The following is a 114832-nucleotide window of genomic DNA, read 5'->3' as shown; positions in this document are numbered from 1 at the left end:
AGGGGGGACCCTGTGGGAGAGTAGGACACCGCCGAACAAATATTGTGGGAGACCCCCGCACCTCATGGTGCGGGGGTTTTCTGCGTTCCGGGTACATATTGACGGGCTCTCCTTCATGGGAGAGCCCGTTTTCGTTTTTTTACAGGCGTCCTGCTGCCTTCAGTGCCAGATAGGCGTCCGCCAGTGCGGGGGCGAGGTCGTCCGGGGTCGCGTCAACCACGGTGACACCGTGCCGGCGGAGTTGTTCGGCCGTGCGGTGGCGTTCGGTCTGGGCCTGGGCGGCGGCTGCGGCCTCGTACACGGCGTCGGCGTTGCCGCGGGCGGCTGCCATGCGGGCGATGTGCGGGTCGGCGACCGAGGCCACCAGGACCGTATGGCGTTGGGTGAGCTGGGGGAGGACGGGGAGCAGGCCTTCCTCGACCGGCGCGGCGTCGAGCGTCGTCATCAGGACGATGAGAGAGCGGCGGGGGGCCGTGCGCAGGGCCGCGGCGGTGAGGCCCCGGGCGTTCGTCTCGACGAGTTCCGGTTCAAGGGTCGCCATGGCGTTGACCAGGGAGGGAAGTACGTCGCGTGCTGTCCGGCCCTGGACCAGGGCGCGCACTCGGCGGTCGTAGGCGAGGAGGTCGACTCGATCGCCGGCGCGGGCGGCCAGGGCGGCCAGGAGGAGTGCCGCGTCCATGGAGGCGTCGAGGCGAGGGGCGTCGTCGACCCGTCCTGCGGAGGTGCGGCCGGTGTCGAGGACCAGAAGGATGTGCCGGTCCCGTTCGGGACGCCAGGTGCGGACCGCGACGGTGGAGTGGCGGGCTGTGGCTCGCCAGTCGATGGAGCGGGTGTCGTCGCCGGGGACGTATTCGCGCAGGCTGTCGAACTCGGTGCCCTCGCCGCGGGTGAGGACGCTGGTGCGGCCGTCGAGTTCGCGCAGCCGGGCCAGTTTCGACGGGAGGTGCTTGCGGCTGGTGAACGGGGGGAGGACGCGCACGGTCCAGGGGACTTTGTGGGCGCCTTGGCGGGAGAGGAGGCCGAGGGGGCCGTAGGAGCGGATCGTGACGCGGTCGGTTCGGTGGTCGCCGCGGCGGGTGGGGCGTAGGCGGGTGGTGATGCGGCGGCGTTCCCCGGGCGGGATCGTGAGGCGGTGACGGGAGGCCTCTGTCTCCGTTCCCGGCTGCCAGCTACTGGGGGGCCAGGCGTCGCGGAGGCGGGCGCGCAGGGGGCGGCCGGACGGGTTGGTGATCGTCAGGATGATGTCTGCGGGCTCGCCGAGGCGGGCGGTGGTGTCGCCGGAGCGGGTCAGGCCCAGTCGGCGTACCGGGGCTGCCAGGGCGAAGTCGCAGGCGCAGGCCAGGGCCAGGGGGGCGTTGACCGCGAGGATGCCCGTCCAGCTGGGGTCCCAGATGCCGACGGGCAGGGAGCCGAGGGCCGCGAGGAGCGCGGTGCGTCCGGTGAGTGCCATCAGCGGGGGACGGGGACGTGGGCGAGGATCGCGGTGATGACGGAGTCGGCGGTCACGCCCTCCATCTCGGCTTCCGGACGGAGCTGTACGCGGTGGCGGAGCGTGGGCAGGGCCAGGGCTTTGACGTCGTCGGGGATCACGTAGTCGCGGCCGGTCAGCCATGCCCATGCGCGTGCTGTGGCCAGCAGAGCGGTCGCGCCGCGGGGGGACACGCCCAGGGTCAGGGACGGTGATTCGCGGGTGGCGCGGCAGATGTCGACGACGTAGGCCGTGATCTCGGGGGACACGGTGGTCTTGGCGACGGCCGTGCGTGCGGCTTCGAGGTCGGCGGGGCCTGCGACGGGGCGTACGCCGGCGGCGCGCAGGTCGCGGGGGTTGAAGCCGTCGGCGTGCCGGGTGAGGACGTCGATCTCCTCCTGGCGGGAGGGGAGCGGGATGGTGAGTTTGAGCAGGAAGCGGTCCAGCTGGGCTTCGGGCAGGGGGTAGGTGCCTTCGTACTCGACGGGGTTCTGGGTCGCGGCGACCAGGAACGGGTCGGGCAGGAGACGGGGTGTGCCGTCGACGGTGACCTGGCGTTCCTCCATGGCTTCGAGGAGGGACGACTGGGTCTTCGGCGGGGTGCGGTTGATCTCGTCGGCGAGGAGGAGGTTGGTGAACACCGGGCCGGGCTGGAAGGAGAACTCGGCGGTGCGGGTGTCGTAGACGAGGGAGCCGGTGATGTCGCTCGGCATGAGGTCGGGGGTGAACTGGACGCGCTTGGTGTCCAGTTCCAGTGCGGAGGCGAGGGCGCGGACGAGCAACGTTTTGGCCACTCCGGGGACTCCTTCAAGGAGAACGTGTCCGCGGCAGAGCAGGGCGACGACGAGGCCGGTCACGGCGGGGTCCTGGCCGACCACGGCCTTCGAGATCTCGGCGCGCAGGGCTTCCAGGGAGGCGCGGGCGCGGCCCGGATCCCCGGTGGTCCCGGCGTTGTCAGTGGTCGGGTCCATCATGGACGGCGTACCTCTCTTTCGAGGGCGTCGAGTTGGTCGGCGAGTGCGATCAGGGCCGTGTCATCGCCGGGTGACGGGCCGAAGAGGAGCAGGTGCAGGGCCTGGCCGTTGCCGTGGAGGTGGGCGGACAGGGCGGGGATGAGGGCCTCGGGCGCGTGCGCCTGGGGGACGGGGACGCCCAGGAGAGGAGCGAGGCGGGTGCGGGTGGTGGAGCGAAGAGCGGCGGCCGCGCGGTCGCGAGCGGCGGCCTTGCGGTAGAGGCGGGCGCGGCCTTCGACGGTTTCGGAGGCGCGGATCGCCACGGGGAGTTTTTCGGGCACCAGCGGGCCTAGTCGGCGTGCCCGCCAGAGGGCGGCGAGGGCTGCCGCGACGAAGAGCTGCAGGGTGCCCCAGAGCCAGCCGGAGGGGAGCAGGTCGAGGAAGTCCTGCTCGTCGTCCGGGGCGGTGGCGGTGGTGTCGGAGAGCGAGGGGAGGTACCAGACCAGATGGGCCCGGGAGCCGAGGAGTTGGAGGGCGAGCGAGGCGTTGCCCTGCTCGTCGAGACGGTCGTTGTAGAGGATGTCGGGCGCGCCGAGGACGATGGTGTCGCCGTCGCCGGAGGTGTCCGGGACGCGGAGCAGGGTGGCCAGGCGCTCGCTGGGGTAGCACTCGTCGGCGTCGAGGTGGCGGGTGGTGTAGCGGATGCCGCCGGTTTCCGCGGTGCCGGCGCGGCGGGCGGCGGGCAGTGCGCAGTTCGGGGAGAGCGCGGAGCCGCGACTGTGGGCCGGGTCGGCGCTCACGCCGGGGGCGAGGGTGCCCACGGACGGGCTGCCGGGTGCGACGAGGAGGGTGCGGCCGCCGGAGACGGCGATCGCCGAGCGCAGTTGCCTTTGTTGACGTGTCGTCAGGAGGTCGGGGGCGGCGACCAGGAGGGTGGTGTCGGGGCGGGCCGCGGTGCGGGCCTCGGCCAGGGAGGTGACCACGCGGGTGGACACGCCGTGGCCGGCGAGGAGTTCGGCGATCGCGCGGCTGCCGTAGGGGTCGGCGGAGCGCGGGTCGAGGGCGCCGTGGCGGGCGTCGGACTGGAGCACGGCGAGTGTGACGGCCGCCGCGAGGAGGAGGACGAAGGCGAGGGTGAGTCCGCGCGCGCGGGTCCACAACTGCAGCGCGGTGGGGGAGGCCGAGGTGGACGGGAGGGTGGCCTCGGTCGTCATTCGGCGGCTCCCCGGCCGGCGGTGGGGGCCGCGGTGCGGAGGCTGTTCGCCGTCAGTCGGGGCTTGGTGCGTTCCAGGTCGAGGTCGAGTGCGGCCATGCGCGTGTACGACTGCTCGGTCGCGCGGCGGCCGCCGTACGTGACGTCGTCGAAGTCGCGGGCGGCGGTGCGCAGTCGGTCGGTGTGGGCGGGCAGGGTGCGGGCGGCCTCGGCCGAGGCCTCGTCGGCCGTGCGGCCGGGGCGGGCGTCGAGGAGGGCCCGTTCCTCGAGGGAGCGGACGATGGCGCGCATGCGTTCCTGGACGGCCTGGTTCCAGTGGCCCTGGGCGGCGTGTGCAGCGGCTGCCGCGCGGTGTTCGGCGGCGCTGCGCGGGCGGTCGTCGAACAGGGCGGCGGTGGAGGCGGGCCGACGGCGCGGGGCGCCCAGGCGCCACCACAGGGCGCCCACGACGGCCACGACGGCGAGGACGACGACCAGCAGGCCCACTGTGCCGCCGGGGGTGGCGGTCGACGCCGTGTCGAACAGGTCGCCGATCCAGTCCCAGAGGGTGTCCAGGGCGCGCTGGAAGAGGCTGGGGTCGTTCTGGTGGTACAGGTCCTTGGACAGTTCGCGGCGGGCCGCCTCCCGGGCGGGATCACGTGGGACGGTCACCGGTGGTTCGTCGCCCGAGCGGGCCAGTGCCGGCACCACGCGGTCGCCCGACCGCACGAAGGCCGCTGCGGCCCGGCCGGCGGCGCGGGCCAGGGCTGCCCGGGCGCCGTCGGCGATGCCGGGCAGTGCCTGCGCGGGCAGGCTGCCAGGCAGCGCCGACATGGTGAGTGCTCCCCCCGTCAGGCTCACCGCATCAGCTCCCGGGGGTCGGGCCGGGAACGGGGGAGCCGTAGTCCCGGAGGCCTGCGGCGCGGGCCAGGTCGAGGTCGAGGGCCTCGCGGCGGATGCGCTGGTCGATGTACAGGAGGACGGTGACGCCTGCCGCGATCGGGAACGTGATCATGGATCCGATGACCGAGCCGATGCCGCTGACGATCAGGTAGGCCCAGCCGTAGTCGGCGCCTGCCTCGACCATGCCGCTGACGCCTCCGTCGCTCAGTGCGGCGCCGAGGACGGCGAACGGCACGATGACGATCATGGAGACGATGTTCGCGATGAGCAGGGCGAGCGACTGGATGCCGAAGACGCGCCACCAGGAGCCCCGGGTGAGCTTCGCGGACCGGCCGAGCGCCTTCTTGATGCCCTGCTTCTCCAGCATCAGCGCGGGCGAGGCGAGGGAGAAGCGGATCATCAGCCACAGCACGAGGACGAGCGAGCCGAGGATGCCGAACGCCTTGAGCGAGGCGCCCGCGTCGTCGTTTCCGGTGGCGCCGACCAGGATGCCCGGCAGCAGACAGACGGTGGCGATCGCGGCGGCGATGAGCACCAGCAGGAAGATCAGGCCGAACAGCCGGGGCACCTGGGGGCGGGCGTCGCGCCATGCCTCCTTGAGGGTGACCGGTTTGCCGAGCACTGCCCGGCTGGTGACGGCGGTGAGCAGGGCGGTCGCGGTGATGGTGCCGAGGAGGGTGACGAGGAGGAGGGGGCCGGAGGCGCGCATGGCGTCGCCCATGGCGTTGAGCTGCTCGTCGACGGTGGCGCTGGGGTCGCCGAGGGCCGCGGTGTCGGTGGAGCCGTTCAGGAGCAGGCCCTGCAGCAGGACGACGACGACCTCGGTGACGATCGCGACGGTCAGCGAGATGCCCAGGACGGTGCGCCAGTAGGTGCGCATGGTCGCGACGGCGCCGTCGAGGATCTCGCCCACGCCGAGCGGGCGCAGTGGGATCACGCCGGGCTTGGCCGCGGGCGGGGGGCCGCCCCAGCCCCCTCCCCAGCCGACGGGAGGGCCGTAGCCTCCGCCGTATCCGCCGTATCCGCCCTGTGGTCCGGGGCCTGCTGGGCCGCCCGGGTGTCCGCCGCTGGGCCCGGCGGGCGGCGGTCCGCCCCAGCCCGCCGGACCGGCCGGCGGGGGTGGCGGGGGCGGTGGGGTCTGGCCCGGGTGCTGGGGGCCTGCGGGCGCGGACCACTGGCCGGGTGGCGGCTGTTCCTTGGACCACTTCGGGCCGGGGCTCTGCGGGTTCGCGTCCGGCTGGTCCGCGGGCCGAGTGCCGGCGGGCCGCTCGGTGGGGCTGCCGGTGGGCTCGGGGCGGGACGTGCCGGGCTCCTGTCCGTCGGAGGGGGCGGATCCGGGCGAGGCCCAGCCCGGAGTGTCGTTCATCGTCGCTCCTTCACGGTGCCCGTCCGCGGTCGCGGCGGCAGGTTGGGAGCCATCGTGCCATGGGGTGCCTATGGGTGGACCGGCCGCGGTATGGGCTGCACACCTTCAATTGTCCGCCGGATCGGGGGCAGACTGATCACATGGCTGATCAGTACGCGCAAACCGGCGAGGACACGCGGCCGACCGAGAAACCTGCGATCCGTTGGGAGGAACCGCCCGAAGGACCGGTACTGGTTCTGCTGGACCAGACGAGACTGCCGGCCGAGGAAGTCGAACTGGTGTGTACGGACGCGTCCGCGCTGGTGGAGGCGATCCGGTCGCTGGCCGTACGCGGGGCACCGCTGCTCGGCATCGCGGGAGCGTACGGCGTCGCGCTCGCCGCCGTACGCGGCTTCGACGTGGACGACGCCGCGGACGCGCTCGCGGGAGCACGTCCCACCGCGGTGAACCTGTCCGTCGGCGTGGGCCGGGCCCGGGCCGCCTACCAGGCCGAGCTCGCCAAGGGCGGTGATCCCGCGCAGGGCGCGCGGGCCGCGCTGGCGGCCGCGCGGCAGCTCCACCGGGAGGACGCCGAGGCCAGCGCCCGGATGGCCGGGCACGGGCTGGCGCTGCTCGACGAACTGCTGCCGGGCGGCGGACACCGAGTCCTCACGCACTGCAACACCGGGGCACTGGTGTCGGGCGGTGAGGGGACGGCGTTCGCGGTGGCGCTCGCGGCGCACCGGGCGGGGCGGCTTCGCCGACTGTGGGTGGACGAGACCCGTCCGCTGCTGCAGGGAGCGCGTCTGACGGCGTACGAAGCGGCGCGCAGCGGCATGGCGTACACCCTGCTCACCGACAACGCGGCGGGTTCGCTGTTCGCAGCGGGCGAGGTGGACGCGGTGCTGGTGGGGGCCGACCGCATCGCGGCCGACGGCTCGGTGGCGAACAAGGTGGGCAGCTACCCGCTCGCGGTGCTGGCGCGGTACCACCATGTGCCGTTCATCGTGGTGGCGCCGTTGACGACGGTGGATCCGCAGACCCCGGACGGGGCGTCGATCGAGGTGGAACAACGTCCCGGGTTCGAGGTCACGGAGGTCGGCGCGCCGCAGGCGCCGATGACGGGAGCGGGAGGAGGCGTCCCCGTGGCGCCGCTGGGGACCCAGGCGTACAACCCGGCGTTCGACGTGACACCGCCCGAGCTGGTCACGGCGATCGTCACGGAGGAGGGCGCCCTCTCGCCCGTGACCGCGGACGCGCTCGCCGAGATGTACGCCAGGACGCACCACGGGGGAAGCCGGCCCTGACCGTCGTCGATCGCCGGTCGGGGGATCGGCGATCGGACCTACGAGCGTGCGGGCTGGCCGGCGATCAGGAGAGTCGTGCCGGCGGGCCGGAATCCCAGCCGGGCGTAGACGCGTGCGGCGGTCTCCTTCGCGTAGGCGAGGAAGACCGTGTCGACGCCGTGCGCGCGGGCGTGGGCGACCAGGGCCGCCGTCACGGCGGCGGCCAGCCCCTGGCGGCGGGCCGAGTCGAGGGTTCCCACGCCGCCGACCTCCGTGACGCCGACGGCCGGGTGGTAATGGCCGGCCGCCAGGGGAGTGCCGTCCGCGGCGAAGGCGGCGACGAGCGTCTTGTGCCCGGCGCGCAGGGTGGGGCGCACCGCGTCCGCGGTGCCGTCCGCGGTCAGCTCCTCGGCCAGCCTCGCCAGTTCCGCCCGCTCCGACGGGCGGTCCGCCGGGGCGGGCTTCTCGGCGAAGACGAGGCGGGGCAGGGCCAGAACGGCGGGCAGCGCGGGATCGTCCGCGGTCAGCGCACGCAGCGTCACGCCGTCCGGCAGGGACTGCGCGGGGAGCACATGACGGGGCGGGAGCGCCATCAAAGGGCGTCGCAGCACCTGGAGGCCGGCGGCCTCGATACGGGCCCGCAGCGTCGGCGCCGACTCGGCCAGCCACTCGAACGCCTCCGGCACACCGAGCTCACGCTGCCGGGCGCGCACCCGGGCGATGTCGTCGGCGCCCACAAGGGCCGAGCCCTGCTCCGTGGGCTGGGCGTGACCCGGACCGCCGTAGTAGGGGGCGCCCGGCTCCCGGCGGACGAACAGACGAAGCGGACCGAAGTCCTCGGCGTCGGCGAAGAGGAGAGGGACGGTGGCGTAGTACTCATGGACGCGGTCGCGCAGCGGATCGCTCATGCGGCGCATCACACCAACGGCGGCCCCTGCCGCGCACCGGAATTTCCCGCTGAACCGCCCCCACCGACCGGCCCCGACACCGTTGTCGGACGGCCGGGGCAGACAGTGACCGCCGCGTACGACTATCGTCACGGGCCAGTGACCCTGCTCACCAGCGCCTCTGTCACTGTTACGAGAATGGGATGATGTCGTTTATGAAGGGACGAGTCCTTGTCGTCGACGACGACACCGCACTGGCCGAGATGCTCGGCATTGTGTTGCGTGGTGAAGGTTTTGAGCCGTCTTTTGTAGCCGACGGCGACAAGGCGCTGGCTGCTTTCCGTGAGGCGAAGCCCGATCTGGTGCTGCTGGACCTGATGCTGCCCGGACGGGACGGCATCGAGGTGTGCCGCCTGATCAGGGCGGAGTCCGGGGTGCCGATCGTGATGCTGACGGCCAAGAGCGACACCGTCGACGTGGTCGTCGGACTGGAGTCGGGCGCCGACGACTACATCGTGAAGCCGTTCAAGCCGAAGGAGCTGGTCGCCCGCATCCGGGCCCGGCTGCGGAGGTCGGAGGAGCCCGCGCCCGAACAGCTCGCCATAGGCGACCTCGTCATCGACGTGGCCGGTCACTCCGTGAAGCGGGACGGACAGTCGATCGCGCTGACGCCGCTGGAGTTCGACCTGCTGGTCGCGCTCGCGCGCAAGCCCTGGCAGGTGTTCACCCGCGAAGTGCTCCTCGAGCAGGTGTGGGGCTACCGGCACGCCGCCGACACCCGCCTGGTCAACGTGCACGTACAGCGACTGCGCTCCAAGGTCGAGAAGGACCCGGAGCGGCCGGAGATCGTGGTGACCGTCCGTGGTGTCGGATACAAGGCAGGACCCAGCTGACATGTCCGGGGACAGCGCCGCTTCGGCTCCCGGCCGGTCCGGGGCCCGACCGGAGCGGCCTGTCGGCCGTGACACGCCGGGTTCACGCTTCGCCCGCCTCCTGCAGGGCGGACTGCTGCAGGGCGGGGTGCAGGGCAGCCCCGTCCTGCGACTGCTGCTGCGCTGGGTGCGCAGGCCGCTGCTGCCCGTCATGCGGCTGTGGCGGCGCAACATCCAGCTCAAGGTCGTCGTCACGACGCTGCTGATGTCGCTCGGCGTCGTCCTGCTGCTGGGCTTCGTCGTCATCGGTCAGGTGCGCAACGGGCTGCTGGACGCCAAGGTCAAGGCGTCCCAGAGCCAGGCCACCGGCGGGTTCGCCGTGGCCAAGCAGAAGGCCGACGAGGCCGCCAGTGCCGTCGCCGACGAGGGCGCCCCGGCCGACGGCCGAGGCTCGCAGAACGTCATCGAATGGATGAGCGAGCTCGTGCTGTCGCTGTCCAGCGGCGGACAGGGCGCCTTCGACGTCGTCACCCTGCCCCCCGGCGACGACAGCGGCGGCGGCCGCGGGCCGCGTGCCTCCGGCTTCGTCGACCCCAACAAGAGCGTCCCGGTAAACCTGCGCGAGAGGGTCAACAGCAGCACCGGCGCGGTGCAGAGCTACTCCCGCATCAAGTACCTCAGCGACAAGGACTCCCAGCCCGCCCTGGTCATCGGCAAGCAGGTCAACGACCCCAACGGCGAGGCTTACGAGCTGTACTACCTCTTCCCCCTCACTCAGGAGGAGAAGTCGCTCAGCCTGGTCAAGGGGACGCTCGCGACCGCCGGACTCTTCGTCGTCGTACTCCTCGGGGCCATCGCCTGGCTCGTCGTGCGGCAGGTCGTCACGCCCGTGCGGATGGCCGCCGGGATCGCCGAGCGACTCTCCGCCGGACGCCTGCAGGAGCGGATGAAGGTCACCGGCGAGGACGACATCGCACGCCTCGGCGAGGCCTTCAACAAGATGGCGCAGAACCTTCAGCTGAAGATCCAGCAGCTCGAGGACCTGTCCCGGATGCAGCGGCGATTCGTGTCCGACGTCTCGCACGAACTGCGCACCCCGCTGACGACCGTACGCATGGCCGCCGACGTCATCCACGACGCCCGCGTCGATTTCGACCCCGTCACCGCGCGGTCCGCGGAACTGCTCGCCGACCAGCTCGACCGGTTCGAGACGCTGCTCGCCGACCTGCTGGAGATCAGCCGCTTCGACGCCGGCGCCGCCGCCCTGGAAGCCGAGCCGATCGACCTCAGGGAGGTCGTGCGGCGCGTCGTCAGCGGGGCCGCGCCGCTCGCCGAACGCAAGGGGACCACCGTCCGCGTCATCGGCGACCAGCAGCCCGTCGTCGCCGAGGCCGACGCCCGGCGCGTGGAACGGGTGCTGCGCAACCTGGTCGTCAACGCCGTCGAGCACGGCGAGGGCAAGGACGTCATCGTCAAGCTGGCCGCCGCGGGCGGGGCCGTCGCGATCGCCGTCCGCGACTACGGCGTCGGGCTCAAGCCCGGCGAGGCCACCCGCGTCTTCAGCCGCTTCTGGCGCGCCGACCCGGCACGCGCGCGTACCACCGGCGGCACCGGCCTGGGCCTGTCCATCGCCCTGGAGGACGCGCGACTGCACGGCGGATGGCTGCAGGCCTGGGGAGAGCCCGGCGGCGGCTCGCAGTTCCGGCTGACGCTGCCCAGGACCGCCGACGAGCCGCTGCGGGGCTCGCCGATACCACTGGAACCCAAGGACTCCCGCCGCAACCGGGGGGAGCGCGACGACGCGGGCCTGCCGCGCGGCGGAGGCGAGAAGAGCGCGACCGTCCCGGTGCAGCCCGCCACGGAACAGCTGTCGGCCTCCCGGACCCCGCTCCGCATGGCCACGTCGACCCCGACGGCCGACCCGACGGCGCTGCCCGGCAACGGCGCGCGCGTGGTGTCCCGGCCCACGCCCGGCACGAGCGGCGCACGGGGACAGGACGAGCCGCCCGCCGCCGCGACGCCGCCGGAAAGCGGGAACCCGGACCGGACGGACGGGACGGACACGCTGAGCCCGGGCGCTCCGGGCGCTCCGGGCGCTCCGGGCGACAGGGGCGACAGGGGCGACACGGGTGGTGCGGCGGGCGGTCCGGGTGACGGTTCGGCGGACGATGCGGGCGGTGCTGACGACGTCGTCGACGGCGCCGACACGGTGTCGAGGGGGAATCCGCACCGGCCGCGTGCCGGGGCGGAGGGCGCGGACGAACAAGGGGAGGCATTTCGTGGGCGCTGAGCAGCGCGAGGGGGGACGCCGGCGCATGCCGGGGCGCGCGGTGGCGTACGCCGCCTGCGGTGTCGTCCTGCTGGCCGGGTGCGCCTCCATGCCCGACAGCGGAGATCTGCGGGACGTCGAATCAACCCCGCGCCAGGACACCCAGGTCCGGGTGTTCGCGATGCCGCCCCGGGACGACGCGCCGCCCTCCGAGATCGTCCAGGGCTTCCTGGAAGCCCTCACCAGCGACGACCCCGGCTACTCGACGGCACGGCAGTACCTGACCGACAGAGCCGCCCGCAAATGGGAGCCCGAAAGGTCCACGACGGTCCTGGCGGACGGGCCGGCGACCGAGGTGTACCCGGTCGGGAGCAGAGAGGACGGCGACGACTTCTCGATCGTCCTGACCGGCACCCGGGTCGCCACCGTCGACGCCCAGCAGTCGTACGCGCCCGCCTCGGGCGCCTACGGCCAGACGGTCCACCTCATCCGCGACAAGAAGACCGGGCAGTGGCGCATCGACGCCCCCCCCGCGGGCGTCGTCATGGGCAAGTCGGACTTCCAGCGCAACTACGTGTCCGTCAACAAGTACTACTTCGCCTCCAACACCAATGCCGACAGCGCCGGGCAGCCCGTGGCCGTCGCCGACCCCGTCTACGTGCGCGAGCGGGTCGACCCCATGACGCAGATGGTGCGCTCCGTGCTCACCGGACCCACCAGCTGGCTCCGCCCCGTCGTCAGATCCAGCTTCCCCACGGGCACCGCCCTGCCCAAGGGCATCACCTCGCTGGCACCCGACGACCAGAACAAGCTCACCGTGCCGCTGAACGACAAGGCGGCCCACATCGGCCAGGGCAAGTGCGACGAGATGGCGGCCCAGCTGCTGTTCTCCCTGCAGAGCCTGACCCCCACCGTCGACGAGATCGCGCTGCGCGCGGGCGGCGCCCAGCTGTGCTCCCTCACCAAGGACCGGGCCCCGGCCGTCGCCGCACGCGGCTCGGACACCACCCCCGACCACCTGTACTTCATCGACGGACGGCACCGCCTCGTACGGATGACGAGCGGCAGCGCCAACACCAAGGCAGACGCCGTCCCCGGAGCGCTCGGCGACGGCACCAAGGCGCTGCGCTCGGTGGCCGTGGCCCGCGACGAGCACAGCGCGGCCGGCGTCGCCCTGGACGGCAAGACGCTCTACGTCACCTCCACCGTCTCCGGCAGCTCCCTCGGCGACCCCGTCCTGGAGAGCAAGGGCAAGACGGAGGCCGACCGGCTCACCACCCCCAGCTGGGACGCCCACGGCAACCTCTGGATCGCCGACCGCGACCCCGCCGACCCCCGGCTGCTGTTGCTGGAGAACGGCGGCGGCGAGCCCCTGAAGGTGCTCACTCCGGGCCTGGACGGCCGCATCAACGCGGTGCGCGTGGCCGCGGACGGCGTGCGCATCGCGCTGGTCGTGGACAAGGGCGGCAAGCAGTCCCTGTTCATCGGACGGATCGAACGAGGCGTGGGCAACGGGACGCGGCCCGCCATGTCGGTCCAGGAACTGCGCTCCGCGACACCGGAGTTGGAGAAGGTCACGGCCATGTCGTGGGCCGGGGACAGCCGGCTCGTGGTGGTCGGGCGCGAGTCAGGCGGCGTGGAGCAGGTGCAGTACGTGCAGTGCGACGGCTCGTTCCCCGAGGCGGGAACGCTTCCGGGCCTCGCGGAGGTCAGCAGCATCGCCGCCTCCGAGGACAGCGACATTCCCTTGTTCGCGACCTCCAAGGAGGGGTTGCTGTGGCTGCCCGGCGGGAGCGGGTGGCGGACGCTGAAGGAGACCGCCTCGGTCGCGTTTTACCCGGGGTGAACATTTCTTGACCCGTTACGGAGGTTCCACGCCGGGCGCCGCGCACGGCGTGGGACTTAGGGGCGGGGTTGGTTTGGCGCGGTGGCGGAAGTGCTGGAGGGCGTTCGCGTTTTTCGGCCGGCAGCGCCGCCCCGCCCAATTGCCGGTCCGACCATTGTCTGTCCGACCGGCTTCGGCCGCCGCTCGGCGCTGCGTTCCAGCTGCGTTCCCCTGACTTCCCGCTGACTTCCCGCTGACTTCTCGCTGACTTCTCGCAGTCTGCACGCCGCCTTCCCGTGAGTTTTCCACAGGACGTCGGAGGGTTTTCCACAGGGCTGGTGAGCGTCTTCCGACACTGGCACAGTGATCGACGTGGAAGGCGTTCGCAGGTGGTGGCAGGAACTCGCCGGCTTGGTGCTGCCCGCCGAGTGCGCGGGCTGCGGAAGCGCACGCACGGTGCTCTGCCCGCAGTGCCGTACGGCGCTCGACGGAGGCGCGCCGTTCCGGGTCCGGCCCGTGCTGGAGCCGCCTGGTCTGCCCGCCGTGCACGCGGCAGCCCGGTACGCGGACGAGGTACGGGCCGTGCTGCTGGCCCACAAGGAACGCGGCGCGCTGGCCCTGTCCCGACCGCTGGGGGCTGCGCTGGCGGGGGCTGTGCTGGTGGGGGCGCGGGAGGCGGGGGTGGGGAGGGAGGGGGAGGGGGAGGGGCCCCCACCCCCCGGCAACCTGCTTCTCGTCCCCATCCCCTCCGCCCGCGCCGCGATCCGGGCCCGTGGCCATGACCCGGCGCGGCGGATCGCCCTGGCGGCGGCCGGGGAACTGCGGCGGGCCGGCGTACCGGCTCGGGTGGCCGCGGTACTGCGGCAGCGGCGTCCTGTGGCCGACCAGGCGGGGCTCGACGCGCGTGGGCGGCTGGACAACCTGGTGGGCGCGTTGGCGGTCGTGCCCGGCGGTGAGCGAGTGCTGTGCGGTGCTCCAGTGGTGCTCGTCGACGACCTGGTCACGACGGGTGCTTCGCTGACGGAGGCGGCGCGAGCGGTACGGGCGGCCACGGGCGCGGGAGGGGCGGGAGGAAGGGCCCGAGGGGAACCCGTGGCGCGAATGGAGCAAGGGGAGCCGACGGCGCGAATGGAGCAAGGGGCCCCCGCGGGCCCGGCTGGCCAGAACAAACAAGCCGAACGAGCTGAACGAGCCGAACGGGCCGCACAAGCCGCAGGGGCCGCACGGGCCGGACGAGTCGCTCGGGCCGAACACGCCGATCGGGCCGGACGGCCCGGTCGGGTCGGGCAGGCCGAACGGGCCGTGCCAGCCGGGGCCGGGTCGGCTGAGCCGGCGGAAGCGGTGGCGGGGCGGATGGGCCGCGGCGGCGCGGGCAACGGGGTGGGCGGCGGGGAGGCGGAGGGTGAGATGTGTAGTGGTGGTGAGGGGGCCGTGTACGGGGATCTCACTCGGGAAGACAGAAGAGGGAGACCGTCGGGAGTGAGAGGGGGAGACGTGGGCGGAGTCTCGGGGTCGCCGTCGGATGCGGGCGGCGCCGGTGAGGTGCTGTGCGCGGCCGTGGTCGCGGCGCCGCCGGACTCTTTCGAAATAAACCGGAACTGATGGAGAACTTGCGTCGTTGCAGGTAATGAGAGAGTCAATTCACCTGAACGGAGGTACGCCGCAGTAGAGGGTGACGACATCCGTCCGGGCGAGATATGTTCGGTTGTGAGGGAAAGCCGCAGGCCACACCTCTCATATCCGAATGCCGTGCTGCGGTTTCCGGTAATCGTCTGCAGCACCTGGGGTGTAGATCTCGCCCATGGGGGAGGAGGAGGTGGAAGTCACCAAGTCCGAGGTTCCGGTGCTCGCCGGAGCTTGGTGCAAAAGGGAGATGCTCCGCCGGCGAAGCGGAGTGATCCGGGAACGGAGTTCTGCGTGGACATCGTCGTCAAGGGCCGCAAGACCGAGGTGCCCGAGCGGTTCCGCAAGCACGTGGCCGAGAAGCTGAACCTGGAGAAGATCCAGAAGCTCGACGGCAAGGTGATCAGCCTCGACGTCGAGGTGTCCAAGGAGCCCAACCCCCGACAAGCCGACCGGTGCGACCGAGTGGAGATCACGCTCCGCTCCCGTGGCCCCGTCATCCGGGCGGAAGCGGCGGCCAGCGACGCGTACGCGGCACTCGACCTCGCGGCGGAGAAGCTGGATGCCCAGCTGCGCAAGCAGCACGACAAGCGTTACACGCGCCGCGGCGCGCGCAGGCTCTCCGCGGCAGAGGTTCCCGACCACGTCCCGGGTGTGGCGACGCTCAACGGCAACGGCCACCCCGTCCCGGCCGACGAGGCGAAGAGCGTGCCGACGAAGAAGATCGGCTCGCTCGAGGTGCAGGGCGATGGTCCCCTCGTGGTCCGCGAGAAGACGCACGTGGCCGCTCCGATGACGCTCGACCAGGCCCTCTACGAGATGGAACTGGTCGGACACGACTTCTACCTGTTCGTCGACTCCGAGACGAAGCAGCCCAGCGTCGTCTACCGGCGGCACGCCTACGACTACGGCGTGATCTATCTCGACAGCGACCCGATGGTGGCGCAGGCGCACTCACCCGAGGCGGGTGGTGCGCTGGGCGGCTGACCCCTTCCGGTGACAGCTGAGCGGTGTGCCCCTGGGAGCGCGTGTGCGCCCCCAGGGGCATCCGTGTGCGACCCCTTCGGGCATCGCTCTGTCACCGCGTTGTCGTCCGGGCATGGAATCATGGCAGGGCGGCTCAATCGGTGGGCCGTTGCCTTGCGTTGGCGATGGCTCTCGACCACGGCCACAGCCTTCAGGGGGAGGAACGATGGCGGACAGCTTCGGACCGATGCGGGACGAGGACGCCGACGACGGCGTCGTCGGCATGGGCCCGGACGGGGGAACCTCACGCAAGGAGCCGATCAGAGTCCTTGTCGTGGACGACCACGCCCTGTTCCGTCGCGGACTGGAGATCGTGCTCGCGGCCGAGGAGGACATCCAGGTCGTCGGTGAGGCGGGTGACGGCGCCGAGGCCGTGGACAAGGCCGCCGACCTGCTGCCGGACATCGTGCTGATGGACGTGCGCATGCCCAAGCGCGGCGGCATCGAGGCGTGCACCTCCATCAAGGAGGTGGCCCCCAGCGCGAAGATCATCATGTTGACGATCAGCGACGAGGAGGCCGACCTCTACGAGGCGATCAAGGCGGGCGCGACCGGTTACCTCCTCAAGGAGATCTCCACGGACGAGGTCGCCACCGCGATCCGCGCGGTCGCCGACGGTCAGTCGCAGATCAGCCCCTCCATGGCGTCGAAGCTGCTCACCGAGTTCAAGTCGATGATCCAGCGGACCGACGAGCGCAGGCTCGTGCCCGCGCCGCGGCTGACGGACCGGGAGCTGGAGGTGCTCAAGCTGGTCGCCACCGGGATGAACAACCGTGACATCGCCAAGGAGTTGTTCATCTCCGAGAACACCGTGAAGAACCATGTCCGCAACATCCTGGAGAAGCTTCAGCTGCACTCCAGGATGGAGGCCGTGGTGTACGCGATGCGGGAGAAGATTCTCGAGATCCGCTGACCTCGAGTCCGGGCGGTCAGACGAGGGCGCGGGAGAGCTCTGCGATGAGCGGCTCGCGCAGGTCCGGGGCGTCCACGCGTTCCACGCGTACGTTCGTGCAGTCCACCCAGGTCGCCGCTTCGAGCAGGGCCTGCGCCACGGCCGGGACCGCCTTGGGGCCGTCCAGGGTGACCTGCCTGGCGACCAGGGTGCGGCCCTCACGGGCCGGGTCGACGCGCCCGACGAGCCGGCCGCCGGCCAGGACCGGCATCGCGAAGTAGCCGTACACCCGCTTGGGCTTGGGGACGTAGGCCTCCAGGCGGTGGGTGAAGCCGAAGATCCGCTCGGTGCGCGCCCGTTCCCAGATCAGGGAGTCGAACGGCGACAGGAGCGTGGTGCGGTGGCGGCCGCGCGGGGGCGTCGCCAGGGCTGCCGGGTCGGCCCAGGCGGGCTTGCCCCAGCCTTCGACCGTGACCGGGACCAGCCCCGAGTCGGCGATCACCGCGTCGACCTGTTCGCCCTTGAGACGGTGGTAGTCGGCGATGTCCGCGCGCGTGCCGACGCCGAGGGACTGACCGGCCAGGCGGACGAGGCGGCGCACGCACTCGGCGTCGTCCAGCTCGTCGTGCAGCAGGGCGGCGGGTACGGCGCGTTCGGCGAGGTCGTACACCCGCTTCCAGCCGCGGCGTTCGACGCAGACCACCTCGCCGTACATCAGCGCGCGTTCCACGGCGACCTTGGTGCCGGACCAGTCCCACCACTCGCTGGTCTTCTTCGCGCCGCCCAAGTCGGTGGCCGTGAGCGGACCTTCGGCGCGGAGCTGCTTGACGACCTGGTCGTAGGTGCCCTCCGGGAGGGCGTGGTTCCAGTGCGGGCGGTTGCGGTAGGCGCGGCGCCGGAAGGCGAAGTGGGGCCACTCCTCGATGGGGAGGATGCAGGCGGCGTGCGACCAGTACTCGAAGGCGTGGGTGTCCCGCCAGTAGGCGTTCTCGACCGTCTTGCGGCCCACGGCTCCCAGGCGGGCGTAGGGGATCAGCTCGTGGGAGCGGGCCAGGACCGAGATGGTGTCGAGTTGGACCGCGCCGAGGCTGCGGAGGACGCCGCGGACGCCGGCCTTGCGGTCGGGCGTGCCGAGGAAGCCTTGTGCCCGTAGGGCGATGCGGCGGGCTTCGTCTGCGGAGAGCTCGGTGGCGGGGCGCGGGGTCGTCATGACTCGCACGATAGGGGGTGGGTCTGACAGTGGAAGGTGAGCTGGGTTCTCGTGCGGTGGCGGCCGGGCCCTGTCGGGGTTGCAAGCGGTCGGGGACGCGGGCAGCCGGGGCTGCAGGCGGTCGGGAGACGGGCGGTGGCCGGGGGCTGCGGCGGCGGTCGGTGTCAGCTTTCGAGCCGGGCGGCACGCGGTGGTGCGGGGAGGTAGGGCGCCGTGGACGGCAGTTCCAGGTCCGACGGGAGGAGGGCGGCCAGCCAGCAGTCTCGTCGCACGCCCTTGTTGTTGATGGCGGAGCGCAGGGTGCCCTCCAGGGTGAAGCCGGCGCTCTCCGCGACCGCTCGGGAGGCGGTGTTGCCGACTTCGGCCCGCCATTCCACGCGGTCCACGGCTAGGTCGGTGAAGGCCCAGCGGGAGGCGGTGCGGGTGGCCTCGGTGATGTAGCCGCGGCCCCGGTGTTCCTTGGCCGCCCAGAAGCCGATCTCGGCCGTGCCCACGGCGCGCATGGTGAGGCTGATGACGCCGGTGAGGGCCCCGTCGGGGAGGAAGACGCCGAAGGTGAACATCGAGCCGGTGGCCCAGCCCTCCGGGGCGAGCATCTCGACGAAGCTGCGGGCGTGCTCGGGGAGGTAGGGGGAGGGGATCGTGGTCCAGCGCTGGATGTCGGGGTCCTGGGCCGCGGTGTACACGGCGTCGGTGTCCCGCGGGTCGAGGGGGCGCAGGATCAGGCGGGCGCTGGTGAGGGTGACGGGCTGCTGCTCCATCGGCCGATTCTGCTCGGGGTGCGTCGAGGACGCCATTGTTTTGCCGTGCGTGAGCGTGTGATCACAATTCGCGCAATTCGTCTGGCGGACGCGGCACCATCGGCGGCGTCCGGCCGTTGTCCCTTTTGAAGAAGATTTGTGCGGCAGGTGCGCAGCAGTGTGCGGTCCTCATCACGGCAGGCCTCCCGGCGTGGTGGGGTCCTCGCATACGATGGCCGTTGCTCAGCAAGTCCAATGGAAACCGACCGTCCCAGGCCCGACCGGCAAGGAGACCAACCCCCGTGTCCGTCCTCTCGAAGATCATGCGTGCAGGCGAAGGCAAGATCCTGCGCAAGCTGCACCGCATCGCGGACCAGGTCAACTCCATCGAAGAGGACTTCGTCGACCTCTCCGACGCCGAGCTGCGGGCCCTCACCGATGAGTACAAGCAGCGGTACGCCGATGGTGAGAGCCTGGATGATCTGCTTCCCGAGGCCTTCGCCACCGTACGCGAGGCCGCCAAGCGCGTCCTCGGCCAGCGTCACTACGACGTGCAGATCATGGGCGGCGCCGCCCTGCACCTGGGCTATGTGGCCGAGATGAAGACCGGCGAGGGCAAGACGCTCGTCGGCACGCTGCCCGCCTATCTGAACGCGCTGTCCGGCAAGGGCGTCCACCTGATCACGGTGAACGACTACCTGGCCGAGCGCGACTCCGAGATGATGGGCCGCGTTCACAAGTTCCTGGGTCTGAACGTCGGCTGCATCCTGGCCAACATGACGCCGGCCCAGCGTCGCGAGCAGTACGCGGCCGACATCACCTACGGCACGAACAACGAGTTCGGCTTCGACTACCTGCGCGACAACATGGCGTGGGCGCAGGACGAGCTGGTCCAGCGCGGCCACAACTTCGCCATCGTCGACGAGGTCGACTCCATCCTGGTCGACGAGGCCCGTACGCCGCTGATCATCTCGGGTCCGGCCGACCAGGCCACCAAGTGGTACGGCGACTTCGCCAAGCTGGTGACGCGCCTGAAGAAGGGCGAGGCCGGCAACCCGCTCAAGGGCATCGAGGAGACCGGCGACTACGAGGTCGACGAGAAGAAGCGCACGGTCGCCATTCACGAGGCGGGTGTCAGCAAGGTCGAGGACTGGCTGGGCATCGACAACCTCTACGAGTCGGTGAACACCCCTCTGGTGGGCTACCTGAACAACGCCATCAAGGCGAAGGAACTCTTCAAGAAGGACAAGGACTACGTCGTCATGGACGGCGAAGTCATGATCGTCGACGAGCACACCGGCCGTATCCTCGCCGGCCGCCGCTACAACGAGGGCATGCACCAGGCGATCGAGGCGAAGGAAGGGGTGGACATCAAGGACGAGAACCAGACGCTCGCCACGATCACCCTCCAGAACTTCTTCCGCCTCTACAAGCGCCACGACCACGAGGGCAAGGAGCAGCCCGGTCTGTCCGGCATGACCGGTACGGCGATGACCGAGGCCGCCGAGTTCCACCAGATCTACAAGCTCGGCGTGGTGCCGATCCCGACGAACCGGCCGATGGTCCGCAAGGACCAGTCGGACCTGATCTACCGCACCGAGGTCGCGAAGTTCGAGGCGGTCGTCGACGACATCGCCGAGAAGCACGAGAAGGGCCAGCCGATCCTCGTCGGCACGACGTCGGTCGAGAAGTCCGAGTACCTGTCGCAGCAACTGTCCAAGCGCGGTATCCAGCACGAGGTGTTGAACGCCAAGCACCACGAGCGTGAGGCGTCGATCGTGGCCCAGGCGGGCCGCAAGGGCGCGGTGACCGTCGCCACCAACATGGCCGGTCGCGGTACGGACATCAAGCTCGGCGGCAACCCGGACGACCTCGCCGAGGCGGAGCTGCGCCAGCGGGGTCTGGACCCGGAGGAGCACATCGAGGAGTGGGCGCAGGCCCTGCCTGCCGCCCTGGAGAGGGCCGAGCAGGCGGTCAAGGCCGAGTTCGAAGAGGTCAAGGAGCTCGGCGGTCTCTACGTCCTCGGTACCGAGCGGCACGAGTCCCGTCGTATCGACAACCAGCTGCGCGGTCGTTCCGGCCGTCAGGGCGACCCGGGCGAGTCCCGTTTCTACCTGTCGCTGGGCGACGACCTGATGCGGCTGTTCAAGGCGCAGATGGTCGAGCGCGTGATGTCGATGGCGAACGTGCCGGACGACGTGCCGATCGAGAACAAGATGGTCACGCGCGCGATCGCGTCCGCGCAGTCGCAGGTCGAGCAGCAGAACTTCGAGACGCGTAAGAACGTCCTGAAGTACGACGAGGTCCTCAACCGCCAGCGTGAGGTCATCTACGGCGAGCGGCGTCGTGTTCTGGAGGGTGAGGACCTGCAGGAGCAGATCCACCACTTCATGGACGACACGATCGACGCGTACGTCGGCGCGGAGACCGCCGAGGGCTTCCCGGAGGACTGGGACCTGGACCGTCTGTGGGGCGCTTTCAAGCAGCTCTACCCGGTGAAGGTCACCGTGGAGGAGCTGGAGGAGGCGGCCGGCGACCGGGCCGGTCTGACGGCCGAGTTCATCTCCGAGTCCATCAAGGACGACATCCGCGAGCAGTACGAGTCGCGAGAGTCGCAGCTCGGCTCCGAGATCATGCGTGAGCTGGAGCGCCGGGTCGTGCTGTCGGTGCTGGACCGCAAGTGGCGCGAGCACCTCTACGAGATGGACTACCTCCAGGAGGGCATCGGCCTGCGCGCGATGGCGCAGAAGGACCCGCTGGTCGAGTACCAGCGCGAGGGCTTCGACATGTTCTCCGCCATGATGGACGGCATCAAGGAGGAGTCCGTCGGCTACCTGTTCAACCTGGAGGTCCAGGTCGAGCAGCAGGTCGAGGAGGTCCCGGTCGCGGACGCCGCTCCGGTCGACATGGAGAAGCAGGACGTGGTGCCGGCGCAGGCCGGTTCGCGTCCGGAGATCCGTGCGAAGGGGCTGGACGCTCCGCAGCGTCGTCAACTGCACTTCTCGGCACCGACGGTGGACGGCGAGGGCGGCACGATCGAGGGCGACTTCGACAGCGACGACGACGAGCCGGTGCGTTCCGAGGCCGACGGTCTCACGCGCGCGGAGCGCCGCAAGCAGGCGAAGGCCGGGCGGCGTCGCAAGAAGTAGGCCGTAGGCCGTGGAGTGCTCGTCCGACGGCGCTGTCGCCCGACAGCGGCATGTGGTGCGTCGCGGTCGTGACCGGCCACGTGTGTCGCGTGACGCGTGTCGTGTGAAGCGTGACGTCGGCGGTGGTGTGGGACGGGCAGCGGCTTGAGGGGCCGGGTCACCTGTGGGTGGCCCGGCCCTTCGGCGTGTCCGCCCTCGCGTGCCGGTCTTCGGCGTGAGATCCGTTCACGTGCGTGCCGGTCTTCGGCGTGAGGTCCGTGCACGTGCGTGTCGGCACATCACGTGCGTGCCGGTCCTCGGTGTGCGGCCCACCACCTGCGTTCCGGCCCTTCGTGGTGCCTGCTCTCGTGTGCTGGTCTTTCGGCGTGCCGGTCGTTCAGTCGTCGTCGGTGTGGGGGCGGCGGGGGCCGTCGAGTTCCACGGCGGTGCAGCGCCATCGGCGGTCCGTGCCGAGCTCGAGGCGGAAGGCCATCGCGCGAAGGCGGTCGCCGGCACCGATGCGGGCGAAGGCCTCGATGGCGCCGGGGCGCGGGACGTAGTAGCCGATGTCGCGCACGACGGGCAGGGCGCCGTGGGCGGTGCGCAGGGGGCCGCGCTCGGCGAGGTGGGCCAGGTCGTCGTAGGCGCGTCCGAGGGTGTGGCGGAGCATGAAGTGGACGGGGCGCCGGCCGGTCAGGACCGCGAGGAGACGGTCGGCGAAGAGGTCGGTGGGGCGGGGCTGGGAGAGCGGGCCACGGGGCGTCCGGACGGTCGCGGGACGGCCGTCGGCGGGACCGGTGCGGGTGGGGGCGCCGGGTGAACCGGGCGGGCGTCCGCCGTTCGCGGCTGTGCGAGGCGCGGCGCCGTTGGGGGTGCGGGGCGGTGCGCCTGAGGGGCGTCGGGTGTCGCGGCGGCCGGGAGGGCGGGTGCCGGGGTGGTGCTGCGTCCTCGTCATGACCTTGTTCATGGGGTCCCCGTTCGGTGAGCCCGGCTTCTACCGGGCGGTAACTTGCCGTCGTGGATCTTGTACGGGGTCGCGGTCGGCGACGGCAAGCAGCAGGTGCGCCCGAGCCGGGGGCTCGGGAAGTTCACCTATCAGGGTTGGTCCGGGGTGTCGAAAGCCCGGTGTGGCGGGGGCGGGCCGGGTGAGTTCCGGGGCGTGGGGTTGACGTCCGCGGGGGTGTGGGCAGGGACTCGAAAGGGGACGCCCGCACGTATCCTGAAGGCCCTCGGGGTGACGCGGAACCGTCGCGGAACCGCCCTTCTCCGGGGCAGTCGAGTCCGAGCTTGCGACCACGAAATGAGCGGCCAGCCATGCGCGTCTACGTCCCCCTGACCCTCCCCGCTCTCGCCGAGGCGCACAAGACGGGTGAGCTGGGGTCCGGGCCGCTCGTCGCGTACGCCGTCACGCCCGCGCTGCGCGAGTGGTACCTCTCCGACGACATCGAGGAGCTGGAGTACGCGGCGCTCAGCAGGGCCGCGCTCGCCTCCCTGCGGCTGCTGGCGGCGGACCCGGGCGTCGCGCGGCGGCGTGTCGTGGTCGCCGTGGACGTACCCGACCGTGCGGCCGCCGTGGACCCCGACCGCGGGCTCGACCCGGCGGCGCTGGGCGAGGTGCGGGTGGCCGGCGCCGTGCCGTTGGCCAAGGCGGCGGCGGTGCACGTCGACGCCGAGGACGCGGAGGCGGACGTGAGGGCCGCGGCGGAGGCGCTCGGGGCGGCGGACGGCGGGGACGACGACGCGCAGTTCGTCGTGGACGGGGCCGAGGACCACGAACTGCTGTGGTTCGCCACGCAGGAGATCCCGTCCCTGGTGGGGTCGGGGGACTGAGTCCGGCGCGGTCTTCAGGGGCGGAGCCCGGCGGCTTCGCGGCCGTCCACTTGATTGTCGGTGGCGGCGGGTACGTTTGCAGACATGGGGAAGCAGCAAGCGGCGCACATCGTCTGGGACTGGAACGGGACGCTGTTCCACGACAACGACGCGATCATCGGGGCGACGAACGCGGCGTTCGTCGAGCTGGGGCTGGAGCCGATCACGCTGGAGCAGTACCGGTCGCTGTACTGCGTGCCGGTGCCGAAGTTCTACGAGCGGCTGATGGGAAGGCTGCCCACCGATGCCGAGTGGGAGCTCATGGACGACGTCTTCCACCGGTACTACGCCGAGCACCGGGTGCGGTGCGCGCTGACCGAGGGCGCGGTGGAACTGCTCACGGGGTGGCGGTCGGCGGGGCACAGCCAGTCCCTGCTGAGCATGTACGTGCATGACGAACTCGTGCCCCTGGTGCGAGGGTTCGGCATCGAGCCGCACTTCGTCCGGGTGGACGGGCGGACCGGGCCCTCCGGGGGCAGCAAGGCGGAGCACATGGTGCGGCACCTGCGGGAGCTGACCGGGGTCGAGCCGGCCCGCACGGTGGTGATCGGGGACGCCGCGGACGACGCGGTGGCCGCGCTGCACGTGGGGGCGCAGGCCGTGCTGTACACCGGCGGGTCGCACAGCCGGGCCAGCCTGGAGGGTGTCGGGGTGCCGGTGGTGGACACGCTCGGGGAGGCCGTGGAGGTCGCGGGGCGTCTGGCCGCGGCCGCGTAGAGGCCTGCGGCGGCAGCGCCTTGAACCGGCCCTCGCCGTAGCTCTGACCGACCGGCCCTCGCCGTAGCTCTGACCGACCGGCCCTCGCTGCGGCTCCGGGTCAGCCGGCCCTCGCTGCGGCTCCGGGTCAGCCGGCCCCCGCTGCGGCTCTGAGCCGGTTCGGAAAGGCGGAGTGGCTCAGGTCGCCGGCGCTTTGGCGCGCAGCACCGTCAGGAACTCGCGCATCCATGCCGGGTGATCCGGCCAGGCGCGGGAGGAGACCAGCATGCCGTCGACCACTGCCTCGGTGTCCTGGAAGATCGCCCCGGCCGACTGCATGTCGATCTCGAGCGCCGGGTAGGCGGTGACGCGTCGGCCCCGGAGGGCGTCGGCGGCCGCGGTGAGGAGGGGGCCGTGGCAGATCTGGGCGACGGGCTTGTCCGCGTCGAAGAACGACTTGAGGATCTTGCGGAGTTCGGGGTCGTTGCGGAGGTACTCGGGGGCGCGGCCGCCGGGGACGACGACCGCGGCGTACTCGCCGGGGTCGACCTCGGAGAAGGCGAGGTCGGCGGGCCAGGTGTAGCCGGGCTTCTCGGTGTAGGTGTCGAAGCCGGGTTCGAAGTCGTGGACCACGAACCGGAGTGTCTTACGGGTGGGCGCGGCGATGTGGACCTCGTAGCCCTCCTCGCGGAGGCGCTGATAGGGGTAGAGGACTTCCAGGGACTCCGCTGCGTCGCCGGTGACGATGAGGATCTTCGCGGACATGGTGGGCGGCTCCTCTCGGGCGGGCGCTGTCATGGGCAACGTGCCTCTTGGGGGTGCGTTTGCCAAGAGGGGGCGTTCTCAGCGTCCCGCGGGGCTGGTCCGGCGTCGACTTTTCCGGCCTCGGACCTGCTTTCCGGCCTCGGACCTGCTTTTCGGCCTCGGACCCTTTTCGGCCAGGGGCCGGCCGCCGTGTGCCACGCTTTCCCCGGCCGCAGGCCTCCCTTTCCGCCGCGGGCCCGCGCTCGCTCCCTCGTACCTGCCCGTAGCGCCCCCGTCCTGTCGGCCTGCCGTCTTACGCCCGCCCCCGACCCCGACCCGACCCCGACCGCGCCCCGCCCCCCCGTGGCCGTCGCCGGCTCACGCCGTCGGCCCCACCGTCCCCGTTCTCCACTCCCGTCCCGTAGCTGTCGTTCCGTATCCGCAAGCTGTGCAGAACGTCAAAGTTCTGGTCCGTCTTTTGTACACATACGGCTCATGACGGGGCCCCGGTGAGGAGCGATAGCCTTGGTGGCGTGATCAGCGCGATATCTCGCGGGGGCGCTGTTGCCCCCGCCCTGCGCCCGGTGAGTGCGGACCATCTCCGCTACCGGGCGGCGGTCGCTGGTCGGCGCGGGCGGGACGGGGTCGCAAGGGACCCCGGGGCGGCGCGCACACCCCGGACGAAGGCGACGCGGAGAGCAGCGTCACACCCCGGAGTGGTGTCGAGAATGGCTGATAACCCCCCGCTCGTCTCACCTTGCGGCATAGCGTCGGAGCAGTCCGGAGATCCCGGGCCGTGGCGTCGAGTCGCAGGGGAAGAGCCCGCACTTCCTTCTACGTCACGCAACGGCGCGCGACAGGAGTCAGAGGACAATGCAGACCAAGCTGGACGAAGCCAAGGCCGAGCTGCTCGAGAGGGCGGCGCGGGTCGCTGAGAACAGCCCGGTCGGGGGGTACCTACCGACTGGGACGACGGGCGAGGGCACTCCGGGGACCCCGGACCAGGCCGCCCTCCTCGCGTTCCTCCATCGCTACTACCTGCACACCGCCCCGGAGGACCTGACCGACCGCGACCCGGTCGACGTCTTCGGGGCCGCGCTCTCGCACTACCGGCTCGCCGAGAGCCGGCCGCAGGGCACCGCGAACGTGAAGGTCCACACGCCCACCGTCGAGGGGAACGGGTGGACGTGCAGTCACTCCGTCGTCGAGGTGGTCACCGACGACATGCCGTTCCTCGTCGACTCCGTCACCAACGAGCTGACCCGCCAGGGGCGGGGGATCCACGTCGTCATCCATCCGCAGGTCGTCGTGCGGCGCGATGTGGCCGGCAAGCTCATCGAGGTGCTCAGCGTCCCGCCCGTCGCCGGGGACCTTCCGCACGACGGGCACGTCGAGTCCTGGATCCACGTCGAGATCGACCGTGAGACCGACCGGGCCGACCTCAAGCAGATCACCGCCGACCTGCTGCGCGTCCTGTCCGACGTCCGGGAGGCCGTCGAGGACTGGGAGAAGATGCGGGAGACGGCGCTGCGGGTCGCCGACGGGCTTCCGGAGGAGCCCGTCCCCGGCGATCTGGACCGTCCCGAGGTCGGCGAGGCCCGCGAGCTGCTGCGCTGGCTGGCCGCCGACCACTTCACCTTCCTCGGCTACCGGGAGTACCAGCTGCGGGGGGACGACTCCCTCGCCGCCGTTCCCGGCACCGGCCTGGGCATCCTGCGCTCCGACCCGCACCACGCCGACGGCGACGCCCACCCCGTCAGCCCGTCCTTCGAGCGGCTTCCGGCCGACGCCCGTGCCAAGGCGCGCGAGCACAAGCTGCTGGTGCTGACCAAGGCCAACAGCCGGGCCACCGTGCACCGGCCCTCCTACCTCGACTACGTCGGCGTGAAGAAGTTCGACCAGGACGGCAACGTCGTCGGTGAGCGGCGCTTCCTCGGGCTCTTCTCGTCCGCCGCCTACACCGAGTCCGTGGCCCGGGTGCCGGTCGTGCGGCGCAAGGTCGAGGCCGTGCTGCAGGGCGCCGGGTTCTCGCCCAACAGCCACGACGGGCGCGACCTGCTCCAGATCATGGAGACCTACCCGCGCGACGAGCTCTTCCAGACGCCGGTCGACGAACTGCGCTCCATCGTGACCAGCGTGCTGTACCTGCAGGAGCGGCGCAGGCTGCGCCTCTACCTGCGGCAGGACGAGTACGGACGCTACTACTCCGCGCTCGTCTACCTGCCCCGCGACCGCTACACCACCGGCGTGCGGCTGCGGATCATCGACATCCTCAAGGAGGAGCTGGGCGGGACGAGCGTCGACTTCACCGCCTGGAACACCGAGTCGATCCTGTCCCGGCTGCACTTCGTCGTCCGCGTCCCGCAGGGCACCGAGCTGCCGGAGCTGTCCGACTCCGACAAGGAACGCATCGAGGCGCGCCTGGTGGAGGCCGCGCGGTCCTGGGCCGACGCGTTCTCCGAGGCGCTCAACGCCGAACTCGGCGAGGAGCGGGCCGCGGAGCTGTCGCGGCGCTACAACAACGCCTTCCCCGAGGGCTACAAGGCCGACCACACCCCGCGTGCCGCGGTCGCCGACCTGGTCCACCTGGAGCGGCTCACCGAGGAGCGGAACTTCTCGCTCAGCCTGTACGAGCCGGTGGGCGCCGCGCCCGACGAGCGCCGCTTCAAGATCTACCGCAAGGGCGACGCGATCTCCCTGTCGGCGGTGCTGCCGGTGCTGAACCGGCTCGGCGTCGAGGTGATCGACGAGCGGCCCTACGAACTGCGCTGCACGGACCGCAGCCACGCGTGGATCTACGACTTCGGTCTGCGCATCCCCAAGGCGCTGGCCGGTCCCGGCGGCGACTTCCTCGGCGACGACGGGCGCGAGCGGTTCCAGGAGGCGTTCTCCGCGACCTGGACCGGCAAGGCCGAGAACGACGGGTTCAACGCGCTGGTGCTGGGCGCAGGCCTGAACTGGCGGCAGGCCACGGTGCTGCGCGCGTACGCCAAGTACCTGCGCCAGGCCGGGTCCACCTTCAGCCAGGACTACATGGAGGACACGCTCCGCACGAACGTCCACACCACGCGGCTGCTGGTGTCGCTGTTCGAGGCGCGGATGTCGCCCGACCGGCAGCGCGCCGGGCACGAGATCGTCGACGCCCTGCTGGAGGAACTCGACGCCGCGCTCGACCAGGTGGCCTCGCTCGACGAGGACCGGATCCTGCGCTCCTTCCTGACGGTCATCAAGGCGACCCTGCGCACGAACTTCTTCCAGAAGCGGGCGGACGGCGAGCCGCACGACTACGTGTCGATGAAGTTCGACCCGCAGGCCATCCCGGACCTGCCGGCGCCCCGGCCCGCGTTCGAGATCTGGGTGTACTCGCCGCAGGTGGAGGGTGTGCACCTGAGGTTCGGGAAGGTCGCGCGCGGCGGTCTGCGCTGGTCGGACCGGCGTGAGGACTTCCGGACCGAGGTCCTCGGCCTGGTCAAGGCGCAGATGGTGAAGAACACCGTCATCGTGCCCGTCGGCGCCAAGGGCGGCTTCGTCGCCAAGCAGCTGCCCGACCCGGCGGTGGACCGCGACGCATGGCTCGCCGAGGGAATCGCCAGCTACCGGACGTTCATCTCGGCGCTGCTCGACATCACCGACAACATGGTCGGCGGGGAGGTCGTGCCGCCGACCGACGTCGTGCGGCACGACGAGGACGACACCTACCTGGTGGTCGCCGCAGACAAGGGCACGGCGACGTTCTCCGACATCGCCAACGAGGTCGCCCAGTCCTACAACTTCTGGCTCGGGGACGCCTTCGCCTCCGGCGGCTCGGCCGGCTATGACCACAAGGGCATGGGCATCACCGCCCGCGGCGCCTGGGAGTCGGTGAAGCGGCACTTCCGGGAGCTGGGCGTGAACACGCAGGCCGAGGACTTCACGGTCGTCGGCATCGGCGACATGTCCGGTGACGTGTTCGGCAACGGCATGCTGCTCAGCGAGCACATCCGCCTGGTCGCCGCCTTCGACCACCGGCACATCTTCATCGACCCGAACCCGGACGCGGCGACCTCCTACGCCGAGCGCCGCCGCCTGTTCGAGCTGCCCCGCTCCAGCTGGGCCGACTACGACACCGGGCTGCTGTCGTCCGGCGGCGGGATCTTCCCCCGCACCGCCAAGGCGATCCCGGTCAACGCGCACATCCGCGAGGCCCTCGGCATCGAGGCGGGCGTCGCCAAGCTGACCCCGGCCGACCTGATGAAGGCGATCCTGCGGGCGCCGGTGGACCTGCTGTGGAACGGCGGCATCGGCACCTACGTGAAGTCCGGCACGGAGTCGAACGCGGACGTCGGCGACAAGGCCAACGACCCGATCCGGGTGGACGGCGCCGAGCTGCGCGCCAAGGTCGTCGGCGAGGGCGGGAACCTGGGCCTGACTCAGCTCGGCCGGATCGAGTTCGCCCGGCACGGCGGCAAGATCAACACCGATGCCATCGACAACAGCGCCGGCGTGGACACCTCCGACCACGAGGTGAACATCAAGATCCTGCTGAACGGCCTGGTGACCGAGGGCGACATGACGGTCAAGCAGCGCAACAAGGTGCTCGCGGAGATGACCGACGAGGTCGGCGCGCTCGTCCTGCGCAACAACTACGCGCAGAACACGGCGATCGCGAACGCCCTCGCCCAGTCCAAGGACATGCTCCACGCCCAGCAGCGCTTCATGCGCCACCTGGTCCGCGAGGGGCATCTGGACCGCGCCCTGGAGTTCCTGCCCACCGACCGGCAGATCCGTGAGCGTCTCGGCGCCGGCCAGGGCCTGACCAGCCCGGAGACGGCCGTCCTGCTGGCCTACACGAAGATCACGGTGTCGGACGAGCTGCTGCACACCTCACTGCCCGACGACGACTATCTGCGCGGTCTGCTGCACGCGTACTTCCCGACGGCGCTGCGCGAGCGGTTCCCCGAGGCCATCGACAGCCACCCGCTGCGCCGCGAGATCACCACGACCGTGCTGGTCAACGACACGGTCAACACCGGCGGTACGACGTATCTGCACCGGCTGCGCGAGGAGACGGGCGCCTCGCTGGAGGAGATCGTGCGGGCCCAGACCGCGGCCCGGGCGATCTTCCGCGCGGCGCCGGTGTGGGACGCGGTGGAGGCCCTCGACAACAAGGTCGAGGCGGATGTGCAGACCAGGATCCGGCTGCATTCGCGGCGGCTGGTCGAGCGCGGTACGCGGTGGCTGCTGAACAACCGGCCGCAGCCGCTGCAGCTCGCCGAGACGGTCGAGTTCTTCGCCGAGCGCGTCGAGCAGGTCTGGTCGCAGCTGACGAAGCTGATGCGGGGCGCGGACCTGGAGTGGTGGCAGCGGATCTACGACGAGCTGACCGCCGCGGGCGTCCCGGACGAGCCGGCCACCCGGGTGGCCGGGTTCTCCTCGGCGTTCCCGGCGCTGGACATCGTCTCGGTGGCCGACCGCATGGGCAAGGACCCGCTGGACGTCGCCGAGGTCTACTACGACCTCGCCGACCGGCTGCGCATCACGCAGCTGATGGACCGCATCATCGAGCTGCCGCGCGCCGACCGCTGGCAGTCCATGGCTCGCGCGTCCATCCGTGAGGACCTGTACGCGGCGCACGCGGCGCTGACGGCGGACGTCCTGGCGGTCGGCAACGGGGCCTCCACCCCCGAGCAGCGCTTCGGGGCGTGGGAGGAGAAGAACGCGGCGATCCTGAGCCGGGCGCGCACCACGCTGGAGGACATCCAGAACTCGGAGACGTTCGACCTGGCCAACCTGTCGGTGGCCATGCGGACGATGCGCACCCTGCTGCGGACGCACTCGTAGGCGGCCGTCACGCGTAGGCGGCACGACCGCCACCCATGGGCGGCACGACCGCCCTTCGTGGACGGCACCACCACGAGGAGGGCGCCCCCCGAACCTTCGGGGGGCGCCCTCCTCGTGTGCCGTCCGGCGGCTACTTCTTCTTGGCCTTGGGGTCCGAGGTGAAGGCCTCGTACGCCTTGACGACGTCCTCCGCGGGCCCGTCCATGCGCAGCTCGCCGCGTTCCAGCCACAGCGCGCGCTCGCAGGTCTCGAGGATCGAGCTGTTGCTGTGGCTGACGAGGAACACGGTGCCCGCGTGCTCGCGCATCTGACGGATGCGCTCCGCGGAGCGGTTGCGGAACTTGGCGTCGCCGGTGGCCAGGGCCTCGTCGATGAGCAGGACGTCGTGGTCCTTGGCCGCGGCGATGGAGAACCGCAGCCGCGAGCCCATGCCGGACGAGTAGGTGCGCATCGGCAGGGAGATGAAGTCGCCCTTCTCGTTGATGCCGGAGAAGTCGACGATCTCCTGGTAGCGCTCCTTGATCTCCTCGCGCGTCATGCCCATGGCCAGTCCGCCGAGGTAGACGTTGCGCTCGCCGGTCAGGTCGCTCATCAGGGCCGCGTTGACGCCGAGGAGGGAGGGCTGGCCGTCGGTGTAGATCTTGCCGCGCTCCACGGGGAGCAGTCCGGCGATCGCCTTGAGCAGGGTCGACTTGCCGGAGCCGTTGGTGCCGATCAGCCCGATCGCCTCGCCCTTGTAGGCGACGAAGGAGACGTTCCTGACGGCGTGCACGGTGCGCACGCCCGACGCCTTCTCGGCCTGCTTGCGGCGCACGATGCGGTTGAGGGCGGCCGTCGCGCTGCCCCGGCCGCCGACGGTGCCGTTGACGCGGTAGACGATGTCGACGCTGTCGGCGACGACGGTCGGGGACCGCTCGTCGGCGATGTCGAAGGGGGCGGTGCGCGATGCGTTGTCAGCGATGTCAGCCACGGCCGTACGTCTCCTCAGCCTTCCAGAAGTAGATGAACCCGCCGACGCCTGCGAGCAGCGCCCAGGCGGTCGCGACCAGCCATACGTGGGGCGGCAGCTGGCTCGCGTGGAAGGTGTCGATCAGCGCGAAGCGCATCAGGTCGATGTAGACGGCGGCGGGGTTGGCCCGCAGCAGCTCGGCGACCCACGGCGGCATGCCGTGGTGCTGCTTGATCAGGTTGTCGATGCTCCACATCACACCGGAGATGTACATCCAGGTGCGCAGGACGAACGGCATGAGCTGCGCGACGTCCGGCGTCTTGGCGCCCAGCCGGGCCATGATCATGGAGACGCCGGCGTTGAAGACGAACTGGAGCGTCAGGGCCGGGATCACGAGGATCCAGGAGGGGGCCGGCGGGACGCCCACGGCGAGCAGGATGAACACCAGGGCGGCCATCGAGAACAGCAGTTGCTGCAGCTGCTGCAGGCAGAACGAGATCGGCAGCGCGGCCCGCGGGAAGTGCAGGGCGCGGACCAGGCCGATGTTGCTGGAGATGGCGCGGGTGCCGGTCATGATCGAAGTCTGGGTGAACGTCCACACGAAGACGCCCGTGACCAGGAACGGGATGAAGTCCGCCACGCCCCGCTTGGTGTTCAGCAGCACGCCGAAGATGAAGTAGTAGACCGCCGCGTTCAGCAGCGGGGTCATCACCTGCCAGATCTGGCCCAGCTTCGCCTGGCTGTAGGTCGTGGTGAGCTTGGCGGTGGCGAACGCGGTGATGAAGTGGCGGCGCGCCCAGAGCTGGCGGATGTACTCCGGCAGGGAAGGGCGGGCGCCGCTGACCGTGAGGCCGTGCCGTGCCGCCAGGGCCGCGAGGTCGCCGTGGGGCGCGGCCTCGGTACGGGGCGGTGTGTGGAGGACCTGACTCACATCCGCTGCTTTCACTCGGGGGGAGGGGGCGCAGGGGTCCGGCGTGCCGTCGCACGACGTTTCCTTACGCTTTTCTTCACGTTTTCTTACGTCGGGACGGGACCGTATCGTCGCAACGTGAGAGTAGGCCGATCATACGTCGGAACGCAACCGTTTCGTCGTAACGCCCTATGCTGGTCCGCATGACGACGAACGCGACGAACGCCGACGGGCCCCAGGCGCGCCCACGCCGCCGGGCACCCGCGGGCGCGGCCGTGCTCCGCGAGGACGTGACGGAGGCCATCCGGGCCGCCGTGTTCGAGGAGCTCGCGACCGTCGGCTACGCGCGGATGTCCATCGAGGGCATCGCCCGCCGCGCCGGCGTGGGCAAGACCGCGGTGTACCGGCGCTGGCGCTCCAAGCTGCATCTGGTCCTCGACATCGTCTCGGTGATCGCCGTGCAGGGCCTGCCGGCCCCGGAGACGGGCAGCCTGGAGGGCGACCTGCGGATGCTGTACGAGGTGACCTCGCGGGCGCTGCGCCACCCGGTGGCCTCGCAGATCATCCCCGACCTGCAGGCCGAGGCGGCCCGCAACCCCGAGATCGCCGAGGCCCTGCAAAAGGTGCTTCGGGAAGGGCAGGAGGGGGTCGCCCTGAAGATCGTGGCGGCGGCCGGGGAACGCGGCGAGATCCGCGAGGGGCTGAACGAGGAGCTGGCGCTGGACCTGATCTCGGGTCCGCTCTACTGGCGCTCGGTGGTGATCCGCAGCCCGAAGCTGCCCCAGGGCTACCTGGCCGCCCTGGCTCGGGCGACCGCCGAGGCCATCAAGGCGCTGTAGCCGTCCGGGGGCGGGCGGCCTGCCCTATCCGAGCCCGAACGCCGGAGCCCGGAGCCGGAAGGTCGGAGTTCGGAGCTCGGAGACCGGGCCGGGGTTTCAGGCGGCGGTCAGGTGCGTGGCCAGGGCGGTGAGTTCGGGCAGGCGCAGGACGCGGTCGCCGTACCCCGGCAGTGGCACGTGCAGCGCGGCGGTCCACCGCTCGGGGACGTCGTCGATCCCGTGGACGGCCCCGGCGAGCCCGCCCGTCACCGCCGCGACGGTGTCCGTGTCGCCGCCGAGGTCGACGGCGGCCCGCACGGCGTCCTCGAAGCAGGAGGTCGTACGCAGCGCCCACACGGCAGATCCGAGACAGGGCCAGACGGCGCCGTTGAACTCGGTGGCCAGGTCCGGGTGCCAGTCGGGGGCGAGGACGGCCGCGTACCGCTCGCGATGGTCGGGGTGGACCTCGGCGAGCGTCTCCGGGAGCGCGGCCAGCGGGTCGGCGCCCGTGAGGGCGACGCGCACCAGCTCATGGAAGACGGCCGTGCCCTCCCACGCGGCGCGGTCCCCGTGGGTGAGGGCGGCGAGGCGGCGGCCCGCGTCCATCGTGGCCGCGCGGCCGTGCGGGGCGTAGTGCACGGCGGAGGTCGCGGCCCGCATCAACGAGCCGTTGCCCGCGGCCCGTCCACTGGTCTGGAAGTGCAGCGCGGCGGCCGTCTCCCAGGGGTCGCCGCTGCTGAGGACCTGCTCGGTCTGCAGGCCGATGTCCTTGGGATCGGCGGCGGCCCAGCGCTGGAACCGCCGGAAGACGTCCGCAGGGTCCAGTCCGCCGCACTCCAGCAGGGACTCCCCGACGAGGACGGCCATCTGTGTGTCGTCGGTCGCCTCTCCTCGGTCCCAGCCGCCTCCCCCGCACATCTCGCCCCCGTGACCGGGACGCGGGAAGCGCTCCGAGAAGGCTCCCTCCGGTCCGAACTCGAAGGGCGCGCCCAGCGCGTCTCCGACGGCGGAGCCCACGACGCACCCGACGGCTCGGGCGTCGGGCCGCACACCGGGGTGCGCGAGAGGCTGCACGAAGGGGTGTTCGACGGCGTCTGCGGGATCGGTCATCCGGGCAGCCTACGAGCCGTTCCCGGCCGTTCCTGTCCGCGGGCCTGTCCGCGGGCCGCGTCCGGATGCCGTCGGGTCCAGCCCTGCCAGGCGGAGGTGACCATGTCGCGGACGTCGTGTCGTGCCTTCCAGCCCAGTTCGACGGCGATGCGGTCGGCGGCGGCGACCACGCGGGCCGGGTCGCCGGGGCGGCGTGCGGTGACCGTCGGCGGCCGGTCGTACCCGGTGACGGCGTTGACGAGGTCGATCATCTCCCGCACCGAGACGCCCTCGCCGCGCCCGATGTTCAAGGTCAGATCGCGCCCGGGGTGGGCCTGGAGGGCGTGCGCGGCGGCCACATGGGCCTCCGCCAGGTCGACCACATGGATGTAGTCGCGGACGCAGGTGCCGTCCGGGGTCGGGTAGTCGTCGCCGAAGACGAGCGGGGCCGTGTTCCCGGTGAGCCTCTCGAAGATCATGGGGACGAGGTTGAAGACGCCGACGTCCGCGAGGTCGGCGCGGGCCGCCCCGGCCACGTTGAAGTAGCGCAGCGAGGCCGTGGCCAGGCCCGTGGCCCGGCCCGTCGCCCGCACCAGCCACTCGCCCGCCAGCTTCGTCTCGCCGTAGGGCGACAGCGGGGCGCACGGGGTGTCCTCCGTGACCAGGGGGACGTCGGGCATCCCGTACACCGCGGCCGAGGAGGAGAAGACGAAGGACGGCACCCCGGCTGCCGTCACCGCGTCCAGGAGGACTCTGAGGCCCTCCACGTTCTCCCGGTAGTAGAGCAGCGGCCGGTCCACCGACTCGCCGACCTGCTTCTTCGCCGCGAGGTGGACGACGCCCGTGACGGAGTGCTCGGCGAGGGCGCGCGCGACCCGCTCCCCGTCCAGCGTGGAGCCCACCACCAGCGGCACCTCGCCCGGCACGCGCTCGGCGAGCCCCGTGGACAGGTCGTCGTAGACCACGGCCCGCTCGCCCGCTCCGGTCATCGCCCGTACGACGTGCGCCCCGATGTAGCCGGCGCCGCCCGTGATCAACCAGGTCATCGTGGCGTCCCCCTCGTCCGTCGGTCCGTGAATGGGCATGCGATGGCAGGCGATAGCCCGTGATGGTGGGTCATGGTGGGTGATGGTGCGGTTTGGTGTACGGGTCGTCTCACAGTGAAGCAGGCGCCCGGATCTCGCGCCGAGCCTGTGGACAACTCTCCGGGCCGGGCTCGACGCGGGCCGTTCCGGAGCGCCACAGGCGGAGATAGGACAGCCCGGCCGCCGCCGCCAGCAGGGCGTTGCGCACCACCATCAGCGTCGTGCCGGTCCAGGTGCAGCTGACGACCTCCCAGTAGTTCAGGGGGTAGATCACCGTGCTGACCGCGGTCGCCGCCAGGAGCAGCACGGCCACCGGGCGCTGCGTGGTGTGCCGTGAGGTCAGGCAGACGGCGGCCAGGCCCAGCAGCCAGATCATGTACTGCGGGCTGATCACCCTGCTGGTGACGGTGAACAGCAGCACGGCGCTCAGGGCGGCGTCGTAGGGGGTGGCCGGCGTCCAGCGGCGGGCGCGGACCCGCCACAGCACCAGCAGGCCGAAGGCCACGGCGGTCAGCGCCAGGGACGCATGGGCGACGGAGGAGACGTAGGGGCCGACGAACTCCATCGCGCCGTACCGGTAGCGGGCCGCGCCCGGCCAGCCGGCGTGCGAGGCGAGCAGGAAGGCCGTGCCGCCCAGGGACTCGATCTGCACGCCCCTGGTGCCCTGTTGGAGCAGGAAGGACAGGGGGTCGCGGAACGCCAGGGCGAGGAGGGCGAGCGACGCCACCCCCGTGGTCGCCGCCCACCTCCACGCCGACTTCGTCTCCCGCCCCCTCGGCGTGCCCAGCAGCACCAGCGCCGGCCACACCTTCACCAGCGCGCCCAGTGCCGCGAACGCCCCGCACGCGCGCGTGGAGCGCGACAGCGTCACCAGAGAGATGACGGCGAGGGCCGTGACCTGTACGTCGTAGCGCACGAAGGGCACGTGCAGCAGCAGCGGCAGCCCGCCCGTCCACAGGGCGGCTCCGAGCAGGGACCGGCCGGTGCGGGCGCCCGCGCGGGCCAGGGCCAGCCCCGTCGCCGCGTCGGCGACGACGGTGAGGGCGACGAACGCCTGGAAGTACGTCAGGCCCGGCAGCAGGGCGGGCGACAGCAGGACCGGGCCGGCGCCCGGCGGGTACTGCCACAGCGGGTCGTGCGCCGGGAGGCCGCCCTGTGTGAGGACGTCGTACCAGCGGTGGTACAGCCCCCACACCTCGCGCGCGACCCGTCCGCCGCCCAGCAGCGGCGAGGCGCTGTGGACGAGCAGCCACAGCATCACGGCGCGGGTGGCGAACCACGCGGCGGCGAGGGCGAGCAGGCGACGCTTCGTCGTGATGTCCATCAGTGCGGATGGTAATCACGATGACTGTCTCTTTTGCTCCATTACATACCTAATGAGCCGTCAATCGCCGTGATGGGTGGGCTTGCGCAGCAGAATCGCGGACGTGGTGTGTGCGCGCTCGCAGAAGACAGCCCGTCCCGAAGTCCTGGCCGTCACCGTCCCAGCGGCCGTCATGCTCGCCCTCGGCCTGTGGGGTCTCGACCGCGGCGGCATATGGCGCGACGAGGCCGTCACCTTCCAGGTCGCCCGGCGGACGGTGCCGCAGATCTGGCGGCTGCTGCACGGCGTGGACGCGGTGCACGGCCTGTACTACCTCCTCATGCACGTCGTCCTCGCCGTCCACCCGGGGGAGGTCGTCCTGCGCCTGCCGTCGGTCTGCGCGGCCGCCGTCACGGCGGCCCTGGTCGCGGCCCTCGGGGTGCGGCTGGCCCGTCCCCGGGTCGGCCTGTGGGCGGGCCTGGTGTACGCGGTGACCCCGCTGGCCGGCCACTACGCGCAGGAGGGCCGCTCGTACGCGCTGGTCGCGGCGGGCGCGGCGGGCGCGACACTGCTGCTGGTGCGGGCACTGGACGACGGGCCGGGCGGGGCCGGGCGTGCGGGATCGTCGGCGCGGTCGTGGTGGGCCTACGGGTCGGTCGTCGCCGTGACGTGCCTGCTGCACGAGCTGGCGGTGTTCGTGCTGTGCGCCCACGCGCTCACGCTCGCGCTGCTGCGGGCGCCCAAGCGGGTCTGGCGGTCCTGGGCCCGGACGGCCGCGGCGGTGGGAGTCGTCCTGCTGCCCCTGGTGCTGGTCTCGCGGGTGCAGTCACGGCAGGTCGAGTGGTTGCCGGTGCCGGACTGGGAGAGCGCGGAACGGCTGCTGCGGAGCTTCGCCGCGGGCCCCCGGGGGGTGGTGTTCTGGGGGTGTCTGGCGCTGATGGCGGTGGGGCTCTCGGTGGGGCGGACGACGGCCGTCATGGCGCCGCTGACGATCGTGCCGCCGGCTCTCCTGATGCTGATCTCGCAGGTCAGGCCGCTGTATCACGACCGGTACGTCCTCTATGCCATGGCGGGGGCGCCGCTGCTGATCGCGGCCGGGGCCGACCGGCTGGCCGGCCTCGCGGGCCGCCGGCCCCGCCCGGGGACGGTCACCGCCGCGGGGGCGCTGGCCGTCGCCCTGGTCTTCCTCCACCTGCTCCCGTTGCACCGCCACTACCGGACCCCGGCCCACCGCCCCGACAACCTCGCCGCCGTCTCGGCCCTGGCCGTCCGCGAGGTCCGCCCGGGTGATCCGGTGCTGTTCCTGCCGTCCCTCGGGCGGCGCGCGGCGCTCGCGTACCCGAAGGGTTTCCGGGGGGTGCGGGATCTGGCGCTGAAGACGCCCGGGGCCGAGTCCGGCACGCTGTACGGGCGCGAGGTCGGGCCCCGGGAACTGCAGCGCAGGCTCGCCTCGGTGAAGCGGCTCTGGGTGGTCTCCGAGCCGTACGCGCTGCGTTCGCGCTGGTTTCCCGGCGAGCCGACCGAGCGCCTCAAACTCGTGGCCGTGGAGGAGCGCTTCACCCCTCGGTGGGAGGGTGAACGCGACGGCGTGACCCTCAGCCTCTACGTCCGCCGCCCGGCTACGGGCCTCCCGGCGCCTCCTGGGCGGTCGCCGCGTCCAGGGCGGCGGTGAGCTGGTCCAGCTGCTCGCGCAGCGCACCGATCTCGGCGAGTTCGAAGCCGGTGGCTCCGACGATCCTGCGCGGCACCTCCAGGGCCCGCTCGCGCAGTTCCGCGCCCTGCTCGGTCGGCCGGACCTCCACCGAGCGCTCGTCGCGGGCGCTGCGCTCGCGCCGCACCAGCCCGGCCGCCTCCAGGCGCTTGAGCAGCGGCGAGAGGGTGCCGGAGTCCAGGCGCAGGTGTTCGCCCAGCCGCTTGACGGGCAGCGGCCCCTGCTCCCAGAGGACCAGCATCACCAGGTACTGCGGGTAGGTCAGCCCGAGGTCCTTGAGGATCACGCGGTAGACGCCGTTGAAGGCGCGCGATGCGGCGTGCAGGGAGAAGCAGATCTGGCGGTCCAGGCGGAGCCAGTTCTCCTCGGTGTTCTCCTGGCCGACGAAGGTGTTCTCCTGGCCGACGATGGGCAGCGGGGCGGTCATGTCTCCAGGGTAACCCTCACGCGCTATTTGGTTGTGCCCAATTTAATTGTGTGCTCTACTTGTCTCCGTGAGGCGGCCGGACCGGGCCGCCGCAACGATGTGAGAGGGATGGTTTTCCATGGACGCGCTCTACACCGCTGTCGCCACCGCCACGCACGGCCGCGAGGGTCGCGCCGTCTCCTCCGACGGCCGGATCGACCTGGCGCTGGCCATGCCCGCGGAGCTGGGCGGCAACGGGCAGGGCACCAACCCGGAGCAGCTGTTCGCCGCCGGTTACGCCGCCTGCTTCGGCAGCGCCCTGGGCCTCGTCGGCCGCCAGGCCAAGGTGAACGTCAGCGACGCCGCGGTGACCGCCGAGGTCGGCATAGGCCAGCAGGGCGAGGGCTTCGCGCTGAAGGTGACCCTGCGCGTGGAGCTGCCCGACACGCTGGACGAGGCGACCGGCCGCAAGCTCGTCGAGCAGGCCCACCAGGTCTGCCCCTACTCCAACGCCACCCGCGGCAACGTCCCGGTCGAGCTCGTCATCGAGTAGTCCTCCGGGCGACCAGCCCGAACGGGCAGTCCCCAGGACGCCGATCGGAGAGCCAGGGGGAGAGCCGGGGGAAGCCGGGGGGAGCGGACAAGGTGCGCTCCCCCCGGCTCGCGCTACCGCTGCCCCAGCGCCCGCTTCGACCGCCACGCCGCCAGCAGCAGCGCGGGCAGCCCGATCAGCACCAGCCACACATGCCCGGGCGCGCCTTGGCCCAGCCGCTCGCGCAGCAGATCCGCAGCGGGCTCCCGGGCCGGGGCGAGCACGCCGGTGGACCGGCGGAAGCACACGGCCGTCGACGCCACCAGGGCCGCGAGCGCCCACCGGCCCACCACGGCCCGCCCCTCGCGCTCCCATCCCGCGACCAGCGCCACCGCCCCGACCGCCGCCACCGCGAACGTGACCGGGTCCACCAACGCGATCAGGGCGTACAGCGCGCCCAGCCACGCGTACCCCCAAGGGCTCCTCAGACCGCTCGGCCCGACGTAGCGGACGCGACAGCGCACCGCTCCCGCGCGCGAACCCGTCGACGCCCAGGCCCAGAAGGCCAGCCCGACGGCGAACGCCGACGGGTGAGCGGGGCCGCCACCGGCCGACGTCTCCCCGAGGCGGCCGCCCCACAGCCACGCCACCGCGAACAGGGCCGGCACCGCCGCCCACGGACGGTCCGTCAGCACGCGGCTGAAGCGCCCCATCCCGGTCAGCAGCACCAGCAGGTTGACCGGCCCGGCCACGGCCGCGCGGCTCAGCGGGTCGTGCCAGTACGGAATCGACATCGCCAGCCAGACCAGGGTGCCGAGGAACCGGTACGGCGTCGGATGCCGGAAGGGACGGACAGTGGGGCGCATTCCACGCGCATTCCCGCTCGCGGCGCCATGTTCTCGGCGGCTAGGCCGCACGGTGGATCCCCGCGGCCGCGACGACGACGCGGCGGACACCGGCCGGGATCGTGCCGGAACGCGTGATAGGCCAGTCGACCATGTGGAGAACTGACCGGCTCCGTCGAGCGCCGTCGCCGTCGAACGACCGACGCGTACTCCTCTTCTGGTTCCTCGTGTTCGCCCTGGTGTTCGCCGCCGCGCAGTCGACGCAGACGCAGGGGCGTGCCGCCATGGACACCCGCCAGTACCTGGCGCACAGCTACATGCTGCAGGGACTCGGCCGGGAGGAGGCCTCCCGCCGCGCGGTGGACTACTTCTGCGACAGCGTGCGGGTCCGGTCGGCGCAGCGCGAGAGCGCGGACCTCGCGCGCTACCGCGACGACGACGCCGGCAGGACGGCCGAGCGGCAGTGCCGGCGGACGATGGGAGACCGCGTCGCCCGCAATGCCCGGCGCACCGACGTCAGCGGGTACATGGCCCTGTTCAGCGACCCGCGGATGTCGGAGATCTTCGCCACCAGGCCCGGATACCCCCTGTACACCGTGCCCTTCGTCCGCTCGTTCGGGCCGGTCCTCGGCCTGTGGCTGGCCTCGCTCGTGGCGACCGTCCTGGCCGGCGGGTTCGTCGTGCTCATCCTGCGGATGCTGGGGGTCTCCGTTCCGCTCGCCCTGACGGGACAGGTGCTCTACTACGCGCTGCCGACGGGCAAGGAGGCCATGCTGCCCCTGTGCGAGGGACTGCTGCTGTGCCTGCTCCTCGCCGCCGTCGCCGGATGCGTCCGCGTGCTGCGCGGGCGCATCCGGTCGGGGACGACCATCGCCGTCCTCGCGTTCGCCGGCGCGGCCGTCGTCAAGTACGCGCAGACGCTGCTGGCCGTCGCCGGGATCGCCGTCACGACCGCGCTCCTGGTCGGCGCGCGCCGGCTGCGGGGCAAGGACCTCCGGCGTCCGGAGCTGGCGATCCTCGTCATGACGACGGCGCTCGCGGCGCTGATCCAGCTCGCCGTCCACGTCCTCGGGCTGCCGAGCACGAAGGCCAGCCTGCAGGAACTGCTCTCCGTCCACTACACCAGGAACCCCGTCGGCGACCCCGCGACCGAGTTCCTGCGCCTGAGCCTCGCCTTCTGGCGGGAGTGGCTGCGCGACGCGCTGGTGCAGCCGCTGGTGCTGCTCCTGCTCGCCTGCGGGGCGTGGGGCGCCTTCCGGTACCACCGGCCGTCCGCCTGTCTGCTCGTCGGCGTCGCCGTCGCCGGCCTGGTGAACCAGGCGGGACACCCCGAGGCGTCCATGGGACCGCGGCTGATGGTGATGGCGATGCTGTTGCCGGTGTGCGGGATCCCGCTCCTGCTCGAGAGTCATCTGCGAGGGCACGGCACGCGGGGGCGGGACCTGGTCGGGCCCCCGCGCGTGGCCCGGCAGTCGCCGGCGCCCGCCTCCCGCTGAACCGTGCTCAGCTGTACTCCGGCAGACGCGCCGAGCGGTCGACCGCCCCGGGAATCCTGACGACCGGGCCGTCGCCGTCGCCGTCCGTCGGGTCCCAGGTCTCGCCCAGCAGGATCCGCCGGACGACGCGTTCCGCGGCCCGGCCGTCGTCGTACTCGCAGAAACGCTCCCGGAACGCCGCTCGCAGCCGGGCCGACTCGGCGTCCCGCCAGGCGCCGGAGGCGAACACCTTCGCCAGCTCCTCGTCGGAGCGCGTCACGTGCCCCGGCGGCTCGGCGGTGATGTCGAAGTAGGCGCCCCGCGCCGCCCGGTAGGCGGCCCAGTCGTCGGCGTGCACCACGATCGGGCGGTCCAGGTTGGCGTAGTCGAACATCAGCGCCGAGTAGTCCGTGACCAGGGCGTCGGCGGCCAGCAGGACGTCCTCGACGTGCGGCTCGTCGGTGACGTCGGTCAGCGCGCCGCGGCGGTGCAGGTCGCGCAGCACCAGCGCCCGTTCGTGATGGCGGGCCAGCCCGGGGTGCAGACGCACCAGCAGCCGGAACCCGGGACCGAGCGAGCCCGCCAGCGCCTCCAGGTCGACCCGCCAGACATGACGGCCCTTGCGGTAGTCGCGCGTCGTCGGCGCGTACAGCACGACCGTCTCGGACGCCCCGACGCCGAGCCGCTCACGCAGCTCCGCGCCGCGCCCGGCTCCGCCCCGCACCAGGACGTCGTTGCGGGGGCTGCCGGTGCGCAGCGACGTGAAGTGGCAGGGGTAGGCCCGCTGCCAGACCTCCTCGGAGTGCCGGTTCGCGACCAGGCTGACGTCCCACCGGTCGCTGCGCCGGAGCATGCCGCGGACGTCGGAGCCGTGCCGGGCGCCGGGACGGTCGAGGAGGTCCAGCGCCATGTACTTCAACGGGGTGCCCCGATGCGTCTGGACGTGCACGGCGCCGGGGCGTTTCACCAGGTCGCCGGCCCAGTTGCAGTCGTTGATCCAGTGCTTGGCGCGCGCCATCACCCGGTAGTAGCGCCAGGAGCCCGTCGTCACGTGGTCCGTCCCCGGCGGCACCAGGTCCACCGCGTCGGGCTGGACGACCCACACCCCCCGCACGTGCGGGGCCAGCTCGGCCGCCCGGGCGTGGATGGCGAGGGGATCGCCGTTCACGGCGCGGCTGTGCCCGGCGGAGTACACGGCGAGCGCCGGGTCGAGGGGCCGCCGCAGCTGCAGCCGGTACCAGCTCCGCTTGACGTGCCGGGCGACCAGGTCGCGCATCCTGCCCGCCTTGCGCCCTGCCGCCCTGCCGCCGCGCAGCCACAGGCCGAGACCGAGGTGGGCCCGGTGGTAGGGGGCGAGCGCCAGCAGCCGGATCTCCGCGCGGCGGCTGTCCGACGGCGGCACGAAGCCCGGCGGCACGTGGCTGCGGTAGAAGGCCCGGATACGCCGGTAGAACTCCGCGCGGTCGGCCCGCAGCACCCGCTCAGGGCGGGCCATGGTGAACAGCATGTGGTCCAGCGCCCGCTCGAACAGCAGCGGCCGGGCCCAGTCCAGACCGGGCCGCTCGGCGAGGAACGCGAAGAGCCCCTCGTACTGCTCGAAGATGTCGAAGTGCCTGCGTCCGGGGGTGCGGGTGATCGCGCCCTGCCGGCGCTGCCGGTACTCGACTCCCACCCGGTCCAGACAGGCGATCCGCTCGGCGGTGACCATCGTCTGGTAGGTGACGGGCGCGTCCTCGTACAGCCCCGGCCGGTACCGGAAGCCGTGCCCGAGGAAGAACTCCCGCCGGTACGCCTTGTTCCAGGCGACCAGGAACAACCGCAGGTACTCGGGGTGCGCGCGCACGTCGAACGTGTCGGCGCCGGCCTGTTCGAGAAGCCCGGCGGCGTCACTGCGGCCCGCGCGGCCCCACCAATGTGTGCGCACGTGGTCGAAGACGAGGATGTCGGGGTCGCGCGTCGCGTCGAGCCGGTCGGCGACCGCCCGCAGCAGCCCGGGCGTGTAGCGGTCGTCGCTGTCGAGGAACAGGACGTAGTCCCCGGTGGCGTGCGGCAGGCCGGCGTTGCGGGCGCGGCCCAGGCCCACGTTCTCCGGCAGGTGGACGGCCTTCAGGCGCGGGTCGCGAGCCGCGTACTCGTCGAGGATCGCTCCGCAGCCGTCGGGCGAGCAGTCGTCGACGGCGATCACCTCGATGTCGTCGAACGACTGGCCGAGCACGGAGTCGAGGCATTCACGCAGGAACCCCTGCACCTTGAAGACGGGGACGATGACGCTGAAGCGGGGCACGAAGGTCAGCTCCTCGAAGAGGTCGTGACGGCGGCGGGGGCGGGCGTGCGCCGGGCGAGCGGAACGGCGGGCTCGATGCGCTCGGCGGGCTCCCCGAGCAGCACCCGGCGCACGACGCGCTCGGCGGACCGGCCGTCGTCGAACTCGCAGAACCGGGCGCGGAACCGGGCGCGCAGCTCGTCCGCCTCCGGACCCGCCCAGCGGCCGGAGCGGAAGACGGCGGCCAGCTCCTCGGGGGTGCGGGCGACCGGGCCGGGTGGGGAGCCCAGGAAGTCGAAGGTGACGCCGCGCGTCTCGCGGTACACGTCCCAGTCGTCGGCGTACACCACGACGGGCCGGTCGAGATGGGCGTAGTCGAACACGATCGACGAGTAGTCGGTGATGAGGGCGTCCGCGGCGAGGCAGACGTCCTCCGCCGAGCGGTGCCCCGTGACGTCGATGATCCGCTCGTCGCGCGGACGGGCGCGGTCGTCGTCGTAGAAGTAGTGGGCGCGCAGCAGGACCACGAAGTCGTCCCCCAGGGCGTCGCACAGCGCCCGCAGGTCGAGCCGGCCGTCGGATCCGGTGTCGTGGTCGCGGTGGGTGGGCGCGTACAGGAGCGCGGTGCGGCCCTCGGGGACGCCGAGCAGACCGCGGACGCGACGCACGTCGTCCGCCGACGCCGTGTAGTAGATGTCGTTGCGCGGATAGCCGTACTCGAGCATCTCGTACGAGGACGGGAAGGACCGCTCCCACACCTCGGTGGACAGCCGGTTCGAGCTGAGGTTGTAGTCCCAGCGGTCGACCCGGCCCAGCAGCCGGTCGAAGCTTCCGGTGGCGGCGGCGACCACCGGGTGGTCGGCCTGCTCGATGCCCATCTTCTTCAGCGGGGTGCCGTGCTGCGTGGAAAGGTGCACGCTGCCGGGGCGTTTGACGACGGCCCCCTCGAAGTTGGCGTTGTTGACGAGGTACTTGGCGCGGGCCAGCACCTGCCAGTAGCGGCGGCTGCCGATGACGGCGTGCTCGACGCCGTCCGGCACCGTGTGCGCCTGGTCGGCCTCGACGAGGAACACCGAGCGGATGTGCGGGGCGAGTTCGGCGGCCTTGGCGTGGATCGCGGCCGGGTTGCAGGCGTAGCCGCGGCCCCAGTAGGCGCAGTACACGGCCAGGTCGGGATCGATGCGGCGGCGCAGCTGGCGCCGGTAGTACAGACGGGTGCGCAGCCCCCGGGCGCGGGGCACCCGCCGGGCGGCCGCCGCCGCCTTCCGGTTGGCGCCGCGCAGCGCCCGGAACGCGGTGTACGCGCCGGCCGCCAGCAGCCGGTGCTGCACCCCGAGGCTCCCGTCCGGCCTGCGGAAACCGGCCGGGCGGTGACGCCGGTACAGCCTGCCCGCGCGGCGGAAGAAGGCCCGGCGGCGTCCGGCCAGCCGGTCGGGGTGCGCGGCGGTCTTCAGGACGGTCGCGAAGAGCTGCTCGAACAGCGGGCCCGACCGGTCTGCGGGCAGCCCCCGCTCGGCCGCCCGGGTCAGCACCTGCTCGATCCGCTCCAACAGTTCCATGTGGTGGGCGCCGGGCTGGTTCAGCGGGTCGCCCTGCCGCCGCAGCAGATGCCGAACGACGACCGAACGCAGGACCGCGACCCGTCCGGCGTGCACGGTGACCAGGCCGCCGAAGCCGACGTCGGTGAAGTGCCCCTCCGAGAAGACCAGTTCGTGTTCGGCGAGGAACGAACGCCGGTAGAGCGTGCCCCACACCGGCAGCCGCACCCCGGTCACCTGCGGCGCCTCGACGGGGGAGAAGGCGTCCTGTGGCGTCTTCGCCAGCAGCGGGGCCGCCGGGTTGGCCGACTCGCCCTCCCACCAGGGGACGCGCTCGTGCTCGGCGTACAGGACGTCCACGTCGCCGGTCTCGGCGAGGCGGGCGTCCAGCGCCGCCAGGGCGCCCGGGGCGAGGGTGTCGTCGCCGTCCAGGAACAGCAGATACGCGCCGGTCGCCGCCCGCAGTCCGGCGTTGCGCGCCCCGGCGAGGCCCTCCGCGGGCCCCGACCGGGCGGGGAGCACCCGGGAGTCGCGCCGCGCGTACCGGGCGGCGACGGCGGCGGCCACCGAGTCGGGCGCGTCGGCGACCGGGATCACCTCGAAGTCGCCGAAGGACTGGGCGAGGACGGAGTCCAGCGCCAGGGACAGCCGGCCCTCCCCCACTCGCGTGTCCACACGGCCGGGGGGAGGACCCCCGTCCCCGTAGGACGGGACGATGATGCTGAAGCGGGGCATGCTGCTCTTTCTGTGTCTTGTCGGTGCGGTGCCTGGTGCTCAGGCCGTACGGACGCGGCCGGGGCGTCCGGTCGGGCGCCAGGTGGACGGCCGGGTCGGGGTGGGCCGGGACGAACCGGAGGGCATGCGAACTCCCGGTGGGGCGAGCGGCGTTCAGCGGCGGTCGACGACGGGACGGGGGCCGGAGGGCCGCGGCACGACCCGGAGCGGCGAGCGCCTCGCGGAGACGGCCGACTCGGCGGCGGGCTCCGCGGTCGCCGGCGCTGTCGCCGCCGTCTCGGCCTCCGACGTCGCTGTCGCTGCCGTCGCTGTCGCTGTCGCCGCCGTCGAGGGCGCGGGCCGGCGTTCGGCGAGCGGCGTCACCGCGGGCAGTTCCGTCTCGCCCAGCACGACCCGCCGGACCACGCGCTCGGCGGCCCGGCCGTCGTCGTAAGGGCAGAACCGCTCGCGGAACGCGGTGCGCAGTTGGGCCGAGCGGGAGCCGCGCCAGTGGCCGGTCGCGAAGATGTCGATCAGCTCGTCCTCGCTGCGCGCGACCGCGCCCGGCGGGAAGGCCCGCAGGTCGAAGTAGGTGCCGCGGGCCGCCTCGTACGCCTCCCAGTCGTCTGCGTGCACCACGATCGGGCGGTCGAGGTTGGCGTAGTCGAACATCAGGGACGAGTAGTCGGTGATCAGCGCGTCGGAGGCCAGACAGAGCGACTCCACGCTCGGGTGGTCGCTGACGTCGATCACACCGGGCGTCGGGCGGTCGAGCAGCGGGTCCTGCCAGTAGTGGGCCCGGGCCAGGATCACGAAGCGCGGGCCCAGACGGCGCAGCACGCGCTCCAGGTCGAGGTGGCCGCGCTGGCTGCGGCGGTAGTCGCGGTGGGTGGGCGCGTACAGGACGGCGACCGTGTCGCGGGGGATGCCCAGGGACTCGCGCAGCCGGGCCACGTCCGCCGCCGTCGCCTGCTGGAAGACGTCGTTGCGGGGGTATCCGTACTCGAGGGTCTCGTAACCGCCGGGGTAGACGCGCTCCCAGATGAGGGTGGTGTGGCGGTTGGCGGACAGGACGTAGTCCCACTTGTCGACGCCCCTGAGCAGCTCGTCGAAGTCCATGCCGCGGGCGGCCGCCGGACGGTCCTGCAGGTCGAGGCCCATGTGCTTGAGCGGCGTGCCGTGCTGGGTCTGGACGAAGACCTGACCGGGGCGCTTGACCAGCCGGCGGTCGAAGTTGACGTTGTTCACCAGGTACTTGGAGCGGGCCAGCGCCGTCCAGTAGGCGGCCGTGCCCGGGCGCACCGGCCGCGGACCGGGCGGGACGGCGTCCTGGTGCTCGGGGCGGGCGATCCACGCCGTGCGCACCTGCGGAGCGAGGGCGCGGAACGCGGCCTCCAGCGCGCCGGGGTTGCAGCCGTGGCCGCGGCCCCAGTACGCGGCGAACACGGCCCGGTCCGCGCGCAGCGGCAGCCGCAACTGGACGCGGTAGTGGGCCTGCAGGACGGCCGCCCGCAGCGCCCGGGTCGTCTTCGCGGCGGTCTTGTGCATGCGCCGGCGCAGCGTCATGGACGCCTCCAGCGCCCGGTAGGTGCGGTGCACGCCGAAGTGGACCAGGGTGTGGCGCAGTCGGCAGCGCAGCGACACGGCGGCGCCAGGGGTGCGGTAACGGCGGTAGTGCGCACGGGCCCTGCGCAGGAACTCGGCGCGCGAGCCGCGCGGCAGCCGGTCGCGCTTGGTGAAGACCGTCGAGAGGTGGTCGACCATGCGGCGGAACAACACCGGTCGCCACCGGGCGAGTTCGGGCCGCTGCTCGACGAACGCGAAGACCCGGTCGTACTGCTCGAAGACGTCGAAGTGTTCCCGGCTCGTGGTGGACAGGATGTTGCCCCGGCGGCGCTGGCGGTAGTGCACACAGACCCGGTCCAAGGTCGCGAGCGTCCGCGCCGCCATCAGCGCCGGGTACGTCCACGGCGTGTCCTCGTAGTAGCCGGGCGGGAACCTCAGGCCCGTGCTCTGCACGAACTCCCGCCGGTACGCCTTGTTCCAGGCCACCATCAACACCCTGAGCAGTCCCGGACGGTCCTGGAGCCGGAAGGGCGCCGGGCCCTCCTCGCTGAGCTGCTCCGCGAACTTGTTGCGGACGGACTCCCCCGTCCAGTAGGTGCTCGCGTAGTCGTACACCAGGACGTCCGGCTCGCCGGTCTCCTTCAACCGGTCGGCGATCGCGCGCAGCGCGTCCGGGGTGAGCGTGTCGTCGGAGTCGAGGAACAGCAGGTAGTCGCCGGTGGCCCGGTCCAGGCCGGCGTTGCGGGCCCGCCCCAGGCCGACGTTCTCCGGCAGGTGCACGGCGCGCACCCGCGCGTCCCGGGCGGCGAACTCGTCGATGATCTCGCCGCAGGCGTCCGGCGACCGGTCGTCGACGGCGATCAGTTCGAGATCGGTGTACGTCTGGGACAGCACCGATTCGAGGCACTCGTGCAGGTACGCCTGAACCTTGTACGCGGGGACGATGACACTGAACCTGGGCAAGGGACATCCATGGGTCGGCGCGGGCGGTAGACAGGGCCTTGCCCGAAAACGGCCGATGGAGTGACTTGGTTACGGTTTCTGAGGCATACGGGGGACTTCGGGTGAACGGACGGGGGCGGGCCGATGACTCGGCCCGCCCGTGGATTCAGGGCTACTTGACCGCGCCGGCCATCACGCCGGACACGAACTGCCGCTGGAACGCGAAGAACACGGCCAGCGGGATCACCATCGAGATGAAAGCGCCGGGCGCCAGCACGTCGATGTTGTTGCCGAACTGCCGTACCTGCGTCTGCAGGGCGACCGTGATCGGCTGACTGTCGGCGTTGGTGAACACCAGCGCGACCAGCATGTCGTTCCACACCCACAGGAACTGGAAGATGGCCAGGGAGGCGATGGCCGGCCCGCCGAGCGGCATCACGACCCTTGCGAACAACCGCAGTTCGCCCGCCCCGTCGAGGCGGGCCGCCTCCAGCAGTTCGCGGGGGATCTCCGCGAAGAAGTTGCGCAGCAGGAACACCGCGAAGGGCAGTCCGAACCCGACGTGGAACAGGATCACCCCCAGGATGTTCCCGAACAGGCCGATCCTGCCGAACAGTTCGGCGATCGGGATGAGCGCCACCTGCACGGGCACGACCAGCAGCCCCACGACACCCAGGAACCACCAGTCCCGGCCGGGGAACTCCATCCACGCGAACGCGTAGCCCGCGAGCGAGCCGATGACGACGACCAGCACCGTCGCCGGCACCGTGATCAGCACGGTGTTGACCAGGGAACTGGTGATGTCGCCGTTCTCCAGCAGCTTCTGGTAGCTGTCGAAGGTGAGCTGGGAGGGCTTGCTGAACACCTCCCACCAGCCGCTCGCGCTCATGTCCTCGGGGGAGCGCAGGGAGGAGATCAGCAGACCGATCGTCGGCACCAGCCAGAACAGGCCGACGACGATCAGGAAGGCGCGGAGCAGCCCGCCGTTGAGCTTGTCCATGATCCACTCGAGTCGCCCGGTCACCGTCGCACCTCCCGCCTCAGCCTGCGTACGTTGAACCACATCACCGGGATCACCAGCAGCAGCAGGAACACCGCGATCGCGCTGGCGATGCCGGGCTGGTCCTCGGAGAAGCCCTTGCGGTACAGCTCCAGGGCGAGCACGTTCGCGTCGTCCTGCGAGGAACCCGGGGCGATGATGAACACCAGGTCGAAGACCTTCAGCACGTTGATCATGAGGGTGACTGCGACGACCGCCAGGACCGGCGCGAGGAGCGGCACGGTGACCCTGCGGAACACCTGCCACTCGGTGGCGCCGTCGACGCGCGCCGCTTCGAGCAGTTCGCGTGGGACGCCGGCCAGACCGGCCGCGATCAGCACCATCGCGAAGCCCGCCCACATCCAGATGTAGGAGCCGATGATCGCCGGGGTGACCAGCGAGGGGCCGAGCCAGTCCAGGCCGTTGTACGCCTCCTTGAAGTTGCCCGCCGGGAGCCGCAGTTGAGCCCCCTCCGCCTTGGCGGGGAGGGTGAAGGTCCCGTCGTCGGCCGCCTTGGTGGAGGCGACCACCTCGCCGTCCTTCACCGCCTCGACCCGCATGCCGGCATAGCCCAGTTCGGACGGGTCGGGAGCGCCGAGCGTGCCGACGCCCTTGCCCCGGGTGAAGTCCTGCCACGCGGTGCCGGTGATCCTCCCGGGCTCCGGTCGCGCCGCGACGGCCGCCTCGGCGCCGTCGGGCATCTGGTCGGGGGCGACCCCGACCATGGGCAGCAGGACCGGAACCCCGGCCCGGACGGGGGTCTTGGTGATGAAGCCGCCCCCGTCGGCCTCGAGCGGCGAGTTCCGGCCGGGGTGGGCCTTGGGGAACGCCGACGCCTGCGCGAACGTGTCGTGCACGCCCACCCACACCGCGTTGGCGACGCCCTTGTCCGGGTCCTGGTCGTAGACCAGCCGGAAGATGATGCCGGCGGCGAGCATCGAGATCGCCATCGGCATGAAGACGACCAGCTTGAACGCGGTGCCCCAGCGCACCCGTTCGGTCAGCACGGCGAAGATCAGACCGAGCGCGGTCGCGACCGTCGGCGCGAACACCACCCAGATCACGTTGTTCTTCAGGGCGGTACGGATGCCTTCGTCCGTGAAGAGGGCCTTGTAGTTGTCGACGCCGGCGAAGCCGTCGCCTGACTGGTCGTAGAAACTGCGCACGACCGAGTACCCGATCGGGTAGACCACGAGCGCGCCGAGCAGCACCAGGGCGGGCAGCAGGAACAGCGCTGCCACGGTTTTGCGCGTGCCGGTCACGCTCCTGCGCGAGCGAGGAGGGGCGGGGGCTCCGGGAGCCCCCGCCGCGGGCGTCGCCATCGCCGCGTCAGTTCCCGTACGCCGTCGCCGCGTCCGACTCCAGTTTCGCCTGGGTGCCGGCCACGTTCGTCGGGTTCTTCAGGAAGTCCTGCAGGTCCTTCCACTCGCCCTTGCCGGGCGTGCCGCCGAAGGCCTGCGGGGCCTGGTCGGACATGTCGAAGCGGAAGTCGTCGCCCGCAGCGATCAGCGCCTTGGCGATCGTCCGCTGGACCTCGTTCGGATAGGCGGCCACATCGACGTTCTTGTTCGGCGAGAGGTATCCGCCCAACTTGGCCTGGATCTCGGCCGCGTCCGGCGAGGCCAGGAAGGTGGCGAGCGCCTGGGCTCCCTTGGAGTCCTTCAGGATGACGGCCGCGTCGCCGCCCGAGACCACGGGCGCGCTGCCGCCGACCGCCGGGAACGGGAACACCTTCGCGTCCGTGCCCACCTTCGCCTTGGTGTCGGCGATGTTGACCTGCACGAAGTCGCCCTCGTAGACCATGGCCGCCTTCGGCTGGTCGCCGCCGGTGAAGGTCTGTGTCACCGAGGCCGGGAACTCGGTCTGCAGCGCGCCGCTCGCCCCGCCCGCGATCCAGTCCTTCTTGCCCCATACCTGGGCCAGGGTGGTCAGGGCCTCCTTCACCGAGGGGTCCGTCCACTTGATCTCGTGCTGGGCGAGCTGGTCGTACTTCTCCGGGCCCGCCTGGGAGAGGTAGACGTTCTCGAACCAGTCGGTGAGCGTCCAGCCGTCGGCGCCGCCGACCGAGAACGGTGTGACGCCGGAGTCGTACACCGTCTGCGCGGTGGTCAGCAGGTCCTTCCACGTCTTGGGCTCCGACGCGCCCGCGTTCTCGAGGACCTTGGCGTTGTACCAGATCAGAGACTTGTTCGCGGCCTTGTAGTAGACGCCGTACTGCTTGCCGCCCACCTTCCCGATGTCCTGCCAGCCCTGCGAGTAGTTCTTGGCGAGCTCCGCCTGGGCCTCGGCGCCCAGCGGTTTGGCCCAGCCCTTGTCGGCGGCCTGTTTGATGGCGCCGGGCTGCGGCAGCATGGCCACGTCCGGCGGTGAGCCGCCCGCGATCTTCGAGCCCAGGAAGTTGATGATCGGGTCCTGCGCGGGCACGAAGGTGATCTTCGCGCCGGTGCGTTTCTCGAACTCGGCGAGGACCTTCTTGAAGTTCGCCTGTTCGGTGCCGGTCCATACGGCGGCCACCTCGAGAGTGGTGCCGTTCAGCTTGGGCAGGGTGAGAGTGCTACCGGAGTCCTTGGTTCCGGTACTGCCGTCGTTTCCGCTGCTCTTGTCGTCGTCGCCGCCGCAGGCGGAGAGCGAGAGTGCCAGGGCTCCTGCCAGGAGCGTGGCGGCGCCCTTCACGGTCCTGCGTGTCCGGATGGTGCTGCTCGTGCTGCGCATCACTGCCCCGTTCTTCGTTCCTCGTCGAACGTTGAGCGCTGTCCCGTGGCACTGGTCTACGCCGGGTGTCAGGGGTCGGCAAGAGTGCCCACCCTGTCAACCGGGCGATCGTGACCGCGTCGTGATCGGTGTGGCTCCGTGCCGTCGTCAGTGGACGCCGGACGGGCTGGGATGGCGCGCCGCCCGTTCCAGGGCGCTGGCCAGCAGCGCCAGGTCCGTCGGGCCGTTGCCCAACTCCCGCACGGGTCTGCGGGCCGGGGGATCGCCCATGCGGGCCCACTCCAGGGGGACCACAGTGGGCCGCAGCGTCGCGGTGCGGGGTATGCGGCCCGTGACGCGGCCGCCCTGAAAGGGCGTGAGACGGCCGTCCGCGCCCTTGAGTCGGCCGCGGCCCGGCGCGGGTTCCTCCGGGCCGGCACCCGGCGGGTCTAGCGTGATCCGAACAGTGGACCGGCGCACCGGTTCCGACTCCGCGGTACGGCCCCCGGGGCCGGTCGCCGCCACCAGATGGACGCCGAGCCGCTCGCCCTCGCGGGCCACCGCCTCCAGCGCGCGCATGACCGAGCCGGCGGCGGGCCGGCCCGGAGAGCCGAGGGCGGGGGAGACCAGCGCGTCCAGGTCGTCGACCACCACCACCAGCCGGGGCAGCGGCGGCGGGGCCTCGGCGCGCTGACGGGCGGCCGCTCCCGGGCGCAGCCGGATGGTGGCGCTGGGCGGGGCGTCGAGGTCGGCGGCGCCGCTCCCAACTCCCTGCGCCTGGACGTTCGGCGCGCTCGGGGTGCGCTGCGGGCCCGGGGTGCGCTGCGGGACGATGCGGCCGGAGACCGCGCGGTGCGTGTGCCACTCCGTGAAGTCGGAGCGGCCGAGCAACTCGGCCCGCCGCTTCACCTCGGCGCTCAGCGACTGTGCGAACTCCCGCATGCGGACCGGGTCGTTGGCGGTGAGATGCGTGGTGACGTGCGGCAGGTCCGTGCACACCCGCAGGCCGTCGCCGTGGCCGCCGCCCTTGCCGACGGTGTCGCGGCCGTCCAGCAGGATGACGCTCAGCCGGTCCGGCCGCTCGGCGGCGGCCAGCGAGGCGACGACGGCCCGCAGCAACTCCGTGCGCCCGCTGCCGTTCGGTCCCTCGACCAGCAGATGGGGACCTTCGGCGACCAGGTCCACGCCCACCGGACCGCGCGGACCGGCGCCGAGCACCGCCCACGCCCGTCCGCCGAGCGCGTCGGCGTCGTCCGCCGCGTCCGCCCAGCGGGCCATCAGCGAAGCGGGCGTGGCACGGGCCAGGCCCAACTCGTCCAGCAGGCGGGCCGACTGGGGCAGCGGTGCGGACACCCGCGTGTGCCGTTCGCCGCCGCCCGCGCCTTCGGGGCGCAGCGGCGCGAGTGCCCGCGCGAAACGTTCGGCCCAGGCGGGGGAGACCGCGTCCACCGCGCCGACCGTGCCGGGGCCCACCGGGCCGGGGCGCTCCGTCTGCGCACCGGCCGGTGCGACCCGCAGCAGTCGCATCGCGGTCGCCACGTCCCCGCTGAGCAGGGCGACCGCCCCGCAGGCGCGGAACGTGGGCGCGGCCGCGCAGGCCGCCTCGTACGTCTGCGTCACCGGCGACGAGGGGGATGCGGCGGGCGTCTCGGCCAGGCAGAGCACGTGTATGCCGGCGCGCGGACCGGCCACCGCCAGCCGTGCCACCGCCTCCCGCAGGTCCGCTCCGCCCGGGTCGCCGTCCACCACGACCACCGTGTACGGGCCGGGGAAGCCGCCGTCGGCCGAGTCGTCCGCCACCGCCCAGGAGGGGCGGCGGGCCGCGCCACGGGGCGTGAGCGCCGGCGTGTCGGCGCCCGCACTGTCGGAGAGCTGGTCCTCCAGCCGGCGCAGGAGTTCGTCCGCGCGGGCCGTGGCCTGGTCGCGGTCGTAGGCGAGGAGGAGACGGCAGTCCTGGCCGTGCCCCGGCCGCAGGTGGGGGAGCCAGCCGAGCCAGGACCACTCGGCGGTGCGCTCCTCCTCGGAACGCCCGCGGTCCGTGCTGATCAGAACGACTTCCAGGGTCTCCGGGGAGTGCAGCGCGGCGAGCTGGGCGAGCACCGCGCGCGCGAGCCCGGACAGGCGCGGCCGCGGGCCCGCGAGGCCGAGCGCGCCGACCTCGCGCAGATCCGCCGTCACCGGGACGGCGGGCAGCAGCCCCGACCCGTCGGGCGCGGGCCGGTCGGCCGTGCCGAGCCGCACCGTCAGCGCCTCCGGGTGCCCGGGCGCGCGCTCCCACAGCCGGGGGCCCGGGCCCAGCGCCGTCAGCAGCAGCGCCGCAGGGTCCGGCCAGGTCTCGGGCGCCGGGGACGGGGCGGCCGACGGCTGCGCCGCGGCTCCGGCCGCCGCCGGCTCGTCGGGCGGGCCGGGGACGGCGGTGTCCGCCGCGTTGCCGCGCCCGCCGGCCAGCCGCCGCGCCCACGCGGAGAGGCCTCCGCGCTTGCGCACGCCCGGGGGGACCTCGGTGCCGCGCAGGGGGGTGCCCTTGCGGCGGCCGGCCGCGCGCGGATCGTCGTCGGCCCAAGGGTCGCCGCCGTGGCCGTGGCCCTCCTCGGGACCGCTCTCGGAGCTGCGGCCGCCGGAGCCGATGCCGGCGCCACCGTCGTACGGGGACGCGTGGCCGGGGGCGCGGGCGTCGCCGTGCGCGCCGTGCGGTCCTCGGGCGTCCTCCTGCCCGGCCGTGAAGGAGCCGATCCCCGAGCGGCCCCCGTGGGTCGCCGTCGTGCCGTCGCCCGCCGCGGCCGGGTCGCCGGGGGAAGCCGACCCCGGCGAGGGCCGGCGAGCGGGGTCGGGCGTGCGCGCCGCGCCGCGGCTCTCGATGCGCGGCGCCGAGCCCTGGCCCGGGACCACGGGGGGCGTCAGGGGCGTGTCCCCGTCCCCGTGCTCCCGCTCGCCCCGGACCGCCGCCGAGCCGCTCCAGTCGACCGTGCCGTTGGCGTGCCCGGTCGGGCCGGCCGGCGGGGTCGCACCGGAACGGCCGGCCCGGCCTTCCGGGACACGGGTGCCTGCGCCCGCGTCTGATCCCGCGTCCGCTCCCGCGCCGCCGTCGGGTGCGCCGGTGTCCTGCACGCGCGTGTGCGCCGCGTCCGTGCTCTGGGCCGCCGCGCCCCCGCACGGCACCCGCACGTGTCCCTCGCCGTCCGGCGTGGTCGCCACCCGGGGACCCGGGCCGCCGGGCGGGGCCAGGCGCAGGGCCGACTCGCCCACGCGCAGCAGGGCGCCGGGGGAGAGGCGGACGGGCCGCGACTGCACCCGGGCGCCGTCCAGCGTGGTGCCGTTGGTGGAACCGAGGTCGGCGACGGTGACGCGGCCCTCGGGGGAGAGCGTCACCGCGCAGTGCAGACGGGACACGTCCGGGTCGTCGAGGGGCACGTCGGCGTCGGCGGAACGGCCCACGCGGACCTGGCCGCCGTGCAGGAGATGGACCCCGCCCGCGTCGGGCCCGGCCACCACGTGCAGACGGGCCGGGGCGTCGTCGACCTCGGGATGCGGCTCGGGGTCGGCCGGGGCGCCCAGGGACAGCACGGCGCCGTCGATCAGCGGGGGCTCGCCCAGGGTGCAGCGCTGGGTGTCGAGCCGCTCCACGCCCGCGTACAGCACGACCGCCGCCGCGGACGAGGACGCCGGGGCGCCCTCTCCGGAGACCGCCGTGGCCAGCGCGGACGCCACCGCCGCCAGGGCGGTGCCGGCGGGCGCCGTGACCAGCACGTCGCAGCTCGCGGCGCGGGGCCGGGAATCGGCGGGCGCGCCCGTCGGGTCTACGACGGTCAGCCGGATCTGCATCGCCGTCAGCGGTCCCTTCTGCACGGGCGCGGGCTTCCCCCCACCCCACACGAGCACAGCGGCCAGTACTGCAGGCATCCTCGCACCTGTCACTGACAACGCGCCCCTCACCCGAGGACAAGTGATCTTGATTGGTCGGCTCTGCCCGCAAAAGTGCCTGACAACCACCTCGTCGACGATCAGTTGAGATCGGTCACGTCCGGCTCCGGCAACCAGGAAGCCGGGGTGAAGCGTCTTTCCTTCGAATGAAGACGACAGCCCGGTGTCCGCATCGCGGCACTACAGTGGGTCGGAACACCGGCAGGACAGGCGAGCGAGCCTGGAGAGCCCGGCAAGTCTGGCAAGTCTGGCAAGCAAGCAGCAGGGAGCGCATGACGTGCGGCCGGTAGGCAGCAAGTACCTGCTCGAGGAGCCGCTCGGGCGCGGCGCCACGGGCACCGTCTGGCGAGCCCGCCAGCGCGAGACCGCGGGCGCCGAGGCGGCCGTGCCGGGCCAGCCCGGGGAGACCGTCGCGATCAAGGTCCTCAAGGAGGAGCTCGCGAACGACCCCGACGTCGTGATGCGCTTCCTGCGTGAGCGTTCCGTGCTGCTGCGCCTGACCCACCCGAACATCGTCCGGGTCCGCGACCTGGTCGTCGAGGGTGATCTGCTGGCCCTGGTCATGGACCTCGTCGAGGGCCCCGACCTGCACCGCTACCTGCGCGAGAACGGCCCCTTCACGCCGGTCGCCGCGTCCCTGCTCACCGCCCAGATCGCCGACGCCCTCGCCGCCAGCCACGCCGACGGCGTCGTGCACCGCGACCTGAAGCCGGCCAACGTCCTGCTCAGGCAGGACGGCGGCCAGATGCACCCGCTGCTCACCGACTTCGGCATCGCGCGCCTCGCCGACTCCCCGGGCCTGACCCGGACCAGCGAGTTCGTCGGCACGCCCGCGTATGTCGCACCCGAGTCCGCCGAGGGCCGCCCGCAGACCTCCGCCGTGGACATCTACGGCGCCGGCATCCTGCTGTACGAGCTGGTCACCGGCCGTCCGCCGTTCTCCGGCGGCTCCGCCCTCGAGGTGCTCCACCAGCATCTGAGCGCCGAGCCGCGCCGTCCGTCCACGGTCCCCGACCCGCTCTGGACGGTCATCGAGCGCTGCCTGCGCAAGAACCCCGACGACCGACCGAGCGCCGAGAACCTCGCGCGAGGACTGCGGATCGTCGCCGAGGGCATCGGCGTGCACGCGAACTCCATGCAGATCGCGGCCGCGGACGGGGTCGGCCATGTGCTCGCGCCCGACCCGGCGCCCGCGACCGTGCCGGGCGGCGCCTACGACCCGAACGCCGCGACCAGCGTCCTGCCGCACACGTCCGGCCCGGCGGGCGCCGCCGACCCCACCGCCGTCCTGCCCCACACGGGCGGGCCGCAGGGCGCGGCCGACCCGACGGCCGTCCTGCCGCCGGTGCCGCCGCACCAGGCCGGCCAGCAGAGCGGGCCAGGGCAGCCGCCCGAGCAGCCGCACCCCTGGCAGACCCAGCTGCGGGCGGCCCGCGACCGCAACGAGCAGACGCAGGTCCAGCAGTACCTCGACCCCGGCGAGGACCCGCTGCGCCGCCGCCCCCAGCGCCAGGTCTCCCGCCAGCAGCAGCAACAGCAACAGCAGCAGCCGTACCAGCAGCAGCGGCCTCAGCAGCGTCCGCAGCAGCAGCCCGGCTACGGGTACCCGGGGCAGCCTCCGCAGCAGCAGTACGCGCCGCCCCAGCAGCCGCAGCAGCAGCCCCAGCGGTACGCGCCGGCGCCCACGCCCCAGCAGCAGCCGCGCCAGCGGCCCGCGCCGGAGCCGCGTCAGCCGCGCGAGCCCAGGCAGCGCAGCGCCAACCCGATGCGGATCCCCGGGCTGGGCTGTCTGAAGGGCTGCCTGTTCACGATCGTCATCCTGTTCGTGGCCGGCTGGCTGATCTGGGAGCTCAGCCCGCTGCAGGACTGGATCGGCACCGGCAAGAGCTACTGGCAGCTGATCAGCGGCTGGTTCGACGACGTCACCGGCTGGATCGGCGATCTGGCGAACGCGACCGGGAACGGTTCCGGCGGTTCCGGCGGCACCGGAAACTGACCGGACGGCTCCGGCCCTGACCGCGAGTTTGTGTACTTGTCGACATCTGGCGGGTGATTTCCGTCTCCGCGGTGAAGGTTGGCTCCCGGGACGCGTACTTTGATGGGCAACACGCGTCTGTAGGAGCAGCCTTGGCACGGAAGATCGGCAGCCGGTACACCGCCCACCAGATCCTGGGACGGGGCAGCGCCGGCACGGTGTGGCTGGGCGACGGACCGGACGGACCCGTCGCCGTCAAGCTGCTGCGCGAGGACCTCGCCTCCGACGAGGAGCTCGTGGGCCGCTTCGTGCAGGAGCGCACGGCGCTGCTCGGCCTGGAGCACCCCCACGTCGTGTCCGTGCGGGACCTGGTCGTCGACGGCAACGACCTGGCCCTGGTCATGGACCTCGTCCGCGGCACGGACCTGCGCACCCGCCTCGAACGGGACCGGCGCCTCGCGCCCGAGGCCGCCGTGGCGATCGTCGCGGACGTCGCCGAGGGACTGGCCGCCGCGCACGCGGCCGGGATCGTCCACCGCGACGTGAAGCCCGAGAACATCCTGCTCGACATGCAGGGCCCGCTCGGCCCAGGCGGCTCGCACCGCGCGCTGCTGACCGACTTCGGCGTCGCGAAACTGATCGACACCCCCAAAAGGACCCGCGCCACGAAGATCATCGGCACTCCGGACTATCTGGCGCCGGAGATCGTGGAGGGCCTGCCCCCGCGCGCCTCGGTGGACATCTACGCCCTGGCGACCGTCCTGTACGAGCTCCTCGCGGGCTTCACCCCGTTCGGCGGCGGCCACCCGGGCGCGGTGCTGCGCCGGCACGTCACGGAGTCCGTCGCCCCCCTGCCCGGCATCCCCGACGAGCTGTGGCAACTGATCGTCCAGTGCCTGGCGAAGGCGCCGGCCTCCCGGCTGCGGGCCTCCGAGCTGGCGGCACGCCTGCGGGAGCAGCTGCCGACGCTGGCGGGGATGCCGCCGCTGGACGTCGACGAACCGGACACCGAGACGGAGGAGGGCGGCGAGCCGGACGAGGCGGCGCCCGCCGCCTCCGCCGAGACGCCCGCCGGCCGGGTGCGACGGGGCTCGGTCCCGCTGGTGCCCCACGCGAAGCCGGACTCCAACCGGGACACCCACACGTCGATGCGGGTGCCCGCGCCGGACGAGCTGGCGGGCGGGGCGCACGGGACGGCCCGGGTGCCGAGGGCCGCGGGCGCGCCGCGCCCCGGCTCGGCAAGGAACCGTTCCGCCACCCGACGGCGCCGGATCACGCTGGGCGTGGCCGCGGCGGCCCTGGCGGCGGCGGTCGGGGTCGGCACCTGGGCGGCCACCTCCGGCGACGACGCGGGGGCGCCCCCGCAGGACACCGGGAACTCGGCGCCGATGTCACCCTGACCAGGTCGGTCCGTCCCCTCCGGGCCTGCCGCCCTCGGACCTGCGGGGGCGGCGGCGGAGCCCCGGGGACGGGCCCATCGGCGGCACCCGGCACTCCCCGGTTGGCGGAGCCGTTACGCTGGAGGCGTGGCAGTCGTCGATGTATCCGAAGAGCTCAAGTCCCTCTCCTCGACCATGGAGTCGATCGAGGCCGTTCTGGACCTCGACAAGCTGAGGGCAGACATCGCCGTGCTCGAGGAGCAGGCGGCCGCGCCGTCCCTGTGGGACAACCCGGACGAGGCGCAGAAGATCACCAGCAAGCTCTCCCACCTCCAGGCCGAGGTCAGGAAGGCCGACGTCCTGCGCGGCCGGATCGACGATCTCTCCGTGCTGTTCGAGATGGCCGAGGAGGAGGACGACCCGGACACCCGCGCCGAGGCCGAGTCCGAGCTGGCCTCGGTCAAGAAGGCGCTGGACGAGATGGAAGTCCGGACGCTGCTCAGCGGGGAGTACGACGCCCGTGAGGCGCTCGTCAACATCCGCGCCGAGGCCGGCGGCGTCGACGCGGCCGACTTCGCCGAGAAGCTGCAGCGCATGTACCTGCGGTGGGCGGAGCAGAAGGGCTACAGGACCGAGGTCTACGAGACCTCGTACGCCGAAGAGGCCGGCATCAAGTCGACCACCTTCGCCGTGCAGGTGCCGTACGCCTACGGCACGCTCTCCGTGGAGCAGGGCACGCACCGCCTCGTGCGCATCTCCCCGTTCGACAACCAGGGGCGCCGCCAGACCTCCTTCGCGGGCGTCGAGATCCTCCCCGTGGTCGAGCAGACCGACCACATCGAGATCGACGAATCCGAGCTGCGGGTGGACGTCTACCGGTCGTCCGGCCCCGGCGGCCAGGGCGTGAACACCACCGACTCCGCGGTGCGCCTGACCCACCTGCCCACCGGCATCGTCGTCTCCTGCCAGAACGAGCGGTCGCAGATCCAGAACAAGGCGACCGCGATGAACGTCCTCCAGGCCAAGCTGCTGGAGCGGCAGCGCCAGGAGGAGCGGGCCAAGATGGACGCCCTCAAGGACGGCGGCAGCTCCTGGGGCAACCAGATGCGCTCGTACGTCCTGCACCCGTACCAGATGGTCAAGGACCTGCGCACCGAGTTCGAGGTCGGCAACCCCGAGGCCGTGTTCAACGGTGAGATCGACGGTTTCCTGGAAGCCGGAATTCGCTGGCGCAAGCAGCAGGAGAAGTAGGTTTGTCGACAAGGCAACCGCCCCTGATTCAGGGGCGGTTGCTTTTTACGTCACATTCACAGCACCAACATCGCGCAAAGGCCCCCGACTAGGACATTGCGTGCGCAACGACCTTGACGTTGCTTTGAAAAATGGGGAAGGTGCAGTGTGGCATGCGTATCTCCGGGGCGCATGTGAACCGGGGGGCTTCAGCTGCATATCTGCTACCTCCGTCGATCACAGCCCCGAGCGCGGCCTCATCGACGATTCAGCTACTGGGGGTAGCAACCATATGACGAAGAAGACGCGGATCCGGGTCGCGCGGATAGCCGCCGGCGCTGTGATCGCCGCGGGCGCCTCGCTGACCGTGGCCGGGGTCGCCGCGGCCGACGACGACGCGCTTGTCGACACCAGCACCACCACCTCGGTCGAGGTCCAGACCGGGGACGACCCGCCGCTCTGCGACCTCTTCCCGACCGACCCCTCGTGCACCGACGACAACGGTGGCACGGGCAACGGCGGTTCGGAGAACGGCGGCTCCGAGAACGGTGGCAGCCAGAACGGCGGCTCCGAGAACGGTGGCAGCCAGAACGGCGGCTCCGAGAACGGTGGCTCCGAGAACGGCGGTTCGGAGAACGGCGGCTCCGAGAACGGTGGCAGCCAGAACGGCGGCTCCGAGAACGGTGGCTCCGAGAACGGCGGCTCCGAGAACGGCGGCTCGGAGAACGGCGGTTCGCAGAACGGCGGCTCCGAGAACGGTGGCAGCCAGAACGGCGGCTCCGAGAACGGCGGTTCGGAGAACGGCGGTTCGCAGAACGGCGGGTCCGAGAACGGTGGCAGCCAGAACGGCGGCTCCGAGAACGGCGGTTCCGGCAACGGCGGTTCCGGCAACGGTGGCTCCGGTAACGGCGGTTCGGGCAACGGCGGCGGCTCGTCCTCCGGCTCCTCCTCGACCGGCGGTTCCGGGACCGTCGGCGGCTCCGGCACCGACACCGACGGCGCCTCCACCCAGGAGGTGGGCAGCTCCGCGCTGACCGACACCTCGGACGCCACCTCCGACGCGGCGGCCCAGGGCGGCGGCAAGGAGCTGGCCGAGACCGGCGCCGGTCAGACCTCGTTCCTGATCATCGGCGCTGCCACGATGATCGCCGGCGGTGTCGGCTTCCGTGTGCTGCCGCGCCTCGTGGCCGGCCGCGGCGGGGCCGCTGCCTGACGGTAGGTAGTCGCACCCGTACGTGACGTACGCGCGAGGGGCCCGGAGCGATCAGCTCCGGGCCCCTCGTCGTGCGTGTCCCTGCGGGGCAGGCGGTCGGGCTGCCAGACGGTCCGGTGGTCAGACGGTCTGGTGGGCCAGCAGCGCCACCGCCGCGACCAGCACCGCCAGCAGCGCGATCAGCGCCATGGGGTTCAGCCCCGAGAGGAAGTTCTCCTGCTGCAGCCGCTCGCGGTTCGCGCGGCACACGGGGCACCGGCCCTCGCTCACGGGCGCCGCGCAGTTAGCGCACACCAGCCGGTCGTACGTCATGCGCCTCGCCCTCCTAGCACCGTTTCCATGGACACAACGCCTACGGGAACGGGAACGTTCCCCCTCCACTGTGCCAGGTTCCTCCGGGGGCCGCGCGGCTCACCCGGAGAGCGGGGGGCGTACAAAGTCCCGTACAAAAACGCACAAGCCCCACTCAACCCCTCCCGACGCCTGCGCCGCCCTCCCCGGTTCGCGTATGGTCACGCTCATCTACCCCCGGCGACCCGTGGTGCATCCGTGATCCGATTCGACAACGTCTCCAAGGTCTACCCCAAGCAGACCCGCCCCGCACTCAGGGATGTCTCCCTGGAGGTGGAGAAGGGCGAGTTCGTGTTCCTGGTGGGATCCTCCGGCTCCGGAAAGTCCACCTTCCTGCGGCTGGTCCTCCGCGAGGAGCGGACCAGCCACGGTCAGGTGCACGTCCTGGGCAAGGACCTCGCGCGCCTCTCCAACTGGAAGGTGCCGCAGATGCGCCGCCAGCTGGGAACGGTCTTCCAGGACTTCCGGCTGCTGCCGAACAAGACGGTGGCGGAGAACGTCGCCTTCGCGCAGGAGGTCATCGGCAAGTCGAAGGGGGAGATCCGCAAGTCCGTGCCGCAGGTGCTCGACCTCGTCGGGCTCGGCGGCAAGGAGGACCGGATGCCCGGCGAGCTGTCCGGCGGTGAGCAGCAGCGCGTGGCCATCGCGCGCGCCTTCGTGAACCGGCCCAAGCTGCTGATCGCCGACGAGCCCACGGGCAACCTCGACCCGCAGACCTCCGTCGGCATCATGAAGCTGCTCGACCGGATCAACCGGACGGGCACGACCGTGCTGATGGCCACGCACGACCAGAACATCGTGGACCAGATGCGCAAGCGCGTCATCGAGCTGGAGCAGGGCCGCCTCGTCCGCGACCAGGCGCGCGGCGTCTACGGCTACCAGCACTGACCGCCCCCGCCATCGCGCCCGCCCCCGCGGACGTCCCCGGAAAGGCCTGAACAACACGCCATGCGCGCCCAGTTCGTACTGTCGGAGATCGGCGTAGGTCTCCGCCGCAACCTGACGATGACCTTCGCCGTCATCGTCTCCGTCGCCCTGTCCCTGGCGCTCTTCGGCGGGTCGCTCCTGATGAGCGACCAGGTCAACACGATGAAGGGCTACTGGTACGACAAGGTCAACGTCTCGGTCTTCCTCTGCAACAAGAGCGACGCCGAGTCGGACCCGAACTGCGCCAAGGGCGCGGTCACCGCGGACCAGAAGAAGCAGATCAAGTCCGACCTCGACAAGATGGGCGTCGTCGAGAAGGTGACGTACGAGTCGCAGGACGACGCGTACAAGCACTACAAGGAGCAGTTCGGCGACTCCCCGCTGGCCAGCTCCCTCACGCCGGACCAGATGCAGGAGTCGTACCGCATCAAGCTGAAGGACCCGGAGAAGTACCAGGTCATCGCGACCGCCTTCGACGGGCGCGAGGGCGTGCAGTCCGTCCAGGACCAGAAGGGCATCCTCGACAACCTCTTCGGGCTGCTCAACGGCATGAACTGGGCGGCGCGGGCGGTGATGGCGCTGATGCTGGTCGTGGCCCTGATGCTGATCGTCAACACCGTGCGCGTCTCCGCCTTCAGCCGTCGGCGTGAGACGGGGATCATGCGGCTCGTGGGCGCCTCCGGTTTCTACATCCAGGCGCCGTTCATCGCCGAGGCGGCGGTCGCCGGACTCATCGGCGGCACGGTCGCCTGCGGATTCCTGGTGATCGCCCGGTACTTCATCATCGACAACGGCCTGGCCCTGTCCGAGAAGCTGAACCTGATCAACTTCATCGGCTGGGACGCCGTGCTGACGAAGCTTCCGCTCATCCTCGCCACCAGCCTGCTGATGCCCGCGCTGGCCGCGTTCTTCGCCCTGCGCAAGTATCTGAAGGTGTGACGCACGCCCTGTGGGTCGCGCGGTCAACCGGCCGTACGGCCCATCGCGTTCCCCTAGACTCACCGGCATGTCAGGCCGTGACCTGTTCTGTCAGCCCCGCCGTTGCGGCCGCGGGGCGGTCCTGACATTGGTCTTCGCGAGCGTGCTCGTCGCCGGTGCGGCCACCGGTTCGCTGCCGCAGCAGTGGGGCGAGGGCCGCGGGAACTCCGCGGGGGCGGCTCCTTCCACCGCGCCCGCCGGCCACGCCGAGGACGTGACGCGGGCCGCCGAGGAGGCGGCCGCGGACGGCAAGTCCCCGTTGGAGGCCGCCGAGCGCGCCGTCAGCCGCAGCGGGGACCGCTGGGCGGCCGTCTACTCCGAGGGCGAGTACGAGGAGTTCGAGGACTCCCTCGACGGCCGGTACACGGGCGTCGGCCTCGATGCGCGGCGCGAGCGGGACGGCCGGATCGAGGTGACCAAGGTGCAGCCGGGTTCGCCCGCGGCCGCCGCCGGGGTCCGCTCGGGCGACCGGCTGCGCAGCGTCGACGGGCGGCCCGTGGACGGGCTCCCGGTCACCGACGTCGTCTCCCTACTGCGCGGTGACGCCAAGGACGACCCCGTCGGCACCGCCGTCCGTCTCGGCCTGCAGCGCGGCACGCGCGCGTGGACCGAGACCCTGCGCCGGGCCCGGCTGTCCACGGACTCCGTCACCGTCCGCGAGGTCTCCGGGCACGTCACCGTCGTCACCGTCGCCGCCTTCACCAAGGGCGTCGGCGACAAGGTGCGCAGCGCCGTCCGGCACGCCCCGGCCGGCGCCGGGATCGTTCTGGACCTGCGCGGCAACTCCGGCGGACTGGTCACCGAGGCCGTCGCGGCCGCCTCCGCCTTCCTCGACGGCGGTCTCGTCGCCACCTACGACGTCGACGGCGACCAGCGCGCCCTGCACGCCGAGGACGGCGGCGACACCGTCCGTCCGCTGGTCGCGCTGGTCGACGGCGGCACGATGAGCGCGGCCGAGCTGCTCACCGGCGCGCTTCAGGACCGGGGCCGCGCGGTCGTCGTGGGCTCGCGCACCTTCGGCAAGGGTTCGGTGCAGATGCCGCGCCGGCTGCCGGACGGCTCCGTCGCCGAGCTGACCGTCGGGCACTACCGCACCCCCGCCGGCCGTGCCGTCGACGGCCGGGGCATCACCCCCGACCTGGAAGCGGACGACGGGGCGCTGAAGCGGGCGGAGACCGTGCTGAGCGGACTCGGCGACGCGTCCTGAGCCTCCCGGGGGCCCTCGCGTAATCGGCTTTCCCTCGGACCGCCTCGAGGTGCGAAAATGGCGGGACTATGAGCAAGGGAATGTACGTACCGAAGGAGTCCCAGCCGAAGCAGGGCGGGGCGGCCCCGTCCGGCAAGGTCAAGGACGGCAAGCGCAAGATCGTCGCGCAGAACAAGAAGGCCCGGCACGACTACGCGATCATCGACGTCTACGAGGCGGGCCTCGTGCTCACCGGCACCGAGGTGAAGTCGCTGCGCCAGGGCCGCGCCTCGCTGACCGACGGCTTCGTCCAGATCGAGGGGAACGAGGCGTGGCTGCACGCCGCCCACATCCCGGAGTACAGCCAGGGCAGCTGGACCAACCACTCCGCGCGACGCAAGCGCAAGCTGCTGCTGCACCGTGAGGAGATCGACAAGCTGGCGGTGAAGTCCGAGGAGACCGGGCACACGATCGTGCCGCTCGCCCTGTACTTCAAGGACGGCCGGGCCAAGGCCGAGATCGCCCTGGCGCGCGGCAAGAAGGAGTACGACAAGCGGCAGACCCTGCGCGAGAAGCAGGACCGCCGGGAGACGGACCGGGCGATCGCGGCGGCCAAGCGCAAGCAGCGGCACGCCTAGCCGCGCGGGCCGCGGGGAATACGGTGGCATCGGCGTGCGTTGGTCACGTACGATGGCACCTGTGCCCCGCAGTGGGCACGGGCCCTCCTCGGAGGGATTGAAAAATCAACATGGGGATGATCGGTTTCGACAGCGGCTGTTGAAGCAGGGGAAGCGTGTCGAGGAAGCGGCAATGATCTCGTAAACCATATGTCGCAAAAAATAATCGCCAATACCAAGAGCGATTCCCAGTCCTACGCCCTCGCTGCCTAATAAGCAGTGAGTGTAGGACCCTTAATGGGTGTCAGCCCGGGAGTGTTCCCGACCCGGATCCTGGCATAATCTAGGGGACTAAACCTTGATCCCGGTCACGGGGTGAAGAGGGAAATCAAACAGTGACTGGGCCCGTCGGCGACTTGTTCGCGTGATCGCCGGGGCCGAGAAAATCACAGCGAACTGCACACGGAGAAGCCCTGATTCTGCACCGTTGGACGCGGGTTCGATTCCCGCCATCTCCACTCATCCCATGTGAACAGAAGACCCCGCCCCCTCAGGGGGCGGGGTCTTCTGCGTACGTACGACGGCGAGCGCGGCGGGAGGCGGCGTGGACGGCGCGAACGACGTGAGCGAACCGGCCGGCGTGGCCCGCCGGGACGTCCTCGTCCGCGTGCCCCTCGACACGGGCGGCCCGGACGGCCGAGGGCCGTCCGGGCCAGAGCTGCGCCGGCACGTCGAGCGCACCCGTGCGCTGGCCCGGGAGCTGGCCGCTCACCTCGGCCCCGCCTGGGCGGTCCGGTTCCGCGACGAGCGGCGCGGCGAGGACCGCTTCGTGTGCTGGGGGTGCGGGGAGGTCTTCCTGACCTACGAGGCCTACGGCGACCCTCCGCACCACCCGCTGCACATCACCGTCCTCGGCGAGTACCACGCGCACCCGCTGCGCGAGGGTCCCCACCGCGGCTTCGCCCCGGACGACCCCGCGGCCGCGCTCGGCCTCACCGGCGCCCTGGCCGCCGGCCTGTCCGCCTGGGCGAAGGACATCGACGCGGCCCTGGACGCCTGGCTCGCCGACCGGGACGACGTCCGCTGGGACGCCGCGGTGCTGCGTCTGCACGAGGAGGGCGAGAACCTGGCCGAACGCCTCGCCGGTGAACTCGCCCCCGGCCGGACGGTGTCCTACGAGGGGGTCCAGGGCGTCTCCCGCGCCCTCCTGGGCACCCGCCTCACCGACCCGGTGAGCCCGGCCGACGCCCCCTGAGCGACGAGTGCCGCATCCCCTCACCGTTCCCGTCGCCGGCTCTCGTCCGTGGTCGTCCCGCCGGCGCCCCCTGCCGTCGGCGACGCGGCTGCCGAGGAGGCGTCAACGGCGTGTGCGCGGCCCGGCCCCTCGTGAGGTGTAACGGGCCCGCTTGGGGCTGACGGTGTCCGCGGGGCGGTCGGCCAGGGGTCGTACTTCGCCAGATTCTGGCGCAAGCGGACAATCGTTGGCTCGCGTCAGAGGCTTTTCCAGCCATGCCTGGAGGGGTGTTTCCCACCGCCCCCAGGTGGGGCCTGTTTGTCCCTTGGTGTCTCCGGTGTGGCGAAAGCGGCTGGTCCTTCGGACCCGCTCCGCGCTTCGACGAGTCGCGGTCCGGAGTGTGGTGCCCGGGTGAGTGCCTCGGCGACCTGTCAAGGGTCTATTTCCGGCCATAGGCATGAACATGACTTCTGTTCATAAATGACACATCGAGAACACGGGCCCCATGTCTGCGCTAGATTCGTCGACCTGAGCGCAATGGGGTAAATGGGGCGCGGGAGCTGGGTGGGGGCCTGGTTCCATCGATGCGTGCTCGGGGTCGTATGCGCACCCAGAACAGTTCCGTGGGGGGAAGTGCACAAGTGAAGAATTGGCGGGAAGACGCCCAACCGAAGTGGCCCGAGGCCGCGTTGCCGACCGGGGACGTGCCGGTCGTGGGGGCAGGATCCCAGAGCTTCGCCGGGGCGGTGGGGAAATCCCTGACGTCCGTGGCGGGAGAGAACGGCGGATACCGGTCTTTGCCGGATGCACCACGTGAAAGCGATCCGTCGGTGACCTCGAAATCCTCGAACAGCCTTTCCGAAAACGAACGGTCGAGCGATCTCCGGGATCCCTGGGGAGAAACGCCCGGCGGTGTGGACGAGGACCACGATCCGGACGAGGTGACGGTCCAGCTCGATCCCCTGAAGCAGGGGCGGGCCGACGGCCCGGAGGCCGCGTCCGACGTCCCCGTGTTCGTCGACGAGTCGGGCCGCCGCAGCCGGACGTTCCGCCGCATCGGCATCGTCGTGGGCACCGCGTGCGGCGCCTACGCCGTGGCCATCGTGGCCACCCTGCTGTCGGGCAACGCCGGCGCACCCTGGCTGCCGCTCCCCGTGCCGGGCCAGGCCGACGACAAGCCGGCCGCCGGGAAGGTCGACAGCACGTCGGCGCCCGACGACTCCGGGACCCCGTGGCCCGGCGGGCCGGGGGCCGGGCTGCCGGGCGGAGCGGGGGCGACCGCCTCCGTGCCCGGGGCGGTTCCGGGAAAGCCGGGGGCGAGCGCGGCGCCCGGCGTCCCGGCGAGCGCGGGTCCGTCGAGCGGGGCGGCCGCCGCGGCCCGGCCCTCGGCGGGCGGCTCCGTTCCTCCCAGCGCCGGCCCGACGGCCTCGGCCCCCTCCGCACCCGGCCCCAGCAGCCCGGTGATCGCGCCGACGCCGTCCGCGCCGCCGCCCGCGTCCTCACCGGCCGCGTCCCCCTCCCCGGTCTCCTCCCCGTCCCCGGCCGGAGGAGCCTCCACCACGGTCGCCGACGGCCCCCCGGAACCGGCCCCGGCGGCGTCCAGCCCGGCAAGCTGAGGCAGGGTCCGCCCGGGGCTCCGGCGGACGAAGTCCGCCGAGCGCGCGCCGACCACGCGCCGAGCCGACGAGGAGCCGACTCCGCGCCGACCCGACCCCGAGCCGGTTCGACGAGGAGTCGGCGGCCGGGCTGGTCCCGGGCCACGGCCCATCGGAGGGCGAACCGGCCCCGGACACCCGCACCGACGTCCCGACCACCGCGGCCGACCGGCCCGCGTGAACGACGACGCCGTGTCGACCGCGCCGCCCAACAGGGGCTCGGTCCCCGGCCGGCCGCCCGATCCCCGCAGCCCTGCCCCCCGACCACCCCACCCCTCGCGACCGGAACCGGCCGTCCGGCCGCGACCGTTTCGCACCGTCCGACTCGCGCCGCCGGCGCGGCCGCCCGACCGTCCGGTCCGGCCTCCGCTCCCGGGGCGCTCACCCCGCCCCCGCGCACCGGTCGTCCTCGACGACCGCTCCGCGTCGCCCGGCCCCGGGCGCGCCCTCGCCGCACAGTCCCTGGTGCGGTCCGTCCGCCCACCAATCGTCCCCGGAGAACCACCTCTCATGGCACCACGTACCAGCCGGCGTTCGGCCCGACGGTCCCCCGTCGGGCAGTTCGCGCACTCGTCCGGCGGCCAGGCCGCGCCCGCATCCCCGCCGCCGGGGGGCCTGCCGGGAGGTGAGCCGCCCGGCGGGCGGCGGGCCGGCCGGCGCCTCGGCGGACGGCAGGGCCGGGGCCGCCCCGCGGGACTCGCCGCCGACGGATCCCCGCAGAGTCCGGCGCCTGCCGCCGTCCGCCGGCGCCCGGTCCCCCTCCGGCTGCGCCATCTGCTGCCGCTGCTCGTGCTCTTCGCGATGATGGCGATGCTGATGCTGCGCGGCTACGTGCACAGCGAGATCCTCGCCGACTACCGCATCCGCCCCGAAGCCGCCTCCGACAAGGTGCCGGAGGAGATCCTCGACGGCGGCCCGGTCGTCGACACCCGCGGCGGACAGCGGACCAGCCTCGAGGTGCCGGACCACAGGATCGTGCTCACCTTCGACGACGGACCCGACCCGAAGTGGACCCCCGAGGTCCTCGACGTCCTGAAGAAGCACCACGTGCACGCCGTCTTCTTCATCACCGGCACCATGGCCTCCCGCTACCCCGACCTGGTCCGGCGGATGGTCGACGAGGGGCACGAGATCGGGCTGCACACCTTCAACCACCCCGATCTCTCCTACCAGTCCGAGAAGCGCATCGACTGGGAACTCACCCAGAACCAACTGGCGCTGGCGGGCGCGGCGGGCATCCGGACCTCCCTCTTCCGGCCGCCCTACTCCTCCAGCACGGACGCCCTAGACGACGCGTCGTGGCCGGTCACCCAGTTCGTCGGCACACGCGGATACCTCACCGTCTTCACCACCGCGGACAGCGAGGACTGGCGCCGGCCGGGCGTGCGCGAGATCATCCGCAACTCCACGCCGCAGGACGGCAAGGGCGCGATCGTCCTCATGCACGACTCCGGCGGCGACCGCCACCAGACCGTCCAAGCCCTCGACGCCTACCTCCCGCAACTGCAGGCCGAGGGTTACACGTTCGAGAACCTCACCGGGGCCCTGCAGGCGCCCAGCGCGCACACCCCGGTCACCGGGATCGAGCTGTGGAAGGGCAGGGCCTGGGTCTTCCTGGTCGAGGCCTCCGACGACATCACCGCCGTCCTGGTCGTCGGTCTGGCCGTCATCGGCGTCCTCGTCTTCGCCCGCTTCGGCCTGATGCTGCTGCTCTCCGCGATCCACACCCGCCGTACCCGCCGCAAGGGGTTCGTCTGGGGCCCCGACGCGCCGGTCACCGAGCCGGCGTCCGTGCTCGTCCCGGCCTACAACGAGGCCAAGTGCATCGAGAACACGGTGCGTTCGCTGATGAAGAGCGAGCACCCGATCGAGATCCTCGTCATCGACGACGGCTCCAGCGACGGCACGGCCCGCATCGTCGAGGACCTGAAACTGCCCGGCGTGCGCGTCGTCCGCCAGCTCAACGCGGGCAAGCCCGCCGCGCTCAACCGGGGCATCGCCAACGCCCGGCACGACCTCATCGTGATGATGGACGGCGACACCGTCTTCGAGCCGTCCACGGTCCGCGAGCTCGTCCAGCCCTTCGCCGACCCGAAGGTCGGCGCGGTCGCCGGCAACGCCAAGGTCGGCAACAAGGACACCCTCATCGGCGCCTGGCAGCACATCGAGTACGTGATGGGCTTCAACCTCGACCGCCGGATGTACGACGTCCTGCGCTGCATGCCCACCATCCCGGGGGCCGTGGGGGCGTTCCGCCGCAGCGCGCTCGACCGCGTCGGCGGGATGAGCGACGACACCCTCGCCGAGGACACCGACATCACCATGGCCATCCACCGCGACGGCTGGCACGTCGTGTACGCGGAGAAGGCGCGCGCCTGGACCGAGGCCCCGGAGTCCGTCCAGCAGCTGTGGTCCCAGCGCTACCGCTGGTGCTACGGGACGATGCAGGCCATCTGGAAGCACCGCCGCGCCCTCGTCGAGAGCGGGCCGTCGGGCCGCTTCGGCCGCGTCGGCCTCCCCCTGGTCTCCCTCTTCATGGTCGTCGCGCCGCTCCTCGCCCCGCTCATCGACCTCTTCCTCGTCTACGGCCTGCTCTTCGGCCCGACCGGCAAGACGATCGCCGCCTGGTTCGGCGTCCTCGCCGTCCAGGCGGGCTGCGCGGCCTACGCCTTCGTCCTGGACCGTGAACGACTCACCCCGCTCATCTCCCTCCCGCTCCAGCAGCTGCTGTACCGCCAGCTGATGTACATCGTCCTGCTCCAGTCCTGGATCACCGCCCTCACCGGCGGCCGGCTGCGCTGGCAGAAGCTGCGCCGCAAGGGGCAGGTGGCGGCCCCGCCGGGCGCGCCGGCGGCGACCCTGGAAGGAGGAACGGCCTGATGAGCACCCACCCCACGGAGACCACTGCCGAGCTGCCCGAGCTGCCCGGACCGCCGACCCGAGGCGCCGGCCCGGCGCAGGAGAGCGCGCAGCAGCGGGACCCGGGCAGCAGCGGGGCCCCGGCAAACCGGGCCCAGGCACACGAGGCTCCGGCAGACGAGGCCCCGGCAGACGAGGCCCCGGGCAGCGAGGTCACGGCCGGCCGGGGGCCGGGGGAGGCGAGCGGAAGGAAGCAGGGCGGCGGACGCGACCGCTACTTCGACCTCCTGCGCGCCATCGCCCTCTTCCGTGTCGTCTTCTACCACCTGATGGGCTGGGCCTGGCTGCCCGTCGTCTTCCCCTCCATGGGCGTGATGTTCGCGCTCGCCGGCAACCTCATGGCCCGCTCGCTGGCCCGACGGCCCGCGCTGGAAGTCGCCCGTGGACGTCTGCGCCGGCTGCTGCCCCCGCTGTGGCTGCTGGGCGCGGTCGGCGTGACGGGCATGCTGGCGGGGGGCTGGAGTCCCGACGACGAGGGGCACCCCGGCTGGTGGTGGCTCCACCTCGCCTTCTGGATCCTGCCGCTCAGCGACCCGCCCTACGGCGAGGGCCTGCCCGGCGTGCACGGGCTGATCGGCGACGACTGGGCCGTCGATCTGGGCGTGCCCCTGTGGTACATCCGCGCCTACCTCTGGTTCGTCCTGCTCTCCCCGCTGCTGCTGCGCGCCCTGCGCCGGTTTTCCTGGCCGACGGTCCTCGCGCCGATCGCGCTGTCGGCGACCCTGGAGTTCGGCGCGCTGCCGGTGCCCGGCTGGCGCCTGGAGTCCAACCTCAGCGACTTCGGCGCGTTCGGCGCGTGCTGGCTGCTGGGCATGGCGCACCAGGAGGGGATCCTGCGCAGGCTGCCCCGCTACGTCGTCCCTTCGCTGGCCCCGGCGATCGCGGGGATCGGCCTCTGGTACGCCCTCGGCCACGACCTGCGGGAGGGACACGACCTGGACGACATGCCGTTCGCCCAGTCGCTGTGGTCGTTCGCGGCGGTCCTGCTGCTCCTGCACATCAGCCCGTCCTGGACCGAGTGGCCGGCCCGGCTGCGCCGTTGGGACCGGCTCGTCACCCTGCTCAACTCCCGTGCCGTGACGATCTACTTGTGGCACAACGTGTGCATCGGAGTCGTCGAGGCGATGTGGGACCGCCTGTGGGGCGTCGCGTGGCTGGAGGCCGACGCACCGTGGATCCTGCAGAGTCCATGGCCGCAACTGCCGGTCATCTGGCTCCTCACCGCGGTGTGCGTCGTCTGTTTCGGCTGGGTCGAGGACCTGGCGGCCCGCCGCAGGCCCCGCCTGTGGCCGGACGGCCGGACCGGGGCGCACCGGGCCTGAGGGGGCGTACCGCGCCTGTGCAGGACGGCGCTCGACGAACAGACGCAGGGGCGCGGCCGGTAGGCCGCGCCCCTGTCGTGCCCGGGGCCGTGCCCGGGGCCGTGTTCGAGGCAGCCCGGGGCCGTGCTTGAGGCCGCTCGGGGTCGTGAAGGCCAGGTCAAGCGGATCGGCCGCCTCGTACAGGGGCCGCGGGCGTGTGGAAGACTGCCCGGCGTTGCGCAAGTGAACAGTGGGCCGGTGGTCCGGCCGGTGGGGGAGATGAGTGCCGATGAGCAAGCGGCAGGTGCAGAAGATGCTGCGGGCGATGGCGGGAGGCGGGCCCGTCGAGCTCACCAGCCCCATGGCCTCGGTGAAGAAGCTGGCCCGACTCGCCTCCCTGGCCGAGCAGTTCGGCTACGAGTACGCGGACGTCCGGCAGGGCGGCGGCTCGCGGGGCAGCGCGCTGAGGATGCTGATCGTCCCCGACCCCGCTCCACAGGCACGCGCGCGTGCCGCGCAGAACTGGGCGCAGTACCCGAACGCCCACGACGGCGTGTCCCTGCCGCCCCTGGCCCCGGACGCCTTCGAACTCCTCAAGACCCGCATCACCTTCGACCTCACGGGCAGACACGCCGAGAAGCGCATGGGGTACGGCGCGCTGGGCGCCACCGCGGGCTGCGCGATCCTCGGTATACGGCTCGGCGGCACGGGCACCGACTTCGTCGCCGCCGCCGTCACCTGGGTCGTCCTGATGGGCGTCTTCGGCATCGGCTTCGCAGTCAACCGCCGCCGCAACGCCAAGGCCGCCGCCCGTCTGGGGGCCGCCGGGTTCGTCCCGGTGACCGACGAGAGCGGGCGCGTGCGGTACCTGCCGGCGGCCGGGGCGGCCGGACACGGCCAGAACCCCTTCGGCGGCGGCTTCCCGTCCCAGGCCCCCGGCCCGTACGGACCCCATGGCGCGGCCCAGGCGGGCGGGGGCGGCGGCTACGGCCACCCGCAGCAGCAGCCCCACCCGCAGCCCGGACCTTACGCGCAGCCCCAGCCGTCGCCGTACGGACAGCAGCAGCCGTATCCCCAGCAGCAGTACCCACAGCCCCAGCAGTACCCCCAGCCCCAGCAGCAGACGTACCCCCAGCAGACGTACCCCCAGTCGTACCCTCAGGCCCAGCCCCAGCCGTACCCGCAGCAGCCCCCGGCCCCGTACCCGCCGCAGCCTCCTCACCCCCACGGGCAGCCGCCCCACAGCTGAGCGCTCACCGCAACCTCTCACCGGGCGTCCGCGCAAGGTGAGAGCAACGTTCCTTTCCGGTCACCCACAGCCACAGCCCGGAAACGCGCCCTCCCTACCTTCGGGACTCATCACCGCTCATCCCCCCGAACCACCCGAGCCCGGAGCACGTGGAGGCGTCATGACAGCCCCGAGTACAGCCCCCGCACCCCCGTCCCCCGCCAAGAAGGGGAGTCGCTGGATCGAGGAGTGGGACCCGGAGAACGAGGCCTTCTGGAACGAGAAGGGCGAGAAGATCGCCCGCCGTAACCTCGTCTTCTCCGTCCTCTCCGAGCACATCGGCTTCTCGATCTGGACGATGTGGTCCGTGCTGGTGCTCTTCATGGGCCCGGAGTACGGCCTCACCCCGGCCGACAAGTTCCTGCTGACGTCGATGGTGACGCTGGTCGGGGCGGTCGTGCGAGTGCCCTACACCTTCGCCGTCGCGATCTTCGGCGGGCGGAACTGGACGATCATCTCCGCCGGCCTGCTGCTGATCCCCACCGTCGCCGCGTTCTCGGTCATGGAGCCGGGGACCTCCTTCAACACGTTCCTGCTGGTCGGGCTGGTCGCGGGCATCGGCGGCGGCAACTTCGCCTCCTCCATGACCAACATCAACGCCTTCTTCCCCCTCCGGAAGAAGGGGTGGGCGCTCGGACTCAACGCGGGCGGCGGCAACATCGGCGTGCCGGTCCTCCAGCTGATGGGCCTCGCCGTCATCGGGGCGAGCGGCGGGCCGCGCGTGCTGCTCGGCATCTACATCCCGCTGATCGTCATCGCCGCGACCCTCGCCGCGCTGTACATGGACAACCTGGCCTCCGTGAAGAACGACACCGGCGCCGCGATCGACTCCGCGAAGGACGCGCACACCTGGATCATGTCCTTCCTCTACGTCGGCACGTTCGGGTCGTTCATCGGCTACAGCTTCGCCTTCGGACAGGTCCTGACCAACCAGTTCGGCCGGACGCCCCTGCAGGCGGCCTACCTCACCTTCATCGGCCCGCTGCTCGGCTCGCTGATCCGTCCGGTGGGCGGCTGGCTGGCCGACAAGTACGGCGGCGCGAAGATCACCCTCTACAACTACGTCGGCATGGCCGCGGCCACCGCCGTCCTGGTCTTCGCCAGCATGCAGAAGTCGCTGCCGCTCTTCGTCACCGCCTTCGTGGTGCTCTTCGTGCTCAGCGGCCTCGGCAACGGGTCGACGTACAAGATGATCCCGGGCATCTTCCAGGCGAAGGCCGTCGCCAAGGGCCTGGAGGGCGAGGCGGCCGCCGCGTACGGCCGCCGGCTGTCCGGCGCCTCCATGGGACTGATCGGCGCGGTCGGCGCGCTCGGCGGCGTCGGCATCAACCTGGCCTTCCGTCAGTCGTTCCTCTCCTACGGCTCCGGAACCGGCGCCTTCGTCGCCTTCCTCGCCTTCTACGCGGCCTGCTTCGCGGTCACCTGGGCCGTATACCTTCGCCGCCCGGCGGGGCGCGTGACGGCAACGAGCTCGGCCTCCGAGGCGAAGCCGCAGCTCAGCTATGCCGAGGTGTGACGTAACACTGGCGACATGAAGCCGAACCGAGCCTGTCACGCACCGTTGACAGGCTCGTCGGCATGTAGGTGTGAACATGACTCGAGCGGGACGAGAGCTATGTACGAGGAACAGCAGCAACCGGCCACCGGCCCCGAGGGATCCGTCGAACACGGACCCCTGGCGGGCTTCACCGTGGGCGTGACGGCCGCGCGCCGGGCCGAGGAGCTCGGCGCGCTGCTTCAGCGGCGCGGTGGGGCGGTGCTGCACGCGCCCGCCCTGCGGATCGTGCCGCTCGCCGACGACGGCGAGCTTCTCGCCGCCACCAAGGACCTCATCGACCAGGCGCCGGACGTGGTGGTCGCCACCACGGCCATCGGCTTCCGCGGCTGGGTCGAGGCCGCCGACGGCTGGGGCCTCGGGGAGCAGTTGCTCGCCCGGCTCGGCGGGGTGGAACTGCTGGCCCGCGGACCCAAGGTCAAGGGAGCCGTACGGGCCGCGGGGCTGACGGAGGACTGGTCGCCGTCCAGCGAGTCGATGGCCGAGGTCCTCGACCGGCTCCTGGAGGAGGGGGTCGACGGCCGCCGGGTCGCCGTCCAGCTGCACGGCGAGCCGCTGCCGGGTTTCGTGGAGTCGCTGCGGGCCGCGGGCGCGGAGGTCGTGGGGGTGCCCGTGTACCGGTGGATGCCGCCGGAGGACATCGCGCCGCTCGACCGGCTCCTGGACGCCGCCGTCTCGCGCGGACTGGACGCGATCACCTTCACCAGCGCGCCCGCGGCCGCCTCGCTGTTCTCGCGCGCCGAACAGCGCGGGCTGCTGTCCGAGTTGCTCAACGCCCTGCACCACGACGTGCTTCCGGCCTGCGTCGGCCCGGTCACCGCGCTGCCGCTGCAGGCGCGGGGCGTGGACACCGTCCAGCCGGAGCGCTTCCGGCTCGGGCCCCTCGTGCAGTTGCTGTGCCAGGAGCTGCCGGGGCGGGCGCGGGCGCTGCCGGTCGCCGGGCACCGGGTGGAGATCCGGGGGCACGCGGTGCTGGTGGACGGGTGTCTCAGGCCGGTGCCGCCGGCGGGCATGTCGTTGCTGCGGGCGCTGTCCCGGCGGCCGGGCTGGGTGGTGCCGCGGTCCGACCTGCTGCGGGCGCTGCCGGGCTCGGGCCGCGACGAGCACGCCGTCGAGACGGCGATGGCCCGGCTGCGGACCGCCCTCGGCGCGCCCAAACTGATCCAGACCGTGGTGAAGCGGGGATACCGGCTGGCGCTGGACCCCGCCTCGGACGCGAAGTACGCGGACGCGTAGGCGGGTTGCCCGGCGTCGGCGCACGCGCCGGCGCCGTTGCCCGCGGCCCGTGCGGCCGGTGACCGTGACGCCCGGGGCCGCGCCGTGACGCATCGGCCCGCGCCGCACGGCCCGGGGGGTTCCGGTTGCGCCCCGGGCCGGGCACTGTGAGAGGAACGGGTTCCTCGGTGGTGCTCCTCGGTTGGCGGTGACGCGCACATGGACGAGCTGCGGTTCGATGCCGGACGGATCTGTCTCGACCTGCTCGCGACCGCACACCCCCTCGAACGGCTCGACTCCGTCGGGCCGTTGTGCGCGTGGATCCACGGCTCAGGGCTGGTCCCGCCGGAGACCCCGCTCACCCACGCCGACGCCGCCTGGCCGCCTGCGTTCCGGGAACTGCGCCGCAACGTGGGCCGGTTGGTGCACGGCTGGCTCGCCCAGAACGGCGCCGGGCCGTACAGCACGGTCGGCCCGTACGACGGCGCCCTGGCCCGGGTGAACGACGCGGCCCGGCCCGCGCCCCCGGCCCCTCGTGCGGTGCGCGGCGAAGACGGTGCGCTCGTGCGGGCGTTGGACCGGCCGCCGGGATGCGCGGCACTGCTGGCCGCCGTGGCCCGTGACGCGGTGGAGCTGCTCACCGATCCGGTCTCCCGGGCGGGGCTGCGGCAGTGCGAGGGGGACAACTGCCCCATCGTGTACGTCGACATGTCCCGGGGGCGGCGTCGTCGCTGGTGTTCCAGCGAGGTCTGCGGGAACCGGGAACGGGTGGCCCGGCACCGTCGGAGGGCGGCGCTCGCACGCAGTTGACAGAGTGTCACCACGTCACCACGCTGCCCGGTATGCGGCTTTCGGGCAGGCGGCGGAGTGCAACTGTCGAAGTGATTTCGATTACACGCCGTTTACCCTCGCCGGTCGCCGGGCAGGCCGCGCGATCTTGTCGGTGTGGCGGAAATGTAAAGAAAAGAAGGTGGGAATGTGCCCCCATGTCCCCCTCGTCATGACACCACGAAGAAAAGTGTCCCCTCGGTTTGAACACTCAACCCCCCGCCTGCGTACCCGTCGTCGAGCGACCGACTGGGGGAACCCCCGGACACCGGAGGTGGGCGTGCGCAAGGATGCGGCCGTGGCCAATGAACGTGGATCGAGGGCCCGACATCGCATGTCCCAGCCCTCGGAACCTGACGAGGAGCTGATGCGTGCTCTGTATCGGGAGCATGCCGGACCCCTGCTTGCGTATGTCCTGCGCCTGGTTGCCGGAGATCGGCAGCGTGCCGAGGACGTCGTGCAGGAGACGCTCATCCGTGCCTGGAAGAACGCCGGTCAGCTCAATCGAGCGACCGGATCGGTACGCCCCTGGCTGGTGACGGTCGCACGCCGCATCGTCATCGACGGCCACCGCAGCCGGCAGGCCCGGCCGCAGGAGGTCGACCCGTCGCCGCTGGAGGTCATTCCTGCGGAGGACGAGATCGACAAGGCGCTGTGGCTGATGACGCTGTCCGACGCGCTCGACGACCTGACCCCGGCCCACCGGGAGGTGCTCGTCGAGACGTACTTCAAGGGGCGTACCGTCAACGAGGCGGCCGAGACGCTGGGCATACCCAGCGGCACCGTGCGCTCCCGGGTGTTCTACGCCCTGCGGTCGATGAAGCTGGCTCTGGAAGAGCGGGGGGTGACGGCGTGATGAGCGGTTACGGGGGATTCGGAGCAGGTGGTTCGGGTATGTCTGGTCCCATGCAGGGGTCAGTGGGATCTCCGAGCCCGAGCGAACACGAGACCGTCGGCGCCTACGCCCTCGGCATCCTCGACGACGCCGAGGCGACCGCCTTCGAGATGCACCTCGCCGGCTGCGAGTGGTGCGCCCAGCAGCTCGACGAGCTGGCCGGGATGGAGCCCATGCTGGCCGCCCTCGCGGACCTGCCGGGCACCGGCACGCCCGCGATCGGCGACTCCCTGTCCGCCCGCCCCAGCCCGCGGCTGGCGGAACGGCTGGTCGACGAGGTGTCCGAGCGCCGCGCGCAGAAGCGCCGCCGCTCGTTCTTCCTGGTGGCCGCCGCGGCCGCACTGATCATCGGCGGCCCGCTCACCGTGCTCGCGGCGACCGGCGGCGACAGCGGGACCAAGGACGTCCAGGCCGGCTCCACCAAGTCCGCCAACTCCGCCAAGACGACGTTCGACACGCTCTCCGACCGGGTCTCCGCGACCGACTCCGCCTCCAAGGTCTCGGCGACCGTCGCCATGGGCGAGAAGGCGTGGGGCACGGAGGTCGGCGTCGAGCTGAAGAACGTGGCGGGTCCGGAGAAGTGCTCGCTCATCGCCGTCGGCAAGAACGGCGAGCGGGAGACCGTCTCCTCCTGGTCGGTCCCGGAGTGGGGCTACGGCCTGCCGAACGCCAAGACCGAACAGGCCAAGAACCCGCTCTACGTCGTGGGTGGCGCGGCCTTCAAGACCAACGAGATCGACCACTTCGAGGTCATGACCTTCGACGGCAAGAAGCTCGTCCAGATCGACGCGTAGCTTCGCATGGCTTCGCGGGCCCCCTTCGCGTACGGTTGACGGCTGCCCAGCACGTCAGAAGGGGGCCCGGTGGCCGCTCAGGCACAGCAGGAGACCGCGGTCGGATCGGTTGAGGAAATCGCACCGGATTCGGTGCGGGACCGAGAGATCAGCGTCGAACAGGAACACCTCGACCGGGTGTACCGCCGCCTCGAGGAGAAGATCCACGAGGCGGAGTTCCTCATGAACGACGCGGCCCAGCGCGGCCAGGTCGGCACGCCCGGAGCGCTCGCCGAGCGGGACGCGCAGGTCTTCCGCGCGGGCGTCCACCTCAACCGGCTCAACAACGAGTTCGAGGACTTCCTGTTCGGGCGGATCGATCTGCTCCTCGGCAGGGACGGCAAGAAGGGCCCGGACGGCGCCTACACCGCCGTGGAGCCCGCCGAGGGGTCCGTCCGCCCCGACAACACCGCCGACATCGCCGAGACGCTCCACATCGGCCGTATCGGCGTCCTCGACTCCGACTACGCGCCGCTGGTCATCGACTGGCGGGCGCCCGCGGCCGCCCCCTTCTACCGGTCCACCCCGGTCGACCCGGGGCGCGTCGTCCGCCGTCGCGTCATCCGCTCCAAGGGCCGGCGCGTCCTCGGCGTCGAGGACGACCTGATGCGCCCCGAGCTGAGGGCCTTCCTCGGCGGCGAGGAACTGCCGGTCATCGGCGACGGCGCCCTCATGGCCGCCCTCGGGCAGGCCCGCAGCCACACCATGCGCGACATCGTCGCCTCCATCCAGGCCGAGCAGGACCTGGTCATCCGCGCCCCCGCCGCCTCCGTCACCTACGTCGAGGGCGGCCCCGGCACCGGCAAGACCGCCGTCGCCCTGCACCGGGCCGCCTACCTGCTCTACCAGGACCGGCGCCGGTACGCGGGCGGCATCCTGATCGTCTCGCCCACGCCCCTGCTCGTGGCGTACACCGAGGGCGTCCTGCCCTCCCTGGGCGAGGAGGGCCAGGTCGCCATCCGCGCCATCGGCTCCCTCGTCGACGGCGCCGAGGCCACCCTGTACGACTCCCCGGCGGTGGCCCGGGCCAAGGGGTCGCACCGGATGCTGAAGGTGCTGCGCAAGGCGGCGCGCGGAGCCCTGGAGAGCGGCGGCGACGGCGGCCGGGGCGCGGCCGCGGCCCAGCTGTCCTTCGGCGAGCCCGACGAGACCCCCGCGACCCCCGCGACCCCGGGGACGCCCACCCGGCTGCGCGTCGTCGCCTTCGGCCGCAGGCTGGAGCTGGAGGCCGCCGACCTGGACCGGGTCCGCCAGAGCGCCCTCAGCGGCACCGCCCCGGTGAACCTGCTGCGCCCCCGCGCCCGCAAGCTCCTCCTGGACGCCCTGTGGGAGCGCTCCGGCGCGGCCGGCCGGCACACCGACCCCGAGCTCGCCGCCGAACTGCGCTCCTCCTTCGACGAGGACGTGACCGGCGAGGACTCCTTCATCGCCTTCCTCGACGCGTGGTGGCCCGAGCTGACCCCGCAGACCGTGCTGCGGGCCATGGCCGACGAGCGGCGGCTCGGCCGCTGGGCCCGCCGCATCCTCAACCCCGGAGAGGTCCGCAAGGTCGCCCGCTCCCTCAGGCGGGACGGGCTGTCCGTGCACGACATCGCCATGCTCGACGAGCTCCAGGCGATCCTCGGCGTCCCGGCCCGCCCCCGCAAGAGACGCGAGCTCGACCCGCTGGACCAGCTCACCGGCCTGGAGGAGCTGATGCCGGTGCGCGAGGAGTCCCAGCGCGAGCGCGCCGAGCGGCTCGCCCAGGAGCGCACCGAGTACGCCCACGTCATCGTCGACGAGGCGCAGGACCTCACCCCGATGCAGTGGCGCATGGTCGGCCGGCGCGGCCGGCACGCCACCTGGACGGTCGTCGGCGACCCGGCCCAGTCCTCCTGGTCGGACCCCGACGAGGCCGCCGAGGCCCGCGACGAGGCCCTCGGCACCCGCCCCCGCCGGCGCTTCCAGCTGACCGTGAACTACCGCAACCCGGCCGAGATCGCCGAACTGGCCGCCAGGGTGCTGGCCCTGGCCATGCCCGGCGCCGAGTCCCCGTCGGCGGTCAGGTCGACGGGTGTCGTGCCCCGGTTCGTGGCCGCGGACGGAAGGCACGGCACGGGGGTCGGCGACACGCTGAGCGCCACTGTCCGCGCGGAGGCCGAACGCCTCCTGGAGCGGGTCGACGGCACCATCGGCGTCGTGGTCGCCATGAACCGCCGCGAGGAGGCCAGACGCTGGCTCGCCGGCCTCGGCGACCGCGTGGTGGCCCTCGGCAGCCTGGAGGCCAAGGGCCTGGAGTACGACGCCACGGTCGTCGTCTCGCCCGCGGAGATCGCCGACGAGTCCCCGGCCGGCCTGCGGGTGCTGTACGTGGCGCTGACCCGGGCCACCCAGCAGCTCACGGTGGTGTCGGGGGACCGGGACGAGCCGGACGCGAACGCGGTGCCCGACCTTCTCAGGGAGTGAGGAATCCGACTGATTCCTGTGAACTCCGCGGACGGGAATGGTCTTCGGGCATCCGTTTGTTAGCCTGGTCGTGACACCGGCTCGATCCAAGCCCCCGGGCCCAACCTTCGTCGCTACGAGCGACCACTTGCCGCGAGGCGAGCATGGCGGGTCGGTGTCATGAACGTCGGAGAGGCCCACATCATCCTGTGATGTGGGCCTCTTCCATGCGCCGTCCCCCGGGTCACGGGGGCCGCGCTCCCGGGGTCGCCGAGAACAAAACGATCGCAATTAGGCGCGGCTTTCACGTACTCGTCGGTAGGTGCGACGATCGGACGGCAAACCCGCGACCCAGCAGTGCAGAGGAAGTCGGCCATGGCAACGGCGCCCAGCGTCTCCTACTCGATGACGGTCCGGCTGGAGGTGCCCGCGAGCGGAACCGCGGTCTCCCAGCTCACCGGAGCCGTCGAGTCCCACGGAGGCTCGGTGACCGGCCTCGACGTCACGGCGTCCGGCCACGAGAAGCTTCGCATCGACGTCACCATCGCGGCGACCTCGACCGCGCACGCCGACGAGATCGTCGAGCAGCTCCGCCTCATCGAGGGCGTCACGCTCGGCAAGGTCTCCGACCGTACGTTCCTGATGCACCTCGGCGGCAAGATCGAGATGCAGTCCAAGCACCCCATCCGCAACCGTGACGACCTCTCGATGATCTACACGCCGGGTGTGGCCCGCGTCTGCATGGCGATCGCCGAGAACCCCGAGGACGCCCGCCGCCTCACCATCAAGCGCAACTCCGTTGCGGTCGTGACGGACGGTTCGGCCGTGCTGGGCCTGGGCAACATCGGCCCGAAGGCCGCGCTGCCCGTCATGGAGGGCAAGGCGGCCCTCTTCAAGCGGTTCGCCGGCATCGACGCCTGGCCGCTGTGCCTGGACACCCAGGACACCGACGCGATCGTCGAGATCGTCAAGGCCATCGCGCCGGGCTTCGCCGGCATCAACCTGGAGGACATCTCCGCGCCGCGTTGCTTCGAGATCGAGGCCCGGCTGCGCGAGGCCCTGGACATCCCGGTCTTCCACGACGACCAGCACGGCACCGCGATCGTCGTCCTCGCCTCCCTCACGAACGCCCTGCGTGTCGTGGGCAAGGGCATCGGGGACGTGCGGGTCGTGATGTCCGGCGCGGGCGCGGCCGGCACGGCCATCCTCAAGCTGCTGCTGGCGGCCGGCGTGAAGAACGCCGTCGTCGCCGACATCCACGGCGTGGTGCACGCCGACCGCGAGGACCTCGTCCACGCGGCCCCGGACTCGGCGCTGCGCTGGATCGCCGACAACACCAACCCCGAGGGCCTCACCGGCACCCTGAAGGAGGCCGTGCGCGGCGCGGACGTCTTCATCGGCGTCTCCGCCCCGAACGTCCTCGACGGCGATGACGTGGCCGCCATGGCGGAGGGCGCGATCGTGTTCGCGCTCGCGAATCCGGACCCCGAGGTCGACCCGGCGGTGGCCCGTCTGACGGCCGCGGTGGTCGCCACCGGCCGCTCCGACTTCCCCAACCAGATCAACAACGTCCTGGTCTTCCCGGGCGTCTTCCGCGGTCTGCTGGACGCGCAGTCCCGGACGGTCAACACCGAGATGATGCTGGCGGCCGCGAAGGCCCTGGCGGACGTCGTGAGCGACGACGAGCTCAACCCGAACTACATCATCCCGAGCGTCTTCAACGACAAGGTCGCGGGCGCGGTGGCGGGCGCGGTGCGCGAGGCTGCGAAGGCGGCGGGCGCGTCGGCCTCGTAGGCTCGGTGTCATGGCGTGCGGGGGCTGCGAGGGCTGTGAGGATCGCCACGACGGCCCCCGCGACGGCGCGTCGCGGAACCTCGCGCCGTGAGCGGCCCTCTAGGGTTGCGGCCTGGCACGCCTTCGTGTGACACACATGGGTTGTCCCACGCCTCCGTGCGGGTGCCGGATTGGCTTTCCCGCCGCAGGTAGGGGCAGGATGCGTCTCTGGGCGCGAGCACAACGACTTCGCTGTGCCCCACATGCGGCTCCGCCGCGTGGCACGCCTCAACGGCAAGAAGAACACGGGAGTAACAACATGAACCGCAGTGAGCTGGTGGCCGCGCTGGCCGACCGCGCCGAGGTGACCCGCAAGGACGCCGACGCAGTGCTGGCCGCGTTCGCCGAGGTCGTCGGCGACATCGTCTCCAAGGGCGACGAGAAGGTCACCATCCCCGGCTTCCTGACCTTCGAGCGCACCCACCGTGCCGCTCGCACCGCCCGCAACCCGCAGACCGGCGACCCGATCCAGATCCCGGCCGGCTACAGCGTCAAGGTCTCCGCGGGCAGCAAGCTCAAGGAAGCCGCCAAGGGCAAGTAGGCGCTCACGTACGCGACGGGACCTGCGTACGAGGCTCAGCAACGCGAATGGGGCGGCTCCCGGTCACCGGGAGCCGCCCCATCGTCGTACGTACCGGCCGAGCGCCCTGCCAGGAGGCGGTGGCCGGCCCAGCGCCCTGCCCGGGAGCTCGGCCTTCGCGCCCGGCTCCCCGGGCTTCTCCATGCCGTGCCTGCCCGGGGGCGCCCCCCCGGGCCCCCGGCCGGAGGGCGCTGTCGCGGGCCCGTGGCCGGGGCCGGGAGGCGGTTTCTAGCCGAGTGCCTTGCCAGGGAGCTCGACCTTCGCGCCCAGCTCCATGAGCTTCTCCATGAAGTTCTCGTAGCCGCGGTTGATCAGGTCGATGCCGTGGACCCGGGAGGTGCCCTGGGCCGCGAGGGCGGCGATCAGGTACGAGAAGCCGCCGCGGAGGTCGGGGATGACCAGGTCGGCGCCCTGGAGCTTGGTGGGGCCGGACACGACCGCGGAGTGCAGGAAGTTGCGCTGCCCGAAGCGGCAGTTCGAGCCGCCGAGGCACTCGCGGTAGAGCTGGATGTGGGCGCCCATCTGGTTGAGCGCCGAGGTGAAGCCCAGGCGGGACTCGTAGACCGTCTCGTGGATGATCGACAGCCCCGTGGCCTGCGTGAGGGCCACGACCAGCGGCTGCTGCCAGTCCGTCTGGAAGCCGGGGTGGACGTCCGTCTCCAGGGCGATGGACTTCAGCTGGCCGCCGGGGTGCCAGAAGCGGATGCCCTCGTCGTCGATCTCGAAGGCCCCACCCACCTTCCGGTAGGTGTTCAGGAACGTCATCATCGAGCGCTGCTGGGCGCCGCGGACGTAGATGTTGCCCTCGGTCGCCAGCGCCGCGGACGCCCAGGAGGCGGCCTCCAGACGGTCCGACAGCGCGGCGTGGTTGTAGCCGCCGAGCTTGTCGACGCCGGTGATGCGAATGGTGCGGTCGGTGTCCATCGCGATGATGGCGCCCATCTTCTGCAGCACGCAGATGAGGTCCTCGATCTCCGGCTCCACCGCCGCGTTCGAGAGCTCGGTGACGCCCTCCGCCAGCACCGCCGTCAGCAGCACCTGCTCGGTCGCGCCGACCGACGGGTACGGCAGCCGGATCTTCGTGCCGCGCAGCCGCTGCGGGGCCTCGAGGTACTGCCCGTCCGCCCGCTTCTCGATCTTCGCGCCGAACTGCCGCAGCACGTCGAAGTGGAAGTCGATGGGCCGTCCGCCGATGTCGCAGCCGCCGAGGCCCGGGATGAAGGCGTGGCCGAGGCGGTGCAGGAGAGGGCCGCAGAACAGGATCGGGATCCGGCTGGAACCCGCGTGGGCGTCGATGTCGGCGACGTTGGCGCTCTCGACGTAGGTCGGGTCGAGCACCAGCTCGCCGGGCTCCTCGCCCGGACGGACCGTCACCCCGTGCAGTTGCAGCAGGCCGCGTACGACGCGCACGTCACGGATGTCCGGCACGTTGCGCAGCCGGCTCGGCGCACTGCCCAGCAGGGCGGCGACCATGGCCTTGGGTACGAGGTTCTTCGCACCGCGGACTCGGATCTCGCCCTCGAGCGGGGTTCCGCCGTGGACAACCAGTACGTCGTCAGAGCCGTTGACGGTCATGTGTCTCGCGTTCCATGGATGGTGGATTGGGGCAGGGCCGTTGGGTCGGGGCAGGGCCAGAGGAGACAGAGTAATCGCCGTCGCCCCCTCTCCCGTAAGCCCGAGGACGGCCCAGGGAGGTCATGGCTGTGTCACAACACGAACCGTTCACCGCCGGCCACAGGGGGTCACCACCGGCCGTCGGTTCCGGCCCGTGCGCCCGGAACCCACCCGTGCGCCCGACCTGCCCCGCCCTCGTCCCGCCGCATTGCCTCCCCACATCGCGGAAAGATGCGGGATCATGTCTGGCATGACCGAGGTGTCCTCGCTCACAGGACGGCTGCTCGTGGCAACGCCCGCCCTGGCGGACCCGAACTTCGACCGTGCGGTGGTGCTCCTCCTCGACCACGACGAGGAGGGCTCCCTCGGCGTCGTCCTCAACCGGCCCACCCCGGTGGGCGTGGGCGACATCCTGGAGGACTGGGCGGACCTCGCCGGCGAGCCCGGCGTCGTCTTCCAGGGCGGCCCGGTGTCCCTGGACTCCGCCCTCGGGGTCGCCGTCATCCCGGGCGGTCCGGCCGTCGACGGGGCCCCGCTCGGCTGGCGCCGGGTGCACGGAGCGATCGGCCTGGTCGACCTGGAGGCGCCGCCGGAGCTCCTCGCCTCGGCCCTCGGCTCCCTGCGCATCTTCGCCGGATACGCCGGCTGGGGGCCCGGCCAGCTGGAGGACGAGCTGGTGGAGGGCGCCTGGTACGTCGTGGAGTCCGAGCCCGGCGACGTCTCCTCCCCGTCGCCCGAGAGACTGTGGCGCGAGGTGCTGCGCCGCCAGCGCAGCGAACTGGCGATGGTGGCCACCTATCCGGACGACGCCTCGCTCAACTGATGCGCGTGAGCATCCCTGCCGGGCTTCAGTACGCTTGGCGCCATGAGCACTCTTGAGCCTGAGACCCAGCCCCAGCGAGGCACTGGGACGGGGACCCTCGTGGAGCCGACGCCGCAGGTGTCGCACGGCGACGGGGACCACGAGCGCTTCGCCCACTACGTCCAGAAGGACAAGATCATGGCGAGCGCCCTGGACGGGACGCCCGTCGTGGCGCTGTGCGGCAAGGTCTGGGTGCCCGGCCGCGACCCCAAGAAGTACCCCGTGTGCCCCATGTGCAAGGAGATCTTCGAGTCCATGGCGGGCGGCGGGGACGACAAGGGCAAGGGCGGCGACAAGAAGTAGCCCACTCACCTCCCGGAGGCCCTCGGGGCGCGTTCCGACGTGCCCCGAGGGCCTCCGGCGCGTTCCCCGTGGCACGGGTGCGCGGGATGGCGGCCGGACGGTCGCGAAGGGGGTGGGGACCGGAAGCGGTGGGGACCTCCGGTCGGCGGGCTCACGGAGAGCTTCTGGTCGAAGCCCTCTCCGGATTTCCTCCGGGCGGTGTCGGAACCGAAGGAATTCGGCCGTCACTTCGCCCTCTGCCATGCCGAGGCGGACGCGGCGGTGACCGCGTCCGTGGTGCTCGCGTCCGTCGCGGCCGCGTTTCCCGCCGCTACGGCAGAGACCGCCGCGACCCGATTCCGGTTCCCCTTCCGGACCGCCTTGTCGATCATGTTTCCCGGCCTTCCCGGCGCCTTGCCGGCCCCTTCTCGACGTCTTCTCGACGCCCTTTGATCCGGATGTCCGACAAACTTCGGGAAGGCGTTTCCGGATGCCCCGACGGTGTTCTTCGTACTCGTACAGCGACGCCCGGCTCCGGGCCGGGCGGAGCGGTCAAGGACTGACGTGACGGACCTCATTCCGGCGCCCCGGCGCCTCACCCGGGACCACGGCGGCCACAGCCGCCTGGACGCGGAGACACGGCTCGAGGCGGGGCCCGGCGCCGAGGGCGTCGCACGCTGGCTGCGGGCGACGATCGGCGCGGCGACCGGCTTTCCCCTTCCCGCGCACGGCGACGGCGAGCAGCGCATCCGGCTGGCCGTCGACCCCCGCCTGCCCCCGGAGGGCTACCGGCTGTCCCTCGGCGGCGCCGACAGGCTGATCGAGGGCGGAAGCGCGGCCGGCGTCTTCTGGGGGGCGCAGACCTTCCGGCAACTGCTCGGCCCCGACGCCTACCGCCGGGCGCCGCTGCGCCCCGGCCGGGACTGGCGCCTCCCGCTGATCACCGTCGAGGACGGCCCGCGCTTCCCCTGGCGCGGCCTCATGCTCGACGTGGCACGGCACTTCATGCCCAAGGAAGGCGTCCTGCGTTACCTGGATCTGATGGCCGCGCACAAACTCAACGTCTTCCACTTCCATCTGACGGACGACCAGGGCTGGCGCGTCGAGATCAAGAGGCATCCCCGGCTGACCGAGGTGGGTTCCTGGCGGGCGCGCACGAAATTCGGCCATCGCGCCTCGCCTCTGTGGGACGACAAGCCGCACGGCGGCTTCTACACGCAGGACGACATCCGGGAGATCGTCGCGTACGCCGCCGAGCGGCATATCGCCGTCGTCCCCGAAATCGACGTCCCCGGCCACTCGCAGGCCGCGATCGCCGCGTATCCGGAACTCGGCAACACCGACGTCGGCGCCGCGTCCGGCGGCGCCCTCTCCGTGTGGGACAGCTGGGGGATCAGCCCCCACGTCCTCGCCCCCGCCGACCACACCCTGCGCTTCTACGAGGGGGTTTTCGAGGAGGTGCTGGACCTGTTCCCCTCGGAGTTCGTTCACGTCGGAGGCGACGAATGCCTCAAGGACCAGTGGCGCGAGTCGCCGGCCGCGCAGGCCCGCATGAGGGAACTCGGGCTCGCCGACGAGGACCGGCTGCAGTCCTGGTTCATCGGCCACTTCGACGCGTGGCTCTCCGCGCGCGGGCGGCGGCTCATCGGCTGGGACGAGATCCTGGAGGGCGGCCTCGCGCCGGGGGCGGCCGTGTCGTCCTGGCGCGGGTACGCGGGCGGGATCGCCGCCGCGCGGGCCGGGCACGACGTCGTGATGTGCCCCGAGCAGCAGGTGTACCTCGACCACCGGCAGCACGGCGGCCCGGACGAGCCCGTGCCGATCGGCTACGTGCGCACCCTGGAGGACGTCTACCGGTTCGAGCCCGTTCCCGCGGAGTTGACGCCCGAGGAGGCGCGGCACGTCCTCGGCGCGCAGGCCAACCTGTGGACCGAGGTGATGGAGGATCACGCGCGCGTGGACTACCAGGCCTTCCCCCGGCTCGCCGCCTTCGCCGAGGTCGCCTGGAGCGCCCTGCCCGCCCCGCGGGAGAGGGACTTCGCCGGCTTCGAGCGGCGGATGGAGGCCCACTACGGGCGACTCGACGCCCTGGGCGTCGGCTACCGCCCGCCGTCCGGGCCCCGGCCGTGGCAGCGGCGGCCCGGCGTCCTCGGACGCCCCGTCGACGGGCCGCCCCCGAACCGGTGAGCCGGGCGTCACGGAAAAACCCTGGCAGGACCCCCGAAGAGTGGCGATTCGCGCGCACCGGTGATGCCGCGCAAAACGGACCATCTCCACGGTGAGGTGGGCGAATGCCTCCTAGCGGACCCCCGCGTTCGGGCGTTGCGAAGATGTGCCAGAGTTGCCACGTCCGCCCTGTCAGCACGTACCGTACGGCAACACAGGTGGGACCAGGTGGGGCAGCGGGAAGGGGCAGCCGGTTTTGAGCACGCACGCACCGCAGGCGGCGCAGGCCGTCACGCTGCCCACGTCACTGGACGAGGCCGTGGCGGCGCTGGCCGCGATGCCCGCCGCCGTGCCCGTGGCCGGCGGCACCGACCTGATGGCCGCCGTCAACTCGGGACAGCTCAGACCCGCCGGACTGGTCGGCCTCGGCCGGATCAGCGAGATCCGCGGCTGGCAGTACCAGGACGGCCACGCGCTGCTCGGCGCCGGACTCACGCACGCGCGCATGGGCCGCCCCGACTTCGCCGCCCTCATCCCGGCGCTCGCCGCCGCCGCGCGCGCCGCGGGACCGCCGCAGATCCGCAACGCGGGCACCCTGGGCGGCAACATCGCCTCGGCCGCCCCCACGGGCGACGCGCTGCCGGTGCTGGCCGCGCTGGAGGCGACCCTGATCATCGCGGGCCCCGGCGGAGCCCGCCGGGAGATCCCGGTGTCGCACCTGCTGGCCGGCATGGAGATGCTGCGCGGCGGCGAACTCATCGGGTACGTGCGCGTGCCGCTGCTGCACGCCCCGCAGGTCTTCCTCAAGGCGACCGGCCGCACCGGCCCGGGCCGTGCGGTGGCCTCCGTGGCGCTGGTCCTCGACCCCGCCCGGCGCGGCGTCAGGTGCGCCGTCGGCGCCATAGCGCCGATGCCGCTGCGGCCCCTGGAGGCCGAGCAGTGGGTCGCCCGGCTGATCGACTGGGACAACAGCCGCACGATCGTCCCCGAGGCCCTGACCGCCTTCGGGGAGTACGTCGCGGCCGCCTGCATCCCCGACCCGGCGCCGGACGTGGACGGCTCCGTACCGGAACTTCCGCCCGCCGTACTGCACCTGCGGCGCACCGTCGCCGCGCTGGCCCGACGAGCACTGGGGAGGGCGCTGTCGTGACCGACGACCAGCACGGACCCGGACACGGACAGGACGAAGGGCAGGGCCAGGGCGCCCCGCAGGGCGGCGGCCGCTGGGACCCGCTGCCCCAGGGGGACTACGACGACGGCGCGACCGCCTTCGTGAAGCTCCCCGAGGGCGGCATCGACGCCCTCCTGGCCGGCCGCGGGGACAGCCCGCTCGCCGCGCCGGGCCACGGGTACGTGCCGCCGCAGATAACGGCGGCGCTCCCCGAGGACGCCTCCGCGGCCTGGGCCGCCCCGGCCGGCGGCAGCGACTGGCCCGTCGCGCAGGACACCCCGCAGACGGTCGGCGACGACCGCTTCACGTACCACCCCGGCGCGACCGGCCAGTGGGCCTTCGAGGACTCCTCGGCGGCCCCCGGCGGGCCGCAGTCCGCGCCCGGCCACGACGTCACCGGACAGTGGTCGATCCCCGTCGCGGGCGGCGACCTGCCCGACGAGTCGGGCGAGTTCACCACGTCGTCCCTCGTCGAGCAGTGGGGCGGCGGCACGCCCCCGGCCACGCTGCCCGGCGGCGCGGCCGCACCCTGGGCGACGGGTCCGGCCGACCCGGCGGACCAGTCCTGGGCGCACCCCGCGGACGAGGCCGACGCGGCCACGCGACCGGAGACGGACCGGCGGTTCGGCCACGCGCCGGAGCACACGCCCCCGCACGGCACCGGACACCCGCCGCAGCACGACCCGACGGCCGCGGACCCCGACCGGCACCGCCCGGCCGACGACCACGCCGGCCGGCACGCCCACCCGGCCGGGACGTTCGCGCCGGAGGTCTCCGCCGAGGCGTACACGGTGTCCCCGAACGGCCCCCTGGAGGCCGCCCAGCGGGCCGCCGAGGCCGAGGGGAGCGCCGGGGCCGCCGGCGACCCGGAGCACGCCCACGGGGCCGTCCACGAGCCCGCCGAGGCCTCCCACGGGGCCGCCGGGCCGACCGGCGAACCCGCCGCGCAGGCCGACGCCCCCGCCCCGGCGGACGCCCGCGAGGACGCCCCCGCCCCCGACGACACCCCGCGCGACGCGGAGGCGACCCCGGAGCCCGAGGCGGCCGACGCCCCAGGCGACGCACCGCCGCCGTTCCACGAGGAACACCCCCTCGCCGCCTACGTGCTGCGCGTCAACGGCTCCGACCGGCCCGTCACCGACGCCTGGATCGGCGAGTCGCTGCTCTACGTCCTGCGCGAGCGCCTCGGCCTCGCGGGCGCCAAGGACGGCTGCTCGCAGGGCGAGTGCGGGGCCTGCAACGTCCAGGTGGACGGCCGGCTCGTCGCCTCCTGCCTGGTCCCGGCCGTCACCACCGCCGGGAGCGAGATCCGCACCGTCGAGGGCCTCGCCGTCGACGGACAGCCCTCGGACGTGCAGCGGGCGCTCGCCCGGTGCGGGGCCGTGCAGTGCGGCTTCTGCGTGCCCGGCATGGCGATGACCGTGCACGACCTGCTGGAGGGCAACCCGGCCCCCACCGAGCTGGAGGCCCGGCAGGCCCTGTGCGGCAACCTGTGCCGCTGCTCGGGCTACCGGGGCGTCCTGCGGGCCGTCCAGGACGTCGTGGCCGAACGCGAGGCGCACTCCGCCGCCGAGGCCGAGACGGACGGCGACGAGGCCCGTATCCCCCACCAGGCGGGCCCGGGCGCGGGCGGCGTCCACGTGTCGGCGTTCGAGAACCCGGCACAGCCCCACCCGCACGACCCGGCATACGGACAGGGTCAGGACGGAGGCCAGGCGTGAGCAACGAAGCAGCCACCGCGACGAGCCCCGCGGAGGCGGCCCCCGCCCCCGAGCCCATCCCACACGGCATCGGCGCCTCCCTGCAGCCCGCCGACGCGCGCGCGAAGACGGAGGGCACCTTCCCGTACGCGGCCGACCTGTGGGCCGAGGGCCTGCTGTGGGCGGCCGTGCTGCGCTCACCGCACCCGCACGCACGCATCGTGTCCATCGACACCTCCCACGCGCGGGAGATGCCCGGCGTACGGGCCGTCGTCACCCACGAGGACGTCCCCGGCCGCGCCCTGCACGGCCGCGGCAAGGCCGACCGGCCGGTCTTCGCCTCCGACGTCGTACGCCACCACGGCGAGCCCATCGCGGCCGTCGCCGCCGACCACCCGGACACCGCGCGGATGGCCGCCGCGGCCGTCATCGTCGAGTACGAGATCCTCGACCCGGTCATCGACCCCGAACTGGCCTTCGAGGCCGAGGCCCTGCACCCCGACGGCAACCTGATCCGGCACATCCCGCTGCACCACGGCGACCCGGCCGCGTCCGGCGAGATCGTCGTCGAGGGCCAGTACCGCATCGGCCGCGCCGACCCCGCCCCGATCGGCGCCGAGGCCGGCCTGGCCGTGCCCCGCCCCGACGGCGGCGTGGAGCTCTACCTGGCCTCCACCGACCCGCACACCGACCGGGACACGGCCGCCGCCTGCTACGGCCTCGAACCCGAACGGGTGAAGATCGTCGTCACCGGCGTGCCCGGCGCCACCGCCGACCGCGAGGACCAGGGCTTCCAACTCCCGCTCGGCCTGCTCGCGCTGAAGACCGGCTGCCCGGTCAAACTCACGGCCACGCGCGAGGAGTCCTTCCTCGGCCACGCCCACCGGCACCCCACCCTGCTGCGCTACCGCCACCACGCCGACGCCGACGGCCGGCTGGTGAAGGTCGAGGCGCAGATCCTGCTCGACGCGGGCGCCTACGCCGACACCTCCGCCGAGGCACTGGCCGCCGCCGTCTCCTTCGCCTGCGGCCCCTACGTCGTCCCGAACGCCTTCATCGAGGGCTGGGCGGTGCGCACGAACAACCCGCCGTCGGGCCATGTGCGCGGCGAGGGCGCGATGCAGGTGTGCGCCGCCTACGAGGCGCAGATGGACAAACTGGCCAGGAAGCTCGGCGTCGACCCGGCGGAGCTGCGGCTGCGCAACGTCATGGCGACCGGCGACGTCCTGCCCACCGGCCAGACGGTGACCTGCCCGGCCCCGGTGGCCGAACTCCTCCAGGCCGTCCAGGAGTTCCCCCTCCCCGCACTCCCCAAGGACACGCCCGAGGAGGACTGGCTGCTGCCCGGCGGCCCCGAGGGCGCGGGCGAGCCGGGCGCGGTGCGCCGGGGCGTGGGCTACGGCCTCGGCATGGTGCACATGCTGGGCGCGGAGGGCGCCGACGAGGTCTCCACGGCGACCGTGAAGGTCCAGGACGGCGTCGCGACGGTCCTGTGCGCGGCGGTGGAGACCGGCCAGGGCTTCACCACGCTGGCCCGTCAGATCGTCCAGGAGACGCTCGGTGTGGACGAGGTGCACGTGGCCCCCGTCGACACCGACCAGCCCCCCGCGGGCCCCGGCTGCCGCGGCCGCCACACCTGGGTCTCCGGCGGCGCGGTGGAACGCGCGGCCAAGATGGTCCGCACACAGCTGCTGCAGCCCCTGGCGCACAAGTTCGGCATGTCCACGGAGCTGCTGCAGATCACCGACGGCAAGATCACCTCGTACGACGGCGTCCTGTCGACGACCGTCACGGAGGAACTGCACGGCAAGGAGCTGTGGGCGACCGCGCAGTGCCGCCCGCACCCCACCGAGCCGCTGGACGCGGCCGGCCAGGGCGACGCCTTCGTCGGCCTCGCCTTCTGCGCGATCCGCGCGGTCGTGGACGTCGACATCGAGCTCGGCTCGGTGCGGGTCGTGGAACTCGCGATCGCCCAGGACGTCGGCCGGATCCTGAACCCGGCGCAGCTCACCGCCCGCATCGAGGCGGGCGTGACGCAGGGCGTCGGCATCGCGCTCACGGAGAACCTGCGCACCCCGCGCGGCCTGATCCGCCACCCCGACCTCACCGGCTACGCGCTGCCCACGGCCCTGGACGCCCCGGACATCAGGATCGTCAAGCTGGTCGAGGAGCGGGACGTGGTCGCGCCGTTCGGGGCGAAGGCGGCCAGCGCGGTCCCGGTGGTGACCTCGCCCGCGGCGATCGCCTCCGCCGTGCGCGCCGCGACGGGCCGCCCGGTGAACCGGCTTCCGATAAGGCCGCAGGCCGCGGTGGTCACGGACCGGTGAGCGAGCCGGATCCGGCCGCCGGACAGCGCTACGAGCCCCCGCCGGGCGTGGGCAGGCTGCCGGCGTGGATCCTGCTGTTCGTCGCCGCGGCGGTGGCCGTGGTGCTCGGCGGCGTCTACTTCACGTGAGGGCGTGGGCCCGAAGGATCCGCCGCGGCCGAAGGATCCGCCGAGTTTCCGATCTCGGGTGATCGCGGCGGGGCGGGAACGCACCAGGGCGCGCTGACGTCTGTCAGCGGGGGACCGGTGTCGGGTGTGCTGGGTGCTGTCGCTGGTCGGGGCCGTTGTCAGTGGGTCCGCATAGGCTGCGGAGCAGTGGGACGGCGCACGCAACTTTCCGCACGGGGGACCGATGAGCACGACCAGGACCACCACCGCCACGACGACGATCACCTTCACCGAGGACGAGCTGAACCCCTACGTCACACACGCGCCGACGCGCCGCTGGCTGACCGGCCCCGGCCTGCCGGGCCTGCCGGGAGACGGCGCTCTGATGACGTTCGAGGCGCTGCGCACGGACGGCCTGCGCACGGTCGCCGACTCCACGGGCGACCCCGAGGGCCGGTTGGCGGCGGCGGTGCGCGACCGCCTGGTGATCGGCGGGATCCTGGGGGCCGACGGCCGTGAGACGGAGTCCGTCCTGCTCGACGGGGTGACGGGCGAGATCTCCACGACGTACTTCCTGCACGACCGCCCCGACCTGATGGACCTGCGCCCGCTCGCGCCCTCCCTGGAGAAGCTGGTGCGCTTCGCGACTGCGGTGGACGAACTGGCGGCCCTGCGCGGCCAGTTCGCCTCCTACGCCGGTCGGCTCGGTCCGAAGGCGGTGGCGGAGGCGTCCCGGCAGCTGCTGGCGGTGTTCGAGGCGGGCGCGGAGAGCGCGCAGGGCCCCGACGGCCCGTCCGGCCCGGCCGGCCTCTTCTGGAAGCTGGCGGCGGTGATCCGCCCGCTGGCCCTGGTGGCCGGCCCGGGCACCACGTCCGGTCTGGCCCTGGACCTGCCGGTCCGCCTGCTGGACGAGGAGTTCGGCTCCGGCGAGGTCGTCCGCTTCGAGGACGTCGACATCCCGAGGGCGCTCACGCACGCCCCGACCCGCCGCTTCCTGCGCGAGAGGGGGCTTCCGGAGGAGGTCGTCTGGTTCTCGCTGGAGACCGACACGCCGTTGCAGACCCTCGCCGAGTACCGCGCCGGCGACCGCATCGGTGACGAGTACTGCGCGGACGACCGCAGCGGCGTCCCGGCCGAGCAGCGGATCCCGGCCGACGCCGACCGGCTGATCCGCCTGGGCCGCCTCCTCGAGGGCACGAGCCTGGTCCTCGACGGCGGCACGGGCGCGGTGCTGAGCTGGAGCGAGCCGGACCTCGTCCTGCGTCCGCTCAACGCCGACATCTCGACCCTGGCCTTCACCCTCTGGCTGATCCGTCGCGAGCGGGCCCTGGACGCGGTGCACACCCTGACCGAGGCCTACGACCAGCTCGCCGAGACGATGTGCCGCACCCTGGCCGCCGTCGACCCGGTCGCCTGCGACCCGACCCCGGTCCGGAACACCCCCACGGACGACGGCCGACGCTACTGGCCGCAGATGTTCGAGGACGAGGCGGGCGGAGGCCTGCGCGCCTGACCCGGGCCCGCCGGGCGGCCCCGGTGCGCCCTGTCCACGGCGGAGGACAGACCGTGGCCGCACCCGGCCCCCGGCGTCCCGACGACCGCAACCGAGACGGACGACCAGGAGGGCGGCACCCCCGAAGGAGCGCCGCCCTCTCTTTCTGCCTGGTCAGGCAGTGGAGGCCATGGCGGGAATCGAACCCGCGTAACTCGCTTTGCAGGCGAGTCCCTAAGCCACTCGGGCACACGGCCGGGCCGGGGTGGGGGTGTGGGCCCCCGTCCGAACTTGGTACGTCGACCGTACGGGGGCGGAGGGAAGGGGCTCAAGGGCGGCGCGGGGGCTGCAACGGGACTGCCATACGCCGTTCATGAAACCCGGGTGGCGGGCCGGGGTCGTACGACCAAGGTCCCGGGTGCGGACCGGTCCTCCGACAGGGGTCAATGTCGGCCGTGCACCTTACGCTGACGACCATGGCCGCCCTCGAACCCCGCGACACCGGTGTCGCAGACGAAGTCCTGTCCCTCGCCGCGAAGCAGAAGGCCGACGAGGGCGTCCTCGGGCGGTCGCATCGGGCCCTCACCGTCGGGATCGTCTCCGTGGTGCTGCTCATCGCCTTCGAGGCGACCGCCGTGGGGACCGCGATGCCGGTCGCGGCGCGGGAGCTCGACGGGGTGTCGGTGTACGCGTTCGCGTTCTCGGGGTACTTCACGACGAGCCTGTTCGGGATGGTGTTCGCCGGGCAGTGGTCGGACCGGCGCGGGCCGCTCGGGTCGTTGGCGGGCGGGATCGCGGCCTTCGCGGCGGGGCTGCTGCTCTCCGGGAGCGCCCAGGTCATGTGGGTCTTCATCGTCGGGCGGGCCGTGCAGGGACTCGGCGGCGGGCTGGTGATCGTCGCGCTGTACGTCGTCGTGGGGCGCGCCTACCCGGAACGGCTGCGGCCCGCGATCATGGCCGCGTTCGCCGCCTGCTGGGTCGTGCCGTCCGTGGTCGGGCCGCTGGCCGCCGGTGCGGTGACCGAGCAACTGGGCTGGCGGTGGGTCTTCCTGGGCATACCCGCCCTCGTCGTTCTGCCGCTCGCGCTGGCGCTGCCCCGGATACGGCAGCGGGCCGGCGGGCCCGTGGAGGGGACGGCCGCCGCGGCCTTCGACCGGCGGCGGATCCGGCTCGCGCTCGCGATCTCCCTCGGCGCGGGGCTCCTGCAGTACGCCGCCCAGGACCTGCGGCCCGTGTCGGCGGCGCCGGCCGCGGCGGGGCTCGCGCTGCTCGTGCCCGCCGTGCTCGGGCTGCTTCCGCGCGGCACGTGGCGGGCGGCTCGCGGACTGCCGTCCGTGGTGCTGTTGCGCGGTGTCGCGGCCGGCTCCTTCATCGCCGCCGAGTCCTTCGTGCCCCTGATGCTCGTGACGGAGCGGGGGCTGAGCCCGACCCTGGCCGGGTTCTCGCTCGCCGCCGGCGGCGGCACCTGGGCGCTGGGATCGTGGGTGCAGTCGAGGCCGTGGGCGGAGCCGTACCGGGAACGGCTGATGGCGCTCGGGATGGTGCTGGCGGCCGCCGCCATCGCCGCGGCGCCCAGCGTGCTGATCTCCGCCGTGCCCGCCTGGACCGTGGCCGTCGCCTGGGGTTTCGGATGTTTCGGCATGGGGCTCGTCATCTCCTCCACCAGCGTGCTGCTGCTGAAGCTGTCCGCCCCGCACGAGGCGGGGGCCAACTCCGCCGCCCTGCAGATCTCGGACGGCCTCTCCAACGTGCTGCTGTTGTCCGCGGGCGGCGCCGCCTTCGCCACGCTCGGCGGTGGGAGCGTGGCGCACACGACGGCGGCCACGGCCGCGGACGGCGCCTCCCATCCGGCCGCCTTCGCCGCCGTCTTCCTGCCGATGGCCGCGGTGGCCCTCGTCGGAGCCTGGGTCACCACCCGCCTCCACGAGCGGCAACCGTGAGGCCGGGCCCGCTGAGCCCTGGAGTCGCCGACCCCGGCTGGGCCCGCTGAGCCCTGGAGTCGCCGACCCCGGCTGGGCCCGCTGAGCCCTGGAGTCGCCGACCCCGGCTGGACCTGCTGAGCCCCGGAGTCGCCGACCCCGGCTGGGCCCGCTGAGCCACCGAGTCGCCCACACCCGTCGAGCCGCTGAACCCGCTGACCCGCCCGCCCCTAAACCCGTGGCCCCCCGCTCGCCCGCCTTCTAATCTCCCCCCATGTACACCGTCAGCCTGCCCCCTGAGGTCGGCCGTGCCCTGGCCGACCTCGCCGATGCCGCCGGTTGCCGGCCCGAGGACATCGCACGGGACGCCGTGTGCGCGCGTCTGCGGGACGAGGAGGCGCGGGTGCGGGCCGAGGCCGAGCGGCTTGCCGAGGCCCACGCCGACCTGTTGAGGAGGCTGGGGGAGTGAGTCACCCGGTCCCTGCGCCCACCCGGCACCTCACCGTCGCCGAGGTCACCGAGATCGCGCGGATCGCGTTCGGGGGGAGTGCGCCCGAGGCGCGTGCGCCCGATCTGCTCGCCTCCGCCGTGCACCGGCCCCGGGCCCGGATGTTCGGCACGGCCGCCTACGACGACGTCCACGAGCAGGCGGCCGCCCTCCTGCACGCGATCGCCGCCAACCACCCCCTCGTCGACGGCAACAAACGCGCCGCGTGGCTGGCCGCGGCGACGTTTCTCGCGCTGCACGGCGTCGACCTCGCCGGCTGCGCCCAGGACGGGGCGTACGCCCTGGTCATCGACGTGGCGTCGGGCGCGGAGTCCGAGGTGTCGGCGATCGCGGAACGGCTGAGGGCGTTGTGACCTGGGTCCCACCCACGGCCGACCCGGCCTTGTTCGCGCGTTGACACCGCCGGGCCGCCGGTAGGGTGGCCCGGTTGTCATACGTAGCCGAGTCCTCTCGCACCCAGAGACGCCCGCCACCCGCCACCGCCCTATCCGACGCGCTTCGCGCGGACCCTCTTGATTCGACCCCGAACCCGGAGACCGTGACTACCACCGCTGCCACCAGCTCCTCCCACCACCTGTCGCCCGCCTTTCCCGGCCGTGCCCCATGGGGCACCGCCAGCAAGCTGCGCGCCTGGCAGCAGGGGGCGATGGAGAAGTACATCCAGGAGCAGCCACGCGACTTCCTCGCCGTCGCCACCCCCGGCGCCGGCAAGACGACGTTCGCGCTGACCCTCGCCTCCTGGCTGCTGCACCACCATGTCGTGCAGCAGGTGACCGTGGTCGCGCCGACCGAGCACCTGAAGAAGCAGTGGGCGGAAGCGGCCGCGCGGATAGGGATCCGGCTGGACCCCGAGTACAGCGCCGGGCCGCTCAGCAAGGACTACCACGGTGTCGCCGTGACGTACGCGGGCGTCGGCGTACGCCCGATGCTGCACCGCAACCGCAGTGAGCAGCGCAAGACCCTCGTCATCCTCGACGAGATCCACCACGCCGGTGACTCCAAGTCGTGGGGCGAGGCGTGCCTGGAGGCGTTCGAGCCGGCCACGCGGCGGCTCGCGCTCACCGGCACGCCGTTCCGGTCCGACACCAACCCCATCCCCTTCGTGACGTACGAGGAGGGCAACGACGGGATCCGGCGGTCCGCCGCCGACTACACCTACGGGTACGGGTCCGCGCTCGCCGACAACGTCGTCCGGCCCGTCATCTTCCTCTCCTACAGCGGCAACATGCGCTGGCGGACGAAGGCCGGCGACGAGATCGCCGCCCGGCTCGGCGAGCCGATGACCAAGGACGCGATCAGTCAGGCCTGGCGCACCGCCCTCGACCCGCGCGGCGAGTGGATGCCGAGCGTGCTGCGCGCCGCCGACCAGCGGCTCACCGAGGTCAGGAAGGCCATCCCGGACGCCGGCGCGCTCGTCATCGCCTCCGACCAGGACTCCGCGCGCGCCTACGCCAAGCTCATCCGGGAGATCACCGGGTCGAAGGCCACCCTCGTGCTGTCCGACGACACGGGCGCGTCCAACCGCATCGACGAGTTCAGTGGCAGCAACGACCGCTGGATGGTCGCGGTGCGGATGGTGTCGGAGGGCGTGGACGTGCCGCGGCTGGCGGTCGGGGTGTACGCCACCACCATCTCCACGCCGCTCTTCTTCGCGCAGGCCGTCGGACGGTTCGTGCGGTCCCGGCGGCGCGGCGAGACCGCGTCCGTCTTCCTGCCGACCGTGCCCGACCTGCTCGGCTTCGCCAACGAGATGGAGCGCGAGCGCGACCACGTCCTCGACAAGCCCAAGAAGGAGGGCGAGGAGGACCCTTACGTCGAGTCCGAGAAGGAGATGGACGAGGCGAACAAGGAGCAGGACGAGGACACCGGCGAGCAGGAGCAGTTCGCGTTCGAGGCGCTGGAGTCCGAGGCCGTCTTCGACCGGGTGATGTACAACGGCGCCGAGTTCGGCATGCAGGCCCACCCCGGGAGCGAGGAGGAGCAGGACTACCTCGGCATCCCGGGACTGCTCGAACCCGACCAGGTGCAGATGCTGCTGCAGAAGCGGCAGGCCAAGCAGATCGCGCACAGCAGGAAGAAGCCGGACACCGAGGCCGACCTGCTCGAACTGCCCGCCGAGCGGCGGCCGGTCGTCTCCCACAAGGAGATGATGGAGCTGCGCAAGCAGCTCAACACGATGGTCGGCGCGTACGTCCACCAGAGCGGCAAGCCGCACGGCGTGATCCACACCGAGCTGCGGCGCGTGTGCGGCGGACCGCCGAGCGCGGAGGCGACGGCCGGACAGCTGCGGCAGCGGATCGCCAAGGTGCAGGAGTGGGCGACCCGGATGAGGTGACGGCTGCGCAAGCCGTGGCCGTGCCGTCGGGGACGACGTGAAGTGACGGCCGTGTCCGGTGAGGGTGCGCCCCCGGCGGGGGCGCGCGCCGTGCGGCCCCGCTCCGTACGTATAGGGATAAATGCAGGTAGTCCATACCGGCCACTGACCGGATTCTGGACGGAGCCTTCCGCTCAGCGAACCTGCTTCGCTACTGTCCCGCTACGCACACGCCCCGTGGCAGCGCCGCCGCGGAGCGCAGCCGTGAAGCGACCGGCCCCGGACACGCCGGGGCCGTCTGTCGATCGGCGGCCTCTGAAGCGCGTCACTGACGGGACTCTGTGACGCAATCCGCCGCGACGGGGGCCCGCCGACCTCACCACTGAAGGAGTGGGCGTCGTGACCGCGGAGACCTCCCAGACGCTCGATCGAGGACTGAAGGTCCTCAAGCTGCTGGCCGACACCGACCACGGGCTGACCGTGACCGAGCTTTCCAACAAACTGGGCGTGAACCGGACCGTCGTGTACCGGTTGCTCGCCACGCTGGAGCAGCACGCCCTCGTACGACGTGACCTGGGCGGACGTGCCCGGGTGGGCCTCGGTGTGCTGCGGCTGGGCCGGCAGGTGCATCCGCTGGTGCGGGAGGCCGCGCTGCCCGCGCTGCGCTCGCTGGCCGAGGACATAGGGGCGACCGCGCACCTGACGCTGGTGGACGGGACGGAGGCGCTCGCCGTCGCCGTCGTCGAGCCGAGCTGGACGGACTACCACGTGGCCTACCGGGCCGGGTTCCGCCACCCGCTGGACCGGGGTGCCGCCGGCCGGGCGATCCTCTCCGCCCGGCAGAAGACGGCGCGTCCCGCCGACGAGCCCGGCTACACGCTGACGCACGGTGAACTGGAGGCCGGCGCGAGCGGCGCGGCCGCCCCGCTGCTGGGCGTCACCGGCGTCGAGGGCAGCGTGGGCGTGGTGATGCTGGCCGACGCGGTGCCCGAGCGGGTGGGCCAGCGGGTCGTGGACGCGGCACGGGAGGTGGCAGAGGCCCTGCGCTGACCACCGGCCGCCCACGACCTGCGGCCCGCCCCACGACCTGCGGGCCGCCCACGACCTGCGGCCCGCCCCACGATCTGCGGGCCGCCCACGACCTGGGGGCAGGCCCCACGATCTGCGGGCCGTCCACGACCTGCGGCCGGGACGCGCGCGGACGGGCGCGGGCCGGAGTGCGGCCCTCGTGGGCCGGAGTGCGGTCAGCCGCGGGGGCGAGATGGGGGCGCGTTAGATTTACTCCGTGCTCTCACGCCTCTCACGCCCCCAGGCCCTCGCTGTCTGCGCCCTGCCCCTCGTGGCGCTGCTCGCCACGGCCGCGTTCGCGCCGCTGCCGTTCTCGGTGGCGCAGCCGGGCATGACGGCGAACGTCCTCGGCGAGAACAAGGGGGCCCAGATCATCACGGTCTCCGGCGCGCCCACCCGGCAGACGAGCGGGCAGCTGCGGATGACGACGATCGAGGCGACCAACCCCGACACCGACGTCAGGCTCTCCGACGTGATCGACGGCTGGTTCCGCTCCGACCAGGCGATCATGCCGCGTGACTCCGTCTACCCCAGCGGGGAGAGCACCAAGGAGATCGAGCAGCACAACACCGAGCAGATGCAGAAGTCCCAGGACGCCGCGACCGAGGCCGCTCTTGCGTACCTGCACCTCGGCGACGACGACGTCAAGGTCACGCTGAAGCTGTCGGACGTGGGCGGGCCGAGCGCCGGGCTGCTGTTCTCGCTCGGCATCGTCGACAAGCTCGACGGCGACGGCAGCGGCGGCGACCTCACGGGCGGCCGCACGATCGCCGGGACGGGGACGATCGACGCCGACGGCAAGGTCGGCGCGGTCGGCGGCGTCGCCCTGAAGACGCAGGCCGCCCGGCGGGACGGGGCGACCGTGTTCCTCGTGCCCAGGGACGAGTGCGGCGACGCGAAGTCCGAGCTGCCCAAGGGGCTGCGGCTGGTCCCGGTCAGCACACTCAAGGGTGCGATCGAGGCGCTGGTCGCGCTGGAGAAGGGCAAGGGCTCGGTCCCGAGCTGCTGACCGGCTACTTCACGAGCCCCTGGTCCTTCATCCACTCCAGCGCCACCTGGTGCGGATCCTCCCCGTCGACGTCCACCCGGGCGTTCAGCTCCTGCGCGACCGTGTTGTCGAGCTTCCTCGTGATCGGGTTCAGCAGGTCCGCGATCGCCGGCCACTTCTTCAGCGTCGCGGAGTTGATCACGGGGGCCGCGTTGTAGTGCGGGAAGAAGCCCTTGTCGTCGTCCATCACCGCCAGGTCCATCGACCTGATGCGGCCGTCGGTGGTGTACACCTCCCCGTAGGAGCAACTGCCCTTCGCCGCCTGGGTGTAGATGATCCCGGTGTCCATCTGAGTGATCCGGGAGGCCGGCACGTCCAGCCCGTACGCCTTCGCCATGCCCGGCAGCCCGTCCGTCCGGTTGGCGAACTCGCCCTCCACGCACAGCGTCACGGCGGCGGGGTCCGACTTCGACAGCGCGGCCACCTCCGACAGCGTCCGCGTTCCGTGCTTCCTCACGTTGGCCCGGCTCGTGGCCAGCGCGTAGGTGTTGTCCAGCCGGGACGGCGGCAGCCAGGTCACCCCGTTCCCCAGGTCGGCGTCCCGCACCGCCTGCCACTGCCGGCGCGGGTCGGCGATGGGCTCGCCGTTGCCCATGTAGGTGATCCACGCCGTGCCCGTGTACTCGTACATGGCGTCGGCGTCGCCCCTGCGGACCGCCTCGCGGCTGCCGAGGGAGCCCTGGATGCCGGTGCGGTCCAGCACGTCCGCGCCGGCCGCCCGGAAGGCGATGCCGATCATCGCGCCGAGGACCAGGTTCTCGGTGAACGACTTGGACGTCACGGTCAGTTGAGCGCCCTCCAGCGGCTCGCCCCGTCCGATCGAGCCGGGCGAGACCTCGTCGACCATGGGGGACCCGCTGGACAGCCCGCAGCCGCAGGCCAGCAGCAGCGCCCCGGCCGGCCGGCACACCCTGCGCAGGCGCCCGCCTCCCGTCCCCCTCCTCATGCGCCCGTCTCCAGTCCCCGCGGCCGCAGCAGCACCTCGGCCAGCGAGCCCAGCCAGTCGACCAGCAGGGCCAGGGCGACGGTGAGGATCGAGCCCAGCACCAGCACCGGCATGCGCTGGTTGGTGATGCCGGCCGTGATCAGCACGCCCAGGCCGCCGCCCCCGCCGAAGGTCGCTAGGGTCGCCGTGCCGACGTTCAGGACGAGCGCCGTGCGGACGCCGGCCAGGACGAGCGGGACGGCCAGCGGCAGCTCCACCCGGGACAGCACCCCGAACGGGGACATGCCGATCCCGCGGGCCGCCTCCAGCAGGGTCGGGTCGTTCGCCTTCAGCCCGGCGACGGTGTTGGAGAGCACGGGCAGCACGGCGTAGGCGATGATGCCGACCAGGGCCGCCCGGCGGCCGATGCCCAGCCAGATCACCAGCAGCGCCAGCAGGCCGATCGCCGGGGTGGCCTGCCCCGTGTTGGCCAGGGCCAGTGCGACGGGGGCCGCCCTGCGGAACCTGTGCCGGGTCAGCAGGACGCCCAGCGGGATCGCGATGACCAGCACGAAGAACGTGGAGATCACGGTCAGCTCGACGTGCTGCCACAGCGCCTTGGACACCTGGCCGCCGGACAGCGCGTTCCGGGAGACGGCGTCCAGGTCCGCCTGCTCGAACCACAGCCAGGTCGCCAGCAGCACGGCGACCAGGAAGGCGGGCAGGAGCGTCAGCTTCCGCCGGGTGAGGCGTCGTCCCGGGGGAGCGGACGGCGGGACCGCGGGCTCCGCCTGCTCCTCGGCCCGCTCCCTCGGCCGGTCGTCGCCCCGCTCCTCCGGCCGCGCGTCGAGCCGGGCGTCCGGGCGTCCGTCCAGGGGATCGTCGAGCAGGTCGTCGAGCTCGGGGGCGCTCACGCCGTCGTCTCCCGGGCCGGGTCCCGCTGGACGGCGTGCGTCGGCACGGCCCCGGCCTCCTGCGGTTCGTGTCGCGTCTCCAGCGCCTCCAGCCGGTCGGCCTCCAGCAGTGCGTGCACGGAGTTCATCAGCGTCTCCATGTCGACGACCCCGGTGTACTCGCCCCGCCGTCCCGTCACCGCGACCCGCCCGGCGCTGTCCGTGAGGACCGCCGCCAGCGCGTCGCGCAGCGTGGCGTCCCGGGTCACGGTGCCGAGGACCGGGGTTCCGGCCCGCGCCAGGGAGCCCCGGGCCCGCATCAGGTCACCGCGGCGCAGCCACCTGTGAGGCCGGCCCTGTCCGTCCAGCAGCAGGATCTCGTTGGTGCCGCTGGAGCGCAGCCTGTTGAAGACGGTCTGCAGGGGGTCGTGCACGGTCACCGTCGGGTAGCCGGTGACCTCCACGTCCCGCACCCGGCTGAGGTTGAGCCGCTTCAGCGCCGCCCCCGCCCCCACGAACCCGGACACGAAGTCGTCCGTCGGGTTGGTGAGGATCGCCTCCGGGGTGTCGAACTGGGCGATGTGCGAGCGCTCGCGCAGCACCGCGATCCGGTCGCCCAGCTTGATGGCCTCGTCGAAGTCGTGGGTGACGAACACGATCGTCTTGTGCAGCTCGTTCTGGAGCCGGATCAGTTCGTCCTGGAGGTGGTCGCGGGTGACCGGGTCGACCGCCCCGAACGGCTCGTCCATCAGCAGCACCGGCGGATCCGCCGCCAACGCCCGCGCCACGCCCACCCGTTGCTGCTGCCCACCGGACAGCTGGCGCGGGTAGCGGCCGTGGAACTCGCCGGGGTCCAGCCCGACCAGGTGCAGCATCTCCGCCACGCGCTCCCGGATCCGCGCCTTCGGCCAGCCCGTCATCCTCGGCACGAGCGCGATGTTCTGCGCGACCGTCATGTGCGGGAAGAGACCGGACGACTGGATCGCGTAGCCGACCTTGCGTCGCAGCTTCACCGGGTCGATGCCGGTGACGTCCTCGCCGCCGATCCGGATCCGTCCGCCGCTGGGCTCGATCAGCCGGTTGATCATCTTCAGGGTGGTCGACTTCCCGCACCCCGAGGGCCCGACGAGGACGACCGTCTCACCCGCCCCGATCTTCATCGAGACGTCGTCGACCGACGGCTCGGGGCGGCCCGGGTAGCGCTTGGTGAGGTTCTCCAGCTCGATCGACGCGCCGTGCGAGTCAGACACGGATCCCCCTGGGAATCGTCAGCCGTCCGATGAGGACGTACCCGGCGTCGAACAGCAGGGCCAGCACGATGATGCCGAGCGTGCCCGCGAGCACCTGGTTGAGGGCGTTCCTGCTGCCCAGCGAGGCGATGCCGCGGAAGATCTCGTTGCCCAGGCCGGGCCCGGAGGCGTACGCGGCGATGGCGGCGATGCCCATCAGCATCTGCGTGGAGACCCGGATCCCGGTCAGGATCGGCGGCCAGGCCAGCGGCAGCTCCACCCGGGCCAGCCGCGTCAGCCGGGACATCCCGATGCCCTTCGCCGCGTCCACCAGGGAGGGATCGACGCCGCGCAGCCCGACGATCGAGTTCCGCACGATCGGCAGCAGCCCGTACAGCGTCAGCGCGATCACCGTCGGCGGCACGCCGAGTCCCGCCACCGGGATCAGCAGACCGATCATGGCCAGCGAGGGCACGGTCAGGACGGTGGAGGCGGCGGTGGTGGCGAGACCGCCCGCCCAGGCGCTGCGGTGGGCGACGACCCCGGTCAGCACCCCGACCAGGGTCGCGACGACCATGCACTGGAAGACCACGCTCGCGTGCTGACCGGCGTCGGCGAGCAGCTGCTGGTGACGGTTGTCCAGGTACTCCCAGAAGCTCACGCGCGCTCACCCCACAGGTCTGCCAGGCCCTTCCCGGTCGTCCGCGGCCTGCTCCACCAGCGGGATGATCCGCAGCGGAACGGGGTTCTCCATCACGATCGCGGTGGAGGCCCGGACAATGCCATCAAAACCGACGACCCGGTCGATGACCCGCTGGAGATCGGCGTTGGAGCGCGCCACCAGCCGGCACAGCATGTCCCCGCTGCCGGTCGTGGTGTGCAGCTCCAGCACCTCCGGCACGGTTCCCAAGTGGGCCCGGACGTCGGCCCCTTGCCCCTGCCGGATCTCCAGCGTGGCGAACGCGGTGACCGGGTAGCCGAGCGCCGCCGGATCGACCTGCGGCCCGAAGCCCCGGATGACTCCGTTCGACTGAAGCCGGTCCAGCCGCGCCTGCACGGTCCCGCGGGCCACCCCCAGCCGCCGGGACATCTCCAGCACCCCCAGCCGCGGCTCCCGTGCCAGCAGCACGATGATCCGGCCGTCCAGACGATCGATCCCCATGCCGTCCGCCTCCGATCTGGTCACCCTGTACAGAAAGCCCGCCGAAACCGCCGTACCGCTGCACACATTGCCCAGCGATGAAGCGAACTATTGCGCACCTTGCCGACGGGGGCGAGGCTTCCGTTATGACGCAGACCACACACCACACTCCCGACACCGCCCGGCAGGCCGATCCCTTCCCGGTCAAGGGAATGGACGCGGTCGTCTTCGCCGTGGGCAACGCCAAGCAGGCGGCGCACTACTACTCCACCGCCTTCGGCATGAAGCTGGTCGCCTACAGCGGACCGGAGACCGGCAACCGCGAGACCGCCTCGTACGTGCTCACCAACGGCTCGGCCCGCTTCGTGCTCACGTCCGTCATCAAGGCCGCCGGCACCTGGGGCCACTTCCTCGACCGGCACGTGGCCGAGCACGGCGACGGCGTCGTCGACCTCGCCATCGAGGTCCCGGACGCCCGTGCCGCGTACGCCTACGCGATCGAGCACGGCGCGCGCTCGGTCGCCGAGCCCTACGAGCTCAAGGACGAGCACGGCACGGTCGTCCTCGCGGCCATCGCCACCTACGGCGAGACCCGCCACACCCTCGTCGACCGCTCCGGCTACGACGGCCCCTACCTCCCGGGCTACGTGACCGCCGCCCCGATCGTCGAGCCCCCGGCCCACCGCACCTTCCAGGCCATCGACCACTGCGTCGGCAACGTCGAGCTCGGCCGGATGGACGAGTGGGTCGGCTTCTACAACAAGGTCATGGGCTTCACGAACATGAAGGAGTTCGTGGGCGACGACATCGCCACCGAGTACTCCGCCCTGATGTCGAAGGTCGTCGCCGACGGGACCCTGAAGGTCAAGTTCCCGATCAACGAGCCCGCCATCGCCAAGAAGAAGTCCCAGATCGACGAGTACCTGGAGTTCTACGGCGGAGCCGGCGTCCAGCACATCGCGCTCAACACCAACGACATCGTGCAGACGGTCCGCACGATGCGCGCGGGCGGCGTGCAGTTCCTCGACACCCCCGACTCGTACTACGACACCCTCGGCGAATGGGTCGGCGACACCCGCGTCCCCGTCGAGACCCTGCGCGAGCTGAAGATCCTCGCCGACCGCGACGAGGACGGCTACCTGCTGCAGATCTTCACCAAGCCGGTCCAGGACAAGCCGACCGTCTTCTTCGAGATCATCGAACGCCACGGCTCGATGGGCTTCGGAAAGGGCAACTTCAAGGCCCTGTTCGAGGCGATCGAGCGCGAGCAGGCCAAGCGCGGAAACCTGTAATTAGGAAGGCAGTTCCGCCGGAGCCGGCTCGTCGCCCAGCTGTGCGGCCGCTGCCCGGGCCGACGGCCCGAGCAGCGGCGAGAAGTACGGGTTGATCCGCAGCGCCTCCTGAAGGTGACGCCGGGCCGGCCCCTCCTTGCCCAGCGCCCGCTCGATCATGGCCCGGTGATAGACGTACGGCGCGCTGCGCACCGTACCCCCGTGCTCCCGGTCGGTGGCGATCACGGCGAACCGCAGGCCCTCCTCGTCCTCGCCGGCCCGGTGCAACGCCCAGCCCAGCGCGTCCGCGACGGCGATCCCCGGCTGCCTGCGCCACTCGGCCCGCAGCCGCCGCACCGCCAGGGCCGCGTCCCCGTGGTCCGCCTCGAACCGGCCCAGGATCAGGTCCCCGTCGACCCCGCCCGCCGCCTCCTGCCGGACCCGCGTCCGCACCAGGTCGTACTGCACCCGCGCCGCCCGGGCGAGCCCCAGCGACTCGTACAGCTCGCCCAGCTCCAGCGCGTACTGCGGCAACGGCTGCTTGGCGAACGCCATCCGGTAGGCGTTCAGCGCCTCCGACGTGCGCCCCAGAGCCGCCAGAGCCCGTCCCTGCCCGGCCTGCGCGGCCCGCTGGTCGGGGTCGAGCCGGACCGCCGCCTCGAAGTGCCGCAGCGCGTTCTCCCGCTCACCGCGCTCCCAGGCGAGCTGCCCGCCCCGCTCCAGCCAGGCCGCCTGCTCGGCCGGGGACGGCGCGGCCGCGGCCGCGTCCGCCAGCGCCGCCTGCGCGTCCTCGCGCCGGCCCCGGTCCCAGTAGACGCCCGCCGCCCGCGCCCGCGCGACGGGCCCGGGGTGCAGCGCCGTCAGCCGGTCCAGGGCCCGGCGGGCCTTCTTGTGGTCGCCGAGCCCGGTGTGGGCGTCGATCAGCTGCGCGTACGTCGTCCAGCGCTTCGGCGCCAGCCTGTGCGCGGCCTCGCCCCAGGCCAGCGCCGCCCGGAAGTCACGGCGCGCGTTGGCCAGCGCCGCCAGGCCGTCGAGGGCCTCGGGGTTGTTCTTCGGCCGCGTCTTCAGAGAGGTCCGCAGCGCCCGCTCCGCCTTGGGGTACAGCACGGCCACGTCCGCGGTGCGCCGGCCCTGCTCGACGTAGGCCGTGCCGAGCACCGCCCAGGACCGGGCGTCCTTCGGATGCGCCCGCACCCGGCGCTCGCGCTCCTCGATCAGCACCGCGAGGTCCGACAGCGCGGCCGGCGACCCCGCACGGACCGCGGCGCCCGCCTGCGCCCCCGGAGCGGGCCCGGGAGCCCCGGACGGCTCCTCACCGGGCAGACACACCAGCATCCCGCCGCCCAGCACGAGACACCCCACGAGCGAGCCCACCAGCGGCCGCAGACGAAACCGAGAGACCTTCTCCATGGCGCTCACTGTGCGCCAGTACGACGACCGCATGACGTCGCGGGAAGGGCCGGGCGGGCGGGGTTCACACCGATGGCCCCGGGTGCGAACCTGTGATCATGAGCCGTTTGGAAGCGCCGCGTGACGAGGTGACGGGCAACCTCCTCGACCGTCTGCTGGCCGGCCTGCCCGCCGAGGCCGTCCTCACCGACCCGGACGTCACGGGGTCCTACGCCAACGACATGGCCAGTTTCTGCCCGGCCGGGGCCCCGGCCGTCGTCGTGCTGCCGCGCACGGTCGAAGAGGTCCAGCACGTCATGCGCACGGCGACCGAGCTGCGCGTCCCGGTCGTCCCGCAGGGCGCCCGCACCGGCCTGTCCGGCGCCGCCAACGCCACCGAGGGCTGCATCGTCCTGTCCCTGACGAAGATGGACCGGGTCATCGAGATCAACCCGGTCGACCGCATCGCCGTCGTCGAACCGGGCGTCGTCAACGCGGTCCTGTCCCGGGCGGTGGGCGAACACGGCCTGTACTACCCGCCCGACCCCTCGAGCTGGGAGACGTGCACGATCGGCGGCAACATCGGCACCGCCTCGGGCGGCCTGTGCTGCGTGAAGTACGGGGTGACGGCCGAGTACGTCCTCGGACTGGACGTGGTGCTCGCCGACGGACGACTGATGTCCACCGGCCGCCGTACGGCCAAGGGCGTCGCCGGCTACGACCTCACCCGCCTGTTCGTCGGCTCGGAGGGCTCGCTGGGCGTCGTCGTGCGGGCGATCCTGGCGCTGAAGCCGCAGCCGCCGCAGCAGTTGGTGCTGGCCGCCGAGTTCGCGTCCGGGGCCGCCGCCTGCGACGCGGTGTGCCGCATCATGGCGGGCGGACACGTGCCGTCCCTCCTCGAACTGATGGACCGCACGACCGTCCGGGCCGTCAACGAGCTGACCCGCATGGGCCTGCCCGAGACCACCGAGGCGCTGCTCCTCGCCGCCTTCGACACCCCCGACCCGGCCGCGGACCTCGCCGCCGTCGCCGCGCTGTGCGAGGCGGCCGGCGCCACGCAGGTGGTCCCCGCCGACGACTTCGCCGAGTCCGAACTCCTGCTCCAGGCACGGAGGTCGTCGCTCGTCGCGCTGGAGGCCGTCAAGGGCACCACGATGATCGACGACGTGTGCGTGCCCCGGTCGAGGCTCGGCGAGATGCTCGAAGGCGTCGAACGCATCGCGGACAAGCACCGGCTGACCATCGGGGTCGTCGCCCACGCCGGGGACGGCAACACCCACCCCACGGTCTGCTTCGACGCGGCCGACCCCGACGAGTGCCGGCGCGCCCGCGAGTCCTTCGACGAGATCATGGGCCTCGGCCTGGAACTCGGCGGCACCATCACCGGCGAGCACGGCGTCGGCGTGCTGAAGAAGGAGTGGCTGGCGCGCGAGATCGGCCCGGTGGGCGTGGAGATGCAGCGCGCGGTCAAGGCGGCGTTCGACCCGCTGGGCATCCTCAACCCGGGCAAGCTGTTCTGACCGTGCGCCGCGGCCGGGCCGCCGCCGCCCCCGCGGGGGCGGGCGCCCGCCGCCGTGGTCGCCCGGCCGACGGTCGCGGCCCCCGGCCGTTCCCGCTCACCGGCTCACTCACTTCCCTCTCCGCAGTCGTCGCCCGGCCACGGGTGGGGCAGCGACAGGTCGTCCGCGGGAGTGGGGGCGAGCAGTTCGGCCAGAGCGTCGTCGATGCCGAGCCGCTCGCCCTCGGTCCCCGGCGGCACCGCCCGCAGCGTCCGCTCCAGCCAGGCCGAGACCTGGGCCGCCGGCGCCTCCAGAAGGGCGTCGCCGTCCGGCGAGCTCAGCGCCATCAGCACGACGCTGCGACCGTCCGCCTTCGTCGGCCACACCCGCACGTCCCCCTGTCCGCACGGCCGGAACACGCCCTCGACCAGCAGCTCGCGGGCGAACGTCCAGGCCACCGGTTGCTCGGAGTTGATGTGGAAGGTGACACGGACGGCGAACGGGTCGTCGCCGCGGTAGCCGAGCCGGGCCGGGACCCGGATGCTGCGCTCGGGCGACAGGATGAGCTTCAGCTCCAGCTCGCGCTCCACCACGGTGTGATGCATGTCGTTCTCCTCTCGGTACGGCTGTCGTACGTGCCTTCGGGCGGGCTCTCGGACGGGCCCGTACGAGTGGAGAGGGCGTGGACCCGGAACCATTACGCGGATTCGGAGAACTTTTTCGGCGGGCCCCGCGGCGGGCCCCCACCGCGGGGCCCGGGGGGCGGTCCGGCGGGCGGTCCGGGACGTGTGAAGAGCGTGCACGGGGTTGCCCGGAAAGGTGGCCGTATGGCCAGAGCCGCCCGGGCCCACGCGCGCGTCTGATAAATGTGGACCCCCCATCCCACCCCCGAGCAGATACGGGACGACGGACATGAGCGCCCCAACCCCGGCACCCGGCGACGACAGGCCCCGCGAGGGGTACTACCCGGACCCTTCCATCCCTGGATACGTCCGGTACTGGAACGGTGCCTCCTGGGTACCGGGCACCAGCCGGCCTGCGCCGTCCGACGGCCGGCCGCTCACGCCCCCGCCCGGCGGGCCCGCGCCCTCCGTGGAGGAGACCGGGCCGCACTTCTTCGACGAGGACCCCGCGCCCGCCGACCCGTACGGCGGCCGTTCCGAGCCGTCCTCCGCGTGGGGCGCCGACCGCTCCCGCCAGTCCGGCTTCGGCGGCGACCAGGACCGCCGGGTCTCCTGGGGCGCCCCGCAGGGCTCCGACCCGAGGGCGCCCGCGCCCGCCCCGGCGCAGCCCGAGGGCCGGTCGACGAGCACGGACGGCATGGCGACGATCCCGCCCGCGGAGCCGGAGGACGGCGCGGGCGCGGGGGGCGGGGTCCCCGGGGGCACGTTCGTGTTCCGGCGGCCGACGGCGGGCGGCCCCGCCGCCGGGTCGCCGTCCGGCGCGGCTCATGCCGGTCCCGCCGGCACTGCCGGTCCTGTTCCCGACGAGGGCACCGTGACCTTCCGTGCGCCGGCCCCGCGCACGGGTCACCAGGACGCCCCCGCCGCGCCCTTCGCCCCCGCCGCCCAGGGCCCGACGACCGCCCCGCAGGGCCCGGCGGGCGCGTCGGCGTTTCCGGACGCGGCGGGCGCCCAGGGGCCGGGCCGGGCCCAGGCGGCGGTCGGCGGAACCGCTCCCGCCAAGCCGGGGTTCGGCGCGGGCATGGCGGCCGCCGAGCGTGCGGTGGCCGTGCAGCCGGCCGTTCCGGCTCCGCAGGGCGGCCCCGCGCAGCCCGCACCGGCCGCCGCGCCCGCCCCCGCCCCGCAGGGGCCCTCGGGGTTCCCGGCCGCCGCGCCCGCCCCCGCCACCCCCCAGCCGCCCGCTCCGGCCGTACCGCAGCAGCCCTCGGGCCCCGTCGGAGCCCAGCCGCAGCCCGCCGCGCCCGCAGGGGCCGCCGCTCAGGCGGCGGTGCCCGGGGCCGCCCCGATGGCCGCGGGCCCCGGTGGCGGGCAGCCCTCCTGGGCGCAGCAGGTGCACCGGCTCGCGGGGGCCGAGGACGGGCCCGTCGCGCCCTGGAAGCCGCCGGTGGAGGACATCTTCCAGGCGGCGGCCCGGCGTCAGGCCTCGGCCCGTCCCGCCGGTCTCGGCAAGCGGCTGGCCGCCCGCCTCGTCGACACGCTCGTCCTCGCGGCCGTCACCGGAGCGGTCGCGGTGCCGCTGGGCGTGAAGGCGCTCGACCACGTCAACGAGAAGATCGACGCGGCCAAGCTCACCGGGGAGACCGTCACCGTCTGGCTGCTCGACGGCACCACGTCGGTGTACCTGGGGATCGTCGTCGCAGTCCTGCTGGTCTTCGGGATCGTCTACGAGGCCCTGCCGACCGCCAAGTGGGGTCGCACGCTGGGCAAGAAGCTGCTCGGGCTCGAGGTGCGGGACATCGAGGGCGGCGAGCCCCCGTCCTACGGGGCGGCCGTGCGCCGCTGGCTCGTCTACAGCGTGCCCGGTCTGCTCGTGGTGGGCGTCGTGGGCGTCGTCTGGGGTCTGTTCGACAGGCCGTGGCGGCAGTGCTGGCACGACAAGGCGGCGCACACCTTCGTGGCGGGCTGACCGCGCCCGGCGCCCCCGGGGCCCGGACTCCCGTACTCCGTACGGACCCTCGCCGGATGCGGGGGGTGGCCGATCGCGGTCGACTCGGGGGCATGAGCACCGAACCGCCCCCCGGGTCCGGCGGCGGCGAGCCGCCGGAGGACGACCCGTTCAGGAAACGGCCCGAGCAGCCCCCGCCGCCCCCGCAGGACGGGGAGCAGCCTCCGTACGGCCAGGGGCAGGGTTCGCCGTACGACGGCCCGCACGGGCCCCAGGACCCGCAGGGTCCGTACGGCGGCGGGGCCGGACAGCCTCCGCCCCACGGCGGCGGCCCCTACGGCGGCGGCCCGTACGGCGGCGGCCCCTATGGCGGTTATC

At 72.5% G+C, this 114832-nt stretch carries 87 protein-coding genes, 1 tRNA gene, 1 other RNA gene and 1 pseudogene (1 of these 90 running past the window's edge); 56 read left to right on the top strand and 34 right to left on the bottom strand.

The features are described 5' to 3' along the window. Positions 1–139 precede the first annotated feature (139 nt). From ACZ7DE_RS36230 to ACZ7DE_RS36210, 5 genes are read right to left on the bottom strand one after another with little or no spacing between them, the layout of a single operon-like run. The gene (locus ACZ7DE_RS36230) at positions 140–1450 is read right to left on the bottom strand and encodes a DUF58 domain-containing protein (RefSeq protein WP_470768648.1); all 1311 of its coding nucleotides are present in this window, start codon (positions 1448–1450) and stop codon (positions 140–142) included. Next, positions 1450–2439, bottom strand: coding sequence for an AAA family ATPase (locus tag ACZ7DE_RS36225; RefSeq protein WP_470768647.1), 990 nt, complete (start codon positions 2437–2439; stop codon positions 1450–1452). The genes ACZ7DE_RS36230 and ACZ7DE_RS36225 overlap by 1 nt, the downstream gene beginning before the upstream one ends. Beyond that, positions 2439–3635 carry a DUF4350 domain-containing protein gene (locus ACZ7DE_RS36220; protein ID WP_470768646.1) on the bottom strand — a complete coding sequence of 399 codons (1197 nt, stop codon included), beginning with the start codon at positions 3633–3635 and terminating at the stop codon, positions 2439–2441. The genes ACZ7DE_RS36225 and ACZ7DE_RS36220 overlap by 1 nt, the downstream gene beginning before the upstream one ends. Continuing rightward, positions 3632–4447 carry a DUF4129 domain-containing protein gene (locus tag ACZ7DE_RS36215; protein WP_470768645.1) on the bottom strand — a complete coding sequence of 272 codons (816 nt, stop codon included), beginning with the start codon at positions 4445–4447 and terminating at the stop codon, positions 3632–3634. Before ACZ7DE_RS36215 ends, ACZ7DE_RS36220 begins: the two co-directional genes overlap by 4 nt. Positions 4448–4478: 31 nt before the next feature. Next, the gene (locus ACZ7DE_RS36210; RefSeq protein WP_470768644.1) at positions 4479–5882 is read right to left on the bottom strand and encodes a glycerophosphoryl diester phosphodiesterase membrane domain-containing protein; all 1404 of its coding nucleotides are present in this window, start codon (positions 5880–5882) and stop codon (positions 4479–4481) included. Positions 5883–6022: 140 nt separating this feature from the next. Here ACZ7DE_RS36210 and mtnA point away from each other — a divergent pair, with 140 nt between their 5' ends. Beyond that, on the top strand, positions 6023–7168 hold the full coding sequence (mtnA, locus tag ACZ7DE_RS36205) for an S-methyl-5-thioribose-1-phosphate isomerase (RefSeq protein ID WP_470768643.1): 1146 nt from the start codon (positions 6023–6025) through the stop codon (positions 7166–7168). A 38-nt stretch (positions 7169–7206) separates the two neighbouring features. On the opposite strand, the gene ACZ7DE_RS36200 is transcribed toward mtnA, so the two are convergent. Next, positions 7207–8064 (bottom strand): GNAT family N-acetyltransferase, encoded by an 858-nt coding sequence (locus ACZ7DE_RS36200; protein ID WP_470768642.1) that lies wholly within the window; start codon positions 8062–8064, stop codon positions 7207–7209. Positions 8065–8237: 173 nt separating this feature from the next. On the opposite strand from ACZ7DE_RS36200, the gene mtrA reads away from it, so the two are divergent. From mtrA to ACZ7DE_RS36170, 6 genes and pseudogenes are all read left to right on the top strand, one after another. After that, entirely contained in the window at positions 8238–8927 is a 690-nt protein-coding gene (mtrA, locus tag ACZ7DE_RS36195; RefSeq protein WP_187283109.1) for a two-component system response regulator MtrA, read from the top strand. 1 nt (position 8928) lies between these two features. Then, the gene (gene mtrB / locus ACZ7DE_RS36190) at positions 8929–11196 is read left to right on the top strand and encodes an MtrAB system histidine kinase MtrB (RefSeq protein WP_470768641.1); all 2268 of its coding nucleotides are present in this window, start codon (positions 8929–8931) and stop codon (positions 11194–11196) included. Continuing rightward, positions 11186–13021 carry an LpqB family beta-propeller domain-containing protein gene (locus ACZ7DE_RS36185; protein WP_470768640.1) on the top strand — a complete coding sequence of 612 codons (1836 nt, stop codon included), beginning with the start codon at positions 11186–11188 and terminating at the stop codon, positions 13019–13021. The genes mtrB and ACZ7DE_RS36185 overlap by 11 nt, the downstream gene beginning before the upstream one ends. A gap of 351 nt (positions 13022–13372) precedes the next feature. After that, positions 13373–14054: pseudogene (locus ACZ7DE_RS36180) on the top strand (ComF family protein); the annotation flags it as partial. A gap of 863 nt (positions 14055–14917) precedes the next feature. After that, positions 14918–15610 (top strand): ribosome hibernation-promoting factor, HPF/YfiA family, encoded by a 693-nt coding sequence (hpf, locus tag ACZ7DE_RS36175; RefSeq protein ID WP_470768639.1) that lies wholly within the window; start codon positions 14918–14920, stop codon positions 15608–15610. Positions 15611–15815: 205 nt separating this feature from the next. Next, a complete protein-coding gene (locus ACZ7DE_RS36170) occupies positions 15816–16562 on the top strand; it encodes a response regulator (RefSeq protein WP_470768638.1) in 747 nt (248 codons plus the stop codon). A 16-nt stretch (positions 16563–16578) separates the two neighbouring features. On the opposite strand, the gene ACZ7DE_RS36165 is transcribed toward ACZ7DE_RS36170, so the two are convergent. Continuing rightward, positions 16579–17751 carry a winged helix-turn-helix domain-containing protein gene (locus ACZ7DE_RS36165; protein WP_470768637.1) on the bottom strand — a complete coding sequence of 391 codons (1173 nt, stop codon included), beginning with the start codon at positions 17749–17751 and terminating at the stop codon, positions 16579–16581. A gap of 164 nt (positions 17752–17915) precedes the next feature. Next, complete coding sequence (locus ACZ7DE_RS36160) at positions 17916–18512, bottom strand: GNAT family N-acetyltransferase (protein WP_470768636.1); 597 nt, start codon at positions 18510–18512, stop codon at positions 17916–17918. A 281-nt stretch (positions 18513–18793) separates the two neighbouring features. Here ACZ7DE_RS36160 and secA point away from each other — a divergent pair, with 281 nt between their 5' ends. Next, on the top strand, positions 18794–21640 hold the full coding sequence (gene secA / locus ACZ7DE_RS36155; RefSeq protein ID WP_470768635.1) for a preprotein translocase subunit SecA: 2847 nt from the start codon (positions 18794–18796) through the stop codon (positions 21638–21640). A gap of 376 nt (positions 21641–22016) precedes the next feature. Here the strand turns inward: secA and ACZ7DE_RS36150 are convergent, their stop codons facing one another. Next, positions 22017–22586, bottom strand: coding sequence for an Rv3235 family protein (locus ACZ7DE_RS36150; protein WP_470768634.1), 570 nt, complete (start codon positions 22584–22586; stop codon positions 22017–22019). 347 nt (positions 22587–22933) lie between these two features. Between ACZ7DE_RS36150 and ACZ7DE_RS36145 the strand changes: the two genes are divergently transcribed. After that, positions 22934–23449: a DUF6912 family protein gene (locus ACZ7DE_RS36145; RefSeq protein WP_470768633.1), complete on the top strand. Its 516-nt coding sequence runs from the start codon at positions 22934–22936 to the stop codon at positions 23447–23449. Positions 23450–23533: 84 nt separating this feature from the next. Continuing rightward, complete coding sequence (locus ACZ7DE_RS36140) at positions 23534–24205, top strand: HAD family hydrolase (protein ID WP_470768632.1); 672 nt, start codon at positions 23534–23536, stop codon at positions 24203–24205. Between the two features lie 177 nt (positions 24206–24382). On the opposite strand, the gene ACZ7DE_RS36135 is transcribed toward ACZ7DE_RS36140, so the two are convergent. After that, a complete protein-coding gene (locus ACZ7DE_RS36135; RefSeq protein ID WP_470768631.1) occupies positions 24383–24949 on the bottom strand; it encodes a DJ-1/PfpI family protein in 567 nt (188 codons plus the stop codon). A gap of 852 nt (positions 24950–25801) precedes the next feature. On the opposite strand from ACZ7DE_RS36135, the gene ACZ7DE_RS36130 reads away from it, so the two are divergent. After that, entirely contained in the window at positions 25802–30748 is a 4947-nt protein-coding gene (locus ACZ7DE_RS36130; protein ID WP_470768630.1) for an NAD-glutamate dehydrogenase, read from the top strand. Between the two features lie 130 nt (positions 30749–30878). On the opposite strand, the gene ACZ7DE_RS36125 is transcribed toward ACZ7DE_RS36130, so the two are convergent. Continuing rightward, complete coding sequence (locus ACZ7DE_RS36125; RefSeq protein WP_470768661.1) at positions 30879–31709, bottom strand: ABC transporter ATP-binding protein; 831 nt, start codon at positions 31707–31709, stop codon at positions 30879–30881. Between the two features lies 1 nt (position 31710). After that, complete coding sequence (locus ACZ7DE_RS36120) at positions 31711–32628, bottom strand: ABC transporter permease (RefSeq protein ID WP_470768629.1); 918 nt, start codon at positions 32626–32628, stop codon at positions 31711–31713. Between the two features lie 170 nt (positions 32629–32798). On the opposite strand from ACZ7DE_RS36120, the gene ACZ7DE_RS36115 reads away from it, so the two are divergent. Beyond that, on the top strand, positions 32799–33446 hold the full coding sequence (locus tag ACZ7DE_RS36115; protein WP_470768628.1) for a TetR/AcrR family transcriptional regulator: 648 nt from the start codon (positions 32799–32801) through the stop codon (positions 33444–33446). A 96-nt stretch (positions 33447–33542) separates the two neighbouring features. Here the strand turns inward: ACZ7DE_RS36115 and ACZ7DE_RS36110 are convergent, their stop codons facing one another. The 3 genes from ACZ7DE_RS36110 to ACZ7DE_RS36100 all read right to left on the bottom strand — a co-directional run bounded on the left by ACZ7DE_RS36110 (position 33543) and on the right by ACZ7DE_RS36100 (position 36923). Further along, a complete protein-coding gene (locus tag ACZ7DE_RS36110) occupies positions 33543–34535 on the bottom strand; it encodes an ADP-ribosylglycohydrolase family protein (protein ID WP_470768627.1) in 993 nt (330 codons plus the stop codon). Then, positions 34532–35560: a UDP-glucose 4-epimerase GalE gene (gene galE / locus ACZ7DE_RS36105; RefSeq protein ID WP_470768660.1), complete on the bottom strand. Its 1029-nt coding sequence runs from the start codon at positions 35558–35560 to the stop codon at positions 34532–34534. The genes ACZ7DE_RS36110 and galE overlap by 4 nt, the downstream gene beginning before the upstream one ends. 109 nt (positions 35561–35669) lie before the next feature. Next, positions 35670–36923: a glycosyltransferase 87 family protein gene (locus ACZ7DE_RS36100; RefSeq protein WP_470768626.1), complete on the bottom strand. Its 1254-nt coding sequence runs from the start codon at positions 36921–36923 to the stop codon at positions 35670–35672. A 103-nt stretch (positions 36924–37026) separates the two neighbouring features. On the opposite strand from ACZ7DE_RS36100, the gene ACZ7DE_RS36095 reads away from it, so the two are divergent. After that, the gene (locus ACZ7DE_RS36095) at positions 37027–38574 is read left to right on the top strand and encodes a glycosyltransferase family 39 protein (RefSeq protein WP_470768625.1); all 1548 of its coding nucleotides are present in this window, start codon (positions 37027–37029) and stop codon (positions 38572–38574) included. On the opposite strand, the gene ACZ7DE_RS36090 is transcribed toward ACZ7DE_RS36095, so the two are convergent. Beyond that, the gene (locus tag ACZ7DE_RS36090; protein ID WP_470768624.1) at positions 38522–39040 is read right to left on the bottom strand and encodes a MarR family winged helix-turn-helix transcriptional regulator; all 519 of its coding nucleotides are present in this window, start codon (positions 39038–39040) and stop codon (positions 38522–38524) included. The genes ACZ7DE_RS36095 and ACZ7DE_RS36090 overlap by 53 nt on opposite strands. A gap of 118 nt (positions 39041–39158) precedes the next feature. Between ACZ7DE_RS36090 and ACZ7DE_RS36085 the strand changes: the two genes are divergently transcribed. Continuing rightward, positions 39159–39572: an organic hydroperoxide resistance protein gene (locus ACZ7DE_RS36085; RefSeq protein ID WP_470768623.1), complete on the top strand. Its 414-nt coding sequence runs from the start codon at positions 39159–39161 to the stop codon at positions 39570–39572. Between the two features lie 113 nt (positions 39573–39685). Here the strand turns inward: ACZ7DE_RS36085 and ACZ7DE_RS36080 are convergent, their stop codons facing one another. Continuing rightward, positions 39686–40417 carry a hypothetical protein gene (locus tag ACZ7DE_RS36080; RefSeq protein WP_470768622.1) on the bottom strand — a complete coding sequence of 244 codons (732 nt, stop codon included), beginning with the start codon at positions 40415–40417 and terminating at the stop codon, positions 39686–39688. A 131-nt stretch (positions 40418–40548) separates the two neighbouring features. On the opposite strand from ACZ7DE_RS36080, the gene ACZ7DE_RS36075 reads away from it, so the two are divergent. Continuing rightward, positions 40549–41892, top strand: a complete 1344-nt coding sequence (locus ACZ7DE_RS36075) for a hypothetical protein (RefSeq protein WP_470768621.1) — start codon at positions 40549–40551, stop codon at positions 41890–41892. A 7-nt stretch (positions 41893–41899) separates the two neighbouring features. Here the strand turns inward: ACZ7DE_RS36075 and ACZ7DE_RS36070 are convergent, their stop codons facing one another. From ACZ7DE_RS36070 to ACZ7DE_RS36040, 7 genes are all read right to left on the bottom strand, one after another. Continuing rightward, positions 41900–44155 (bottom strand): bifunctional glycosyltransferase/CDP-glycerol:glycerophosphate glycerophosphotransferase, encoded by a 2256-nt coding sequence (locus tag ACZ7DE_RS36070; protein ID WP_470768620.1) that lies wholly within the window; start codon positions 44153–44155, stop codon positions 41900–41902. A gap of 5 nt (positions 44156–44160) precedes the next feature. Next, the gene (locus ACZ7DE_RS36065; protein WP_470768619.1) at positions 44161–46407 is read right to left on the bottom strand and encodes a bifunctional glycosyltransferase/CDP-glycerol:glycerophosphate glycerophosphotransferase; all 2247 of its coding nucleotides are present in this window, start codon (positions 46405–46407) and stop codon (positions 44161–44163) included. Positions 46408–46560: 153 nt separating this feature from the next. Then, positions 46561–48915 (bottom strand): bifunctional glycosyltransferase/CDP-glycerol:glycerophosphate glycerophosphotransferase, encoded by a 2355-nt coding sequence (locus tag ACZ7DE_RS36060; protein ID WP_470768618.1) that lies wholly within the window; start codon positions 48913–48915, stop codon positions 46561–46563. Positions 48916–49066: 151 nt separating this feature from the next. Next, entirely contained in the window at positions 49067–49894 is an 828-nt protein-coding gene (locus tag ACZ7DE_RS36055) for a carbohydrate ABC transporter permease (protein WP_470768659.1), read from the bottom strand. Positions 49895–49914: 20 nt separating this feature from the next. Continuing rightward, entirely contained in the window at positions 49915–51255 is a 1341-nt protein-coding gene (locus ACZ7DE_RS36050) for a carbohydrate ABC transporter permease (protein ID WP_470768617.1), read from the bottom strand. Positions 51256–51262: 7 nt separating this feature from the next. Continuing rightward, entirely contained in the window at positions 51263–52645 is a 1383-nt protein-coding gene (locus ACZ7DE_RS36045; protein ID WP_470768616.1) for an ABC transporter substrate-binding protein, read from the bottom strand. A gap of 147 nt (positions 52646–52792) precedes the next feature. Further along, positions 52793–56446, bottom strand: coding sequence for an FHA domain-containing protein (locus ACZ7DE_RS36040; protein ID WP_470768658.1), 3654 nt, complete (start codon positions 56444–56446; stop codon positions 52793–52795). A gap of 376 nt (positions 56447–56822) precedes the next feature. On the opposite strand from ACZ7DE_RS36040, the gene ACZ7DE_RS36035 reads away from it, so the two are divergent. The 4 genes from ACZ7DE_RS36035 (at position 56823) to ACZ7DE_RS36020 (ending at position 62342) form a co-directional block, all read left to right on the top strand. Continuing rightward, a complete protein-coding gene (locus ACZ7DE_RS36035; protein WP_470768615.1) occupies positions 56823–58541 on the top strand; it encodes a protein kinase domain-containing protein in 1719 nt (572 codons plus the stop codon). Positions 58542–58672: 131 nt separating this feature from the next. Further along, positions 58673–59920, top strand: coding sequence for a serine/threonine-protein kinase (locus ACZ7DE_RS36030; protein WP_470768614.1), 1248 nt, complete (start codon positions 58673–58675; stop codon positions 59918–59920). A 126-nt stretch (positions 59921–60046) separates the two neighbouring features. After that, positions 60047–61150, top strand: coding sequence for a peptide chain release factor 2 (gene prfB, locus ACZ7DE_RS36025; RefSeq protein ID WP_470768613.1), 1104 nt, complete (start codon positions 60047–60049; stop codon positions 61148–61150). Positions 61151–61421: 271 nt separating this feature from the next. Then, complete coding sequence (locus tag ACZ7DE_RS36020) at positions 61422–62342, top strand: hypothetical protein (protein ID WP_470768612.1); 921 nt, start codon at positions 61422–61424, stop codon at positions 62340–62342. Positions 62343–62462: 120 nt separating this feature from the next. Here ACZ7DE_RS36020 and ACZ7DE_RS36015 read toward each other — a convergent pair whose 3' ends face one another. Beyond that, positions 62463–62654 (bottom strand): hypothetical protein, encoded by a 192-nt coding sequence (locus ACZ7DE_RS36015; protein WP_188184167.1) that lies wholly within the window; start codon positions 62652–62654, stop codon positions 62463–62465. 237 nt (positions 62655–62891) lie between these two features. On the opposite strand from ACZ7DE_RS36015, the gene ftsE reads away from it, so the two are divergent. The 18 genes from ftsE to ACZ7DE_RS35925 all read left to right on the top strand — a co-directional run bounded on the left by ftsE (position 62892) and on the right by ACZ7DE_RS35925 (position 84922). Continuing rightward, positions 62892–63581 carry a cell division ATP-binding protein FtsE gene (gene ftsE / locus ACZ7DE_RS36010; RefSeq protein WP_020132390.1) on the top strand — a complete coding sequence of 230 codons (690 nt, stop codon included), beginning with the start codon at positions 62892–62894 and terminating at the stop codon, positions 63579–63581. A gap of 60 nt (positions 63582–63641) precedes the next feature. Further along, positions 63642–64559, top strand: a complete 918-nt coding sequence (gene ftsX, locus ACZ7DE_RS36005; protein ID WP_470768611.1) for a permease-like cell division protein FtsX — start codon at positions 63642–63644, stop codon at positions 64557–64559. Positions 64560–64626: 67 nt separating this feature from the next. Next, positions 64627–65805 (top strand): S41 family peptidase, encoded by a 1179-nt coding sequence (locus ACZ7DE_RS36000; protein ID WP_470768610.1) that lies wholly within the window; start codon positions 64627–64629, stop codon positions 65803–65805. An 80-nt stretch (positions 65806–65885) separates the two neighbouring features. Next, positions 65886–66422 (top strand): SsrA-binding protein SmpB, encoded by a 537-nt coding sequence (gene smpB, locus ACZ7DE_RS35995; RefSeq protein WP_470768609.1) that lies wholly within the window; start codon positions 65886–65888, stop codon positions 66420–66422. 112 nt (positions 66423–66534) lie between these two features. Continuing rightward, positions 66535–66922: a transfer-messenger RNA gene (gene ssrA, locus ACZ7DE_RS35990) on the top strand. A gap of 83 nt (positions 66923–67005) precedes the next feature. After that, the gene (locus ACZ7DE_RS35985; RefSeq protein WP_470768608.1) at positions 67006–67656 is read left to right on the top strand and encodes a hypothetical protein; all 651 of its coding nucleotides are present in this window, start codon (positions 67006–67008) and stop codon (positions 67654–67656) included. An 893-nt stretch (positions 67657–68549) separates the two neighbouring features. After that, positions 68550–69251 carry a hypothetical protein gene (locus ACZ7DE_RS35980; protein WP_470768607.1) on the top strand — a complete coding sequence of 234 codons (702 nt, stop codon included), beginning with the start codon at positions 68550–68552 and terminating at the stop codon, positions 69249–69251. 840 nt (positions 69252–70091) lie between these two features. After that, complete coding sequence (locus ACZ7DE_RS35975) at positions 70092–72170, top strand: bifunctional polysaccharide deacetylase/glycosyltransferase family 2 protein (protein ID WP_470768657.1); 2079 nt, start codon at positions 70092–70094, stop codon at positions 72168–72170. After that, positions 72170–73531, top strand: coding sequence for an acyltransferase family protein (locus ACZ7DE_RS35970; protein ID WP_470768606.1), 1362 nt, complete (start codon positions 72170–72172; stop codon positions 73529–73531). The genes ACZ7DE_RS35975 and ACZ7DE_RS35970 overlap by 1 nt, the downstream gene beginning before the upstream one ends. 268 nt (positions 73532–73799) lie before the next feature. After that, complete coding sequence (locus ACZ7DE_RS35965) at positions 73800–74759, top strand: hypothetical protein (protein ID WP_470768605.1); 960 nt, start codon at positions 73800–73802, stop codon at positions 74757–74759. A 160-nt stretch (positions 74760–74919) separates the two neighbouring features. Then, positions 74920–76314: a nitrate/nitrite transporter gene (locus ACZ7DE_RS35960; RefSeq protein ID WP_470768604.1), complete on the top strand. Its 1395-nt coding sequence runs from the start codon at positions 74920–74922 to the stop codon at positions 76312–76314. A gap of 99 nt (positions 76315–76413) precedes the next feature. After that, the gene (locus tag ACZ7DE_RS35955) at positions 76414–77589 is read left to right on the top strand and encodes a uroporphyrinogen-III synthase (RefSeq protein WP_470768603.1); all 1176 of its coding nucleotides are present in this window, start codon (positions 76414–76416) and stop codon (positions 77587–77589) included. 198 nt (positions 77590–77787) lie between these two features. After that, positions 77788–78378: a CGNR zinc finger domain-containing protein gene (locus ACZ7DE_RS35950; protein WP_470768602.1), complete on the top strand. Its 591-nt coding sequence runs from the start codon at positions 77788–77790 to the stop codon at positions 78376–78378. Positions 78379–78730: 352 nt separating this feature from the next. Next, on the top strand, positions 78731–79252 hold the full coding sequence (locus ACZ7DE_RS35945; RefSeq protein WP_010039908.1) for a sigma-70 family RNA polymerase sigma factor: 522 nt from the start codon (positions 78731–78733) through the stop codon (positions 79250–79252). Between the two features lie 50 nt (positions 79253–79302). Beyond that, entirely contained in the window at positions 79303–80085 is a 783-nt protein-coding gene (locus tag ACZ7DE_RS35940) for an anti-sigma factor family protein (RefSeq protein WP_470768601.1), read from the top strand. A 69-nt stretch (positions 80086–80154) separates the two neighbouring features. Further along, complete coding sequence (locus tag ACZ7DE_RS35935) at positions 80155–82569, top strand: HelD family protein (protein ID WP_470768600.1); 2415 nt, start codon at positions 80155–80157, stop codon at positions 82567–82569. Positions 82570–82923: 354 nt separating this feature from the next. Then, on the top strand, positions 82924–84342 hold the full coding sequence (locus ACZ7DE_RS35930; RefSeq protein WP_470768599.1) for an NAD-dependent malic enzyme: 1419 nt from the start codon (positions 82924–82926) through the stop codon (positions 84340–84342). 298 nt (positions 84343–84640) lie between these two features. After that, positions 84641–84922, top strand: coding sequence for an HU family DNA-binding protein (locus ACZ7DE_RS35925; RefSeq protein WP_004000874.1), 282 nt, complete (start codon positions 84641–84643; stop codon positions 84920–84922). Between the two features lie 267 nt (positions 84923–85189). On the opposite strand, the gene murA is transcribed toward ACZ7DE_RS35925, so the two are convergent. Beyond that, a complete protein-coding gene (murA, locus tag ACZ7DE_RS35920) occupies positions 85190–86536 on the bottom strand; it encodes a UDP-N-acetylglucosamine 1-carboxyvinyltransferase (RefSeq protein WP_470768598.1) in 1347 nt (448 codons plus the stop codon). Positions 86537–86825: 289 nt separating this feature from the next. Here murA and ACZ7DE_RS35915 point away from each other — a divergent pair, with 289 nt between their 5' ends. From ACZ7DE_RS35915 to ACZ7DE_RS35875, 9 genes are all read left to right on the top strand, one after another. Then, positions 86826–87398: a YqgE/AlgH family protein gene (locus ACZ7DE_RS35915; protein ID WP_470768597.1), complete on the top strand. Its 573-nt coding sequence runs from the start codon at positions 86826–86828 to the stop codon at positions 87396–87398. A gap of 42 nt (positions 87399–87440) precedes the next feature. Next, positions 87441–87740, top strand: a complete 300-nt coding sequence (locus tag ACZ7DE_RS35910) for a DUF3039 domain-containing protein (RefSeq protein ID WP_069773379.1) — start codon at positions 87441–87443, stop codon at positions 87738–87740. Positions 87741–87938: 198 nt separating this feature from the next. Then, a complete protein-coding gene (locus ACZ7DE_RS35905; RefSeq protein WP_470768596.1) occupies positions 87939–88172 on the top strand; it encodes a hypothetical protein in 234 nt (77 codons plus the stop codon). 111 nt (positions 88173–88283) lie between these two features. Further along, positions 88284–89906 carry a beta-N-acetylhexosaminidase gene (locus ACZ7DE_RS35900; RefSeq protein ID WP_470768595.1) on the top strand — a complete coding sequence of 541 codons (1623 nt, stop codon included), beginning with the start codon at positions 88284–88286 and terminating at the stop codon, positions 89904–89906. A 235-nt stretch (positions 89907–90141) separates the two neighbouring features. Beyond that, complete coding sequence (locus ACZ7DE_RS35895) at positions 90142–91035, top strand: FAD binding domain-containing protein (protein ID WP_470768594.1); 894 nt, start codon at positions 90142–90144, stop codon at positions 91033–91035. After that, entirely contained in the window at positions 91032–92777 is a 1746-nt protein-coding gene (locus tag ACZ7DE_RS35890; protein WP_470768593.1) for a (2Fe-2S)-binding protein, read from the top strand. Before ACZ7DE_RS35895 ends, ACZ7DE_RS35890 begins: the two co-directional genes overlap by 4 nt. Further along, positions 92774–95083, top strand: coding sequence for a xanthine dehydrogenase family protein molybdopterin-binding subunit (locus tag ACZ7DE_RS35885; RefSeq protein ID WP_470768592.1), 2310 nt, complete (start codon positions 92774–92776; stop codon positions 95081–95083). The genes ACZ7DE_RS35890 and ACZ7DE_RS35885 overlap by 4 nt, the downstream gene beginning before the upstream one ends. Continuing rightward, the gene (locus ACZ7DE_RS35880; RefSeq protein WP_470768591.1) at positions 95080–95211 is read left to right on the top strand and encodes a hypothetical protein; all 132 of its coding nucleotides are present in this window, start codon (positions 95080–95082) and stop codon (positions 95209–95211) included. The genes ACZ7DE_RS35885 and ACZ7DE_RS35880 overlap by 4 nt, the downstream gene beginning before the upstream one ends. Positions 95212–95434: 223 nt before the next feature. Beyond that, complete coding sequence (locus tag ACZ7DE_RS35875) at positions 95435–96703, top strand: SUKH-4 family immunity protein (protein WP_470768590.1); 1269 nt, start codon at positions 95435–95437, stop codon at positions 96701–96703. Positions 96704–96864: 161 nt separating this feature from the next. Here ACZ7DE_RS35875 and ACZ7DE_RS35870 read toward each other — a convergent pair. Next, a tRNA-Cys gene (locus ACZ7DE_RS35870) sits at positions 96865–96939 on the bottom strand. Between the two features lie 219 nt (positions 96940–97158). Here ACZ7DE_RS35870 and ACZ7DE_RS35865 point away from each other — a divergent pair. From ACZ7DE_RS35865 to ACZ7DE_RS35840, 6 genes are all read left to right on the top strand, one after another. Further along, the gene (locus tag ACZ7DE_RS35865; protein WP_470768589.1) at positions 97159–98622 is read left to right on the top strand and encodes an MFS transporter; all 1464 of its coding nucleotides are present in this window, start codon (positions 97159–97161) and stop codon (positions 98620–98622) included. A gap of 253 nt (positions 98623–98875) precedes the next feature. Next, positions 98876–99070: a hypothetical protein gene (locus ACZ7DE_RS35860; RefSeq protein ID WP_470768588.1), complete on the top strand. Its 195-nt coding sequence runs from the start codon at positions 98876–98878 to the stop codon at positions 99068–99070. After that, complete coding sequence (locus tag ACZ7DE_RS35855) at positions 99067–99462, top strand: type II toxin-antitoxin system death-on-curing family toxin (protein ID WP_470768587.1); 396 nt, start codon at positions 99067–99069, stop codon at positions 99460–99462. Before ACZ7DE_RS35860 ends, ACZ7DE_RS35855 begins: the two co-directional genes overlap by 4 nt. 185 nt (positions 99463–99647) lie before the next feature. After that, positions 99648–101444, top strand: a complete 1797-nt coding sequence (locus ACZ7DE_RS35850; RefSeq protein WP_470768586.1) for a DEAD/DEAH box helicase — start codon at positions 99648–99650, stop codon at positions 101442–101444. Between the two features lie 378 nt (positions 101445–101822). Further along, positions 101823–102473 carry an IclR family transcriptional regulator gene (locus ACZ7DE_RS35845; protein WP_108999699.1) on the top strand — a complete coding sequence of 217 codons (651 nt, stop codon included), beginning with the start codon at positions 101823–101825 and terminating at the stop codon, positions 102471–102473. A 235-nt stretch (positions 102474–102708) separates the two neighbouring features. Further along, complete coding sequence (locus tag ACZ7DE_RS35840) at positions 102709–103500, top strand: YlbL family protein (protein ID WP_470768585.1); 792 nt, start codon at positions 102709–102711, stop codon at positions 103498–103500. Positions 103501–103504: 4 nt separating this feature from the next. Here ACZ7DE_RS35840 and ACZ7DE_RS35835 read toward each other — a convergent pair whose 3' ends face one another. From ACZ7DE_RS35835 to ACZ7DE_RS35815, 5 genes are read right to left on the bottom strand one after another with little or no spacing between them, the layout of a single operon-like run. Then, positions 103505–104485, bottom strand: coding sequence for a glycine betaine ABC transporter substrate-binding protein (locus ACZ7DE_RS35835; RefSeq protein WP_470768584.1), 981 nt, complete (start codon positions 104483–104485; stop codon positions 103505–103507). Further along, entirely contained in the window at positions 104482–105339 is an 858-nt protein-coding gene (locus ACZ7DE_RS35830; protein WP_470768656.1) for an ABC transporter permease, read from the bottom strand. Before ACZ7DE_RS35830 ends, ACZ7DE_RS35835 begins: the two co-directional genes overlap by 4 nt. Before the next feature lie 35 nt (positions 105340–105374). Next, positions 105375–106607, bottom strand: coding sequence for a betaine/proline/choline family ABC transporter ATP-binding protein (locus ACZ7DE_RS35825; protein ID WP_470768583.1), 1233 nt, complete (start codon positions 106605–106607; stop codon positions 105375–105377). After that, positions 106600–107247 carry an ABC transporter permease gene (locus ACZ7DE_RS35820; protein WP_470768582.1) on the bottom strand — a complete coding sequence of 216 codons (648 nt, stop codon included), beginning with the start codon at positions 107245–107247 and terminating at the stop codon, positions 106600–106602. The genes ACZ7DE_RS35825 and ACZ7DE_RS35820 overlap by 8 nt, the downstream gene beginning before the upstream one ends. A gap of 6 nt (positions 107248–107253) precedes the next feature. Then, on the bottom strand, positions 107254–107748 hold the full coding sequence (locus tag ACZ7DE_RS35815; RefSeq protein WP_470768581.1) for an Lrp/AsnC family transcriptional regulator: 495 nt from the start codon (positions 107746–107748) through the stop codon (positions 107254–107256). A 125-nt stretch (positions 107749–107873) separates the two neighbouring features. Between ACZ7DE_RS35815 and hppD the strand changes: the two genes are divergently transcribed. Beyond that, positions 107874–109019: a 4-hydroxyphenylpyruvate dioxygenase gene (gene hppD / locus ACZ7DE_RS35810; protein ID WP_470768580.1), complete on the top strand. Its 1146-nt coding sequence runs from the start codon at positions 107874–107876 to the stop codon at positions 109017–109019. Here the strand turns inward: hppD and ACZ7DE_RS35805 are convergent, their stop codons facing one another. Beyond that, positions 109020–110408 (bottom strand): tetratricopeptide repeat protein, encoded by a 1389-nt coding sequence (locus ACZ7DE_RS35805; RefSeq protein WP_470768579.1) that lies wholly within the window; start codon positions 110406–110408, stop codon positions 109020–109022. Positions 110409–110500: 92 nt separating this feature from the next. Here ACZ7DE_RS35805 and ACZ7DE_RS35800 point away from each other — a divergent pair, with 92 nt between their 5' ends. Next, on the top strand, positions 110501–111907 hold the full coding sequence (locus ACZ7DE_RS35800; RefSeq protein WP_470768578.1) for an FAD-binding oxidoreductase: 1407 nt from the start codon (positions 110501–110503) through the stop codon (positions 111905–111907). A 104-nt stretch (positions 111908–112011) separates the two neighbouring features. On the opposite strand, the gene ACZ7DE_RS35795 is transcribed toward ACZ7DE_RS35800, so the two are convergent. After that, entirely contained in the window at positions 112012–112491 is a 480-nt protein-coding gene (locus ACZ7DE_RS35795; protein WP_470768577.1) for an SsgA family sporulation/cell division regulator, read from the bottom strand. Between the two features lie 307 nt (positions 112492–112798). Between ACZ7DE_RS35795 and ACZ7DE_RS35790 the strand changes: the two genes are divergently transcribed. Together ACZ7DE_RS35790 and ACZ7DE_RS35785 are read left to right on the top strand one after the other, a co-directional pair. Continuing rightward, positions 112799–114475 carry an RDD family protein gene (locus ACZ7DE_RS35790; RefSeq protein ID WP_470768576.1) on the top strand — a complete coding sequence of 559 codons (1677 nt, stop codon included), beginning with the start codon at positions 112799–112801 and terminating at the stop codon, positions 114473–114475. 92 nt (positions 114476–114567) lie between these two features. Then, positions 114568–114832, top strand: the start of a protein-coding gene (locus tag ACZ7DE_RS35785) for an RDD family protein (RefSeq protein WP_470768575.1). The gene runs 467 nt beyond the window's last position; the window shows 265 of its 732 coding nt (coding positions 1–265); its start codon is at positions 114568–114570; its stop codon lies off the right edge, out of view.

It is taken from the genome of Streptomyces sp. NPDC037083 (genome assembly GCF_055606485.1).
Note: the sequence above shows the minus strand (reverse complement) of the source record. Positions and strands in the feature narration are given on the sequence as shown.

Coding starts and splice junctions, on each gene's coding strand:
- ACZ7DE_RS36230 (WP_470768648.1), bottom strand. CDS start 1,450: ATGGCACTCACCGGACGCACCGCGCTCCTCGCGGCCCTCGGCTCCCTG.
- ACZ7DE_RS36225 (WP_470768647.1), bottom strand. CDS start 2,439: ATGGACCCGACCACTGACAACGCCGGGACCACCGGGGATCCGGGCCGC.
- ACZ7DE_RS36220 (WP_470768646.1), bottom strand. CDS start 3,635: ATGACGACCGAGGCCACCCTCCCGTCCACCTCGGCCTCCCCCACCGCG.
- ACZ7DE_RS36215 (WP_470768645.1), bottom strand. CDS start 4,447: ATGTCGGCGCTGCCTGGCAGCCTGCCCGCGCAGGCACTGCCCGGCATC.
- ACZ7DE_RS36210 (WP_470768644.1), bottom strand. CDS start 5,882: ATGAACGACACTCCGGGCTGGGCCTCGCCCGGATCCGCCCCCTCCGAC.
- mtnA (WP_470768643.1), top strand. CDS start 6,023: ATGGCTGATCAGTACGCGCAAACCGGCGAGGACACGCGGCCGACCGAG.
- ACZ7DE_RS36200 (WP_470768642.1), bottom strand. CDS start 8,064: ATGCGCCGCATGAGCGATCCGCTGCGCGACCGCGTCCATGAGTACTAC.
- mtrA (WP_187283109.1), top strand. CDS start 8,238: ATGATGTCGTTTATGAAGGGACGAGTCCTTGTCGTCGACGACGACACC.
- mtrB (WP_470768641.1), top strand. CDS start 8,929: ATGTCCGGGGACAGCGCCGCTTCGGCTCCCGGCCGGTCCGGGGCCCGA.
- ACZ7DE_RS36170 (WP_470768638.1), top strand. CDS start 15,816: ATGGCGGACAGCTTCGGACCGATGCGGGACGAGGACGCCGACGACGGC.
- ACZ7DE_RS36165 (WP_470768637.1), bottom strand. CDS start 17,751: ATGACGACCCCGCGCCCCGCCACCGAGCTCTCCGCAGACGAAGCCCGC.
- ACZ7DE_RS36160 (WP_470768636.1), bottom strand. CDS start 18,512: ATGGAGCAGCAGCCCGTCACCCTCACCAGCGCCCGCCTGATCCTGCGC.
- ACZ7DE_RS36150 (WP_470768634.1), bottom strand. CDS start 22,586: ATGAACAAGGTCATGACGAGGACGCAGCACCACCCCGGCACCCGCCCT.
- ACZ7DE_RS36145 (WP_470768633.1), top strand. CDS start 22,934: ATGCGCGTCTACGTCCCCCTGACCCTCCCCGCTCTCGCCGAGGCGCAC.
- ACZ7DE_RS36140 (WP_470768632.1), top strand. CDS start 23,534: ATGGGGAAGCAGCAAGCGGCGCACATCGTCTGGGACTGGAACGGGACG.
- ACZ7DE_RS36135 (WP_470768631.1), bottom strand. CDS start 24,949: ATGTCCGCGAAGATCCTCATCGTCACCGGCGACGCAGCGGAGTCCCTG.
- ACZ7DE_RS36130 (WP_470768630.1), top strand. CDS start 25,802: ATGCAGACCAAGCTGGACGAAGCCAAGGCCGAGCTGCTCGAGAGGGCG.
- ACZ7DE_RS36115 (WP_470768628.1), top strand. CDS start 32,799: ATGCTGGTCCGCATGACGACGAACGCGACGAACGCCGACGGGCCCCAG.
- ACZ7DE_RS36110 (WP_470768627.1), bottom strand. CDS start 34,535: ATGACCGATCCCGCAGACGCCGTCGAACACCCCTTCGTGCAGCCTCTC.
- galE (WP_470768660.1), bottom strand. CDS start 35,560: ATGACCTGGTTGATCACGGGCGGCGCCGGCTACATCGGGGCGCACGTC.
- ACZ7DE_RS36100 (WP_470768626.1), bottom strand. CDS start 36,923: ATGGACATCACGACGAAGCGTCGCCTGCTCGCCCTCGCCGCCGCGTGG.
- ACZ7DE_RS36090 (WP_470768624.1), bottom strand. CDS start 39,040: ATGACCGCCCCGCTGCCCATCGTCGGCCAGGAGAACACCTTCGTCGGC.
- ACZ7DE_RS36085 (WP_470768623.1), top strand. CDS start 39,159: ATGGACGCGCTCTACACCGCTGTCGCCACCGCCACGCACGGCCGCGAG.
- ACZ7DE_RS36080 (WP_470768622.1), bottom strand. CDS start 40,417: ATGCGCCCCACTGTCCGTCCCTTCCGGCATCCGACGCCGTACCGGTTC.
- ACZ7DE_RS36075 (WP_470768621.1), top strand. CDS start 40,549: ATGTGGAGAACTGACCGGCTCCGTCGAGCGCCGTCGCCGTCGAACGAC.
- ACZ7DE_RS36065 (WP_470768619.1), bottom strand. CDS start 46,407: ATGCCCCGCTTCAGCATCATCGTCCCGTCCTACGGGGACGGGGGTCCT.
- ACZ7DE_RS36055 (WP_470768659.1), bottom strand. CDS start 49,894: ATGGACAAGCTCAACGGCGGGCTGCTCCGCGCCTTCCTGATCGTCGTC.
- ACZ7DE_RS36050 (WP_470768617.1), bottom strand. CDS start 51,255: ATGGCGACGCCCGCGGCGGGGGCTCCCGGAGCCCCCGCCCCTCCTCGC.
- ACZ7DE_RS36045 (WP_470768616.1), bottom strand. CDS start 52,645: ATGCGCAGCACGAGCAGCACCATCCGGACACGCAGGACCGTGAAGGGC.
- ACZ7DE_RS36040 (WP_470768658.1), bottom strand. CDS start 56,446: ATGCAGATCCGGCTGACCGTCGTAGACCCGACGGGCGCGCCCGCCGAT.
- ACZ7DE_RS36020 (WP_470768612.1), top strand. CDS start 61,422: ATGACGAAGAAGACGCGGATCCGGGTCGCGCGGATAGCCGCCGGCGCT.
- ACZ7DE_RS36015 (WP_188184167.1), bottom strand. CDS start 62,654: ATGACGTACGACCGGCTGGTGTGCGCTAACTGCGCGGCGCCCGTGAGC.
- ftsX (WP_470768611.1), top strand. CDS start 63,642: ATGCGCGCCCAGTTCGTACTGTCGGAGATCGGCGTAGGTCTCCGCCGC.
- ACZ7DE_RS36000 (WP_470768610.1), top strand. CDS start 64,627: ATGTCAGGCCGTGACCTGTTCTGTCAGCCCCGCCGTTGCGGCCGCGGG.
- smpB (WP_470768609.1), top strand. CDS start 65,886: ATGTACGTACCGAAGGAGTCCCAGCCGAAGCAGGGCGGGGCGGCCCCG.
- ACZ7DE_RS35975 (WP_470768657.1), top strand. CDS start 70,092: ATGATGGCGATGCTGATGCTGCGCGGCTACGTGCACAGCGAGATCCTC.
- ACZ7DE_RS35970 (WP_470768606.1), top strand. CDS start 72,170: ATGAGCACCCACCCCACGGAGACCACTGCCGAGCTGCCCGAGCTGCCC.
- ACZ7DE_RS35965 (WP_470768605.1), top strand. CDS start 73,800: ATGAGCAAGCGGCAGGTGCAGAAGATGCTGCGGGCGATGGCGGGAGGC.
- ACZ7DE_RS35960 (WP_470768604.1), top strand. CDS start 74,920: ATGACAGCCCCGAGTACAGCCCCCGCACCCCCGTCCCCCGCCAAGAAG.
- ACZ7DE_RS35955 (WP_470768603.1), top strand. CDS start 76,414: ATGTACGAGGAACAGCAGCAACCGGCCACCGGCCCCGAGGGATCCGTC.
- ACZ7DE_RS35950 (WP_470768602.1), top strand. CDS start 77,788: ATGGACGAGCTGCGGTTCGATGCCGGACGGATCTGTCTCGACCTGCTC.
- ACZ7DE_RS35945 (WP_010039908.1), top strand. CDS start 78,731: ATGTCCCAGCCCTCGGAACCTGACGAGGAGCTGATGCGTGCTCTGTAT.
- ACZ7DE_RS35940 (WP_470768601.1), top strand. CDS start 79,303: ATGCAGGGGTCAGTGGGATCTCCGAGCCCGAGCGAACACGAGACCGTC.
- ACZ7DE_RS35930 (WP_470768599.1), top strand. CDS start 82,924: ATGGCAACGGCGCCCAGCGTCTCCTACTCGATGACGGTCCGGCTGGAG.
- ACZ7DE_RS35925 (WP_004000874.1), top strand. CDS start 84,641: ATGAACCGCAGTGAGCTGGTGGCCGCGCTGGCCGACCGCGCCGAGGTG.
- murA (WP_470768598.1), bottom strand. CDS start 86,536: ATGACCGTCAACGGCTCTGACGACGTACTGGTTGTCCACGGCGGAACC.
- ACZ7DE_RS35915 (WP_470768597.1), top strand. CDS start 86,826: ATGACCGAGGTGTCCTCGCTCACAGGACGGCTGCTCGTGGCAACGCCC.
- ACZ7DE_RS35910 (WP_069773379.1), top strand. CDS start 87,441: ATGAGCACTCTTGAGCCTGAGACCCAGCCCCAGCGAGGCACTGGGACG.
- ACZ7DE_RS35875 (WP_470768590.1), top strand. CDS start 95,435: ATGAGCACGACCAGGACCACCACCGCCACGACGACGATCACCTTCACC.
- ACZ7DE_RS35865 (WP_470768589.1), top strand. CDS start 97,159: ATGGCCGCCCTCGAACCCCGCGACACCGGTGTCGCAGACGAAGTCCTG.
- ACZ7DE_RS35860 (WP_470768588.1), top strand. CDS start 98,876: ATGTACACCGTCAGCCTGCCCCCTGAGGTCGGCCGTGCCCTGGCCGAC.
- ACZ7DE_RS35835 (WP_470768584.1), bottom strand. CDS start 104,485: ATGAGGAGGGGGACGGGAGGCGGGCGCCTGCGCAGGGTGTGCCGGCCG.
- ACZ7DE_RS35815 (WP_470768581.1), bottom strand. CDS start 107,748: ATGGGGATCGATCGTCTGGACGGCCGGATCATCGTGCTGCTGGCACGG.
- hppD (WP_470768580.1), top strand. CDS start 107,874: ATGACGCAGACCACACACCACACTCCCGACACCGCCCGGCAGGCCGAT.
- ACZ7DE_RS35805 (WP_470768579.1), bottom strand. CDS start 110,408: ATGGAGAAGGTCTCTCGGTTTCGTCTGCGGCCGCTGGTGGGCTCGCTC.
- ACZ7DE_RS35795 (WP_470768577.1), bottom strand. CDS start 112,491: ATGCATCACACCGTGGTGGAGCGCGAGCTGGAGCTGAAGCTCATCCTG.
- ACZ7DE_RS35790 (WP_470768576.1), top strand. CDS start 112,799: ATGAGCGCCCCAACCCCGGCACCCGGCGACGACAGGCCCCGCGAGGGG.